The organism is Bacillus cereus group sp. MG4, assembly GCF_040460055.1.
In the GTDB taxonomy this organism is placed as follows: domain Bacteria; phylum Bacillota; class Bacilli; order Bacillales; family Bacillaceae_G; genus Bacillus_A; species Bacillus_A wiedmannii.
In genome coordinates this window covers 2933028-3048370 of sequence record NZ_JARVGZ010000001.1, presented here as the reverse complement: position 1 = coordinate 3048370, position 115343 = coordinate 2933028, and the positions used below count along the sequence as shown (strand labels likewise).

The following is a 115343-nucleotide window of genomic DNA, read 5'->3' as shown; positions in this document are numbered from 1 at the left end:
GCCAATACCATTTGTGCCAAGATGGCACAAAATACGATGAGTAATTATCGCTTATTGTATGTTCCAGACCATGTTAGTAGCGAAGCATATGCGTCTATTGTGACAGAGCCTTCCGTGAAAGAAGTTCTTGAGTTGATTCGATCTTCCAATATCGTCATTCATGGAATAGGTGATGCGTTAACAATGGCACGTCGCAGAAATACTTCAGAAGCAGATTGGTTAAAGATTCAAGCAAGCGAAGCAGTAGGCGAAGCTTTCGGTTACTACTTTAATGAACAAGGAAATGTTGTTCATAAAGTAAGAACAGTTGGTATGCAACTTGAGGATTTACAACATGTATCTCACGTTGTTGCAGTCGCTGGAGGTTCTTCAAAGGCAAAGGCAATACAGGCTGTAATTAAACAAGGGCATACTTCAATTCTAATTACAGATGAAGGTGCAGCAAAACAGTTAACAAAGGGTATTACCCTTTAATATAATCCCCCAAGGAGGAAATTCAAATGACTAAAATTGGTATTAATGGATTTGGACGTATCGGACGTAACGTATTCCGCGCAGCTCTTAACAACTCTGAGGTAGAAGTAGTAGCAATCAACGACTTAACAGATGCTAAAACATTAGCTCACCTTTTAAAATATGACACAGTTCACGGAACTTTAAATGCAGAAGTATCTGCTAACGAAAACAGCATCGTTGTTAACGGTAAAGAAATTAAAGTTATCGCTGAGCGTGACCCAGCTCAATTACCATGGAGCGACTACGGAGTAGAAGTAGTAGTAGAATCTACTGGCCGTTTCACTAAAAAATCAGACGCTGAAAAACACTTAGGTGGATCAGTTAAGAAAGTTATCATCTCAGCTCCAGCTTCTGACGAAGATATCACTGTAGTTATGGGTGTTAACCACGAACAATATGATGCAGCTAACCACAACGTAGTATCTAATGCTTCTTGTACTACAAACTGTCTAGCTCCATTCGCTAAAGTATTAAACGAAAAATTCGGCGTAAAACGCGGAATGATGACAACAATTCACTCTTACACTAACGACCAACAAATCTTAGACTTACCACACAAAGATTTACGTCGTGCTCGTGCAGCAGCTGAAAACATGATCCCAACATCTACTGGTGCAGCTAAAGCTGTAGCATTAGTATTACCAGAACTTAAAGGTAAATTAAACGGTGGCGCTGTACGTGTTCCAACTGCTAACGTTTCTCTTGTTGACTTAGTTGTTGAACTTGACAAAGAAGTAACAGTTGAAGATGTAAACGCAGCATTCAAAGCAGCAGCTGAAGGCGAATTAAAAGGTATCCTTGGATACAGCGAAGAGCCATTAGTATCTATCGACTATAACGGATGTACAGCTTCTTCTACAATCGATGCATTATCTACAATGGTAATGGAAGGTAACATGGTTAAAGTACTTTCTTGGTACGATAACGAAACTGGTTACTCTAACCGCGTAGTAGACCTAGCAGCATACATGACTTCTAAAGGTCTTTAATTCTTAATTATATAAGTAATCAATGACAAAACGAGGGAGAGGGTTTGTTCCCTCTCTCTCTTCTTTCGTTTTAAAAGCAAATGTGTTAAGCTTTTGAGTGGGTTTTGTCAATCCTAACTAGTAGTCGGAGGGAAATCCAATGAACAAAAAATCAATTCGTGACGTAGATTTAAAAGGTAAGCGTGTATTTTGCCGCGTTGATTTCAACGTACCTATGAAAGAAGGCAAAATTACAGATGAAACTCGTATCCGTGCAGCTCTTCCTACAATTCAATATTTAGTAGAGCAAGGTGCGAAAGTTATTTTAGCAAGTCACTTAGGCCGTCCAAAAGGTCAAGCAGTAGAAGAATTACGTCTTACTCCAGTAGCAGCACGTTTAGGCGAGCTTCTTGGTAAAGATGTTAAAAAAGCAGACGAAGCATTCGGACCAGTTGCACAAGAAATGGTTGCAGCAATGAACGAAGGCGACGTATTAGTTCTTGAAAACGTACGTTTCTATGCGGGCGAAGAAAAGAACGATGCAGAACTTGCGAAAGAATTTGCAGCTCTTGCTGATATCTTCGTAAACGATGCATTCGGTGCAGCTCACCGTGCTCACGCTTCTACAGCAGGTATCGCAGACTACCTACCAGCAGTATCTGGATTATTAATGGAAAAAGAGTTAGAGGTACTTGGAAAAGCACTTTCTAACCCAGAACGTCCATTCACAGCTATCATCGGTGGTGCGAAAGTAAAAGATAAAATCGGTGTAATTCGTCATCTATTAGACAAAGTAGATAACTTAATCATCGGTGGCGGACTTGCTTACACATTCGTTAAAGCTTTAGGTCATGAAATTGGTCTATCTCTATGTGAAAACGACAAGATCGAACTAGCTAAAGAATTTATGCAACTTGCAAAAGAAAAAGGCGTAAACTTCTACATGCCAGTTGATGTTGTAATCACAGAGGAATTCTCTGAAACTGCAACAACTCAAATCGTAGGTATCGACTCTATCCCTTCTAATTGGGAAGGCGTGGACATCGGTCCTAAAACACGTGAAATTTATGCAGATGTAATTAAAAATTCTAAGCTTGTTGTATGGAATGGACCAATGGGTGTATTCGAAATGACTCCATTCGCAGAAGGTACAAAAGCAGTAGGACAAGCATTAGCAGATGCAGAAGATACATACTCTGTTATCGGCGGTGGTGACTCTGCAGCAGCTGTTGAAAAATTCGGTATGGCTGATAAAATGAGCCACATTTCTACTGGCGGCGGTGCGTCATTAGAATTCATGGAAGGTAAAGAGCTTCCAGGTGTAGTTTGTCTTAACGACAAATAAGTAGCAGCCAAAGAAAAAGGACGGTGCAAAGCATGCGTAAACCAATTATCGCAGGTAACTGGAAAATGAATAAAACTCTATCTGAAGCAGTTAGCTTCGTAGAGGAAGTTAAAGGTCAAATCCCAGCAGCTTCAGCTGTTGATGCAGTAGTTTGCTCTCCAGCTCTATTTTTAGAGCGTTTAGTAGCTAAGGCTGAAGGAACTGATTTACAAGTAGGTGCACAAAACATGCACTTCGAAAAAAATGGTGCATTCACTGGCGAAATTAGCCCAGTAGCACTTAGCGACTTAAAAGTAGGCTACGTAGTACTTGGCCACTCTGAGCGTCGTGAAATGTTTGCTGAAACAGATGAGTCAGTAAACAAAAAGACTCTTGCAGCATTTGAACATGGTTTAACACCAATCGTATGTTGTGGTGAGACTTTAGAAGAGCGCGAAAGCGGAAAAACATTTGATCTAGTAGCAGGTCAAGTGACAAAAGCACTTGCAGGTTTAACAGAAGAGCAAGTTAAAGCAACTGTTATCGCTTATGAGCCAATCTGGGCTATCGGTACAGGTAAATCTTCTTCTTCTGCAGATGCAAACGAAGTATGTGCGCACATCCGTAAAGTTGTTGCAGAAGCTGTTTCTACAGAAGCTGCAGAAGCTGTTCGTATTCAATACGGCGGTAGCGTAAAACCAGAAAACATTAAAGAGTATATGGCACAATCTGACATCGACGGCGCTTTAGTTGGCGGTGCTAGCTTAGAGCCTGCTTCGTTCTTAGGTCTTCTGGGGGCGGTAAAATGAGAAAGCCAACAGCTTTAATCATTCTTGATGGTTTCGGACTACGTGAAGAAACTCATGGGAATGCTGTAGCACAAGCTAAGAAACCTAATTTTGATGGTTACTGGAACAAATTCCCTCACACAACGCTTACAGCTTGTGGTGAGGAAGTAGGTCTTCCAGAAGGTCAAATAGGTAACTCTGAGGTTGGTCACTTAAATATCGGTGCTGGCCGCATCGTATATCAAAGCTTAACACGCGTAAACGTTGCAATTCGTGAAGGTGAGTTCGATCAGAACGAAACTTTCCAAAATGCAATTAAAAGCGTAAAAGAAAAAGGTACTGCTCTTCATTTATTCGGTTTACTTTCTGATGGTGGTGTGCACAGTCACATGAACCATATGTTTGCTCTTCTTCGCTTAGCAGCAAAAGAAGGCGTGGAGAAAGTTTATATCCATGCATTCTTAGACGGCCGCGATGTTGGACCACAAACAGCAAAAGGTTATATCGATGCAACAAATGAAGTAATTAAAGAAACAGGAGTAGGACAATTCGCGACTATCTCTGGTCGTTATTACTCTATGGACCGTGACAAGCGTTGGGATCGCGTAGAAAAATGTTACAGTGCTATGGTAAATGGTGAAGGCCCTACTTATAAATCAGCAGAAGAGTGTGTAGAAGACTCTTATGCGAACGGTATCTATGATGAATTCGTATTGCCGTCTGTAATTGTTAACGAAGATAACACGCCAGTTGCAACAATCAATGATGATGATGCAGTTATCTTCTATAACTTCCGTCCAGACCGTGCAATTCAAATTGCTCGTGTATTTACAAACGAAGACTTCCGTGAGTTCGATCGTGGTGAAAAAGTACCTCACATTCCTGAATTCGTTTGTATGACACATTTCAGTGAAACTGTAGATGGTTACGTGGCATTCAAGCCAATGAACCTTGATAACACATTAGGTGAAGTTGTTGCGCAAGCGGGATTAAAGCAACTTCGCATCGCGGAAACTGAAAAGTATCCGCACGTTACATTCTTCTTTAGCGGTGGTCGTGAGGCTGAATTCCCAGGAGAAGAGCGTATTTTAATTAACTCACCGAAGGTTGCAACTTATGACTTGAAACCTGAAATGAGCATTTACGAAGTAACGGACGCTTTAGTAAATGAAATCGAAAATGATAAACATGATGTTATCATTCTTAACTTTGCAAACTGTGATATGGTTGGCCATTCTGGGATGATGGAACCAACAATTAAAGCAGTAGAAGCAACTGACGAATGTTTAGGAAAAGTTGTAGAAGCGATTCTTGCAAAAGATGGTGTAGCACTTATTACTGCTGACCATGGTAATGCTGATCAGGAGTTAACTGCTGATGGTGGACCAATGACAGCTCATACAACTAACCCGGTTCCTTTCATCGTTACAAAAAATGATGTAGAGCTTCGTGAAGGTGGTATTTTAGGAGATATCGCTCCAACAATGCTTACGCTTTTAAATGTGGAACAACCGAAAGAAATGACAGGTAAAACAATTATTAAATAATTTGCTTATATAAAAAGGAGAGAATTTATTATGTCAACAATTATTGATGTTTATGCTCGCGAAGTCCTTGACTCTCGTGGTAACCCAACTGTAGAAGTAGAAGTTTACACAGAAAGCGGCGCTTTCGGACGCGCTATCGTACCAAGTGGTGCATCTACTGGTGAGCACGAAGCAGTAGAATTACGTGACGGTGACAAATCTCGTTACCTTGGTAAAGGTGTTCTAAATGCAGTAAACAACGTTAACGAAGCAATCGCTCCAGAAATCGTTGGTTTCGACGTAACTGACCAAGCTGGTATCGACCGTGCTATGATCGAATTAGATGGCACTCCAAACAAAGGTAAACTAGGCGCTAACGCTATCCTTGGTGTATCTATGGCAGTAGCTCACGCAGCAGCTGACTTCGTAGGTCTTCCATTATACCGTTACCTTGGTGGATTCAATGCAAAACAATTACCAACTCCAATGATGAACATCATCAACGGTGGTTCTCACGCTGATAACAACGTAGACTTCCAAGAGTTCATGATCTTACCAGTTGGTGCTCCAACATTCAAAGAATCAATCCGTATGGGTGCTGAAGTATTCCATGCACTTAAAGCTGTATTACATGACAAAGGTCTTAACACTGCAGTAGGTGACGAAGGTGGATTCGCTCCAAACCTTGGTTCTAACCGTGAAGCATTAGAAGTAATCATTGAAGCTATCGAAAAAGCTGGTTACAAAGCTGGCGAGAACGTATTCTTAGGAATGGACGTTGCTTCTTCTGAGTTCTACAACAAAGAAACTGGTAAATATGACCTTGCAGGCGAAGGCCGTACTGGCTTAACTTCTGCAGAAATGGTTGATTTCTACGAAGAGCTTTGCAAAGACTTCCCAATCATCTCTATCGAAGATGGTTTAGACGAAAACGACTGGGATGGTCACAAATTATTAACTGAGCGTATCGGTGATAAAGTACAATTAGTTGGTGACGACTTATTCGTAACTAACACTCAAAAACTTGCTGAAGGTATCGAAAAAGGTATCTCTAACTCAATCTTAATTAAAGTTAACCAAATCGGTACTTTAACTGAGACTTTCGAAGCTATCGAAATGGCTAAACGTGCTGGTTACACAGCAGTTGTATCTCACCGTTCTGGTGAAACTGAAGATGCTACAATCGCTGACATCGCAGTTGCAACTAACGCTGGCCAAATCAAAACTGGTTCTATGAGCCGTACTGACCGTATTGCTAAGTACAACCAATTATTACGCATCGAAGACGAACTAGGCGAAATCGCTGTTTACGATGGTATCAAATCTTTCTACAACATCAAACGATAATTGTAGAAAATAACGACAGACCGTGAGAAATCACGGTCTGTTTTTTTATGTTAAAATTGCTCACCCGTCATAAGTGACATGAAATGTTTAAAGAAGCGGTTATAATCAAAATCAATTGCGATTTGATGACTCGGCCAATCAATAAATGGCCTAGATTCTCCTAAAGAACGAAATTCCCCTATGCTTGTTCCTTGTGCATAAGATTCTGTCATGACAACGATAGGTGACTTGTGATATGTAAACATAGAGTTATCAAGTAAAGCGAGTATTGGCATTGTGTCATGGAAGGGGCTCCCCTTTAAATGCGGTAAGGCGTCTTTATAATATCCGTAGTAATAATGATTGAATAACGGTTTGACGAGTGGGGCTTTTCCTTTTGCTTCAATGTATTCAGCCATTTCTGGTGTAATGATGGAATACTGAGTGACGTTTAATGGATAGATGTACATGTTAGGTGAGGATTGAAGGACTATATTGGCAGCAGTAGGATCGCCATAAAAGTTTGCTTCGGAAATAGGGGTAACATTACCAGGATGTAAAAAGGCACCGCCCATTACGTAGTAAGATTTAACTTGCTTCATGAGCTGTTTACATAAGATGAATAAAATTGCTAGGGAGGTAAGTCTGCCTAAACTAACAATGATTAATTCATCTTTATACTGTTCAATAAGAGGAATGACTTCGAAAAAATTCTCCATTTCGCCGTTAGTCACATGTCCCTTTGGAATAATTGGTCCGAGCCCTTGTTTCCCGTGTACTTCCGTAAAGAAAGCAGGGGGGGCGCCAGTAAGTGGGCGTTCTGATCCACCAAATATCTTGATATTTCTATCCTTTGCTTCGTTCTTAAGAAAATGAGCGTTTTGTACGGCTATTTCTTTTGGAACATTGCCGTAATCAGCAACAATCCCGACGATTTCTATTTCATCAATAAAGAATGCTAAGAGGAGAGCCATCGTATCATCAATCCCAGGATCACAAAAAATAAGAACTTTTTTTGGCATATGTTCACCACCTATCTTGTTTATCCCGTAAAAGTCCGATTGTGGGGATGAAGAAAACCACCACTAATGAAAGTTTCACTTTATATATATGTAAGCTTAAGGATAAAAAGATTATTTTATTGAAATAACAACGTTGTAAATTCAGAAAATAAAAACTTTTTATATTAGGTCAAGGTTTTTGACTTAATTTCTATGCGAAAATCCAGTCATATCAAGGTTGTAAGCGTCTAACATAAGCTGTTTTTGCTGTCAAGTTGATAAATTGCAGCTTTTTACAATTTATACTATGATAAAGATATTAAGAGAAGATCGTATAAACATGAGGGATGATGAACATGAAATTTACAAAGATTCTTGTCCAAATTGCTGCTCTTTACGTCTTTTATATGGTTGGAACTTGGGTACAAGAAGTGTTAAATATTCCGATTCCAGGAAGTTTGATTGGAATGTTTCTCTTACTTGTTTTACTTAGCCTAAAAGTCCTTCCAGTGAAATGGTTCGATTTAGGAGCAGAAACACTCGTTGCTATTATGCCGTTTTTATTAATTCCGCCAACGCTTGGCCTAATGAATTACGGTGCTTTTTTTATGAGTAAAGGAATTTCTCTTTTCATTACAATTGTAGCGAGTACATTTTTAATTATTATTGTCGCAGGACATACAGGACAATATCTTGCGAATAGAAAGGAAAGAGAGTCGCGATGAGCCAAATATTAATCGGAATCGGTTGGGTTCTTTTTACGGTGCTATTATACCAATTATCTAAAAAAATCTATAAATTATTTCCAACACCATTCACCATTCCAATGCTTGTAGCAACAGGATTAATGGCTTTCTTATTTATCATGCTTGATATACCATATCAACATTATATGGAAAGCGGTGGTGGCTGGATTGCAAAACTGCTCGGACCCGGTGTTGTAGCATTTGCAATTCCTCTTTATAAACAACGTCACGTTCTGCAAAAATATGTTGTGCCGATTGCTGGTGGCGTATTAGTAGGGACAACAGTTGCAATCGCAAGTGATTTTGCCATTGCATCACTTATGGGAACAGATAAAAGCTTAATTTTATCTTCTTTACCAAAATCGGTGACAATGCCAGTTGCGATGAGTGTTTCAGAGCAAGTTGGTGGTGTACCGTCATTAACAGCAGCTTTCGTTGTTATCGCAGGTATTACTGGAACGATTACTGGCCCACTTTTATTAAAATGGAGCCGCGTTACAAACTCAGTTGGTAAAGGTATCGGATTTGGATGTGCTTCTCATATTATGGGTGTAATGAGAGCGATGAAAAATAATGAACATGAAGGTGTTATTGGATCGGTAACAATGACATTAACAGCAATTTTGACATGTTTGCTCGGGCCGTTATTTGCAATGATGTTTATGTAATAGAAGAAAAGCGAGAGCGACTCTATAGCTCTCGCTTTTCTATAGAATTTATGCTACAGTTAAAATAACTGAATCTTTGTAGGAGGTACGCCAAGTGCATACGTTATTATCCGTTTTACTTATTATTGTATCGATTTTAATGATTGTTATGGTACTTATGCAGTCTAGTAATAGCTCAGGCCTTTCAGGTGCAATTTCAGGCGGTGCAGAGCAATTATTTGGTAAGCAAAAAGCACGTGGAATTGAAGCAGTATTAAACCGTATTACAATTGTTTTAGCTGTTCTATTCTTCGTATTAACAATTGCTGTTACGTACTTAAATTTATAGAATTGAAAGAAGAAGCGTTAGTAAGATGTACTAATGGTTCTTCTTTTTTTATTTTGCCATTTGAAAGATGTTTCTAATTAGATTATAGAAATATAAATATGGTACACTAGATATAGAAAGAATACGACTAGATTACAGAAGAGAAAGAGGAGAAGTACATGATGAAATTAGCATCTCCGAAACCATTTACATTTGAGGGTGGAGACCGCGCTGTTTTATTACTACATGGTTTCACAGGAAACTCAGCTGATGTACGTATGTTAGGGCGTTTCTTAGAGAAGAAAGGCTACACTTGTCATGCGCCAATTTTTAAAGGGCACGGTGTACCACCAGAAGAGCTTGTTCATACAGGTCCTGAAGATTGGTGGCAAGACGTAATGGAAGCATATCAGCTTTTAAAAGATAAAGGCTTTGAGAAAATTGCTGTTGCTGGATTATCACTTGGCGGCGTATTTTCTTTAAAATTAGGTTATACGGTACCGGTTTTAGGTGTAGTACCAATGTGTGCACCAATGTATATTAAGAGTGAAGAAACGATGTACCAAGGTATATTGGCATATGCCCGCGAATATAAAAAACGTGAGCAAAAATCACCAGAGCAAATTGAACAAGAAATGTTGGAATTCCAAAAGACACCGATGAATACATTAAAAGCACTACAAGAGCTAATTGCTGACGTACGTAACAATGTGGATATGATTTATGCCCCAACATTTGTTGTACAAGCGCGTCATGATGAAATGATTAATACAGATAGTGCTAACATTATTTATAATGGTGTAGAATCTACGTTAAAAGACATTAAATGGTATGAAGACTCTACGCATGTCATTACACTTGATAAGCAACGTGACGAGCTACATGAGGATGTATATAACTTCTTGGAGCAACTAGATTGGTAAGATCTAGTTGCCTCTTTTTTTCATAAGGAATTTTTTGTGAAAACTGTAAAAATCATTAGGGGAGTATTAAAGTTTCGCTTTATACATCCCGAGTCTTTCGGATACACTAAATAATATAAGGGTTTAAAGGAGGTATTTCTGCTTGGAAGAAATCATACAAGAAAATATTGATAAGTTGTTATTATTTATGAGAGAAGAAGCGTATAGACCGTTAACAATACAAGAGTTAGAAGAGGCATTTGGAATTGAAGGTTCTGAGGGCTTTAAAGATTTTGTAAAGGCACTTGTAACGATGGAAGAGAAGGGACTTGTTATTCGCACACGTAGTAACCGTTACGGTCTTCCTGAAAAGATGAGTTTAGTACGCGGTAAATTAATTGGACATGCACGTGGCTTTGCGTTCGTTGTACCAGAAGAGAAGAAAACGGGAGACGATGATCTTTTCATCCCGCCTACAGAGTTAAACGGTGCACTTCATGGTGATACAGTATTAGCGCGTGTTAGCGCACAATCAAGTGGATCACGCCAAGAAGGTTCAATTGTACGTATTTTAGAGCGCGGCACGAAAGAACTAGTTGGTACATATACAGAATCGAAAAACTTTGGATTTGTGATACCTGACAATAAGCGCTGGACGAGTGATATCTTTATCTTGAAAAGTGCATCAATGGGTGCTGTAGAAGGTCATAAAGTAGTTGTGAAAATTACGAGCTATCCAGAGAATCGTTTAAGTGCAGAAGGTGAAGTTATTCAAATTCTAGGTCATAAAAATGATCCAGGAGTAGATATTTTATCAGTTATCCATAAACATCATCTACCTTTAGCGTTCCCTGAAGAAGTGATGGAGCATGCAAACAGTGTACCAGAAACGATTTCAGAAGAAGATTTAAAAGATCGCCGTGACCTGCGTGACCAAATGATCGTAACGATTGACGGTGCAGATGCGAAAGATTTAGATGACGCTGTTACAGTAACGAAGCTCGAGAACGGTAACTACAAACTTGGCGTTCATATTGCGGATGTAAGTCATTACGTTCAAGAAGGTTCTCCAATTGATGTAGAAGCAGCGGAAAGAGCAACGAGTGTATATCTTGTTGACCGTGTAATTCCGATGATTCCGCATCGTCTATCTAACGGTATTTGTTCGTTAAACCCGAAAGTAGACCGTCTGACGTTATCTTGTGAAATGGAAATCAACAACTTAGGTGATGTTGTAAAGCATGAGATATTCCAAAGTGTGATTAAAACGACAGAGCGTATGACGTATGCTGACGTAAGAAGCATTTTAGAAGATGAGGACGAAGAGTTAATCAAACGCTATGAGCCGCTCGTACCGATGTTTAAAGAAATGGGTCAATTGGCACAGATTTTACGTGAAAAACGTATGCGCCGCGGTGCAATCGACTTTGACTTTAAAGAAGCGAAAGTATTAGTAGATGAAGAAGGTAAACCGACAGATGTTGTCATGCGTGATCGTTCTGTATCAGAGAAGTTAATTGAAGAATTTATGCTTGTTGCGAACGAAACAGTAGCAGAGCATTTCCACTGGATGAACGTACCATTCATGTACCGTGTCCATGAAGATCCGAAAGAAGATAAGCTGGAACGTTTCTTCGAGTTTGTAACAAACTTCGGATATGCAGTAAAAGGACGTGCGAATGAAATACATCCTCGTGCGCTGCAACAAATTCTTGAAATGGTTCAAGGACAGCCTGAAGAAGTAGTTATTTCAACAGTAATGCTTCGTTCAATGAAGCAAGCGCGTTACGATGCGGATAGCTTAGGACATTTCGGTTTATCAACTGAGTTCTACACACATTTCACATCACCAATTCGTCGTTACCCAGATACAATCGTTCATAGACTAATTCGTGAATACATCATTAACGGTAAAGTCGACAACGAAACACAAGCAAAATGGCGTGAAAACTTACCTGAAATTGCAGAGCATTCTTCTAATATGGAACGCCGTGCTGTTGAAGCAGAACGTGAAACAGACGAAATGAAAAAAGCAGAGTATATGGTTGATAAGATCGGCGAAGAGTATGACGGTATGATTAGCTCTGTAACAAACTTCGGTTTATTCGTAGAGCTTCCAAATACAATTGAAGGTCTTGTACACGTTAGCTACTTAACAGATGATTACTACCGTTATGACGAGAAACATTTCGCAATGATCGGAGAACGTACAGGTAACGTATTCCGCATCGGAGACGAAATTACAATTCGTGTTATTAACGTAAACAAAGACGAGCGTGCAATCGACTTTGAAATCGTTGGCATGAAAGGTACGCCTCGTCGTAAGTTCAAAGATCGTCCAGTCGTTATCGAACAGCCAAGAACAGGCAGAAAGAAACGCGGTGGACGTAGCGAACGTAGTAATGAGCGCGGCACAGGAAGAAAGTTTGATCGTGGTGGACAAGGAAAAGGAAAAGGATCCGCATCAGCATCCACATCCGCTAGTCAGCCAGGGAAAAAAGATGGTAACGGTAATGGTAAGAAGAAAAAAGGCTTCTTTGAAAATGTACCAGGATTCAAGAAGAAAAAGAAAAAGCGCAAGTAAGAAAAGAGTGGCTTCGCTTTAATGAAAAGCGGGGCCTTTTCTTTTTTATTGGTGGCTTGAGAGCGAGCCGCTTTCGCTTTTTAATGGAATCTAGCTACAGTGGCTAGAATGTTCGGCGGCTTCGCTTCTTCTCTAGAGGCAAAGAGCGCCTCAAGGTCAGAAGCTCCATCCACCTCACATTCTGAGCGAGCCACTTTCGCTTTTTAATGGAATCTAGCTACAGTGGCTAGAATGTTCGGCGGCTTCGCTTCTTCTCTAGAGGCAAAGAGCGCCTCAAGGTCAGAAGCTCCATCCACCTCACATTCTGAGCGAGCCACTTTCGCTTTTTAATGGAATCTAGCTACAGTGGCTAGAATGTTCGGCGGCTTCGCTTCTTCTCTAGAGGCAAAGAGCGCCTCAAGGTCAGAAGCTCCATCCACCTCACATTCTGAGCGAGCCACTTTCGCTTTTTTTAATGGAATCTAGCTACAGTGGCTAGAATCTATTGGCCATTTCACTCCCTCGGACGAAGCAAAAAGCGCTTCTCTGTCGGGAGTTCCAATGTCCAAAGATTCTGAGTGAGCCACTTTCGCTTTTTTATAACATTTGTTACAATAGTAAAAATAGAGGAGGGACGTTATATGCCAAAAGGTTCAGGTAAGGTTATTGCACAAAATAAAAAAGCATTTCATGATTATTTCATCGAAGAAACATACGAGGCAGGGCTTGTCCTTCAAGGAACGGAAATTAAGTCGATTCGCGCTGGACGCGTGAACTTGAAAGATGCGTTTGCACGTGTACATAATGGTGAAGTATGGGTACATAATATGCATATTAGTACATATGAGCAAGGGAATCGTTTCAACCATGATCCGCTTCGCACGAGAAAGTTACTTCTTCATAAAAAAGAGATTGAAAAGTTAACGGGTGCTTCAAAAGAAACAGGCTATGCATTAGTTCCAGTTAGAATTTATTTAAAAAATGGATTCGCGAAAATGGCACTTGGTTTAGCAAAAGGTAAAAAGCAATATGATAAGCGTAACGATTTAAAAGAAAAAGAAGCAAAACGTGAAATTGCACGCGCGTTCCGTGATCGTCAAAAGATGTAATACAGATATTTACATTTGTAAAACGACGCGCGTATGTTATAATAACTTATGTAAGATTGTTGCACATTGAAAAACAGCTCTTAGTAGCTATCACGATATTTCTTCGTATGCTCCATTTTTATCATGGGGACGTTACGGATTCGACAGGGATAGTTCGAGCTTAGGTTGCGAGTCGAGGGGATCGGCCTCGTTAAAACGTCAAAGCCTATAATTGGCAAACAAAACAATCTTTCTTTAGCTGCTTAATTGCACTAAAGGTTCCTCCCTCCATCGTCCATGTGGTAGGGTAAGGGACTCAAACTAAGTGGACTACGCCGGAGTTCGCCGTCTGAGGGCGAAGGAAGAGAACAATCAGACTAGCAACTTGGAAGCCTGTCGATAGGCCGAAGAGTTCGCGAAATGCTAATATATCGACTACACTCGTAGAAGCTTAAGTGCCGATATTTTTGGACGTGGGTTCGACTCCCACCGTCTCCACCAATACATATTTGGTGGTTTTTTATTTTGTATGATATGAACCATAACTTTGCCAGATTGGCGGGGTTATGGTTCTTTTTGTTTTGCGGTTTATAAAATGCTTAAGTTGATGGGGGAGGGCAGTACCCCTGAAACAGAAAATGAAGAAATAGTTATTGATGATAAATAGGTAGATACTATAGCTACCTTTAATGATTACATAATATGTATTTGAATCTTCATATCCTTTGTGTTTTTATCCATATCTATTGTAAGATTATATAGTGTTCTCCTAATAAGCTGTTATAATGGCCTTTTTTAGGGGTTTCATATTTATAAATTTTAAAATGGTTTTTTTAGATAATTTTTTATCTAACTAAGTTATATTGAAGTAGAGGTGAACCATCGGTGAGGCAGGTGTTAGTAATTAAGAATGAACGGTCTTTAGCGAAGAAAATCGTAAGCGGTTTAAAGCAAGAAGGCTGTTTTATTTTAAAACTTCACAATGAAAACGAAGGTTTAAATATAGTATATGAACAAGATTGGGATATTATCATATTGGATTGGGATTCATTAAGTGTATCCGGACCAGAAATTTGTAGACAAATACGACTTGTTAAAACGACACCGATTATTATTGTGACCGACAATATTTCTAGTAAGGATTGTATAGCAGGGTTACAGGCAGGAGCAGATGATTATATTAGAAAACCATTTGTGAAAGAAGAATTAGTAGCAAGAGTTCAAGCTATTTTAAGAAGAAGTGACTATAATCAGCAAAATGAGATAAACTTTTTTCAGTTTAAAGATCTCTTTGTTGATGCATCTAGCAATATTGTGAAAAAAGATGGTAAAAATCTCTCGCTTACGAAGCGTGAGTACGATTTACTTGTATTTTTAATCAAGAATAAAAATACAATATTGAGCCGTGAAATGCTTTTGAATCAGGTTTGGGGATATAACGTAGTAGTAAATCCAAATGTAGTAGACTTATATATTGGGTATGTAAGAAAAAAGTTAAAGTGCGAGAAGAAAGACAGATATATTCAAACGATACATGGCAGAGGCTATTCAATGGTTGATTGATAAAAATAAGATAATCAGATAGTTTCTGTGAAATATTAAAAGAAGATTGCTATCAGAAATGGGCATTTTTTTGCAGTAGAAATCATGGTTTATAAGGTGCTAATCTATCGGTTAGTACGTGCGGGGGATGGATCTGGTGGAGACCGTATCTAATTTATTTTTAATTTTATTAACTCACACCATTCACAAGATTTTCACAGAATTAATGATTATACTAATTAACAGGATGTTCAAATGAAAATGATTATCAATATTGATTTAGGTGAAGAAAAGTTATTATCTAATTCAATCTATGAAAGTCATCATTTTCGAACTAAATTACATAATAAGGAGTATACGTATGAAAAAAACTATGCTTTTAAAATTAGTAAGTATTCTAGCAATTTTCACTTTAATGTTAGTAGCTTGCTCAGATTCAGGTAAAGAAACTTCGAAGGCTACTAAAGATAATGGTAGTGATAAGCCAAAAACGGTTGAAATTACTGATGCGCATGGAAAAGTTACAGTTCCTGTAAATCCAAAGAATGTAGTTGCTTTAGATAATAGAACGTTTGAAACTTTAGCTGATTGGGGAATTAAATTAGCGGCTGCTCCAAAGGATATCATGCCTGCTGATTCAGCATATAAAAAGGATGAAAAAGTTCAAAATATCGGGAATCACCGTGAACCAAATCTTGAAATTATTGCAGCGGCAAACCCTGACCTTGTAATCGTTGGTCAAAGATTTGCTGATCATTACGAAGAAATCAAAAAATTAGTGCCAAATGCAGCTGTTATTGATCTTAATTTTGATGTTTCTGAGAAATCTACTACGCCTGGAAAAAATTTAGTAGATGGACTTAAAAATTCTACAACTACTTTAGGAAAAATCTTTGATAAAGATAAAGAAGCTAAACAATTAGTAGCTGATTTTGATAAATCTATTGAAAAAGCAAAATCTGCTTATAACGGAAAAGATAAAGTTATGAGTGTTATCGTTACTGGTGGGAATATTGGTTTTGCTGCTCCACATTCTGGTCGTGTTTGGGGACCAATGTATGAAATTTTTGGTTGGACTCCAGCATTAGAAGTGTCTAATTCTACTGCAGGTCATAAAGGTGATGACGTTTCTGTTGAAGCTATTGCACAAACAAATCCTGATTGGCTTTTCGTATTAGATCGTGATGCTGCAACATCTGATGCAGCTAAGTCAACACCTGCTAAGGATGTTATTTCTAAATCACCAGCTCTTCAAAACACAACTGCTGTTTCTAAAAAACAAGTTGTTTATGCACCAGAAGATACTTACACAAATGAATCAATTCAGACTTATGTAGAGTTATTTGGAAATCTTGCAAAAACTTTAGCTAAGTAGTGTAAAGGGGTACGAAACAGTGTCAAAAAATATGATTTCTAGGGTTGAGAATATTTCTCAACCCCAGTTTTATAATCACAATAAAATATGGACAAAACCTTTTATAATAGCGGTTATAGTTGTTATAATTTTAGGGATTATATCACTGTTTACCGGAGTTTATGATATACGTGGACAAGAGGACGGAATGGAGATGTTTTTCATCACTCGTGTTCCGAGAACAGTTGCATTAATGCTTACTGGAGCTGCAATGGCGATGGCAGGGCTCGTAATGCAATTAATTACACAGAATCGTTTTGTTGAACCTACTACAACGGGGACTATTGAATGGTCAGGCTTAGGCCTGCTTTTTGTCTATTTATTATTTCCTGCCCCGACTTTAGTTCAAAGAATGACTGGTGCAATCATTTTTTCTTTTATAGGAACTATGATTTTCTTTCTGTTTTTAAGAAGAGTTAAACTTCGTTCGTCTTTAATTGTCCCTATTATTGGATTGATGCTTGGAGCAGTTATTTCTGCAGTGTCTACTTTTTTGGGACTCCTTTTTCAAATGACGCAAAGTATTGAAACTTGGTTCGTAGGTTCATTTGCTAACATTCAGGTGGGAAGATACGAATATTTATGGCTAATTGTTATCGTTACTTTGCTTATTTTTATGTATGCTAATAGATTGACTTTAGCTGGACTAGGAGAAGATGTCGCAACAAGCCTTGGCGTTAATTACAATAGAATTGTTCTTTTTGGGACGGGCCTTATCTCTGTTGCAGTTGGAATTGTTGCAGCTGTTATTGGACACTTACCTTTCTTAGGATTAATTGTGCCAAATATTGTTTCCATGTTTAGAGGTGATGATCTTAGAAGTAATTTACCTTGGGTTTGTGTGATTGGAATGGGGACAATAACTGCCTGTGACATCATTTCTCGAACAATTATAAAGCCTTTTGAAGTCCCTGTTTCTTTAATACTTGCAACAGTGGGAGCGGTCGTGTTTATTACTATTCTATTGAGACAAAGAAAACCAAGGAGGCTGCGATGATCACATTAGAATATAAAAATAAAGAAAATGTCGAAATCGATTCTAGCCTTCATAATGAAAGTAGATCAGCTAGTGCTTTTCGTTCTAAGAAGGAAGCAAGACGTTATTGGATTTTACTCATAACATTGATTGCTTTAGGTCTCCTTTCTTCATATGGACTTTTAGTTTATAACAACCCAGTTCCGATAGATTCACCTTCTTTTATCCCAGTTGTTAAGAGAAGGATAGTAGCTATTGTTGCAATGATTATTGCTGCAGTTTGTCATAGCTTATCGACAGTTGCTTTCCAATCTATTACGAATAATAAGATTATTACTCCTTCACTTTTAGGTTTCGAATCACTTTATTCAGCAATTCAAACGAGTACAATATTCTTCTTTGGTGCTAGTGCATTAATAAATTTTAATGGAATTGGATCATTTTTATTTCAAGTTGTTGTGATGGTCTTCATGAGTTTGATACTTTATGGATGGTTACTTTCCGGTAAATACGGGAATTTACAACTTATGCTTTTAGTTGGAATTATTATTGGTACCGGGCTAAATTCTGTGTCAACTTTCATGAGAAAACTACTTGCGCCTTCAGAATTTGATATTTTACAAGCGAGATTATTTGGTTCTGTTAATCATGCAGACCCTGCATATTTTCCTATTGTAATTCCTATGATCATAATTGTAGCAGTATTAATTTTTGCTCATTCTAAGAAGTTGAATGTTTTGTCATTAGGAAAGGATGTTGCTACTTCTTTTGGGGTTAAATATCAACCTAGTGTAATTTATACGCTTGTGTTAGTTGCTATTTTGATGTCTATCTCAACAGCTCTAATTGGGCCACTTACTTTCTACGGCTTTTTAGTAGCAACTTTGAGTTATCAGGCGGCGTCAACTTATGATCATAGATATATTTTCCCAATGGCTTTTGCTATAGGATTTTTAATAATGACGAGTGCATACTTTTTAATGTATCATGTATTCCATGCTCAAGGTGTAGTTTCAGTTATTATTGAATTATTTGGTGGAATCATATTCTTAACTATAGTTTTAAGGAAGAGGGCTTTATGATAAAAATCGATAATGTTAAAAAGTTCTATACTGATAAGGTGAAAATAGGACCTTTGGATATTGAAATACCAAAAGCGGGCTTTACTTCTTTAATTGGACCAAATGGCGCTGGAAAGTCTACGACACTTTTGATGATTGGAAGACTTTTAGATATGGATGAAGGTCAAATTCAAGTAGCGAATATGGATGTTTCTGAGTCCAAATCAAAAGACTTAGCAAAAATTTTGACTATATTGCGACAAGAAAATCATTTTGTAACGAGGCTTACTGTTAGACAATTAGTTGGATTTGGGCGCTTTCCTTATTCAAAGGGAAGATTAACTAGAGAAGATGAGGTTATCATTTCTAAATATATCGATTTCTTAGATTTAACTAGTTTAGAGAATAGATATTTAGATGAGCTTTCTGGTGGTCAAAGACAAAGGGCATATGTAGCGATGGTATTGTGCCAAGAGACTGAATATGTGCTATTGGACGAGCCTCTGAACAACCTTGATGTTGCGCGCTCTGTTCAAATGATGGAGCATTTGAGACGTGCAGCTAATGAATTCGGAAGAACAATATTGACTGTTATGCATGACATAAATTTTGCAGCTAAATACTCTGATAAAATTTGTGCTATGAAAGATGGGCAAATTGCTGCTTTTGGAACAGTAGAAGAGGTTATGGACCCAACACTTTTGACAGATATTTTTGAAACAAAAATAGAAATTATCAAGGGTCCTTATGGGCCAATTGCTGTTTATTAGATAAAAAATGTATACTGTAGCTTGCGTAAATTATGCTAGCTAATCTAGTTGAAGTTGCTGTCTGTATTTTATAGGCAGCAGCTTTTTTTATGCGATTACTTATAAAATGAAAAGGAATGCTTCACCTTTTCAAGTATCTACCAAACGGAAAATTTATATCTGTATAACTTTTTATAAAAATTCAGCTTGGTTCTTTGTATGTAATATTGCATATAAGAGTGTATTGATAAAAGTGTAAGGGGTCACTATAATGAGGGCATAAAGATTAATCACATTTTCGTAGCAATAAAAAAGGAGGAAATAATATGGAAATCGCAATGGCAGTTTTGAAATTTGTAGGTGGCGTAATCCCGTTAATTCAAGAACTTTTAAAAGCATTTATGTAGGTTTATTAGTTAGCTATTATTTATCAATCATTATCATATCTTACTAAAAAAAGAACGGGGTGATTTTTCTGAATATTAAGAAAAACACTAAAAGAAGAAAGTTCCTTGCATGTTTATTAGTTAGTCTATGCACTATTCATTATTCATCTATTTCCTTCGCAGAAACACAAGTAGGTAATGCAACTGATGTAACCCAAAATGCTAGTGGCATTGATACTGGTATAGCAAATCTTAAATATAATAATCAAGAGGTTTTAGCTGTAAATGGTGATAAGGTAGCGAGTTTTGTTCCGAAAGAAAGTATCAATTCAAATGGTAAATTTGTAGTAGTGGAACGCGAGAAAAAATCACTTACAACTTCACCAGTCGATATTTCGATTATTGATTCTGTGGTGAATCGTACGTATCCAGGAGCGGTACAACTTGCAAATAAAGCTTTTGCAGACAATCAACCTAGTTTATTAGTGGCTAAGAGAAAGCCTTTGAATATTAGTATAGACTTACCTGGCATGAGAAAAGAAAATACAATTACTGTCCAAAATCCGACATATGGTAATGTGGCTGGAGCAGTAGATGATTTAGTATCTACTTGGAATGAAAAGTATTCTAAAACACATACGTTACCTGCAAGAATGCAGTATACAGAATCTATGGTTTATAGTAAATCACAAATCGCAAGTGCCCTTAACGTTAACGCTAAATATCTTGATAACAGTCTAAACATTGATTTTAATGCGGTTGCAAATGGAGAGAAGAAAGTGATGGTAGCGGCATATAAGCAAATATTTTATACCGTAAGTGCTGAGCTACCTAACAATCCATCCGATCTTTTTGATAATAGTGTTACTTTTGATGAGTTAACTCGTAAAGGAGTAAGTAATTCAGCTCCACCTGTTATGGTTTCAAATGTAGCTTATGGTAGAACCGTTTATGTAAAATTAGAAACCACATCTAAGAGTAAAGATGTACAAGCTGCTTTTAAAGCCTTACTTAAGAATAACAGCGTCGAAACGAGCGGACAGTACAAAGATATTTTTGAAGAAAGTACCTTTACTGCTGTAGTATTAGGTGGAGATGCGAAAGAGCATAACAAGGTTGTTACTAAAGATTTCAATGAAATCCGAAATATTATTAAAGATAATGCTGAATTAAGTCTTAAAAATCCAGCATACCCAATTTCATATACAAGCACTTTCTTAAAAGATAATGCAACTGCTGCTGTTCATAACAATACAGATTATATTGAGACGACAACTACAGAATATTCAAGTGCTAAAATGACACTTGATCATTACGGTGCTTACGTTGCTCAATTTGATGTATCTTGGGATGAATTCACATTTGATCAAAATGGGAAAGAAGTACTAACACATAAAACATGGGATGGTAGCGGCAGAGACAAAACAGCTCATTACTCTACAGTTATCCCTCTTCCACCAAATTCAAAAAATATAAAAATCGTAGCTAGAGAATGTACTGGTCTTGCATGGGAATGGTGGAGAACAATTATTAATGAATAAAATGTTCCATTAACAAATGAAATAAAAGTTTCAATTGGAGGAACAACATTATATCCAACGGCTAGTATTAGTCATTAGGTATAAAAAAGCGCCCTGTAATCAGGGCGCTTTTTTACTTAGTCACAAATTTTACTCTTTCCAAAACTGTTCTAGCAAAATAACGATCATAGTACCTACGAGTAATCCGTTACTTAAAACATATTGTAAGGAAGAAGGAACGCCGCTAAATGCAATTTCTGGAAGAAACATTATACCCAAACTGATTAATAATGAAATTCCTAATATAGTTAATCGACGTTGCTTTAATTCTTCAAGTAAAATGGATTGAAATGAAATGCCTATTACTTGGACAAATGTAGCTAAAAGTGCAGCATTAGCAATAGGACCTGGTAGCAAGGATATAAAGTTTACAATTGAGGGGATAAAAGAAATACCTGCTAATATAAGACTTGCTATAAGAAACGACTTCACCTTTTTTTGACCTGTTAGTTGAATAAATCCTGCTGATGCAGGTAATGGTACAATCCCAATTGTAGAGAACAATGATGAGATAATATGTGATATACCTCCGACCCATACACCACGGTTCAGTATTTGCTTTTCATTTTTTTTAGATAACGGAGCCACTTGTTTTACAGCCGAAATAGCAGCAATTGTATTTGCAACTAAAAGAAAGGTAAATAAAGTCGCAGTTAGAGACATTCCAATATCGAATCTAGGTGTGCCCCAAGCAAATACCTCTGGTAACTTAACTAGCGTTGTATGTGAAGGCATATGAGATGATTTTCCTAATACTGCATACAAAAGCCAACCACATGAAATTCCAAGTAACACAGCGTAACTTTTCATCCATCCTTTCCCTTTAATTGATAAGAAAGTAATAAGGGCAAAAACAAAGAGCGCAATAGTAGCAATTGTATAGTCGGGATGAGTTGCAGATCCTTGTAATCCCATCATTCCTTTTAGTAACACACCACTAAGCTGAAGTGCTAAGATTAAAAGAAAAGTTCCTGTAACTAAAGGGGTAAATAAACGTAAGATTCGCTGAACAAGCCCTGTTATACCAAGAACGAAGAGTAATATACCTGCAATAATTAACCCACCTTCTAAAAGTTGTAATACATCTTTTGCACTTTGTCCCTGATGCATAGCTACTTGTCCTAATATGACAAATATACTTACCCATGAACCTGCTGGCCCATCCGCTATGGGATAGCGATGCCCAAACCACGCTTGTAGAAACGAACTTACTCCCACGACTAAAAAAGTCCGCTGCATTAATGTTGAGATATCTTCTATTGGTAAATGGAATATGCCACCAATAATGATAGGTAATGCAATTGCATTTGCTAATAGAAACACAAACCATTGTAGAGTACTAAAGCTCGTATCGAAGTGCTTTTTATTCATATTATTCTCCTTTGCCGAAAAAGAATCTCATAGTAAAAATCTATCCTTTCTACAAAGTTAGATTAAAAAGGATAGATTTTGTAAATCAATAAAATTATTTTAAATATATATATAGTTTTTTAGTTAATTACCATGTACGGAATGGTAAAAATTTCCCGTTAAGTGTAATCACGATACGGGGGTCGCCACCTTTTGGATCTTCTTGTGTATCCACACCCAGGTTGAAGTTAATTGCACTCATTACACCTTCGCCGGCCTTTTCTAAGATTAATTCTCTAATAGTTGGTGCATATTGTAACATCATTTCATATAAGCGATATGCAATCGGGTCAGTAGGTGGCATTTCCATTACTTGGCCACGAAGTGGAACTACTGTTAATGCTTGAACTACTTCTTCATCTAATTCTAATAGTTTACCGATTTTTTCTGCTTCTGGACGTGTCATTGTAGCTTGTCCTAATAACGCTGTTACAACCCAAGTCTCAGAGTGTTCACTTACTTTTGCAATTTCTTCCCAAGTTAACCCTTTTTTAATTTTTGCCTCTAGAATTTTTTGCGTAGCTTCTTGTCTATTCATATCTAATACTTGTTTTTTCATATCTAATAACTTCCCTTCATTTAAGTAATAATTAATTTTTCATACCATTTAATGCTTTATATCCATCAACTATTAAATCTAATTTACCTGTGTGAGGATCAATAACTAAACCATGTACAGGAACATCTTTTGGAATAAGTGGATGATTTCTTACTAAATCAACATTAGCTTGAGTTGAACCGTTGACATCATCGAATCCAAATAACCATTTTTCAAGGTCAACACCAGCGTATTCAATCGCTGATAAAATTTCTGGTGAAGCTACTCCACGATCTAATATTTTTTGAAGTGTTCCTTTTGGATTCGTTTGGCTCGCGCCACATCTATGGTGTCCAATAAGGAAGATTTCATCTGCATTTAAATCGTATACTGACGCTACAACACTTTGCATAACACTATCGAAAGCAGAAGCAATTTTACCACCTGCATTTCTGATAACTTTTGCATCACCATCGTGTATATCTAAAGCTTTTGGAAGTAGCTCAATTAAACGAGCATCCATGCAAGAAACAACAACCATACGTTTTTTAGGCATCTTTGTCGCTTCACGAGGAGCGTATTCTTTATTTTCTACAAATTGTTCATTGAACGATAGAATTTCTTGTAATAACATATTTGTAACCTCCTTTAAATCTAGATGTATTTTTTTGTTGCGTCCTCTGTGTTATAAGTAAATATAACTGATAAATAATGTGATGTAAGAGGATAAACTAAGTATAGTGAATTGTATCGATAAGCAGAATAAGTTGGCGAAACACTTTCGGGCTTTCTACTTTCACGGTGAAAGGATTGGTTTATATCATTGATCAAACAGATTTTGAGATACTGAAATTATTAGGAGAAAACTCAAGAATACAATGGAAAGAACTTGGTCAAAAAATACATATGACGGGGCAGGCCGTAGGAAATCGAATTCGAAGATTAGAGGATTTAGGGATTATTGAACAATATACAATTGCAATAAACCGAATCAAATTAGGACAAGTAGTGACTGCATTTGTTACTTTGTTCGTAACAACAGCTAATCACCAAGAGTTTATGAATTTCTTTCAAGGAGAAGAAGGGATTTCTGAAGTACACCGTATAAGTGGTGAGGGGTGTTATTTATTAAAAACACATTTTGCGTCCAATGAAGACTTAGATAACTTTCTAGGACGACTATTAAAATACGGGAATTATCGTGTTAACTTATCAATAGGAAAGTTGAAATAAGGTTTCCTTTCCTTGGAGGGGATAGTAACATTATTTGCTAAACCTTATTTGTATAGAGATAATAAAATTTTTATCTTAAATAGCTGGAGCCTTACTACAATTTATGTGTAGTAAGGCTTTTTAAAGCTGTTAAAAAAATGAGAGATATTATATTCAACAATCGGGATGAATTGTTGAGGGGGATATAAGACAATTTTTTTCAAGGGAATCATAAATGATTTTTCCTCAAAAAAATCCTGCAGCTCAGTACAGGATTTGTAATCAAACGTTTTTAAAAACTAAATTGTGGTTTCATATCACCTGTATAAGGTTCATGTTCAACGAATATAGTGATGTCCTTACCCGCTTGGTCTTTACCAGTTCTTTTATACGTAAATTTCTTATTGTTCAGTTCAGTAAGTTCAAGAGCCGCACCATATTTATTATTTCCAATTGAAACATGAGCTCTTATTTTATTTTCGTGTACAACATCGAAGTAGCCATAATCACCGCGGCTTTGACCTGTTTCGCTATTGAAGAACTCATATTTATTAGACTTGTCATCGAATTTTGCTAGACTAATGAAGTTCGAATTAAACTGTGTTACGTCATTACCAGCTTCATCTAATACTTTTGTTCCGTGCCAAAGTGTTCCACCTAAAATTTTATCTCCATCAACGTTTTTAACGATATCGCCTGTAGTCGTGTTCAGTTGCTTGTCCGGATCAGTGAAAGAAAGCTCTTTTTCTTTATATGGAACATGTTCAACGAAAACTTCTACATCGTTACCGTTAGCGTCTTTCCCCATTCGTTTATAAGTAAATACATTTTTATTTAGTTTTGTCATATCAACAACAGCTTGATATTTCATTGATTCTGAAATTAATATTCTCTTTTTCCCATCATTTGTGATAAAGAAAGTTCCTTTATCGCCACGACTTGCACCTGTTTTAGCGTCAAAGAATTCATATCTTCCTGACTTTGCATCATATTTCGCAAGGCCAATGAAGTTTGCATTTTCTTTTGTTACATCATTTTTATCTTTGTCATATACTCGTGTACCTTGCCAATTTGTATTGCTAAGAATGTTAGCCATTTTTTGGCCTTTCGTTAACTTATTTTCCTTTTTTGTTTCTTTGGCAGCTTGTTCTTGTTTCGGCTTATTATGATTTTCTTCAGCTTTAGTACCAGCACATCCTGTTAGTGCTAGTGTGAATCCGAGCAATATAGATGATAGTGCTTTCGTTTTTTTGTTCATGTTTTATCGTCTCCTTATTTTATGATTTTAAATAGTTCGTGTTTCTGAATGTAATTACTACGTTTATTATGTTAATGGCCGAGTATAAACTGCCTCTAAATAAAACATTAAAAAAAGATAAACTAATTCCTAAAATTTTTTCATACTTATAAAAAGTTCTTTTACATAAGGTGAATGTAAATCTCTCATTTTGAAAGTGGCGTAATTAAATGGGCGGATTAGCATTATGCTTACAGTACGCTTTTTGATGTGATGCTATACTGTATATAGGGTTCTATGAGTGTTTGTTGTGTCGGTTTTTGTCGGTAAGTCGATATTCTATGTCGAATCGTTGATATATTGAAAAAATCGTTGATATATTGTGAGTTATGATAGATATATTTGAAAAATCGTTGATATATTGTGAGGAGGGCTAAAGATGATTGTGAAAGAACGACAAATGCCAATGTATTTACGGCAATTAGAAGCGTTATCTAGAAGATTACCTGCTCACCATCCGAAACGGGATATGGTTGCAGAAAGTTTAGCGAAGCATAAAGCAGGTTACAAAGGTGAACAAGCTATCAATTATCCACTAAGTTTTTTGCCAGAAGAAACATATAGTATTTTGCACGATATAAGGTTGTTTGATCAAAATCACCATTTTCAAATTGATACGATTATCATTTCAGCATATTTTCTTCTTTTCCTCGAAATAAAAAATATAGTGGGTACATTACTATTTGATTCAAAGTTTAATCAGCTTATTAGAATATCAGAGGGGAATTCAGAAGGCTTTCCAGATCCAATTTTACAAGTGAAAAGACAAGAGGAACAGTTTAGAAAATGGTTAAGTTTAAATGGGTTTTCTCGTTTTCCGATTGAATCACTCGTTGTTATTAGTAATCCACGAACTATTATTAAAGCTTCAGACGATAATCTCCCCAATAAAATTATCCACAGTGCAAATTTACCTCATAAAATAAAATGGTTTGAGAGTAAATATAAGAAAAAAACTATAAAAAATGTAGACGATCTTATTTGTCAAATAGTAAGGCATCATACTCCATTACAGCAAAATATCCTTGAACAATTTAAAATCAAAAAAGGAGAATTGTTAAACGGCGTACGATGTGAGGTATGCTCTATAATACCGATGTTGAAATTAAAAAAAGGGTGGTATTGTTCAAATTGTAAAGCTATCTCTAAAGTAGCACATGAGGATGCCATACATGATTATGTACTTCTTATTAGTGTAACTTGTACAAATATGCAGTTAAAGGAATTTCTCCATGTTCAATCAAGTGCAACAGTTCATAGACTCCTCCAAACAATGAATATCCCCCACACAGGTGACAACAAGGGACGAATATATGATTTAACTACGTTTCAATCATAATTTTGCTATAATAAATAAGTATTTACGTGAAGGAGAGTGTGAAATGAAGTTTAATATCGATCATTACATAGCTAGCGTTTTACAGTGGATATTGAATATAGCGTTAATTATATTGTCCATTGTTTTATCGATCTTTTTAATTAACGAGACGATTACATTTATTCAATACATATTTTCAACAAAGGAATATACATCGTATAAATTGGTTGAGAGCATCATCGTCTATTTCTTATACTTCGAGTTCATCGCATTGATTATTAAGTATTTTAAGTCGAATTATCATTTCCCGTTACGTTATTTTATTTATATCGGAATTACGGCGTTAATTCGTTTAATTATCGTATCTCATGAGGAACCGATGGAGACGTTGTTATATGCGGGATCCATTCTTGTTTTAGTCATTGCTTTATACATATCAAATATGAGAGATTTGAGAAAAGAGTAGTAGTGCAGACATACGTTTGCACTACTTTTTTATGTCTTGACCTTCAAGTTACTTGAAAGTTTACAATGTAAATAGGGCGTTTGAAATTGAAAAAAATTGAGAAATTAAGTGAAGAGGTTTCTTTTACTTGGAGGTTATAGCAATGAGTCAGGAATTAAGGTTACGTCCTTTAGAACGGGAAGATTTAAAGTTTGTACACGAACTTAATAATAATGCCCATATTATGTCGTATTGGTTCGAAGAGCCGTATGAGGCATTTGTGGAGCTGCAGGATTTATACGATAAACATATACATGATCAAAGTGAACGCCGATTTATCGTTGAGAAAGATAATGAGATGGTTGGATTGGTCGAGTTAGTGGAAATCGATTATATTCACCGTAGAACAGAATTCCAAATTATTATTGATCCAAATTATCAAGGATATGGTTATGCAGCAGAGGCGACGCGTTTAGCGATGGATTACGCTTTTTCTGTATTAAATATGCATAAAATATATTTAGTTGTCGATAAAGAGAATGAAAAAGCTGTACACGTTTATAAAAAGGTTGGATTTATGGTAGAAGGAGAACTTCTCGACGAGTTTTTCGTTGATGGCAACTACCATAATGCGATAAGAATGTGCATGTTCCAGAAGGAATATTTTAGAACGAAATAATGGAGTGAAAAGGCTATAGACAATCATTGTCTATAGCCTTTTTTTATTATGTTTAACAACAACTATTTATTGTAAAACAATAAATAGTTGTTGACTTAAAATGTTAGCAGGCTTATTATGATGGTATTGAGAATAGTAAAAAGGAATGCAGATAAATTAATTGTGAAATCAAAGGAGAATATATTATGAAAAAATATTTATTAGCAATTGTATTGATATCATTAGGAGCTACTTGTTTATTCATACACGGTGCAACTAGTAAAATGGATGGAACTGGTTTGCTTATAGAACCCTACTTTTTCCTAGTACCAATAAGTTATTTAATGTTCTTTAGTGGTATTGGTATTTCGTTATTTGGATTTATTACTTCAGGGTTGAAAAAACAGTAATAGATCAAAGTGGTTAAATTTTCAATCTTAGAGTATAAAAAGGAGAGATTATGATGAAAAAATATTTATTAGCTTCTAGTCCAATATTTTTAGGAGTGTTATGCATCATTATGTTTAATGTAATTGGTTCGGAAGTAAAACGAGATGGAACGTTAGTGGAACCATTTTACTTCATTCCGTTAGCATATTTATTTACTTTCACTGGAATTGTTGCGATTTTGTGTGTGGCTCTTTTCTCGGTGCTTCGAAAAAAGACAGCGTAATAAAACACTTGCCATGAAATAGAAACATACGATAGGGAAGAAAAATAAAAAGTGAGCTGAATCATGGTGAATCATTATTGTTATCCTGAAAGGCAAGTCGGATCGGCTATTACTTTGGCAGGAGCACAGGGGACAATTCATGCTGTGAATCAAGCGATTCAAATGCAGCAGCAAGCATATTTTGCACAAATGATGCAAGGGCAGTATATGTCGTACTCACAGCCTCCGATGCAAATTGTACATTACGATGTGCATCCAGCGGGTTTATTTTCCATTCCATATGGCGGGACATACTTCTTATGAAAGAAAGCGACTGATAAGAGTCGCTTTCTTCTTTTATATTCCGCCTAGTTTCATTCCAAGGAATGCAAAAAGGATACCAATAATATAAGTAGTACTTAAATATAGAAATAGTATGCCGAAATTTTTACGATTGAAGAGCTGAATGGACTCTAGCTTAAATGTTGAAAATGTCGTGAAGGCACCCATAAATCCAGTACCTAATAATAATTGCCAGCTTGTAGTGACTCCGTTTCCAATTATATATCCGAGTAAAAACGCGCCTGTTATATTAATGAGAAATGTAGCAATTGGAAAGGAAGTTTTATTTCTTTTTTTAAACCAATTACTAATTGCAAATCGTGTAATAGCACCGAAAAATCCACCTGTTGCCACTAATAAAGCTTCTATCATAAGTGATCACCTTCCGTAAGATGTTTCTTAATTAAGAAATCACCTAGTGTATAGCCAAGACCAGACATAATGAGACCACCAAGTATGCTGCATGATACATATAAGAAAGCCGTATCCCATTCAGAAAGGTTGATTAGTTGCACAGTTTCTACACTGAATGTTGAAAACGTCGTAAAGGCACCGATGAATCCAGTTCCAATGCCTGTGATAATTTCTGACGGTAAGATGTTTCGCCGAGCGATATAGGTAGTCAGCCAAGCTAATAGGAAGCAGCCGAGTAAGTTGATGAGCAATGTGGCTAGCGGAAATGAATGATTCCATGAAGTATGAATAGTAAGACCTAAATAATAGCGAGAAAGGGCTCCTAATATACCGGCTATGCCAACGATAATATAAATCAATTTCTTCACCTCTTTAAATAGCTTACTCAAAAAAATAGACTCCTACCAGTAGTTATACTGGTAGGAGTCATTAGCTAAGCAGCAGTTATGGCGAACTCCATCGCCTATGATTATTACATATAGTGTACTAAACATCGCGTTTGATTTCCAGTGAAGAAGTTGGGGTATTTTGTATTTTTTGCTGATGTAAGAGCAAGAATTATTACTTATAAACTAAATATAGTGATATAAGGTTTTCGATGTGATAAAATATTTCGTATGTCTGTCATTCAGTTTTATTTAACTGAAAATAAAGAAAATTAAGTTGTGTGTTTTAGAAAAGGGGCGTTTATTTGAAGAAATTATTAAAAATAGTACTTATATGTATTTTAGTAGGAGTGGGAGTTGTAGGTGGTTTTTTAGCGTATATGACGCTTACTAAAGAACAGCCTGCTGATGTTATAAGTTTGAAGGTGGAAAATAATAAAGAGCGCGTATTAGCGACAGGAAATGAATTTAAAGTTACAACATTTAATATTGGTTATGCTGGATTAGATAAGGACCAAGACTTCTTTATGGATGGTGGAAAAGGTTCTAGTTCAAGTAGTAAAGAGCAAACGGAAACGAATTTAAAGAAAATGCTTTCGTTTTTACAAAATGAGAATAGTGATTTTACATTATTACAAGAAGTTGATATAAAATCAATGCGATCTTTTGATGTAAATGGGCATGAATTTTTGAAAAAAGGATTACCTGATTATGCTTTGTCGTTCGGAAAGAACTATGATACAAAATGGGTCCCTGTACCAATTACAAGTCCAATGGGATATGCGGAGGCTGGATTAAGTACGTTTTCTAAATATACAGTTCAAACAGCGCAGAGGTTCCAGCTTCCTGGAATGGAGCCTTGGCCGAAGCGTTTGTTTGATTTAGATCGAGCGATTGTTGAGCATAAAATACCTGTTAATAATGGGAAGTTTGTGAGACTCGTAAATTTACATTTGTCTGCGTATGATGAAGGCGGGAAAATTAGAAAACAGCAAGTAGAGTTTTTAAAAGAATATATGAACAAGCATTATGAAAATGGTGATTACGTAATAATGGGCGGAGATTGGAATCAATTACTTTCTAACGTTCAATTAAGTGATCCGAAGTTTGTAAAAGAGCGTCCTGAGTGGTTAGTAGAGTTACCGAAGGACTTTACTGATGGTGGCTTTAAGTGGGCTGTAGATCCATCTGTTATGACGGTGAGAGATGATGTGAAGAAGTATGTGGAAGGTGAAAACTTTGTCACGATTATTGATGGTTTTATCGTTTCACCGAATGTGGAAATTGTAAATGTACAAGGGAAAGATTTAAAGTTTGAAAATAGCGATCATAACCCAGTAAGTGCGGTATTTAAGCTGAAGTAATCGATATGTATAAGTAGAAGGTGGGGCTTCATATATGGAGTGGTTAAAGAGAACTTGTTTTTCTAACCTTGAGAAAGAATCACAGAAAAATCATTTATTGCTGTTCATTACGATTTGTAGTTTCTTTCTTGGAATAATCGCGATTGGGTATTACGGATATATCTTTACAGAGAGAGCAATAGCGTTTTGGGTTTGTGGCATTTCTGTCGTTGTATTTGGAACGCTTTTTACTTTTATAAAAAGTATGGAATCAGTGTATAAATACATCATGACATTTATGTTGCTTATGATGTCTTTCATTATGGTACAAGCTTTTAATGAAAGTCCGGCTGTATTTCAAATGGTCTACTTTACGCTAGCAGTTTCACTTATTTATTTAAGTGAACGTCTCGTTATCATTCTCGGCGGAGTGGCGGTTGTTATCACATTTATTCTTTGTAGTTATTGGCCGGAGCAATTTTTTGCTTATACAGCGGCATCTGAGGCTACAAACTTCGCAAGCTTGTTAGCAATCGTAACGATCGCAATGTGGGGCGTAACGAAGATTGGCTCTAATTTGCTAGCTCGTTTAAGTGATGAGAAGCAAGAAGTAATGAGAAAAGCTCAGGAGCTAGAAGAGACGCAAAGGCTTATTGAAGAAACAGTTGTGAAGTTAGATAGTAATTTCAATCATTTAAGACAAAATATGAATACGTCAATGGAGTCGATGAGTGAAATTAATTTCGCTTTTGAAGAGGTGGCAGTTGGTACGCAATCACAATCAGAGATGATGTCACGTTCAGTAGAAGTATTGAATGATATGGAAGGAAATATTGAACAAATCATCTCTCAAGTAAGAAATGCATCAATTCGTGTTGATGAAAGTTTAGAGATTTCAAAGGGTAGTGTGAATACTTTAAGAAATTTTGAAGCTAACATGAGAAGTTTAAATGATGTTGTTTCACAATCGGGAATTATATTTAGAGATTTAATGATGCAATCGAAGCAAATTAATGAAATTGTAGATGTAATAACGAATATTTCAAGTCAGACGAGTTTGCTAGCTTTAAATGCAAATATTGAAGCTGCAAGAGCAGGAGAACATGGAAAAGGGTTTGCTATTGTAGCGAATGAAGTATTAAAGCTTGCTGAAGAATCGAATCGTTCAGCTGGAAGAATTCAAGGGATTTTGAAGGAGTTTAGTAATCAAGCAAGCAAGGTGGAAGTGCAGGTAGAAAAATCAGAAAGAGTACAAGAAGAATGTAATGAAATGCTAGCAAGCGTTTTAACAAATGTAACGGATTTAGGGAAGTTTATTGATGCAATTAATGATGTAATGAGAGAGATTGTTGTTCATCAAGAAAATTTCCAGGCTAAAACGACGAATATCGTAAAGGATGTTACACATGCTTCTAATGTAATTCAGCAAACTTCTGCGGCTACAGAAGAAGTGTTAGCAAGTGTGGAAGAAGAAAAACATCGAAATGATATATCGGTGAAGACGTTGCATACTGTTAGCGAGCAAGTGAAGTTACTAGAAGATATTTTAGAAAAGTAATATTGATTGAAAAGGGCGCACTATGTGTGCTCTTTTTCATTTTAACGAATACTTAATAGGAATTTAATTGCTTTTCTTTGAGTTTTCTGCCAAGCTTAAGGAGATAAAGTGAGACTTTAATTAGTGGGGCTATACGCTACTGATTATTAGTTGAACCCCGCAAATAGCGGAATTAAAATACTTCAAAGAAAGAATTATATAGGTGACGCATATGATCGAAGTTAAGACTTCTGAACTTAGTGATGGAGAATTTAATAGAGGTGTATTTGCAACTCGTGATATTAAAAAGGGTGAGTTGATTCACTCAGCACCAGTTATCTCTTATCCGAATGAACAGCATGAACACATTGAGAAAACGTTACTTGCTGACTACGCATTTGAGTATGGGGTAAATCATACAGCATTCCTTTTAGGATACGGCATGTTATTTAATCATGCATATAATCCGAATGCAACGTATGATATTGTCTTTGAGAATCACACGTTTAACTTCTTTGCTTACAAAGATATAAAAGCGGGAGAAGAGATTCTAATCAATTATAATGGTGAAGTTGATGACGATGAGCTATTATGGTTTGATAAGGAAAAAGAAGAGAACGAAAAGTAAATTATAATAAGTAATAAAAAAGATGCTTTTACATAGGTAAAAGCATCTTTTTTATTGATGAAAATAAAGTAAAGATTACAAAAAAATACCACTTTATTTTCGTATGGTATAGTAAGATACTGAAGGATAGTGTTTTGAAAAAGTTATATATTTTACAAATTGTTGTCTTTCTGATGACATGTCAAGTTTAGTAGCCCATTTGGGTTGCTTTATTATGCAATATATATTTTAATATGAGTGGCACCTCTTATAAATTAAGAGGTTTATAGGTGTCTCGAATTGATTTTGGGTACACTGTATCCACCACTTTAGGTTCGTTCATGTATGTGGGGATATTATGGGCCCGTATAACGGGATAAAAAGAATATAGAAATAGAGGAATCGTAAAATGAATATGCAAGAGGTTTATAAATATTTAAGTACGGTATTGCCTGAAGGTCATGTGAAACAAGATGAAATGTTAAAGAATCATACGCATATTAAAGTTGGTGGAAAAGCAGATGTGTTCGTTGCGCCGACAAATTATGATGAAATTCAAGAGGTTATCAAATATGCTAACGAATATAATATTCCGGTTACGTTTTTAGGAAATGGATCGAATGTCATTATTAAAGATGGTGGAATTCGCGGGATTACCGTAAGTTTAATTCACATTACAGATGTGACTGTAACAGGAACGACGATTGTGGCACAGTGTGGTGCAGCAATTATTGATGTATCACGTATTGCATTAGATCATAATTTAACGGGTCTTGAGTTTGCTTGTGGTATTCCAGGTTCAGTTGGCGGAGCTTTATATATGAATGCTGGCGCATACGGCGGTGAAGTATCGTTTGTATTAACAGAAGCTGTCGTAATGACAGGTGATGGAGAGTTACGTACTTTAACGAAAGAAGCATTTGAATTTGGATATCGTAAGAGTGTATTTGCAAACAACCATTACATTATTCTTGAAGCGAGATTTGAGCTTGAAGAAGGTGTGCGTGAAGAAATTAAAGAAAAAATGGATGATTTAACGTTTAAACGTGAGTCAAAACAGCCTCTAGAATACCCTTCATGTGGTAGTGTATTTAAGCGTCCACCAAATAATTTTGCTGGTAAATTGATTCAAGAATCAGGACTACAAGGTAAGCGAATTGGCGGAGTGGAAGTTTCTTTAAAACACGCTGGATTTATGGTGAATGTTGATAACGGAACAGCACAAGATTACATCGATTTAATTCACTTTGTACAAAAGACTGTTGAAGAGAAATTTGGCGTGAAGTTAGAGCGAGAAGTAAGGATTATTGGAGAAGATCTATAATAATCTTTGAATTAAAAGCGTATAAAAGTATGAGTTATTTTAAAATAATATTTGGGTATTGTTGACAATTTGTTTTCAATTCAATATAATGGCTAATAATTTAACAAATAATATACGTTGAAAGAGCCCAGTAGCAGTTTGTCACTGTTAACGAGAGAGCTAGGGGTTGCTGGAACCTAGCACAAACAAACTTGCGAATTACACTCTGGAGTATCTTAGGTAATGCTAAGCGGATTGGCAATCGATATTATTGCTAAGAGTGGTATGAGTAGCTATGCTATTTATACAAACTGGGTGGTAACACGGTGAATAATCGTCCCTATGTCATAGACATAGGGACTTTTTGTTTTTTAAAAATAGAGGGGATGACAAAAGATGAATATCATTGATGAATTAGGATGGCGCGGCGCTGTGAATCAACAGACGGATGAAGAAGGTTTACGTAAGTTAGTAGAAGAGAAGAAGATTTCACTATACTGCGGAGTTGATCCGACTGGTGATAGTATGCATATTGGACATTTGATTCCGTTTATGATGATGAAGAGATTCCAGTTAGCTGGCCATCATCCAGTTATTTTAATTGGCGGAGCAACAGGAACAATTGGTGATCCGAGCGGACGTCAATCAGAACGCCAACTTCAAACGTTAGAAGTAGTTCAGCATAATGTGGATGCGTTAACAGCGCAAATGAAAAAACTATTTGATTTTGGCGGAAATAGCGAAGTGAAGATGGTCAATAACTACGACTGGACACACGAAATAAACATTATTGAGTTTTTACGTGATTACGGGAAGAACTTTAGCATTAATAGCATGTTAGCGAAGGATATTGTAGCAAGTCGTTTAGATACAGGTATTTCTTTCACAGAATTTACGTACCAAATTTTGCAAGCGATGGATTTCCATCATTTATACACGAAAGAAGATGTTCAACTGCAAATTGGTGGTAGTGACCAATGGGGAAATATTACGAGTGGTTTAGATTTAATTCGTAAGTTAGAAGGGCACGAAGCGAAGGTATTCGGATTAACGATTCCGTTATTATTGAAATCAGATGGAACGAAGTTTGGTAAATCAGCAGGTGGTGCAGTTTGGCTTGATCCTGAAAAAACAACACCATTTGAATTTTACCAGTTTTGGGTGAATACAGATGACCGTGATGTAGTGAAATACTTGAAATACTTTACGTTCTTAACGAAAGAGCGCATTGATGAATTGGCGGTGAAGGTAGAAACAGAGCCTCATAGACGTGAAGCGCAAAAAGTATTAGCGGAAGAAATGACGAAATTCGTTCATGGAGCAGAGGCACTCCTGCAAGCTGAGAAGATTACAGCAGCGTTATTTAGCGGAGATATTAAATCGTTAACAGCTGATGAAATTGAGCAAGGCTTTAAAGAGATGCCAACATTCCAGTCTTCAAAAGAGACGAAAAACATCGTAGAATGGCTAGTTGATTTAGGTATTGAACCATCTAGACGACAAGCACGTGAAGATATTAATAATGGAGCTATTTCTATGAATGGTGAAAAAGTAACGGATGTGGATACAGATGTTACTGTAGAAAATTCATTTGATGGAAGATTTATTATTATTCGTAAAGGGAAGAAGAACTACAGTTTAGTTAAGTTAGGATAATGAGTAAGGCTGAAAAATATATCAGCGATTTTCCTAATATATCGATTTACCGACAAAAAACAACAATAAAAGCTGTTCCGAGCAGGACAGCTTTTATTATAAAAAGTCAGTATATTTAGATAAATTTAAAGGGTATATAATTTTTTTGACGAATAAATAAGTTAGAGAAAATTACGGATAAAAATAGCCCGAACCATGCAGGGCATGATTCGGGCTTATATTCAGATTAGTAAGCTAAGCTGAATAGACCTTTAATGTGTGATAAGTAACGAACGTTACTTGCTTCTTTCATTAATGATGCTGGTAAGCCTTTAAGTGGAGTATTACTTGCTCCAATTGTAGCAACAGCATCTTTACGTCCTAGACTAGCAAGTGTTCCAGAGTTTACAGGTGCGAACTCTTCGAATGCTTTGCCTTCTAGTGCTGCGTATAAGTTGTATCCAATTAACTCACCCATTTGCCAAGCGATTTGTGCAGTTGGTGGGTATGGACGTCCGTCTGGAGCGAAGACAACAGCGCTGTCTCCAGCAACGAATACGTCTTTGTGAGAAGTAGATTGTAGGTATGCATCAACTGTTGCACGGCCACGGTTTACTTCAAGACCTGATTCACCGATTAATGGGTTACCTTGTACGCCGCCTGTCCAAACGAATGTGTTAGCAACAAGTTTTTGACCGTCTTTTAAGTCGATTTCATTGCCAGCAACGTTTGTTACAGGAAGACCTGTTAAGAATGTAACACCGCGTGCTTCTAGGCTAGTAGTTGCACGTTCGATTAAGTGGTCTGGTAATACTGGAAGGATTTTTGGACCTGCTTCAACAAGAAGAAGTTTCACTTCTTTTGGATTTACGCCGTGGCTTTTTGCAAGTTTAGGCATAATGTCAGCAAGCTCACCAACTAGCTCAACGCCAGTTAATCCGCCACCACCGATTACGATTGTAGCATCAGCTTCGTTTTTCGTTTTCGCGTATTCACGAATACGGTCTTCAACGTGTTTGTAGATTTTGTTTGCATCAGCAGCAGATTTTAATACCATGCTGTTTTCTTCTAGTCCTGGAATACCGAAGTAAGCAGTTTTACTTCCTAAAGCAACTACAAGTGCATCGTAAGATAAAGTAGTGCCACCAGCTAGTTTAATTTCTTTGCTATCAACTGAGAATGACTCAACTGTTGCGATTTTAAGATCAATGTCTTTACCTTTGAAAAGCTTTGTAAGTGGCATTGCAATTGCTTGCTCAGCAACGTTACCAGCTGCAAGGCGGTGTAGTTCAGTGATGATTTGGTGTGTTGGGTATTGGTTAATCACTGTAACTTGTGCTTCTGATTTGCTGTAATATTTACGTACGTTTAAAGCGGCAAGAAGACCGCCATAACCAGCGCCTAAGATGACAATTTGTTTTGACATAGTATGATATCCCCCGTCTTTACTAATTGTTGTTATAAGTTAACTTATTTATTGTTACGTTCTGCACTAATTTGAAGGTATGCGTTCACAAAGCGGAACATTTTTTGTGCTTGTGGGTCTTTTAGTAATTTTAATAGACCGAACAGGCCGATAACTTCGTTGCTTTCGTCAGCACGATCTTTCGCTTCGATAGCAGTTGCAGCCATGCCTTTCACTGTATCTTTTACAGGTTCTACAAGCTCTGTGATTGCACTAACAGTGTCGCTTTTTAATACTTCATCAGTAGCAACAGTTTGAGCGAAGTCATAAGACTTAGTTAAAATATTAACAAGCTCAGTTAATTTTGGAAGCTGTTCTACTAGTGTTGTTAATGATTCTTGTACCTCAGGTTTTAACAACTGATCAAGTACATCAAGTTGTCCTTGGCTAGCAGAAATTTGTACAGTTTCTTGTTCTGGCTTTGTTTGAGTCATAGTTTCTGGCATCTCCAATTCTCCTTTACGATAGCAATACTCTTATTTTTTATAGGTAAGATAGTAAACGTTTGCGAAACTTTATACAAAGTTTCACAAAGCACAATAAAATGCCTTTAAATTTATGCCAGCAAGTAAGCTGAAATCATAAATCCAAAACCATAATGTCCTACCTATTATTTATGAACTGTCCGATACATGGCTTGTCCGCATAATGGAAAGTTCCTTTATCGGAAAGTGTATATAATATATATCCTATATTATATACTATATACACCTATGTTAACATAAAAATGATTCCTAATTATTTGATATTAAGCGTATAACGTAGTACTGACAAGGCATGAAAGCGCATAAATTATTTTGTTAAGGTTAGAAATGTACGTATATATACAGAAAAAAAGGAAAAAATGGACAAATTTATGTTCATCTTTCCTTTTTTATTGTTCACCTTCTATAATTAGCATCGATGTGTTACCGCTTTTTTCAAGATGGCATTCGCCCCACGTACAAAGAGAATCAAGAATGGATTCTAAAGACCAACCGTAGTCTGTAAGAGAATATTCTACTTTCGGTGGTACTTGATTGTATATCTTTCTTTGAATAACTCCGTCGTCTTCTAATTCACGTAATTGTTGTGTTAACATTTTTTGTGTAATACCAGGCATTAAACGTTTTAATTCACTCGTACGCTTCGTACCTTTCGTTAAGTGACAAAGGATAACAACCTTCCATTTTCCGCCGATAACCTCTAAAGTTGCTTCTACAGGAATATTGTATTTCTTCATATAAAACCCTCCTTTTTTGAGTAAAGTAAGCTAAATCATACAAATGTTACTTTTTAGTACCTATAGCACTTTAAAGTACGTACTTTTTATCATGTTGAATATGTTTCATAATAGCATACGTAAGAGGGAAATGAGTAGTACGGTACTAAAAAGTACCTATGTTACTTTTTGGTACCTATCGTACTTTAAAGTGCGTTATTCAAAAAAAGAGTGAAGCCATTCATAATAGCATATATCAGCAGTAAAGTTATTTTTGTAGAAGAAAAAAGGCCTTTTTTCATACTATTATGATTGGATTTCTCGCATTAAGGAGGAGTTCAATTGAATTCATATACAGTATCTTCTTCGGCAGTACAGACGAATCGGAGAAGTATGTTTGCTTTATTAGCACTAGCAATTAGTGCGTTTGGAATTGGTACAACCGAATTTATTAGTGTTGGTTTATTACCATCTATTTCAGAGGATTTACATGTTTCTGTCACAACAGCGGGTTTAACCGTTTCTTTATATGCGTTAGGAGTAGCGTTTGGTGCCCCAGTACTAACGTCATTAACAGCTAGTATGTCGCGAAAAACGTTATTAATGTGGATTATGATTATTTTCATTATTGGTAATGGAATTGCGGCAGTGGCAACAAGTTTTACTGTGTTACTTATCGCGAGGGTTGTATCTGCGTTTGCACACGGCGTTTTTATGTCGATAGGATCCACAATTGCGGCTGCGCTTGTACCAGAGAATAAACGTGCAAGTGCAATTGCATTTATGTTTACTGGTTTAACGGTTGCGACCATTACAGGTGTACCAATTGGAACATTTATCGGTCAGCAATTTGGCTGGAGAGCTTCATTTATGGTAATTGTGGTAATTGGAATCGTTGCCTTAATCGCCAACAGTATACTAATTCCTTCTAACTTAAAAAAAGGTACGTCTGTATCATTTCGCGATCAATTTAAGCTGATTACGAATGGAAGACTATTACTTGTTTTTATTATTACTGCATTAGGGTACGGGGGAACTTTCGTAACATTTACGTATTTATCTCCGCTATTACAAGAAGTAACAGGATTTAAAACAAATACCGTTACAATTATTTTGTTAGTGTACGGGATTGCAATTGCGATTGGGAATATGGTTGGCGGGAAATTATCAAATCATAATCCGATTCGAGCGTTATTTTATATGTTCTTTATTCAAGCGATTGTATTATTTGTTTTAACATTTACAGCGCCGTTTAAAGTCGCTGGATTCATCACAATTATTTTCATGGGAATATTCGCATTTATGAATGTTCCAGGACTACAAGTGTATGTCGTTATATTGGCTGAACGATTTGTACCTAACGCTGTTGATGTGGCATCCGCAATTAACATTGCAGCATTTAACGCAGGAATCGCTCTTGGTGCTTACTTAGGCGGAATTGTAACGAACTCGTTAGGATTAATTCATACAGCTTGGGTAGGCGGAATTATGGTAGTAGGTGCTGTTATTTTAACAGCGTGGAGCATGACATTAGAAAAAAGAGATTAAGCAAAATAAAGGAGAGAAAATAAAATGAAAAATTTACAAAGTAAAGCAGTATTGCATAATGGTGTAGAAATGCCTTGGTTCGGTTTAGGTGTATTTAAAGTGGAAGATGGACCAGAACTTGTAGAGGCTGTGAAATCGGCGATTAAAGCAGGATACCGTAGCATTGATACAGCTGCGATTTATGGAAATGAGAAAGCTGTAGGAGAAGGAATTCGTGCTGGTATTGAAGCAACTGGTATTTCAAGAGAAGATTTATTCATCACTTCAAAAGTGTGGAATGCAGATCAAGGATATGAAGAAACAATTGCTGCATACGAAGAGAGCTTAAAGAAATTAGAACTAGATTATTTAGATTTATTCCTTGTTCACTGGCCTGTAGAAGGGAAATATAAAGATACGTGGAGAGCGCTAGAAACACTTTATAAAGAAGAACGCGTGCGTGCAATTGGCGTAAGTAACTTCCAAATCCATCACTTACAAGATGTGATGAAAGATGCAGAAATTAAGCCAATGATTAACCAAGTAGAATACCACCCTCGTTTAACACAAAAAGAACTACAAGCTTTCTGTAAAGAACAAGGTATTCAAATGGAAGCATGGTCACCATTAATGCAAGGTCAATTATTAGATAACGAAACATTACAAGCAATTGCTGATAAACACGGTAAAACAACAGCGCAAGTTATTTTACGTTGGGATCTTCAAAATGGAGTAATTACAATTCCAAAATCAACGAAAGAACACCGCATTATTGCAAATGCTGATGTGTTTAACTTTGAATTAACGAAAGAAGATATGGAAAAAATCGATGCATTAAATCAAAATCACCGCGTCGGTCCAGATCCTGATAACTTCGATTTCTAAGATTAAAGTAAGAAAGAAAAAAGAGTGCTTTTATGCACTCTTTTTTTGTGCATAAAAATACTTTCTAATTAAATACTACTTAGTATTAAGTTTTTATTAAGGGGCTGTAAACATGAATATAAAGCAATCGTTCAAACTTTTAGCTGTTTTTTTAAGTGTTTTATTTGTGTTATTCCCACTTCAAAAAGCATTCGCAGAAGTTATGGACCATACAAAGTATGAAATGGATTGGAGTTATAGTAAGTCGAAAAAGAAGCCAATTCGAACAGAACTTATTAAAACGGCAGACGGCAAAATTGCTTTTTGCTTAAATGTAGATTTAAAATCTCCGAGCGGTCAAGATTTACCGGAAATGGGGAAAGTGGATATTAATGTGTACCGCGTACTATTGAATGGATATCCACAAAAGAGTCCACAAGAATTAGGTGTTTCTGATTGGAGAGATGCCCATTACGCAACGCAGCTTGCAGTATGGAATGCGTTAAAACAAATCGATATTAACGATTTAGAGTTCCGTAATAAAAATGTAGAAAAAGTAACGAAAGACATCGTTGCAAAAGCAAATGCTAGTGAAGAGTTACAAGAAATTACGATGAGTGTCATACCAGCAGAAGAACAACAAGCAGTATTGAAAAATGATTTCTTTGAAACAGGCTTATATACAGTAGAAACAAATGCAAAAAGCGGGACGTATAAAGTGCAAGCAACAGGTGCACCAGCGGGAGCGAAATTTGTAAATGAAAGAGGCGAAGCAAAAACAGAATTTAATGTAGGAGAAAAGTTCCGCATTTTAATTCCGAAACAAACACCAGCTGGTGGATTTAGCTTTAAAGTAATTGGGAAATTAACGAAGCTACAAGGTATTGCGCATAAAGGTACACCGACAATTCAAAATGCAGTCGTATTACTTGAGCGTAGTGAAGAAGAAACAAGTCCGGAGTTATCGGTAAGTTGGAAAACAACAAATGGTCATGACAATAATAAACCACATACTCCAAACGAACCGCATAAACCGAATCAAAAGAGATAAAGAAAAAGCATTGGCGTGTGCCAGTGCTTTTTTGCGTTTCTTGCATTGCCAGTACTAAAGATTTGATGAGTTACGATATAATGAGGATGATAAATTAGAAAGAGAGATAAAAGATGAACCTTCGTATTTGTGAAATAACAAAAGAAAATTGGCATGAAATTGCTAATTTAAAAGTAACAGAGGAACAGCATAAATTCATTGAAAGCACAGTTGCAAATTGTTTAGTACAAGCTGAAACAGAATACAAAGAAGATGCGGTTTCAGTAGGTTTATATGAGGGTGATATGCCTATTGGATATGCGATGTATGGATGGTTTGATGAAGAAGAAAAGGCTGTATATTTAAATCAATTTGTCATTGATAGTGCATGCCAAGGAAAAGGTTATGCAAAACCATTATTACGATTGTTAATAGAGCAGTTTAAAAAAGAATATAATCGCAAAATTATGTATTTAAGCATACATCCAGAAAACAAACTTGCCCAAAAATTATATGAATCAATGGGGTTTCATTTAACCGGTGAAATGGAAGATGAGTGGCTGCAAGGAAAAGGATTTATAATGAAACGTATACTGGACTAATAAAAAAACTGTCACAAAAGAGTAGCATCTTTTGTGACAGTTTTTTTATTTTAAAATAATATTAAATTCAATTAATCGCAACGTTAAGATTAATGGATTTTATTCACAAAATTGTAACATTATTCTGATCGGAAGTGCTATCAAACAAAGTATAAAGCGTGTACAATTCAGTTGGAAAAACTACCTATAGATGGTCATATATGAAGAAAATGTAAGTTTCTATTATTATTCACATTTTTAGATGTATAGATGACAAGACTAAAATATATCATTTACTATACCCTTTTTATGTAGAAAGAGAACTCATCACACGAGGAAAGAAGTGAGGAGGATACAGTACATAAAAATTTTATAATGTAAGAAAGCGAATACATAGGGAGAAATGCGGTAGTAATTGATACAGGTGCGCGAGGTGTTAGTCTATTCATTAAATGTTTTTATAAAGATAATAGGATTACTTATTAAATGAATATATAGGATGGTTTCTCTAAATAAAGGAACAGGGGACACAGATTATGTCGAAGAAAAAGACGAGTAGGGTATTAGTAGCTGGAGTTTGTTTAGCTACGTTATTAACGCCATATGGACTTGAATTACCTAAGGTGTATGCAGAGATGACGATTGAAGATAAGGAGAAACAGCAAGAAGAGCGAGTGTATAAATTGCTGCCGAAAGGTGATGTAGATGAGATACGTGAGTTGCATCAACGTTACATGAGTTTTTCTCCTTATGAACCAACTGGTATTTATGTAAAGCCAGATGAAGAAGTAGTTATTCAAGTAGACGGGAATCAACAGATTAAAGCTTATATTGGTACATATTCTTATGAAAAAGAAGAACCTAAACAATTCAACTTAAATTCTGGTGAGAATAAAATTTCTTCTCCAAATGGAGGGCTATTATACTTTTATAATTATCACAACATAGGAGAAGTAGTCGCTAAAGTGAAAAAAGGTGGTACACCAAATCCTTTATTTATTTTAGGTAAACATACGACAGAAGATTGGAAACGTATGTTGAAGGAATCCCCGAATCCATATGCAATCGAAATGAAAGGAGAAAATAGTTTACTAACTATGCATCCTAAGACTGTGGCGGAACATTTAAAACAAGAAGATCCAGCTGCGCTATTAAAGAAACACGATGAAATAATTAATATAGAACATAAGATATCAGGTTTATCAAAAGATGGTGCGGGTGTTGCGAATCAAGGTAAACATTCCATTCATTTTGTTGAAGACTGGTATACGGACAATTATATGTATGCGACTTATTATCGAACAGCTTATAGTAAAGGCAATTTAGAGTCAGTACTAAATCTAGAAGAGTTAACTAATGATGGATGGGGGCCTTGGCATGAAGTGGGACATCAACATCAACAGGACACTTGGTTATGGGATGGACTTGGAGAAGTAACCGTTAATATTTATTCTTTGGCAGTTCAAACTACATTCGGGCATAAAACAAGGTTAGAGCAAGAGGGGCGCTATGAAGCTGCATTTGCTTATTTAGGTAAACCGGATGCACAAGAGAAGATGAATGTATTTGAGAAATTAGTTATGTTTTGGCAGTTACATTTAGCTTATGGGGATCAGTTCTATCCGAATTTACATCAAATGTATCGTTTGTTACATGATACAGAACTGCCTAAATCTGATGAAGAGAAAAAGCAGATGTTTATTTATATGACGTCAAAAGTGGCAGGACAAAATTTAATTCCTTTCTTTGATAAATGGGGATTATTTGCAAATGATGCTACGAGAGAAAAGATTGAAAAATTAAATTTACCAAAATTAGAAAAAGAAATTTGGTTATCTACAGATAGCAATCCAATTCGTGAAAAACAAATTGAATTATACGAAGCTCCATATGGCGAGCCAAATAATGAAAAAATACAAAATGTAGTAATCGGTACTACATATGATGAGAAAAAAGCCAAGGAACTTGTACAGAATTTAGGAGAAGGTGTAAAGACAACAGGTGTGATTATGCAAGATAAGCCTGAAGTTGGAGAAAAAACTGTAAAAGTAGAAATTGTAGATAGAAAAGGAAATAAGAATTTCATTCCAGTTGTAGTGAATGTTGGATATGGGGATAGCCTACTTGTATATGGATTGAACTATACCGGGGAGGGAGACTTGAAGTCAACCGTAACTCTACATCATGGTACGAAAAAATTTAGTGCAACAGATACAAAAAATTTAATTCACGATTACTTTAAAGATGAAAAGTACTTTGAGTTCACACTGTACGATAAAGAAGGAAGAGAGAAGAAAAATGTAGTGGTAAAAGGGTTGGAGAATACAGAAGCCCTTGCCAAGGAATTAAATGGGTTAGCATTTGAATATGGAGATGTGGTGAGAGTATACCATGCAGAGTCTTCACGTTTACATTGGTATCAAAAAGGTTTATATGTGGGAGAAGGAAAAAATAAAGAAATAAAAGAATTATTCTTCAAAATTACTGAAAATGGATTTGAAAGATTAAAATCATTGCAAGAAGTAACAGCAAAGCCACAAACAGTAGTAGTTGGAACAGAAGTGGAAAAGCTAGAAGCGAAAAACTTTGTTGAAGTGAAAGACGGAGAAGTAGTTGGGTTTGTAGAGAAGCCAACTACAATGAAAATCGGAAAGCAAACAGTAAAAGTAGAAACGAAAGATCGTTTAGGAAATAAGCAAGTGACGGAAGTATCATTAGAAGTGATTTATGGAGATAGTATCGCATATGTGGGATATGACAATGACATTGCTTCAGTGGTAACGTTAAAGCATGATGAGAAGCAATTACATGTGACTGATATGAATAGCCAGATTCATAAGTATTTTAATAAAGAGCTATACATGGGAATTACGTTATATGATGAAAAAGGAAAAGAGAAAAAACATGTAACAGCAGAAGGACAAGAAACTTCAAAAAACTTTGCGAAGCAAGTCAATGGAATGCCGTTTGAGTATGGAGATGTAGTGAAAGTATTCCATGCAGAACCAGACCGTTTGAAATGGTATCAAAATAATAATCTTGCTGGTCAAGGTGAGAAAAAAGGGACGAAAGAACTATTCTTCAAAGTGACAGAAAAAGGCTTTGAGAGAATGGATATGTTGCAAGAAGTAACAGTGAAACCACAGCAAGTAGTAGTAGGAACAGACGTTGAAAAGTTAGACGCAAAAAACTTTGTCCAAGTGAAAGATGGAGAAGTAATTGGATTTGTAGAAAAACCAATTACAACAAAAATCGGTGAACAAAAAGTAAAAGTAGAAACGAAAGATCGTTTCGGAAATAAGAAAGTGACGGAAGTACCACTGGAAGTGATTTACGGAGATAGTATTATGTTCTTTGGTACATGGTATGGTGGAACAAATGTTAAATCGATTGTTACATTAAATCATGAAGAAAAGAAATTTAGTACAACAGATTCAGAAGGTCCAACGCATACGTCATTTGCAAATGAGAAGTATATGGAAATGACTGTATACGATAAAACTGGACAAGAGAAGAAAGTAGTATCTGTAAAAGCATCTGAAAATACAAAAGCATTTGCAGAACAATTCAATGGAATGACTTTTGAATATGGTGATGTAGTAAAAGTGTATCAAAAAGAGCTTGATAGATTTAAGGTATATAAAAAGAATGAATTCGTGGATACAGAGTATGGCGTTCATGAGGTATTCTTTAAAGTTACGGAGCAAGGTTTCGAAAGAATGGCGACTCAACAAGAAGTAACAGCGAAACCGCAACAAGTAGTAGTAGGAACAGATATTGAGAAGTTAGACGCAAAAAACTTTGTTGACGTGAAAGATGGAGAAGTAGTTGGATTTGTAGAAAAACCAAATACATCAAAAATCGGTGAACAACAAGTGAAAGTAGAAACGAAAGATATGTTTGGAAATAAGCAAGTGACAGAAGTTCCTCTAACAGTAACATATGGAGATAGCCTACTTGTATATGGATTAAGTTATGGTGCCGACGATATGAAATCAATTGTAACTTTGCATCATGATACGAAAAAACTGAGTGCGACACATACAAAGAACTTAATTCATGATTACTTTAAAGATGAAAAGTATTTTGAATTCACACTGTACGATAAAGAAGGAACAGTGAAGAAAAATATAGCGGTAAAAGGTTTAGAGAATACGCAAGCATTTGCTAAGGAAGTAAATGGACTTGCATTTGAGTATGGAGATGTAGTGAAAGTATATCATGCGGAATCTTCTCGTTTACATTGGTATCAAAAAGATGTATATGTGGGCGAAGGAAAAAGTAAAGAGATAAAGGAATTAGTCTTCAAAATCACTGAAAATGGATTTGAAAGATTAGACGTCGAGCAAACAGTAAAAGCAAATCCACAAAAAGTAGTAATCGGAACAAATAGCGAAACGCTAGATGCGAAAAAATTTGTTGAAGTACAGGGTGGAGAAGTAGTAGGTTTTGTAGGGAAACCAGATACGACAAAAATTGGTCAGCAAACAGTGAAAGTAGAAACGAAAGATCGATTTGGAAATAAGAAAGTAACAGAAGTATCATTAGAAGTAACGTATGGAGACAGTCTTGTATACCAAGGGCTTAGTGACGTTATCCGTTCTATTGTAACGGTAAATCATGACGATCAGAAATTACATGTGACGTATACAAATGAACAAATTCATAGCTACTTTAAGAATGAATTATATATGGGAATTACGCTATATGATCAAAACGGAATGGAGAAAAAATATGTAACAGCAGAAGGGCAAGAAACTTCAAAGAATTTTGCTGAACAAGTAAATGGAACTTCATTCCAGTATGGAGATGTAGTGAAAGTGTATCATGCCGAATCAGGTCGTTTAATTTGGTACAAAAATAGTGAGTTAGTTGGAAAAGGAGATAAGGAAAAGTTTAAAGAAATTTCCTTCAAGATTACTTCGAATGGCTTAGAACAAGTGCAATAATAAGAAAAAGCTCGTAAAACATTATGTTTTACGAGCTTTTTTTATTATTCAGCTTCAGAAACTACTGTGAAGCGTTCGTTTACGTGTTTTGGATTTTCGATTTCATCAAGTGCTGCTACTGCGAAGTCTTCATAACTTACGTAGCTATCACCTTTTGCGTTAACAAGAAGGTTGTCTTTGCCAGCTGTATAAGAACCAGTACGTTTTCCTAATGCAAATAGTGCAGAAGGGCTGATGAATGTCCAAGTAATATCGTTTGTTTGTTGCAGAATTTCTAGGTTTTTCCCTTGGTTTTGAGCTGTTGCAAGGTATTCATTTGGGAAACCTGGCGTATCAAATACACGTGTTGTTTTCTCTTCGTCTACAAATAAGCTTCCAGCGCCGCCAACTACAAGCAATTTTGTGTTAGGTGCACCTTTCATAGCTTCAATTAGTACGTTTCCTGCATCTACGTGAAGGTGTTCTTCGCCTGCTGGAGCTCCAAATGCATTTACAACTACGTCGAATGCTTGAAGGTCGTTAGATGTAAGAGAGAATACATCTTTCTCTAGAACACTTACATTTTCTTCTGTAATTTTTGCAGCGTTTCTTACGATTGCAGTTACTTCATGTCCGCGATCTAATGCTTCTTTTAAAATACGACTTCCTGCTTTACCTGTTGCTCCGATGATTCCGATTTTCATAATAAATCCCTCCAAAGTGTTTTGTTAAAGCGTATATCTGAAATTAAATGAATTTGTTGTAATTAGGTTTGTTACAACTTGATGTAATCATTATAGTTACAGGTTGGTGTTTTTGTCAATGGAATAGTTTGTAGATTTACTATTTATTTTAGTATGCACAGTTAGAGGGAGGAGAGTCATAAAGATATTGTTACTTCGTGTCTGGCTAATATTTGGAAATTGCAAATTGTCGAAAAATGTTGATTTTTAAATGTTTTTTAAATATAATTCGTTTTATGGAGAAAAGGAGGGGTTAATTGTATGAATATTTTAGAGCAATTTGTTTCATCAACGAATACAATTCTTTGGTCATATATTCTTATTGCAATGTTAATTGGTTTAGGTCTTTATTTTTCTATTAAATTGAAATTCGTACAAATTACTCATTTAGGGGAAATGGTTCGACTAATGAGTGATGGATTAACTGGAAAGACGCGTAAAAAAGGTAGTGTATCTTCTTTCCAAGCGTTCTGTATGAGTTCAGCAGCTCGTATTGGAATCGGGAACTTAGCCGGTGTAGCGTTAGCTATTTCTATGGGAGGACCTGGAGCGGTATTTTGGATGTGGGTTATTGCGATTGTCGGAGCGTCTTCAAGTTTCGTGGAAAGTACGCTTGCACAAATTTATAAAATAAAAGATGGCAGTGGCTTCCGTGGTGGTCCTGCTTATTATATGGAAAAAGGTTTAAATAAACGTTGGATGGGGATTTGGTTCTCTATTCTAATTACAATTAGTTACGGTTTAATTTTTAACTCCGTACAAGCGAATACAGTTACTTTAGCATTTAAAAACGCTTTTGGTATTGAGCGTTACGTTGTTGGGATTGTATTAGCAGTATTAGTTGCGGTTATTATTTTTGGTGGCGTGAAAAGTATCGCGCGTATGTCTGAAATGATCGTTCCGCCAATGGCACTTATTTATATTGCAGTAGCAGTTTTCGTTGTTATTAAAAATTATTATTTAATACCGGACATGTTTACAGAAATCTTTAAAGGTGCATTCGGTTTAGATTCAGCTGTAGGTGGCGGTATTGGTGCTGCGATGAAATATGGTATTCAGCGTGGATTATTTGCGAATGAAGCAGGTATGGGTAGTGCACCGAATGCGGCAGCAACAGCGGATGTAACACATCCAGCGAAACAAGGATTTATTCAAACAATTGGAGTATTAGTAGATACATTTTTAGTATGTACATCAACAGCATTTATCGTATTATGTTCTGGTGCATATAAAGCAACAAATTTAGAAGGTATTGAATTAACGCAAGTTGCGTTAAGTTCACAAATTGGTTCGTGGGCAAGTAGCTTCTTGGCGATTATTATTTTCTTATTCGCTTTCAGTTCACTTCTAGGAAACTACTATTATGGTGAAACGAATATTGAATTCGAGGGTGTTGCAAAACTCATAAATATTCAAAAATAAATGCATAAAAAAATCCGTTTTCCTGGAAGAATGATAGTACCCTAAACTATCTCCAGAAAGGACGGATTTACTAGTATGATAACCAATTTTGATCACAATCAATCCATTTTACACATTTTATTTGCCTACGTAGACAGTTTAACCATTGGAGGCGTTCCGCCTATTACAGGCCGCCCACCTATCTGTAGAAAAGCTTTACTCAAATGTTTTTTTGTGAAAACGGTATTCCAAATCAATTCATTACGTAAGTTAACTCGCTTTTTGCATCAATATCCTTCATTTCGTGTATCTTGTGGTCTTTCCTTTGTTCCTCATATATCCACTTTCTCACGTGTAGGAACTTGGTTTCGCAATGAAGGTATTCCGTTGATTCATAAACAAACTCTTGAAGAAATGAATTTAGGATTAATTCCGTGTGTTTTAATTGATAGCACTGCCTTACGGAGTAGTTTATATGATTCCCAAGCAAAATGGGGGAAATCTACTCGTTATGGTTGGTATAAGGGATATAAAGCTCATGTCTGTTCTACACCAGAAGGTGTTGTATTGTCGTATGCATTTACAACAGCGAACGTACATGATAGCAAAATGGCTCCTGTATTGCTTCAAGATATACAAAATCAAAATGTGTTATTTTCCATTGCAGATGCTGCTTATGATAGTCAGCGCATTTATGAAATTGCAAAAACATGTGATATTTTTGCGGTGAATCCAATTAACCCACGTAATGGCGAACAAAGCAAAAGTACACATCGCCGTGTATTATCTCATTTTGCACAAACCATCTTTGGCAAACAGTTGATGAAAGAGCGTGGGAAAATTGAACAACAGTTTGGTCATCTCAAAGATAAAGGGCTGGAACAGCCACGTTGGTATGGTCAAAATCGCTATTTATTACATGTTCAGCTAGTTTTTCTGATTCATAACATTGCATATTTATTTTAGTTTTGCAACACCCTCTGAATTCATTAAACAAAGTAAAACTTGGTTAACGATTTACCGTATTGCAGTAGTGGGAATGGTATTATTCGGTTCTGTTGCGACGCTTCAAGTTGTATGGAATATGGCGGATTTATTTATGGGACTAATGGTAATCACAAACTTAATTGCGATTACACTTCTTGGCCGATTTGCATATGCTGCTTTGGCGGACTATGTAAGGCAAAAGAAACAAGGGAAAGATCCAGTCTTCAGTGCAGATTCTATACCTGGTTTAACGAATACAGAGTGTTGGGATAAGCCAACGGTAACGGATAAAGAAAAAGCAGTGTAATGAAAAGGTGAGCATCGAGATAAATTCGATGCTCGCCTTTTTTGTTGTAGTAAATGATGAAAAGGGTGAGAGGGAATTATTAATATAATTTTGTTTGTTCATTATTCTCGTTATTTGTAGAGAACGCACTGTCTTAAAAGTATGACCGGTCGAATAGGATGAGTGATTGAGTATTGGATAAATGCACGTACTGGTTATATTTTTACGTAAAAAAACATATATGTAAAGAAGTTTAACGTGATCATGTTAGAAAACCTAACATAAAGTTCTTGATTACTAAAAGTTTTTAGAATATAATTTTCTTATTGTGAAGAAGAGGGGGCAATGCAATTATGGATTTTTTAGCTAAGGTAATTGGGGATGTAAATAATGTCCTTTGGTCATATGTCATTATTGCGATGTTAATTGGGTTAGGACTTTACTTTTCATTTCGTGTGAAATTTGTCCAAGTTCGTTACTTCGGTGAAATGATTCGTTTGCTTGGGGATGGGGCAAGTTCGAAAACGAGGAAAGCTCAAAAAGAGAAGAGCGGTGTATCATCGTTCCAAGCTTTTTGTATGAGTACAGCCTCTCGTGTAGGTACTGGTAACTTAGCTGGTGTAGCTATCGCAATCTCAGCAGGTGGACCAGGAGCAGTATTTTGGATGTGGTTAATCGCGGTAATTGGGGGGGCTTCTGCATTTGTAGAGAGCACATTAGCGCAAATTTATAAAGTAAAAGATGGGAATGCGTTCCGTGGTGGCCCAGCGTATTATATGGAAAAGGGTTTAAAGAAACGCTGGCTAGGAGTTGTCTTCTCTGTTCTAATAACAGTTAGTTTCGGATTGATTTTCAACGCCGTGCAGTCAAACACAGTAGCGGCGGCTTTTGATGGAGCATTTAACACAGATGGTAAGTTTGTAGGTCTGTTTATGGCTGGTTTACTTGCAATCATTATCTTCGGCGGAGTAAAACGAATTGCACGTGCGGTTGAAATGATTGTTCCAGTAATGGCAATTATATATGTAGCAGTTGCATTATTCGTTGTTGTAACAAACATTACGGCAATTCCATATGTATTTAAAGAAATTTTCTTACATGCTTTCGGAATTAAAGAAGTAGTAGGTGGGGGATTAGGAGCTGCGATTTTACTAGGGGTAAAACGTGGATTATTTTCAAATGAAGCAGGTATGGGTAGTGCGCCGAACGCAGCTGCGACTGCAAACGTAACGCATCCAGTTAAACAAGGTTTCATTCAAACTTTAGGGGTATTTACAGATACATTATTAATTTGTAGTTGTACAGCATTTATCATTCTTTTATCAGATGTACCGGGTGCAGCTGATCTAAACGGAATTCAATTAACGCAGCAGGCGTTAAGCCAACATATCGGCCCGTGGGCTTCTATATTTGTAGCAGTGGCAATCTTCTTGTTTGCATTTAGTTCATTAGTAGGTAACTACTACTATGGTGAAACGAATATTGAGTTTTTAAATGGAAGTAAAGTTTTATTAAATGTTTATCGAATTGCTGTACTTGGTATGGTTATGTTAGGATCTGTAGCAACAATTCAAATCGTTTGGGATTTAGCAGATTTATTCATGGGTATTATGGCTGTTATTAACTTAGTAGCAATCGTATTCCTTTCTAAGTACGCTTTCGCAGCGTTATCAGATTATATTAAGCAAAAGAAACAAGGAAAAGATCCAGTATTCTATGCGGAGTCTATTCCAGGTTTGAGCAATACAGAGTGCTGGGATAAGCCAGCAGTAGCTGATAAAGAAAAAGCAGTATAATGAGGTGAGCATCAAGTGAAACTTGATGCTCCTTTTTTTGTTTTATCCCGCTATTTGTGAACAGTAAAACTCTCGATTGATACGGGCTAATAATCAGTGGGGATGATACTGATTAAAGTTTCGCTATATAATGTAAAAGACGAACATTCATGAACGTTTTATAATAAAATGTAATTTTTTTAAGAAAAGTGCGGATATGAGTTGTGATTTATGTTAGAATGGAAAATACCTTTGAAACAAGAGGTTTTATGGTCTTTCCTATCCGATTGAAGGTTTTGGAGGAGAAATGGAAAGTTCGGATTATTTCTTATTTTGAATGGTCAGACGTTCAACGTTAATGAAGAGTTAAATGGAGGATTTTATTAATGAAGTTTGTTATGTTTCTTGTAGGATTGCTCGTTGTATTCGTACTCGGTTTTCTTATAAGTGCCGATCGAAAGAAGATTAAGTATAAACCAATCGCAATTATGCTTGTTATTCAGCTAGCTTTAAGTTATTTCTTATTAAATACGCAAGTTGGTTATATTTTAGTAAAAGGAATTTCAGATGGATTTGGCGCGCTTCTTGGATATGCGGAAGCTGGAATCGTTTTCGTATTTGGCGGTCTTGTTAATAAAGGAGAGGTTTCATTCTTCTTAACAGCGTTATTACCAATCGTATTCTTTGCCGTTTTAATCGGAATTCTGCAACACTTTAAAATTTTACCGATATTTATTCGTGCTATTGGTACTGCGCTAAGTAAAGTAAATGGTCTAGGAAAACTAGAATCATATAACGCAGTAGCAGCTGCCATTGTTGGGCAAGCGGAAGTATTTATTACAGTAAAAGATCAATTAAGTAAAATCCCAAAACATCGTTTATATACATTATGTGCATCTTCCATGTCGACAGTATCAATGTCAATCGTTGGTTCTTATATGAAAATGATCGAACCGAAATATGTAGTAACAGCACTTGTATTAAATTTATTTAGTGGTTTCATTATTATTCATATTATTAACCCGTACGATATTACAGAAGAAGAAGATACACTGAAATTAGAAAATAAGAAAAAACAGTCATTCTTTGAAATGCTAAGTGAATATATTATGCTTGGTTTCACAATCGCGATCACAGTAGCGGCAATGTTACTTGGTTTCGTAGCATTAATTACAGCAATAAATAGCTTGTTTGATTCAATGTTCGGTATTACATTCCAAGCTATTTTAGGATACATTTTCTCACCATTAGCATTCGTAATGGGTATCCCGCAAGCAGAGATGGTAACAGCGGGACAAATTATGGCAACAAAATTAGTGTCAAACGAATTTGTTGCGATGCTGGATCTTGGAAAAGTAGCAGGTGATTTATCAGCTCGTACAGTTGGTATTCTTTCTGTATTCCTTGTATCATTTGCGAACTTCTCATCAATCGGAATTATCGCAGGTGCAACGAAAGGTATCGATGAAAACCAATCAAATGTTGTATCATCATTCGGTCTACGCCTTGTGTACGGTGCGACATTAGTAAGTATTCTATCAGCGATTATCGTTGGTGTTATGTTATAAAAGGGTGGTCCTAGCTAATAGCTAGGACTATTTTTTATGGTGAATTTACATGAAAAAACCAATTAATTAGGAATATATTAACATATAAAAATATTTTAAAATTTATATTGCATTTCTATTAGATAACGCTTACAATTTGATTTGTAGGTGGTATCAATTTCAGACTTTCAAATATGGTAGGAGAGAAGAGGCTACCTTTTATAAATTGCAATTTATGTAAACGCTTACTGATTTTAGTTAACAGTTGAATAGTATTTAGGGGTTTTAAATTTTTTTAACAATAATGGTCAGACGTCATTCGTTATACGTTATACGACCAATAACTCTTGGGAGAAGTGGAGGATTCACACATGAAGATAGTAATGTTTCTAGTCGGTTTACTTGTAGTATTTGTACTAGGTTTCCTTATAAGTTCAGATCGTAAGAAAATTAAATATAAACCAATTGCACTTATGCTTGTCATTCAATTGGTACTTGCGTATTTCTTACTAAATACAAAGGTCGGATTTGTATTAGTAAAAGGGATAGCAGATGGATTTGGTTCTATTTTAAAATTTGCGGAAGCTGGGGTTAACTTCGTATTTGGTGGTTTAGCAAACGATGGACAAGCACCATTCTTCTTAACAGTATTATTACCGATTATTTTCTTAGCAGTATTAATCGGGATCCTGCAACATATTAAAGTTTTACCGATTATCATTCGTGCAGTCGGTTTCCTATTAAGTAAAGTTAACGGTTTAGGAAAACTAGAATCATATAATGCAGTAGCAGCTGCAATTGTTGGTCAAGGCGAAGTATTCATTACAGTGAAAGATCAACTAAGTAAATTACCGAAAAATCGTTTATACACACTTTGTGCATCTTCTATGTCAACAGTATCAATGTCAATCGTCGGTTCTTACATGAAAATGATTGATCCAAAATATGTAGTAACAGCACTTGTATTAAACTTATTCAGTGGATTCATTATCGTTCATATCATTAATCCATATGAAGTAAAAGAAGAAGACGATATTTTAGAATTACAAGAAGACAAGAAACAAACATTCTTTGAAATGTTAGGCGAATATATTATGCTTGGTTTCTCTATCGCTGTAACAGTAGCGGCGATGTTAATCGGTTTCGTAGCGTTAATTACAGCAATTAACGGTGTATTCGATTCAATTTTCGGAATCACATTCCAAAGCATTTTAGGATACATTTTCTCACCATTAGCATTCGTAATGGGTATTCCAACTTCAGAGATGCTAACAGCAGGACAAATTATGGCAACGAAATTAGTAACGAACGAATTCGTTGCAATGCTTGATCTTGGGAAAGTAGCTGGTGATTTATCAGCTCGTACAGTAGGTATATTATCTATCTTCCTTGTATCATTTGCGAACTTCTCATCAATCGGAATTATCGCAGGTGCAACGAAGAGTATCGATGGCAAACAAGCAAACGTTGTATCTTCATTCGGATTAAAGCTTGTATACGGTGCAACGTTAGTAAGTATATTATCAGCGATTATCGTTGGAGTTATGCTTTAATAAATTAAGAAAAGCAATGAGCGTAGGCTCATTGCTTTTTTTGTTTAACTTGCTTTATCCAAGTCTTTTTTAAATCGTGGTCTCTCTAAATAAGTTCCCATTCTCCACGCATATTCTATAGGGCCCATTCGGTATTTTTGTAGCCAATAGGTGCTAACGAATAATTGAATTGTATAAATTCCAATGGTCAAAAGAATACCGAAGAAATATCCGATTTTACCGAATAAGCCAAAGCCGTATGCGTAAAAAATTGTTGTTGTGATAATGGATTGAGCTAAGTAATTACTAACCGACATTTTCCCCATATTCGCCATATATGTTAGTAAGCGCGATGCTTTTTTGTAATGGAATAATAAAATAATGGTGCTTCCGTAAAAGAATGTCATGGTTACGGATGTAAGGCCATCTTGTAACATAATTAAAATTGGATGCTTTACGAACATGGCTAAGATTTTAATTGTAAAAGAGAAAATACCAGTGATAAGCCAAATCTTTTTGATAGAAGGTATGTGTTTATCAATCTCAAATAGCCAGCCCTTTTTTCCTACATACATACCGAGTAAGAAAAGTGGGGACATAAAAATTATTGCGAAAATTGATATGAAAACTAGTCCGAAGAAACCGTTAATCCCAATATAATCGAAAGGACTTTCAGTTAACCTAAAGTTGACATGATCCATATAGCTTCCAGTTTCATGAACTTTATGCTCTTTTTCAATATAAGGAGCAAAATCATTAATATTTGTATTTGGATCAGTTTGATAAGACATAAGTGTAATGAGTGCGAGTAGAATAGTTGCCCAAATCAATAATGTTTTTGGTTTTCTATTTATAAACATCATTAAGAAAATCCCGATAAGCCCGTATGCAAATAAAATATCTCCGGACCAAATAAAGGTGCCGTGAATGAAACCTAGTAGTAAAAGAATGCTAATACGCCTTATATATGTGGGGAAAAACTTTTTTCCTTTTGCGATAATACTTTTTTGTAACAAAATAATGCTAAGCCCAAATAAAAAAGAGAATAGGGAAATGAAATTTTGTGTGCCAAAAAATTGAATAAACCAATTAGCACTTTCATCGAGTTTTCCAAAAATATAAGTGGGTTTTTCATTAGCGAATAACCCGAATTGAATTAATGTTATATTAACAAGTAAAATGCCAAATAAAGCGAAACCACGAATTGCATCAACAGCTTCTACACGTTGATTCATTTTTTCTCTCCTCACATATTGTTTTATCCCGCATTAACGAGCAGTAAGACTCCTACCTCAAAATTTGGCGGGGGCAAAGAGGTTAGGTGGGAGATCAACTGCCTGTAAAGACCCGATTAGTTCAACTAATAATCCGTGGTGGATGAACGCCCCCCCACGGATCAAATTTTCACTTTATATTGAAAATAATACCATTTATTAACTAGTTCTATGTCAAATGCTAGGAAATTTAAGGTGATTTTAAGATAGAAAGCAAATAAAAAAATCACCTTAATACATTCATTAAGGTGATTGAAATACTACTCAGCTGGAGGCGTAAATGTACGTTTCTCTAATTCAGCATCTAGCATAAATAGTGCGTTTGAATCGCTTGTAATACGTTTTAATTTTTGGATGATGCTATCGAATGAAGATTCTTCTTCTACTTGCTCATCGACGAACCATTTTAAGAATGTAATTGTTGCATGCTCACGCTCATCCCAAGCGATATCAGATAAGTTGTAAATACGCTTCGTTACTTCACGCTCGTGCTCAAGTGCTACTTCAAAAGCGTTTAGTACAGATTCGTATTTGTTATTTGGATTATCAAATCCAGTAATAATAGCGCGCTCACCGCGGTCATTAATGTAGTTGTAAATCTTCATTGCGTGGAAACGTTCTTCTTCAGCTTGTACAAGGAAAAAATTAGCGAATCCATCATAGCTCTCCGCCGTACAGTAAGCAGCCATCGCCATATAAGCGTGGGCAGAGTAAAATTCAAAGTTCATTTGATCGTTTAATGCGTCGTGCAATTTTTTAGATAACATAAAATCCCCCTTAGTATTGTGACAAGAATATTATACCATAATTGATAATATTCTCATTTGGATACTTCGAACCTTTTCGAAAGCTTTGTAACGTGTGCCTCCATAATGTCTTGTAAATCTAAATCATATTTTTGTGAAAGAATAATAAGGTTAGATAGTACATCACCAAGTTCTTCTTTTAACTCTTGTTTTAGCTCTTCTTCTGTCTTCACTTTTTCGTCAGGACGATCACGGCCAATTTCGATTGCGCGAACAACGCGTGAAACTTCTCCAACTTCCTCTGTTAAGAAATTTAAGCGAATAAAGGAATTATACTGTGACCAGCTTCGTTTTTCGTAAAATTCCTCCACCCATCTTTGAAATGCGACGATATCCATTTCTTCCTCATCCCTTCAATATGTTGTACAATGTTCATTGTATCATAACAATATATAGTTTCGGGGTGTAGAAATGAGAAAGATTTGTGTGTTTGCAGGTTCCAACTTAGGGGAGAGACCAGAATTTAAAGAGCAGGCAATAGCGTTAGGAAAAATGTTTGTTGAGAACGACTATGAGCTTGTATACGGTGGTTCATGTGTTGGATTAATGGGAGAAGTGGCAAATGAAGTCCTTCGTTTAGGCGGACGTGTAACAGGTGTTATGCCGCGTGGTCTATTCCGAGGAGAAATTGTTCATACAGGATTAACAGAATTAATTGAAGTAGAAACAATGCACGAACGTAAAGCGAAAATGGCAGAGCTTGCGGATGCTTTCATTGCATTACCAGGCGGATACGGAACGTTTGAAGAGCTATTTGAAGTAGTATGTTGGTCACAAATTGGTATACATAATAAGCCGGTTGGTTTATTGAATATAAAAGACTTTTATGGACCAATCCTGCAAATGGTTGAACGTGCAGCGGAAGAAGGATTTATGAATCCATCAAATAAAGAGTTGATCGTTTCAGCTGATACGGCAGATAAACTAATTCATGCAATACAAAATTATGAGCGTCCTGTTTTAGGGACGAAGTGGAAGCAACTATCATAATACAATTTTATAGAGATTTTCGGAAACACATGTCATTTTATCTTGAAAAGGCATGTGTTTTTAATTTGGTTAAATATGTTAATTTTGAGATATGATGTTTTGGAAAAAGGAGAAATAGATGGAGGAGTTTGTGTATTTAAGAAAGGTTTTCAACAGTATATTAGCAGCATCTATTCTTGTTATGTTAATTGTTTTGAGACAGAAGAAAGAGCTGATTACTGAATTTTCACTTTGGTTTATTTCGATATTATGTATCGGTGTTGCCGCGATAACGTTGTTTATGTCTGGGTTTATCGTTGATGAGTATAGTCTAGCTGGGGATGCACAGAGTTTTAGCATGTGTATTGCGATTGGCTGTATTAGCGGTTTGAATTTTATTATTTATTATAGGCGGCAATAAAAGAAGGCATTCCGTATTACTTTGGAATGCCTTTATCACTTTGATTACTTTGTTTTTTATACAGGTACCAGCCACCCCAGCCGCCACCAATTGCTACAACAACGAGGAAAGCATAGTCTTTCACTTCGATACGTATATTGAAAATATTAGCTATAAGTAAGACAATCCCAACTGTTATTAACGCAAAAAGTGCTCTAATTAAGTAGTCTTTCAACTGAACCACTCCCGCCATTTAAGTAGTAAATGATGAATATGGAAAAGCTTTTTTGGATCTATTTTACTAAAGGGTGTTACCTATATTTTAACATAAAAGGGATTGTAATATATTGATAAAAGTAGAGGAGAGGGGTGCTAATATTGTCGTGTTTTGTCGGTAAGTCGATATCCTATGTCGAATCGTCGATATAATGAAAAAATCGTTGATATATTGTGAGTTATCGTCGATATATTTGAAAAATCGTTGATATAATTTCATGTACCATTGAATGCGACCACTTCATAGAAAAAAGCGACTCTGAGCGAGCCGCTTCCGCTTTTAATCTATTATTGATTCAAGAACGCACGTAGCATCCAAGCGTGTTTTTCTAGTTCTGTGTAGATGCCTAGTAGTAGGTCAGATGTCATTTCGTCATCAGAGTTTTGAGCGATTTCCATGCCTTTTTTTAGTTCTACTAGCATCATTTCGTAGTCTTTCATGATTGCTTCAACCATTCCTTCTGCAGTTTCTCCGTATGCTGCTTCTTGAATAGAAGATAGTTCTAAATATTCTTTCATTGTTGCTACTGGTTTGCCGCCAATTGCTAAAATACGTTCTGCAATTTCATCGATGTGAGTAGCTGATTCTGTGTAAAGCTCTTCAAATTTTTCATGTAGTGTGAAGAATTGAGGTCCTTTTACGTACCAATGGAAGTTGTGTAGTTTTGTGAATAAAACGCTCCAGTCTGCTACTTGTTTGTTTAATACTTCGATTACTTGTTTGTTCATTATGATCAATCTCCTTTTGAGTTGTTATGTTATATCAATTACTAATTTATAATTATTATAATCTAGTAATTTGTATAAATCAACCCTTTTGCTGGAATTAATTTGAACAAATTATGAACTGTTATAAATAAAAATCCCTATTACTGTGGAGTAATAGGGATTTTTATTTGATATATATAGCTTCTGCTTTTAATTATTATACTGCTTGCTTATTTTCTTCTACATCCTGTCCATCCCAGCACTCTGTATTCTGTAAGCCAGGGATAGAACTTGCAACGAAGACAGGATCTTTTCCTTGTTTCTTTTGCTTAATATAGTCTACTAATGCTGCGTAGGCGAATTTGCTAAGGAATGAGATGGCAATTAAGTTTGTGAATACCATTAGTCCCATAAAGAAATCAGCTAAACTCCAAACCGTTTGAAGGGCAGCGATCGATCCGAAGAACACCATTCCGACAACTGCAACACGATAAATCAGTAACCATGTTTTGCTTTCTTTAATGAATGCGATATTTGTTTCACCATAATAGTAGTTTCCTAGTAAGGAACTGAAAGCGAATAGGAAAATAATAATCGCTAAGAAAGTACTTGCCCACGGTCCAATTTGTGAACTTAATGCTTGTTGTGTTAATTCAATACCTTCTAAATTTGATCCTTTGTAAAGTCCAGAACATAATACGATAAACGCTGTTGATGTACATACTAAGAATGTATCTACGAAAACACCTAATGCTTGAACAAGTCCTTGTTTTACAGGGTGAGATACATCTGATGTTGCAGCTGCGTTAGGAGAGCTACCCATACCAGCTTCTGTTGCGAATAAACCTCGCTGAATTCCGAACTTGATTGCTGCTCCAATACCACCAGCGACTGCTTGGTCTAAACCAAATGCGCTGTTAAATATTTCTGTGAAAATGCTTGGTAACATAGTGAAGTTGTTAATAACAACAAAAATTGCCACACCAATATAAATAATTGCCATTGGAGGAACAATCATTTCTGTAATACGTGAAATGCTCTTGATACCACCGAAAATAATAACTGCAACTAATAAAGCTAATAGAGCTCCTACGATCGTTCGCTCTAGTCCGAAAGCATTTTCAAATGCTATTGTTACTGTGTTTGCTTGTACAGAATTAAAAATTAATCCGTACGCAACTGTAATAAGAAGTGAAAACCAAACACCCATCCAGCGTTTATTTAATCCTTTTTCCATGTAATATGCTGGCCCACCACGGAACCTGCTTCCATCTTTTACTTTATAAATTTGCGCGAGCGTACATTCTACGAAACTAGTAGCTGCTCCAAGGATAGCGATAAACCACATCCAAAATATTGCGCCGGGTCCACCCATTGAAATGGCTAATGCTACACCAGCTAAGTTTCCGATACCAATACGTGCCGCTGCACTTAAGCAAAATGCTTGGAATGGAGAGATGCTATCTTTCTTTTTTTCTTTTCGATTAAATCCTTTACTAATTAAACTGACCATCTCACCGAAATGAGTAATTTGGACAAATTTTAATTTGAAAGAGAAATAAAGACCGAAGCCGATTAGCATTGCAATAAGAATATATGACCATAAAATATTATTCGTTACCTCAAGGAATCTGCTAAAGATATCAACCATATAATACACTTCCTTTTTTTCGTAATAAGAAAATTATATGCAAAAAATATACGAGAATCAATTTTTCTAAAAAATTATGTTACTTAAATGTATTTTATGTTATGATTATGTTACATCGTAATATTTTTAGAATTATTTACATTTTAAAAAACTAAATGTAAAGCGAAAAAGAGGGGATAATTTGAAAGAAGAAACTTTATTGAAAGTAAGCCTTAAGAGTTTGAAAATGAGAAGTAATATATTTTTTATCATTACATCTGTAAGTATCTTTTTAGGAGCCACTTATTATTACAATAAAAGATTTCCAAGTCACAGGTATCCTGAATGGTTAGAATTTCTAAAGTTGATTGGATGAACAAAAAAACAGAAAAACAGAAAATTTAAATAAAGAAGTTATGGAGGAGCTAAATATGAATATTAGAGAAAGTGAACTTCCGGGTATTGGTTATAAATTTCAAATCGTTACGAAAGGTAACGAAAAAATGGTGATTGTCATTCATGATGATGGGCGTAGAGAAATGTATCATTTTGATTCAGATCATGAAGAAAGCATCTCAAGTATTTCATTACGTGACTCAGAGGCGAGACAAATTGCAGCAATATTAGGTGGAATGGTATACAAACCTAGAGCATTAGAAAATGTTGAAATGGTCTTTGAAGGTTTAGCGATTGAGTGGTTCAAAGTGGAGAATGCAGCTCCAGCAATCGGAAAAACAATTGGTGATCTTGAAATAAGAAAAAACTATAGCGTAACGATCATTGCAGTTATGAAAAAGAATATGAAAAAGCTATTTAATCCAGGGCCAGAAACGGTAATTGAAGAAGGCGATATGCTTGTAGTTTCAGGCGAGAGAGAAGAAATTAAAAAGATTATTAATGAGTTACTTTCGAATAGGGGGACTGACTAGATGGATACGTTAATTTTTGAAGTTGGTACAGCGTTAGTATTAGTTGCAATTGCGGCAGTAATTGCTGGAAAGTTTAAATTCTCAGTAATTCCGTTTCTAATTGTTCTTGGAATGTTAGTAGGGCCACACGCGCCGACAATAGGTGTTATCGATTTCAAGTTTATTGAAAGTGCAAGTGTCATTTCCTTCCTTGGACGGATTGGGGTTCTGTTTCTTCTGTTCTATCTAGGCCTAGAGTTTTCGATGAAAAAACTAATTAAATCTGGACGTTCTATTGCGATTGGCGGAACGATCTATATTTTAATTAACTTTTCACTTGGGTTATTATACGGATTTATAATGGGATTCCCTTTACTAGAAATCTTAATTATTGCGGGTATTATTACGATTTCTTCTAGCGCTATCGTTGCAAAGGTGTTAGTGGATTTAAGAAGAACTGGTAATAATGAGACCGAATTAATTTTAGGAATTATTATGTTCGAAGATATATTCCTTGCTGTATATTTATCAGTTGTCTCTGGTTTAGTTCTAGGGGATCACGCTTCCTTCCTAGGTGCTCTTACTTCAATTGGAATTGCTTTAGGATACATGCTTCTATTCTTTATTGTAGCTAGAAAGGCGACGCCGTTATTAAATAAATTGCTTAATATTAGTTCGGATGAAATTTTCATTATTGTAGTATTTGCTTCGTTATTCTTTATTGCAGGTTTCTCGGAAACAATTCACGTTGCCGAAGCAATTGGAGCACTTCTTTTAGGATTAGTTTTCTCTGAGACAGAGCATAGTGACAGAATTGAACATCTCGTTGTTCCATTTAGAGACTTTTTCGGGGCTATTTTCTTCTTCAGTTTCGGATTAAGTATTGATCCGTTCTCATTAGGCGGAGCGATATGGTTAACGTTAGGTGCTGTACTTCTTACAATCATCGGAAACTTTGTAGCAGGGATGATTGCAGGACGACAAGCTGGATTATCTCATAAAGCGTCAACAAATATTGGATTAACAATCGTTTCAAGAGGAGAATTCTCCATCATTATGGCCAATATCGGTATCGCCGGTGGTTTAATGTCAGTACTGAAACCATTCTCAGCACTATACGTGCTTATACTATCCATCTTAGGTCCACTTTTGACGAAAGAGTCAAAGAATGTATATAAATTTTTAAATAAAATCTTTAAGTGGGATACGAAGACTAACTAATTTTAAAAAAATAAAAGTACAAGATATTTATTGCTTGTACTTTTATTTTTTGCAATGAAAACAGTAAAGAGAGGTACATGATGTTAGGAGAGTTGATTCATTCCGTTTTAGTTTTTCTAGAAGGACTTGGTTATTGGGGAATTATGCTTGGATTGATGCTAGAGGTTATCCCAAGTGAAATCGTATTATCTTATGCAGGTTATTTAGTATCAACAGGAAGCATTACGTTTTGGGGCGCTGTCGCGTTCGGTACAATTGGTGGTGTAATCGCACAACTATTCATTTATTGGATCGGTCGATACGGAGGAAGACCTGTTCTTGAGCGATATGGAAAATATATTTTAATTCAGAAGAAACATATTGATTATGCTGAAGATTGGTTTAATCGTTACGGGACTGGTGTTATTTTTACAGCGCGTTTTATTCCTGTTGTGCGTCATGCTATTTCGATACCAGCGGGTATTGCAAAAATGTCACATGCTAAGTTTATTACGCTAACTACATTAGCTGTTATTCCATGGTCAATTGTATTTGTATATTTAGGTTTTAAATTAGGAACAGAGTGGGAAAGTATTAATAAAGTAGCTGGGCCATATGTGAAATACTTTGCACTTGCTGCTATTGTTTGTGCAATTGGTTACTTTGTATTAAAAAAAGTGATGAAAAAAAAGTGATTACGTAAAAAGAATCTATGCTGACATAGATTCTTTTTTTATTGTCATTTTTCGAAAGGGGAAAGAGTAGGTTTAATATTTTACATATTGTGGCATACATATAGGAAAAGGGAGTTTGGAAAGGGGATTATAGAAAAAATGGAACTCCAGTTTCAAAATGTATATCAACAGGCGGAGAATTGGTATGTGTTGGATTCGGAGCTTCCTTGGGATGTCAAAAGGCTTAGAGATGATTTGTTTTCACTAATTGAAGTATGTAAAACGCCAGTTATTTTTTGTGATACGTGTGATGCGAATCATGTACTTTTATCATTAGGAGAAGAAGAAGAGGAATTTTTATTCCCAGTAGGCGGTTTTTATCATAAAGAAAAACAATTAATTTTTGTTTGTATGTGGGAAGAGTATGAGCAGGTGCTCAAAACGCTACTGCATGAATTTCGCCATGCGATGCAGCATAAGAGGGAAGTATTGTATGTTGGAAGTGAATTGTACGAAGATAGATGGATTGAGAAAGATGCGAGGAAGTTCGCGGAAAGGAAGTTAGATGAATATAAAAATAGAAAGTTAATGTAAAGCATAGTGGAGCAATGGCGCTGTGCTTTCTTTGTTGCTTACTAAAAATAAGTGATTGACTTTCATGAAGTTTAGTTCTAAACTAATGTTATAAAACGAGCGAGGTGATAGAATGAAAACAGAAGATAGGCTCGGATTATTATTATGGTTTCGTTTATCACGTTTTTATAACAAAAGTATTCGTGAGACGAATCAGCATTTGAAAGAATGGAATGTATCTGCCGCTCAGTTTGATGTACTAGCTCAAGTTGGAGGACATGATCGTTTAACGCAACAAGAGCTTGGAAATAAGCTATTTGTTACGAAGGGAAATATCACGCAGCTTTTAAATAAAATGGAGCAGCTGGAGTGGATTCGTCGTGAACAAGAAGGTACTACAAAATATATTTCGTTAACAGAAAAGGGAAGAGCTTTATATGAAGAAATCGTCCCGCCTCAAGAAACATTCCAAGCAGAGCAGTTTCAAAATTTAAATGTAGAAGAACAACATCAATTATTACAATTACTAAAAAAATTACAGTGAGAAAAATTTTGAAATAAATCTTGAATTCGAGATAATATGAGGTGAAGGATATGTTTAGAAAAGTTGATCATAAAAATATGGGAAGAGCAAATCATGGCTGGTTAAATACACATTTTCATTTTTCCTTTGCGAATTACTATAACCCGAATAACATGAACTTTGGAGCATTGCGTGTAATTAATGATGACTTAGTAGCACCGCAAACTGGTTTTGATATGCATCCGCACCGCGATATGGAAATCATTTCGTACGTTGTAGATGGTGCTTTAACACATGAGGATAGCATGGGGAACCGCGGAACAATTGAGCGAGGACATGTTCAATATGTGAGTGCTGGCACAGGTGTATTTCATAGTGAGCATAATTTAGGAAATGAAACACTACGTTTATTACAAATTTGGATTTTACCAGATCATGCAGATCATAAACCAAACTATGGTGAGTTTACATTTGATTGGAGCAAGCGTGAAAACGAATGGTTTCACATGGTATCGCCACTAGAAGGCGGGGCACCAATTCAAATTCACCAAGATGCGAATTTATATTCTTTATCGTTAGATGCTGGAAAAGAAATTCATTTTCCGGTGAAAGAAGGCCGTCAATTGTATCTTGTACAAATTGAAGGCAGTAGTGTAATAAATGGTGAGACACTTGTTATGCGTGATGCGGCAGAAGCGGTAGAAGAAGATGTTCATATTGCAGCGAAAGAGCAATCACACTATTTAGCGATTGAATTGAAAAAATAATAGAATGTTTATGGGAAAGAGGACATCGAATGGATGTCCTCTTTTTTTGAGTGGAATTGTCAGAAAAAACTTTCTCAATATTTAGAAAAAGGTATTAGCCTGGAAAATAAGAATTGTATAAAAGTGTCAAAAATCTGTATGGGAATGGGGAATGTTATAGTGAAAAAGCAAGTCATTTCATCAGCATTAGCGTTAACTGTTATCGCCGGGGGATTTGGAACATTTGGAGCAACGACAACGAAAGCGGAAGAACAAAAAGTTCAATACCATCAAGAATTTAAAACGCCTGCATACATAGGTGAAGAATGGAAAGCACCAGAAGGACTAGATAAAAAAGAAACGGTCTTTCAATATTTAGAGAGTAAGAAAGATATGTTCAAATTAGCGGGAAATATTGATAAACATTTCAATGTCGTTGGGGAAGAAAAAGATACTGAATCTGGCACAACACACGTGAAGTTAGTTGAAAAACATAATAACATTCCTGTGTATGGTTCAGATCAAACTGTTACACTAGATAAAGAAAATAATGTAAAAGCATTCTTCGGACAAGTTATACCGAATTTAGAGGATAAAAATATTCCTGCGTTTGCAAAGATTAGTGCAGAACAAGCAGAAACAATTGCAAAGGCAGATATTGAAAAAGAAGTTGGTAAAGTAAAGAATTATGACGGTGTGAAAAAAGACTTATTTGTGTATGAAAAAGATGGAAACTACTATCTTGCATATTTAGTTAAGGCATCAATTTCAAAACCAGCTCCAGGATATTGGCATTACTTTGTTGATGCAACGAATGGAAATGTGATTGAGAAATATAATGCTGTAGATCACATTACAGGATTTGGTTACGGAGTATTAGGCGAGAGACAATCGTTTGAAATTGCTCAAGATGAAAAAACAGGAGCGTTCAACTTATTTGATGGGAAACGAGGACAAGGTGTTCATACATTTGATGCAGAAAATATGGATGAAAACTTGTTTAACTTATTCTCACAATGGCTTGGATATACAGGAGAAGAAGTGGAAAGTAAATCTAAGTTCTTCGAAGATAAGGCTGCAGTTGATGCGCATGTAAATGCAGGGAAAGTATATGATTACTATAAAAAGACATTTAATCGTAACTCCTTCGATGATAAAGGTGCGAAGCTGATTTCTACTGTTCACGTTGGAGAAAGCTGGAATAACGCAGCTTGGAACGGTGTGCAAATGATGTATGGTGATGGCGATGGTACGACGTTTATTCCATTATCTGCTGGACTAGATGTTATCGGTCATGAATTAACGCATGCTGTAACTGAACATACAGCAAACCTTGTTTATAAAAATGAGTCAGGTGCGTTAAATGAATCGTTATCTGATATTATGGGTGTCATGGTTGAGAAGAAGAGCTGGGATTTAGGTGCTGACATTTATACACCTGGAAAACCTGGTGATGCACTTCGTTCTCTGAAAGATCCAGCATCTATTCCAAACCCATTAAAACCAGGTGAAGGTTACCCAGATCATTACAATAAACGCTACACTGGAACAGCTGATAATGGCGGCGTTCATATTAACAGTAGTATTAACAATAAAGCTGCATATTTAGTATCTGATGGCGGAGAGCATTACGGCGTGAAAGTAACTGGAGTAGGCCGTGAAGCGACAGAAAAAATTTATTACCGTGCTCTTACGAAATATTTAACTGCAAACTCTGACTTTAAGATGATGCGTCAAGCTGCACTTCAGTCAGCTGAAGATTTATATGGTCAAAACTCTAAAGCTGTACAAGCTGTAACGAAAGCTTATGATGCAGTAGGCGTAAAATAATAAGAGAAAAAGACCTGACTAGGATGTCAGGTCTTTCTTTATTTAGTCGCGAATACCTAATGCGATTTTCGCCATACGTGACATGCGTTCTTTAGACCAGGGCGGATTCCAAACGACATTTACTTCTATTTCATTGACTTCAGGTACGTTCGTTGATAATACTTTTTTAACGTCTGATACAATTTGCCCAGCCATTGGACAACCGATAGAAGTCATTGTCATTGTAATGACAGCATTATTATTTTCATCTGCTGTAACGTCATAAACTAATCCAAGATTAACAATATCAACACCTAGTTCAGGATCAATAACAGCTTCTAAGTTTGCATATAACTTTTCTTCAAATGCTTGTTGTGACATGTGTAGCACCCCCTACATATTAATGATATCGATTCTCATTATAACGGATATATATATAATATGCAGGGAATGAGCTCAAAAAAATATTCCTCTTGAAAGAGGAATATTTTTTGAAAGCTATTCAGTTTTGAAATGAGATACGAGTTGATCTAATTCTTGAACTGTTTGTTTCATTTGTCTAGCAGTTACAGTCATCTCATTCATAGTAATGACCTTTTGCTCAGCAGATTGTGCTGTTGCTGCTGTTTCACTAGATACTTCAGTCGAAATAGAAGCGATGTTATTCAGTGAAGCGTTCATTTCTTCAGCGCTTGCAGCCATTTCCTCAGCGGTTGCTGAGATGTCTTGCATTTGAGTAGATACTTTATTTACTTGTTCTACAATCGTTGTGAAAGAATTGCCAGCTTCACGAATGACATGAATGCCTTCAAATGCTTCCGAACGACCTTGTGACATCATAGAACTCGCAGTTTCAGTATCTTGTTGAATTTGATGTAGTAATTGGTTAATATCTGTTGCCGCTGTTTTAGATTGTTCAGCAAGTTTTCGAACTTCGTCAGCTACGACAGCGAAGCCTTTTCCTTGTTCGCCAGCACGAGCTGCTTCGATAGATGCATTTAAAGCAAGTAAGTTTGTTTGTTCTGCGATATTAGAAATAGATTGAACAGCTGTATCAATATATTTCGTGTGGGTGATTAGACGTTCGACCACTTCTGACGTAGCATTTACCGCGTCGTGTATCGTTGTCATTTGTGAAACGGATTTTTGAATAACAGTACTTCCGTCGTTAGCTTGTTCAGATGTAACTACAGCAAGCTCAGTTACAGATGTGGCAGATTCAGCAATGCGCTGAACGCTCACTGCCATATCGTCCATTGCCGTTGAGCTTTCTTCCATGCTAGAGGCTTGAGATTGAATACTCGCATTTAAGCTAGACATCGAGCTTTGAACTCTTATTGTTGCTTCGCGTGATATATTCGTCTTTTCTAGCATATTTTCAGAAGCGTTTTGTACTTCTACAGATGTTTTTTGCACACGATTGATGATATGTTGTAGGTTTTCTAACATTTTATTAAATGATGTTGCGATCGTACCAATTTCATCATTACTATTTACTTGTAGGCGAGCTGTTAAGTCACCTTCTTGAGATGATAATTCTTTTAGCTTACTATCAATTTGTTGAATTGGTTTCACAAGTTTACCAGAGAACCACCATGCAAGAATGATAGCTACGATAATACAAATAACAAGTGATAAGAAGATAACATATTCAATTTGTAGTGAAGATTGATCAATTTTTTTGATAGATTGATCACGTAACTTAGCTTGTTCATTACTGTAATTTGTGAAGTCCCCAATTACTTTATACACAGTACCATTTTCTGCATAAGCTACTTGTAAAGCCTCTTCCCACTTTTGTTCTTTTGCAAGGGTGAAAACTTTTTCTTCAATAAATTTTCTCCAAGTGGATCCTGATTCCATTGTATCTTTCACGGATTGAGAAATATTTGGATTAGAAAGAAGTTTATCTTTTGAATCCTCCAGACGTTTACTCATCTCATTAAACTTGTCTAATTCGACTTGATCATGTTGTAATAAATAACCTCTTAAAGCAGAAAGTTGTACTTGATAAGCGTCTCCACGTTCTTTCAATTCTGTTGCAAGGGGAGAAATTTCTTTTTGTAAAGCTTCAGCTTTACGAGATTGGTCAATAGCAAAAAATAAAATAAAAGCTAAGGCGATTCCAAATAAAGCGCAAATCGTTCCCATCATGAACATAAGTTTTTTTCGAATGCTAATAAAATTCATATGATAAAAAGCCTCCTTTGTGAAATCTTAGTATTAGAATTAATAAATTTAAAAAATTGAAAGAAAGCTTTACTCCATCTGGAACAAAGCTTTCTTCTTTCCTTTAGGAATTATAGCAGACGGAATGGGAGATAGAAAGAGATATTTTAAGGTGAAAAAAGAGAGACTGTAAATCTCTCTTTTTAATAATTTGGATATCATAGAAGTATAAATGAAAATTTCGCTTTAAACGTTTGTTTTGAAATGGGAAACGAGAACTTCAAGTTCTTGTACGGTCGTTTTCATTTCAGAAGCTTTTTTAGCAACGACACTCATTTTATTTACTTGGTCACCAGCCGAAGTTGCTGTTTGTGATGTTTCGGCGGCAACTTCATTTGAAATAGAGGCGATGTTATTTAAAGCTGCATTCATTTCTTCTGAACTTGCGGCCATTTCTTCAGCAGTTGCAGACATTTCTTGCATTTGTGTAGAGACTTTGTTAATGTGGTTAACAATTTCCGAGAATGAAGATCCAGCGGTACGAATGACTGTAATTCCTTCCGAAGCCTCTGACTGACCTTGTGTCATCATTTCATTTGCTATTTTTGTGTCAGCTTGAATTTGATGAAGTAAATGGTTAATGTCAGTTGCTGCTAGCTGAGATTGTTCAGCAAGTTTTCGTACTTCATCGGCAACAACTGCGAAGCCTTTTCCGTGTTCGCCAGCACGTGCTGCTTCAATGGAAGCATTTAAAGCGAGCAAATTCGTTTGTTCCGCGATATTAGAAATGGATTGAAGTGCAGTATCAATATGATTTGTATGTGTAATGAGTCGCTCTACTACTTGTGATGTAGCGTTAACAGCTTCGTTAATTGTATGCATTTGTGTAATAGATTTCTCAATGACTTTATTCCCACTATCTGCTTTTTCTGAAGTTGTAACAGCTAGGCTAGCAACAGAGGAGGCAGATTCTGCAATACGCTGAACACTCGTTGTCATATCGTCCATTGCAGTTGAACTTTCTTCGATGCTAGAAACTTGTGAGCGAATATTATGCTCAAGAGCATTCATAGTTTCTTGCGTTTTTGCTGTATTTTCCATAGACGCAGTTGTTTCAATAAACACATTTTCAGACGCTTCTTTTACACTTGTTGATGTTTGTTGCACTTGTTTTATGATACGTTGTAAGTTAGCGAGCATTTGATTAAAGGAATTGGCGATATCACCAATTTCATCTTTACTCGTTACGTGTAATCTAGCAGTTAAATCGCCATCTTGAGAGGCTAATTCTTTTAATTTCTCATCAATTTGTCGTATCGGTTTAACGAGTTTACCAGAGAACCACCATGCTAATAAAATAGATGTTAACGTACATGTAATGAGTGAGAAGAAAATAATATATTGAATAAGAGATGAAGAAGACTCTACGTCAGCAATTAATGCGTCACGTTTATCATTTTCTTCATTTGCATATTTAGTAAAACGACTTAAAAGATCGTTTACATAATCGGTTTGAGCTAAAGCGATTTTGGATGCTTCGTCCCATTTTCCTTCGCGAGCGAGAGGGAGGACTTCATTATCTATGACGCTTCGCCATTTTGCTCCCATTAAAATCGCTTCTTTCATTCCTTCTGGGAGTTTTTTATCACTTGTTACCTTCTCTCTAGTATCAGCAAGTTTTTTTCCTTCTCGGTTGAATTTATCCAATCCTTTTTGATCATGTGACAGTAAATATTCTTGTAAACCGGCAACTTGTGCTTGGAACCAATCACCACGTTCTTTTAAAATTGTTGCTCGTTTTGATACATCATTTTTTAACGTTTCAATTTCGCTTGCTTGGTTCATAGCGAATGAAAGAATAACAATAAGAGCAATACTAAATAAAGAAGAAATGCTTAAGAGTGTGAACAGTAGTTTTTTGCGAATACTAACATATTTCATCGTTACCCCTACCTTTAAAAACTATTTATTATGATTTATAAATATTAAGAACGACATTAATAAAACATCATTATGAAGTTATTAATCTGTTCAATGAAAATTATAGCAGATAATGGAAGATGGCAGATTAATATGAGTAAATGTTCTTAAAATGTATACATTTGTATATCAAAAAGTTCATAAATAAAAATGAGAAATGCTATTGTAATTTGAAATAACATCATGTATACTTCTAATTAGTTGATAACGATTATCAGTATCAACTATAACATTACTCTTCGTTATGTTGGTCATACCCCTTTTTGACGACGTAAGTCAGAGACGAAATGTTGAAATATCTTGTGTCCTATTCTACAGAATTATGGTAATCTCCAACCTCAACTTATATGCGTGAGCATGCAAAAAGGATCCTATCCGTGAAGGGATCCTTTTTTGCATGCTGTCGCAATTAATGTATATAAACCAGGCACACGATCTTCAATTTCTTCCGGTGCAGTAGAAGGGAAGACCCACCTTTGATGAGACCCGTGTTCTTCAACTAGTTTTTCAATTTTAAAATGTTCTTCCGCAAGTGTTGTAATAATTTCTCCTAGCGTCCAGCGACGGATGGTTGTTTTAGGCAATGATTCTTTCTGCGCTTCTGTAAGAAGGATGCTATAAGCAACATCATCTTCAATCAATTCTTCATCGAAATAATTTCCATTGGCCCGAAATGATGGGTGATCTACTCCTAATAATTTCGTGTAAACAGGATGATAGTCACGAAGGATAAGCATTCCATCTCGCTTAAGTAAGGTAGCGATTTTTTGGAAGAGTGGTTTTAAATCTAGAAAGTAATGGAGTACACCAAGTTCCAGCAATACGATATCAAATGATTCGGAGAGCTGTACATTTAATACATCAGATACGACATACTGGATAGAGACACCGGCTGCTTCAGCAAGTTCATTTGCATATTTTGCATTACTTGCCGAAATATCAACAACTGTTACGTCTGCTCCTAAAAGAGCAAGAGCAACGGCTTTATTGCCTTTTGAACCGAGTAAATTAATAATATGTTTTCCTTTTGGAGATTGTATGTAGGGTAAATAGTGATCTACCTCGCGCACGGGATCTTCCATAAGCTTTTTTGCATAATCGGCTGGTGCCCCGTGGCGATTCGTCCAAGCTTCATAAGCAGCTGCATTCCAGCTTTTTTCATTACGTGTGCTTAGTTGTTTTTGATTCAATCGTATCACTCCTTTTGTGAACGTATAGTTATTCGGCAGGGGGATGGGATTTCCTTTTCTTTCTGAATAAAAGTTTGATTTTTCTGTGATTAAGTCGTAAAATACATGTTATATAAAAGCGTTGAAAAGGAAAAGTAGGATGAAACCATTCTTTCCAGAGAGCTTCGGTAGCTGAGAAGAAGCAAGAATATTCATTTGAACAATGGCCTTTGAGCTTCGTCCTGAACTTATCAAATGATAATAGTAGGCGGCGACGAGAGTTGGTACTCGTTATCAAAATCACAGTATAAGAGCATATAGCTCCGTACTTGTTAAGGCTAATTATGTGAGTAATTGGCGAAATAAGGTGGTACCGCGACTGTTTATACAGCCCCGCCCTTATCTTTTTTAAGATAAGGGTGGGGCTTTTTTATATTTAAAAGGAGGAATGTAAGATGAGTATTTTTATTGGAGGCGCTTGGCCGTATGCAAATGGCTCGTTACATCTTGGACATATTGCGAGTTTGTTACCTGGAGATATTTTAGCACGTTATTACCGGGCAAAAGGTGAGAATGTGTTGTATGTTTCGGGAAGTGATTGTAATGGAACACCGATTGCAATTAGGGCAAAACAAGAAGGGGTGACGGCGAAGGAAATTGCTGATAAGTATCATGAAGAATTCCAGCGATGTTTTCATAAACTTGGTTTTACGTATGATTGCTATACACGTACAGATAGTGAGCACCATCATGAAACTGTTCAAAATGTCTTTTTACGTTTATTAGAAGAAGGCTATATTTACAAAAAAACAGTGGAACAAGCGTATTGTGAAACGTGTACGCAGTTTTTACCTGATCGTTATGTAGAAGGCATTTGCCCACATTGCCATGAAGCAGCAAGAGGAGATCAATGCGATGCGTGTTCAGCTATTTTAGATCCACTCGATTTGTTAGAAAAGAAATGTAAGTTATGCGGTAGTAAGCCATCGATACAGGAAACAGAGCATTTCTATTTCGCATTGCATACATTTCAGGAGCAAATTAAAAGGGCTGTAGAAATCGCAAAACAAGAAGGAACATGGCGTGACAATGCGATTCAGCTAACAGAAAGGTATGTAAAGGAAGGATTACAAGATAGGGCCGTATCACGTGATTTACCAATCGGGGTACCGATACCAGTAGAAGGGTATGAAGATAAGAAAGTTTACGTATGGATTGAAGCTGTGACAGGATATTATTCAGCAAGTAAACATTGGGCTGAAGAAACAGGGAAAGATGATCAAGAGTTTTGGGATAGAGAAGCGAAAACATATTATGTGCACGGAAAGGATAATATTCCGTTTCATTCCATCATTTGGCCAGCGGTATTGCTTGGAATAGGAGAAGGCGCAATTCCTCGTCATATCGTTTCAAATGAATATTTAACAGTTGAAAAAAGAAAGTTATCTACAAGTAAAAACTGGGCAGTATGGGTGCCTGACATATTAGAACGCTACAATCCAGATTCTATTCGTTACTTTTTAACAGTAAACGCACCAGAAAATCGTGATACTGATTTTTCATGGCGTGAATTCATTTACAGTCATAATAGTGAATTGTTAGGTGCATACGGAAACTTTGTGAACCGGACATTAAAGTTTATTGAAAAGTATTATGATGGTATTGTACCGAATGGAATTATTAATGAAGAGCTGAAAGAGAAGGTAGAAGGATTATATATATATGTAGGAGAATCAATTGAGCAAACTAAATTTAAAGTGGCGCTAGAAACAATATTTGATGCAGTACGTTTTGCAAATAAATACTTTGATGAGAGGCAGCCTTGGAAACAAAGGGAAGATGATCCAGTTTCATGCGAAGAAACGATTTATAACTGTGTGTATCTTATCGCTAATTTTGCAAATCTCCTTGAACCGTTTTTACCATTTTCAAGTGAAAGAGTTAGAAACATATTATCGATTGTGAAACGAAATTGGGAGCCTCAAAATACGTTGCCGAATAGAATTGATAGTGTGCAGCCACTATTTGAACGAATTGATGTAAAACAAATTGAGCATGAAATAGAAAAGCTATATGGAGCGGTAAAGTGAGATAGAGAAAAAGACCTTTCAAATACATGAAAGGTCTTTTGTTACGCACTATGCACGCTACTATGTTTCTTTTCTTTCCTAGCCGTAAGCAGCTGAGGAGTAAAAATTCCAAGTAGTATAAAGAGTATCCCAATCCACTGCATGAAGGTTACGACTTCATGTACAAGTGTAATAGAAGCGATAATGGCCGTTGGTAATTCAGCTGCTCCTAGTATTGTACTAAGTCCTGTTCCTACTTTCGGTACACCAATTGAAAAACAAATGACAGGTACGACAACACCGAACAATCCGAGGAAGAAAGCGTATTTCCAAAGACCGGCTTGCAGGGCACCATCCGTTAAAAAGGTTGGCGGGAAGAATAGGCATACGATAAGAGTAGCGCTTGTTGTCATAAGAAAGCTTTTCGTATAAGGCGGAACTTCTGTAGCAACACGCCCACTTGCAAAAACATAGAATGAAAAAGAGACAGCGGCTAATAAACCAAAGATAATACCTTTCGTGGAAAAGTTTTGTCCGAGACCTTCAAAGACACCGCCTGCAAACAATGTTCCAGTAAATAAAATAATGATAGATATAACTTTCTCACGGCTTGGTAATGTTCGATTAGCGATTGCTTCTATAACGACACCAATCCATGTGAACTGGAAGAGTAGGACAACAGCGATAGATGCTGGTAGTTCTTCTACAGAAATAGCGTAGAAGATACCAGTCATACTCATTGTTGTGCCAACTGTTAGTAAGGAAAAGAATTGCTTTTTTGTTACTTTATGACGTGAAACGAAAAGAACGAGCAGAAGAAGCCCGATCCATCCGAAGACATATTGTCCCCCTAATAGTTGATGTGCTGAAAATCCATCAATGAATCCGAGTTTGAAAATAGTTGAAAGTACGCCGTAGCTACAAGCTCCGAATAAAACAAGTAATGAATACTTAAATTTCTCCATGAAGATCCTCCTTTTAAATAATAAAAAACGCCCGCTATCCAAATAAGGATAACGGGCGAACGAAACAGAGTAAGATACTCTACAAAATTCCGCCATTCATACGAAGTATGAATTTGGGGTATGAAATTGTAGTAGGTTTTTTACATTGCTTTTGGGAATACAATAGAACATTTTACACCTTGAGGTGTGTTTTGTATCCCATAAGGAAACTGATGTTTATCTAATATTTGTTTTACAATATATAGCCCAAGGCCACTACCTTGCACTAATCCGTGTTTGCCAGGGTTTGCGCGATAGAATGGCTCAAATAAATGGGCGAGTTTATCCTCATCAATTTGTGAACCTGTATTTAATACTTCTAATGCATAACCGTTTGGCTTTTCATAAAGCTTTATATATACATGCTGATGGTCAATTGTGTAATGAATTGCATTTGAAATAATGTTAAAAATAGCAGTTTGAATAAATTTAGGGTCAGCTAAAATTTGTACATCTTGCTTAATGTTAGATTGAACATTTAATTGCTTTACAGATACAAAGTATTCTACTTTCTTCATAACATCCTCAATAATAGTAGTTAATGAGATAACTTTTAAATCAGGTTTAAATTGAGGATTTTGTATTTTGGATAATTCCGACATTTTTTCCGTTAATATGTTAATATCTTGCATCATTTCATAGGAACGTTTTAAATATTTATCTCTATCTTTATAAGCTCCAATTCCGTGAATCATGCCATCTAGTTGTCCCATAACGGCTGCGATTGGTGTTTTTAATTCATGGGATACCATAGACATAAATTCTTTACGAGATTGTTCTAATTGTTGTTCTCTCTTGAGCTCGTTTCTTAAATCTTGATTGCTTGCATGTAAATTCTTCACGATATTCGGAACCTGTGAAGCAGCTACTTGTAAATTAAAATCGGTTTGGTCTGTATTTTTGTTAAGTAGCTTTTTATCTGAGAAATCAAGATTCATAATATCTTTTAAAGCATCGCTCATAAATTGAAAAGGTTTGGCAATTAGTTTCGTATAAATTAAAGATCCGAGTAAAGATAATGCAAGCATTGTCGCACCAATATGTGGAGCTAATTGCTGCAGTGCATCTGCTAATTTTGGATAATCTTGTGTATCATTTGTGTTATTTGCTGCATTTTGTTTATGTAAGGCATCATTAGTAGCGACTTGCTTTTCCGTTTCTGTAAGTGGAGCAGAAGTGCTGTTTTTCCCCGCACTACTTTGGATATGTTCTTTTGCTTTTACAGTTTGGCTAGGCTGTAAAAGGTGATTTATGGCTGTAGAGAGTGCTTTATAATCTATAATAGAAGATTGGAAATTGGAAATCATGCTCTCTGAAACAGCCTTACTTTGATTCGTTTTACTTTGGTCGTTTTGTTTGTCTGAATCCGCTTGTTCTGTAGAAAGCGCTCCATTTTCTTTTGCAAAACGTTCTTTATCGTAGTTTGAAGCTAGAAAATAAATAATTTGATAAAGACAAAGTGATAAAAGAATACAAAATAATAAGGTTTTGATGAAAATATTTTTGGTGATGTTGTCTGTACTACGATTCGATTTTGTAGCCAATGCCTTTCACCGTTTTAATATAAGGAATTCCTAATTTTTTTCTTAAGTTCTTAATATGTGTATCTATAACTCTTACATCACCATAATGTTCATAGCCCCATACCTTATTCAGCAAATCACTTCTTGATAATACTTTTCCCCGATTTTGCAGTAAAGTATATAAAATTTCAAATTCTTTTGTTGTTAATTCAATTTGATTACCATGAACATAAGCGGCATAGGCTGTAGAATTTAACATCAATTCATGGAATTGTAGTATAGTTGCAGCTTCTGCTTCCTTTGTTGCTGCCCTTCTTAATACAGCCTCTACACGTTTAATAAATACGGTGTAATGGAACGGTTTCGTAATATAGTCATCAATACCTAACTCAAATCCTTTAATTTCACTTTCTTCATTATGTAAGCCTGTTAACATAATGATCGGTACATCAGATTGTCCTCGCATAATTTTACAAATACTATAGCCATCTATATCTGGTAACATCACATCAAGGAGGACAAGATCGTATGAATTTTTTTGGAAAAGAAGAATACCTTCTGTTCCAGCGCCAACGACATCAACAGTAAAGTTTTGTGCCATTAGAAATTCACGAATCAGTTCTTGTATATCTGGGTTGTCTTCAATCACCAGTATATGCGTCATAGTAACACCTCCTAAATAACGCTTTTTACTGCAATATTCGAATTCATCATTTTTTGGATAACTCAAATTGTTTATACATATAATAAGCCCCCGCTATAAAGTCATCATGAAAGTAGCAAGGGGAATGGTTTAGAGAAACTGAATATTTCAGAATTACATTAGTTCTATTATAGTATGTATTGTAAAATTTATAAAATATTATAACTGTATAATTTTAATATCCATGTTTATCAATGTTTTGATGTTGTTTAACGAAACCTATTCTTATTATATATGTAAATACAGTTGTTTTGCTACTGTAAATGAATAAATAAAATAAGCCAAGATATAAAATTCTTGGCTACACATAAATCTTGTTTTTAGGTTATTTTACAGTGACGGTAGCTTGCTGCTGAATACGCTCAAATAACCAGTGTATATCATTGTTATACATACGAATACAACCAAGTGTTGTCCATTTGCCGATTGCTTGATTATTGTTAGTACCATGAATCGCATAAGTTGTTCCGTAAGTTCCTGCCATGTTTAGTCCGAGCCAACGGTCACCAAGTGGATTACGTGGATCGCCGCCTTTAATTTTTCCTGTATAGTAAGGACGGTTTTTAATTTTATTAACGATTTGAAAAGTACCTTTAGGCGTAGGTGTGGCTGCTTTTCCAGTAGCGACAGTAAAACTCTTTATAAATTGTCCATTTTGATAATAATCCATTTTATTTAACTGCGTATTCACGATAAGCTGATCGTTTGTTGTAGCTGCCTCAGCATTTGTGAATGGAATAGTTAAAAATCCTAATGATAATAGTGCGCTTAATAATAGTTTTTTCATTATATTCTCCTTTTTGCTATTGTAATAGTCTTACATACAATGAATTTGCAATCCTCGTAATACTTTATTTACATTTTCATCTAATGTTTCAAAGAAGGTAGTAATCTTTGGATTTTGTTTGTTGTTTTTATCAATAAGTAATCTTTCATTTAGTAAAAGTTCACCATGTAGTCCAAAACTTTGAACTTGAATATTTAGCTCATCTTCAGTTTCAGAAATAATTGGTAAGAAGTAGTGGAAAGCTTTCGTTGGAATGATGTAACTTTTACCAATCATGCTTTCTTGATTTGAATTAATCCATTTTTTCGTAACAATCTTAATGTTCTTTTTTGAAACGATAAAAGACAGTGTTGTAGATTTTGTTAAACTTACGTCAAATTCACTTGTTTCACATATGTGTAAATTAAAAACGGTTTCATTTTGATGAGATTCAACATTTGTATTAATAAAATCGTGCATTTTATAAGCTTCCATTTCTTATTCACCCTTTTTTCAATTTCGAAAAACTACTTATATTTATTCAATTTAATGCTTAGTCATATATTAGTTAAATTTTTCAACAAATTCCGATATAATCTTACAATACGTATATGAAGCTAATATGAAGTTAGTATGAGTTTGTGGTGGTTTTTTATTGAGAACAAAATAAGGTGATTTCTAAGTGTTAAAAACTGGATAAAAATGCATATTAATAGCTCTATTCCGTACGATATATAATTGTTAGCACATCGAAAAGCGATAATGGATAGCAGCAAATAATGAACAGAAAACTTTAGTGTGTGCCTTACAAAAATGTAATAAAAATGTAAGCTATTGTGATAGTTATTTCGACAATTTTTTTATACAATAATAGTAAGAAGTTGTACGTGATTGAAAGGAGAGATGACATGGAATGGGTTCATGAATTATTTCAGCAGTACGGGTACTATGTTGTACTTGTTGGTTTGCTGTTAGAATATATTGCACTTCCGTTTCCGGGAGAGCCAACGTTAGCATATGCGGGGTTTTTAGCACAGAAGGGCGATTTAAGTTTACCGATTTTAATTATCCTATCCTTTATTGGGACAAGTGTAGGAATGACAATTCAATACTTTTTAGGAAATAAATTAGGTATGCCCTTTATTCAAAAGTATGGGAAATACGTATTTTTAACACAAAGAAAAATCGACTTAACAAGAATGTGGTTTGATAAGTATGGATACTTCCTTATTTTTATCGGCTTCTTTATTCCTGGTGTACGTCATTTTACAGGATATTTTGCAGGAATTATTAACTTACCATTCCGTCGTTTTGCAATTACAATTTACTCAGGTGCTCTATTTTGGGTATCATTCTTCTTAATCGGTGGTTACTGGTTAGGTGGCAACTTACATGACATCTTTGGAGCGCTAGAAGGTCATATCGGTAAAATTATTTTTGGAGTGATTGTGATTGTGGCAGTTACGTTAGGCATTCGTTTCCGCAAACAGTTAAAACGAGTATTGTTACAAAACGCAAGTTAATATGAAATCCATTCTATGTCAAAATTTAGGAAGGCAGTGCAAACGCACTGCCTTTTTTATTTTAATAAGCTTTTGTTTGTTTATCAGTATAAAATTCCATAGATTATAATTGTCAATTATTAACGTCAAAATGACAATTATAATTGACAAAAATAAGGATATTATTTACAATTTTAATTAAATAAATGAAAAAGAGGGAAGACATGAAGCTTCAAAATCGAGTGAGGGAATTGCGAGCAAAGCATCGTTTATCACAAGGGGATTTGGGGAAAGCGATTGGATCATCACGGCAAACGATTAGTTTAATTGAGCGCGGGGATTATGCACCATCTATCGTATTGTCGTTAAAAATCGCACAAATTTTCAATGTACCGGTGGAGGAAATATTTACGTTAGTGGAGGGGGAAGAGGATGATGAAGAGTAAACGAAAAAAACAATTTGATTTTGTGGGGAAAATAGCATTAAGTATGATGGGGGGCTTTTTAACATCTTATATAGCTTTAAATTTACTCTCGGATGAACCGAGAAAATTATCATCTAATACATTTATAGGTGTATGTACTATTTTTGGAATCTTAATGATGTACTACACTTGGAAGAATACACGTATGTTAGCGGAGGCACGCGATGAAGAAGAGAGCGTACAAGGCAGAAAATTAGGCATTATAAGTATATATTTACGTGTAGGTGATATAGTTACGCAGGCATGGTTTGTATATGCAGTTATTACATGTAGACGTGCACTGTTGCAGGATACAAATGTTTCATTTGCAGTGTGGAATTTAGTAGCTTCTATCGTCTGTTTAACTATTGTAGTGGTTATCGGGCTCATAACAAAAAATCGTTATAACAAGCTATATCCTGAACAAGGTGTAACATATATGGAATCTATGAAAATGTGGACGAAAAATGCAGATGAAGGATTAAAGCACATTGTGCATGAGGCTGGATATAAAGCGTATGAATTTACGAATACAATATTAGCATATGTATGGTGGGCTGCCGTTATATATACAGCGGCTAGTGACATCGATTTTGTATTAATTGGCTTAATCTCATTTATTTGGATATTGCATCTCGGAAAATTCATGTATGAAATGCAGAGAAAAATGATTTATTAAGGGGAGAAAAAGGTGGATATTTTAAGAAGACCAGCTGGTTCACTGACAGTGGCGCTCATTCTGTCCATTTTATACGGAGTGATCCGAACTGGAAAATTAGAAACAATGTTGAATATATGGGCATTATTGGGGATTTTTCTGTTAGTGGTAATCATTCATGAGTTAGGACATGTCATATTCGGCATAATAGGTGGTTTGACATTTAAATTTATGACAGTAGGGCCTATTACTGTTCAAAAAGAGAAGGGGAAAGTACGTATTCGAGAAAATAAATTATGGGCGTACTTCGGAGGCGTGGCAATGTTAATACCGCCTTCTATAGTAACACCGAACCTTTCGAAAAAATGGGCATGGATGACTTTAGGTGGACCAATAACAAGTTTACTATTTGGTATTACTTTTGGTTACATATACATGGTGAGTTATTATCAATATCTGTTATATTTTTCTGTTTTCCATTTTGTAATTTTTGCGGTTACAATCGTACCGATAAAAGGAACGCTTATGAGCGATGGTATGCAATTTCTTATTTTAATTAAAGATGATGAAAAGGCGAAGCAGCATGTATATAACATTCAAGTATCGAGTGAGTTATTTAGTTATAAGAGGCCGAAAGATTGGGATAAGAGATTAGTAGAACTTACCGAAGATAAAATAAAAGAACATAAAAGTATAAGAGAGATCATGAGCGGACTTATGCTTGTCTTCCTTGCCCGGTCGGATCAAAAGGGAATGGAAAGAGCGATACCATATATAGAACAAGTTGCCCAGCTCCCTGTAACGAAAGAAAATAAATATTTCGTCAGCAGTTTTCACAGTTGGTATCTTTTATATAAAGCTCTTTATCAGATGGATAGCCTTTCCCTGCATGAAGCGAAGGAACATGGGAAGGCCATTACAAAAGTGGACTTACATGGGTATTATCGTACACAAGGAATTATTAAATATTTAGAGGGCGATATGGAAGCGTCCCACACTTATATGAGGAAAGCAGACAAAGAATTAAAGAGTGCCGAGAAGAGTGAAATAGGATATTTACAATTAGAGAGAGAATGGTTTGAGCAGCTGAAAGAGAGGGTATCTTACGATGGGTGAGGTATCCTCTTTTTTCTATGTCGTCTTATGCCGTTCCATAAAAAGTCTGGGGCGAGTAAAATAAGATAAGCAGAGCAAAGCTTGGAGGAATTCTAGATGGAAATTTTAACGATTATTTTAATAGTCTTGCTCATTTATGCTGTTTTTAAAGTAGCATATGTAGCATTAAAGATACTCGCGATCCTATTAGTTATCTTTTTAATCGTAGAGTTCGGCAGTAAATTGCTTGGGGGATAGGGTATGTTGTACGCTTTGAGTGTCGAAGGGTGTCGGTAAGTCGATATCCAGTGTCGAATCGTCGATATAATGAAAAAATCGTTGATATAAGTGGAGAAATCGCCGATATATTCGAAAAATCGTTGATATATTCCGGTAAGTACCGGTTGGGGTATGTGGAAAAGAAGTTGCCGTGAGGGTAGCTTCTTTTTATTTTAGTGATGGGGTATGAACAGGAAAGAGTAACAAAACAAAAAAGCTGGAAGAATCCTTCCAGCTTACGAGTTACTTTCAATTTGGCGACCGTTTTCTTCTTCATTGTCTTGTAAAAGGTTGAATACGTCTGCTAGGCAGAATGCAATGAACCAAGTCCATAAACCGTGGAAGAAAGCTGAGCTTAATTGAAGTGGTAATGTATAGTTAGTCATTGAGTAGGAAATACATCCGCCAACGATTCCGATCATTGTTAATAACATTGTTTTTTGTGCATTTTCTTCTGGATTGAAGAGGAAGTAAATGTATCCACCTAAAATTGAAGCGCTTACAAGGGTTTCGATTCCATTAAAAATGATATTCTCTCCAAGCTGAGTGTTTGTCCAGAAGCAGATCGTTCCGCCGATAATAGCAAACAGGACAGCTATTGTGTATCTTATATATTGATTCATATGTTCATCTCCTTATGTAATAAGATGATTTGGAAGTCAAAAAGGTAGGTATAGTACATTGAAGTGAGTTTTAGTTGTACGTATCTTTTTATAAAAAGATCATTGAAGAGTGATCGGTTGTTTAAACCGTTACGTGTATGGTGTCTGAAATATACCCGACTGCTCGTTTCTTTTTGTTTGTAAAATTAGAGAAACTTCCAAGTCTATATACTCTTTTTTTGTGAGTCTGTTTTCATTATAACACATTTAGGGTCACAATAATAGAATTATCTGATTTTGTAATAAGTGTAAAAAATAAAAAGCGCAAGGAAATACCACTAACAATGCAGTTTAGTGGAAGAAGGATTTTAATTTATTATGATGAAATATGTAATCAAGGTGAGATCTAAGAAGGAGGCTTAAATACTATAAAAAATGTTTTGTAGCATGAATGTAAGGGAGGAGAGCTAACTTGGAGATCACAACAGAAAGATTAATAATTAGACCTTTTAAGAGTACGGATTTACAGGATGTATTTGCTATTTATAATAATGATGATACATGTAAGTTCCTATTACATAATAAGTGGACTCATGAAGATATGCAGAAAAAATTTAATAAGAAGCTATCAAATAATGTACTTACTAAAGAATCAATATTAAGTTTGGCAGTTATATACAAGACTAAAGTAATTGGTGATTTATCCGTATGGTACACAAATATGAAAGACACTGTTGAGATTGGTTATAGTTTTTCAAATGAAGTAGCTGGGAGAGGTTTGGCAACAGAAGCAGTAAATAGTTTGGTATTTAAATTATTTAATGAATTTAATGTACATCGTATACAAGCTAATCTTGATGCACGTAATACAGCTTCAAAAAAATTGTGTGAACGAATAGGCATGAGAAAGGAAGCACATTTCATACAAGATTTTTGGAATAAAAATGAATGGACAGATAGTATCGTATATGGAATGCTATCCTCCGATTTGTAGTAATAAACTTCGTGATTTTATTATGCTAAAGGGTGCGTTAGTTGAATAACAAAGGGCATAACATATTATATATGACTAATATGTTATGCCCTTTCATGTATTAACCTTTTTTATATGCGTTTGAAACGGCCGACAATTTCAACTGTTTCAGTAATGTTCATAAATGCTTTGTTATCCACTTGACGGATAATACGTTTCATTTCGCCTAACTCATAGCGAGTCACGACAGTGTAAATCATTTTTTTCTTATGGTTTGTATAGCCGCCGACAGCATCTACCATTGTCACCCCGCGTATGCCGTGATGCAATAGTGCGCTTTTTATTTCCTCGCCTTTTTCTGTAACTGTCATTATCGTTAATTTAATATGTTTCGTATGCACAGCATCGATAACTTTGCTGACTACAAACCGGCTAATTAACGTATAAAGCGTAATATCCCATCCGAAAATAAATCCTGCTGCAACAAGTAAGATTAAGTTGAATCCAAAGATGATTGCTCCAATCGAAATATCTCGATGTTTTGCTACAATCAATCCAACAACATCAAAGCCGCCTGTTGAAGAAGCAAATCGGAATATGATTCCGGAAGCTGCTCCGCAGATTACACCACCGAATACAGAAGACAGTAAAATATCGTCTGAAACTTGGTGTACAGGGATAATGTTCATCGCTAACGATGATATAGCTACAAAGTACGCTGTTAAAAAGGTTGTCTTCTTGCCTAAGTAAAAGTGACTTAAAATAAGAAGAGGAATGTTTAGTAAAAAGATAAGTGCACCGATATTGTAGTGCATTAAATAACCGATAATCATCCCTACACCAGCGAATCCACCGCTAATCATGTTATGCGGGATAAAGAACATATTCATAGAAATTGCATACAAAATAGAGGCTACGAAAATAACAACCAACTGTATGATAAATTCTAAGTGGAATGTTTTAGCTGCTGGGAAGGATAAAAAGGCGGTGTCGGGAACGTAATCGGCGTCTCCTAGTTGACCCATAGTATGTTTCATCTCCATATTCATTTTTGATTACAAGAAGAGAATAAAGGTTTTTTCAAAAACTGGCAATAGTTTTATTATAATGCGAAAATTTTATAAATTTCTAACAAATTAAACCTATACAAGGATACGTGTGAATATACTAAAGAAAGCGAATACATTGGTTTTCTAACATAGTTTTCTTGAGAAAATATGCAAAATACTTTTTTGACGATAAAAGGAAATAGAGAATGTTTGTTGAATGTGCTAAAATGACCTTATTAAGGATGTGAAGCGATGGAATTTTTATTGCAGGATGCAATTCTATATATATCGTTTGTAACGACAGCGCTTTGTTTATTAGAAGTTTTCTTCCTTGCTAATGTTTCTCGCTTTGTGCGTCAGCAAGCATCAAGTGGTAGACAAAGAGCCTTTAAACTAGTTAATACGTGTGAAGAGGGTACTGGTAATGTAACGCTTTTCTCTATTTTTTATAAATATGGAATGATTCGTTCTGTGCGCAGACAAGAATCCAGTGAAGAGAATGACGAGGTCGGTCCGTATACACCAATGTTTCGCTAAATAATTACGAAACATTGGAGGAATGAACATGTTAAAATCATACCGAGCTGTGCTCGTTAGTTTATCATTATTACTTGTTTTTGTTTTATCTGGTTGCAGTAATGCAGCCCCAATTGATGCACATAGTATGGGAATTTGGGATCATTATTTCGTATATCCAATCTCGTTTATGATTCAATTTGTTGCTCATCACATACCAGGAGCTAGCTTCGGGATTGCTATCATTATTATGACGCTCGTTATTCGCTCAGCAATGATTCCATTAGCTGTTTCGCAATATCGTAGTCAAGCGAAAATGAAGAAAATGCAACCTGAACTGCAGAAGCTGAAACAAAAATACGGTGATGTGGGTAAAGATCTTGAAAAACAAAAGCAGTATCAAAAAGAAATGTCAGAACTAATGAAATCAGGCGGTTGGAGTCCACTAGCTGGTTGCTGGCCAATCTTTATACAAATGCCGATTTTCTCTGCTTTATATTATGCGATTAGCCGAACAGAAGAGATTCGCACATCTTCATTTTTATGGGTGAACTTAGGACATGCAGATCCGTATCATATATTACCGATTCTCGCAGCGTTAACGACATTTATTCAGATGAAAGTTTTCCAATCTAATATTACATCTGGAGAACAAGTACAGATGCTGAAAGTGCAGCAAATTATGATGCCGGCAATGATTCTATTTATGGGATTTGCGGCGCCATCAGGACTTGTGTTGTACTGGATAACAGGTAATTTATTTACAATGACACAAACAATTGTATTAAGAAGAATAATGGAACGTGAAGAATTACAATTACAAAAAGCTTAGAAAAACGCCGCTCGGGATGAGCGGCGTTTTTTTGTTAAGTCGTTAAGGAAATGTTAAGAAACCAACATTACTATAGGAATTGTATACGAAAGTGTACATGCTTTAGAAATATGAAGGAGGAAATTTCCTATGAAGAAGAAAACAGTTGGGTATTTAGCGATTGCAGGTGCTTTATCATTCGGAATCATTGGAGGAGTCGGTATTCCGGCATTCGCGGCAACGAATACTCAAGCAGCTGAGCAGTCTACAAAAACGGCGAAGAAAGATTTAGATGACGCTACAAAACAAAAAGTAAAAACGATTATGGACGATACAAAGAAACAGTTGGGGGAGCTAGGTGTAAAGCTTCCAGAGAAAGAAAAACGTAAAGATATGTTCGCTAACTTAGACGAAGCAACAAAAGAAAAAGCGAAATCAATCTTAGAACAAGAGAAATCCGGTAAATTAACACGTGAACAAGCGCAAGGAGAATTAACAAAACTAGGCGTGAAGTTCCCGGAAAAGGGTAAACATGGAGATATGTTCGCTAACTTAGACGAAGCAACAAAAGAAAAAGCGAAATCAATCTTAGAACAAGAGAAATCCGGTAAATTAACACGTGAACAAGCAAAAGAAGAATTAACAAAGCTAGGTGTGAAGTTCCCGGAAAAGGGTAAACATGGAGATATGTTCGCTAACTTAGACGAAGCAACAAAAGAAAAAGCGAAATCAATCTTAGAACAAGAGAAATCTGGTAAATTAACACGTGAACAAGCAAAAGAAGAATTAACAAAGCTAGGTGTGAAATTCCCAGAGAAAGGTAAGCGTAAAGACATGCTTGCTGACTTAGATGAAGCAACAAAAGAAAAAGCAAAGTCTATTTTTGGACAAGAAAAATCCGGGAAATTAACTCATGAGCAAGCAAAAGAAGAATTAATAAAGTTAGGTGTGAAATTTCCAGAGAAAGAGAAGCATGAAGACATCTTTGCGGGATTAGATGAGACAACGAAAGAAAAAGTGAAATCAATTTTAGAGAATGAAAAGAAACAATTAGAGGCGTTGAATGTGAATCTTCCGCATCATAAGTTTTTTATGAATAAAGATGAGAAATAATTGAGTTAAGTCGTATCTTCCGTGTGGGCAACCGGAAGGTATGTATGTGAGGAGGCTTTCTTTTGGAAAGTCTCCTCTTACTTATTGTCGTTTTTTGTTGGTAAATCGATATATTTGAATAATCACTGATATAATTTTTACCGCTACGCTGTTCCAAAGATACTGGGGAATTAGAGAAATATTATAGCTTCTGTTATAATATAAGAAGAGAAATATTTCGTATGTTATATAAAAAAATATATTGATTTTTTCTAACAATTCAATATAATGAACAATAACTACAAAATTCGACATCAAGAAGTGATGATGAGGACATGATCAATTTTTTACGATTCTCAGAGAGGGGAGCCTTTGGCTGTGAGCTTCCTAATACGGAAAAATGGATTACCACCTCTGAACTGCAGCAGTGAACGGATACCTAGTAATTGCTTGCCGGCAAAAACCGTTATTTAGACTTGAGAAATTGGTGAAGTGTGTTACTTTACGAATTGAAACAAGGGTGGAACCACGAATACAACACTCGTCCCTTTTTTAGGGAGGAGTGTTTTTTTATTTCATTTTTGCATCACACTAGAATTGGAAGGAGGATACGCAGCATGCATCATGATGAGAAGAACAAAATTGGTTTAACAGTAGCACTTTCTATCGTAGTAGGAACGATTATTGGATCTGGTGTGTTTATGAAACCAGGGAGCGTATTAGATTACTCAGGGAGTTCTAATATGGCTATTCTTGCTTGGGTAATTGGTGGACTATTGACGCTAGCAAGTGGTTTAACAGTAGCTGAAATTGGAGCGCAAATCCCGAAAAATGGTGGGTTGTATACGTATTTAGAGGAGATTTACGGAAGTTTTTGGGGATATTTATCAGGCTGGATGCAAACAATTGTTTATGGACCAGCTATTATTGGAACATTAGGCTTGTATTTTAGTTCGTTAATGATTAATTTTTTCTATTTAGATAAAGTATGGAATTTACCAATTGCTATTGGAACAGTTGTGTTCCTTGGCGTTGTAAATAGTATGGGAACAAAATATGGAGGTATCGTCCAAACGGTTACGACAATTGGGAAGATGATTCCGATCGTATTAATTGTTGTGTTAGGTTTTTGGAAAGGGAATAGCGATATCTTTAATGTAGTAGTGCCGATATCAGAAAATCAAAGTATTGGTATGGCAATTTTAGCAACGTTATTTGCTTATGACGGCTGGATTCTACTCGCTTCAATTGGCGGAGAAATGAAGAATCCAACAAAGTTATTACCGAAAGCAATGACAGTTGGGATTTTAATTGTAACGGCTGCTTACGTACTAATTAACTTGGCATTATTAAATGTGTTACCAGCAGCGAAAATCGTAGACCTCGGAGAGAATGCAACAGCGACAGCTGCGGGCATGTTACTTGGAGAATATGGCGGGAAAATTATTAGTATTGGTATTATCGTTTCTATTTTCGGTTGTTTAAATGGAAAGATTTTAACGTTCCCACGTATTCCGATGTCGATGGCAGAGCGTGGACACCTTCCGTTTTCTAAGTTTATCGCAAAGGAAAGTCCAAGATTTAAAACACCAGCAAATGCGATTACTGTTGAAATCATTTTAGGAATTATTTTAATGATTATTAGTGATCCGAATAAGCTATCTGAGATTTCCGTATTCATTATTTATATTTTCTATGTAATGACGTTTATTGGTGTCTTCATTTTAAGAAAACGTAATAAGAATAAAGAGCGTGCATACAGTGTACCGTTATTCCCAATCGTACCAATCATCGCGATTTTAGGATCATTGTTTGTACTTGGAAGTGCGATTATTAATGATCCGGTAAGTTGTTTCTTATCAATTGGAATTGTATTTACTGGACTGCCGGTATATTGGTATTTAAATAAGAAGAACAAAACTAGTGTTTAATAATTAGAAGGCAGGCGTATGATACGCCTGTTTTTTTATTGTAAGAAAATTGTACTTGTGTTCAATTTCTATTTTGGTTACTATAGTGGTAGTAACCAAAATAGAAAGCGTGGGGAAAGACTTGAATTTTCGTGTGTATATTTTAGCTATCGCGGCTTTCGTAGTCGGAACGGTTGAGCTAATTATAGGAGGAACGCTCGATCTAGTTGCCAATGATTTAGGAGTATCTATTAGTGCAGCTGGTCAGCTTATAACAATATTTTCAGTAGTATTTGCTTTATCAGGTCCGGTTTTATTAGCGGTAACTCGAAAATTTGAAAGAAAAAGATTATACATTGGGGCATTATCAATTTTCTTAATCGGAAATATTATTTCAGCATTTAGTGTGAATTACGGGATGTTAATGTTTTCAAGGGTTGTTTGTGCAGCGAGTGGTTCACTTATTATTGCACTGTCAGTAACACTTGCTTCTAGTGTTGTAGAACCGCATTTTCGTGCGCGTGCAATTGGAATCATTTTCATGGGGATTAGTGGATCACTTGTACTTGGGGTACCACTTGGTCTTGTACTTGGAAATGCATATGGATGGCGTGCACCATTTGTATTAATTTCGTTATTAACAGTTATAGCAATTGCTTGTATTTCATTATTCTTAACGAAAGTACCACCGACATCAGTGTTATCAATAAGAGAACAAATTGCTACGTTAAAAGATAAGAAAATTGTAAGTGCACAGTTAACATCATTTTTATTTTTAACGGGTCATTTAACACTATATGCATATTTAACACCTTTCTTAAAAGATGTGATGCATGTTGAAGCGGATTGGATTAGTGTGTTTTACTTCATTTTCGGAATTGCAGCGGTACTTGGAGGCGGCCTTGGGGGCTTGCTTGCTGATAAATGGGGATCGAAGAAAAGTATTATTTCAATTATTATCGTATTTGCGTGTGCGATCTTCATATTGCCAATGATGACATTCTCATTCCCGCTGTTCATTATTATGATGGGACTTTGGAGTATGCTGAGCTGGGCTATTTCACCAGCGCAACAAAATTATTTAATTGAAATTGCACCAGAATCGGCTGGTATTCAGCAAAGTTTAAATAACTCTGCGCTTCACTTAGGAATTGCGCTCGGTTCAACAGTAGGCGGAGTTGTTATTGAAAAATCATCTGTTATATATAATGCTTGGGTAGGTGGCGGCTTTATTATATTAGCGCTGCTTTGTGCAATTTTCTCAATTACGAGAGGACGTTCTACTCAGTCCGTGAAAGAAGAATCTATCGTTTGATAGGTTCTTTTTTTAAAATTGTAAAATTTTGCAGGTTTTAGTGGATATGTGGAGAAAGTTGTATGTAGCGAGGTGATGGGAAAATGATGTTCAATTTCTCTATATTCGGTATGATACTTGCACTATTACCGATAGTTGTAGTTGTTTTTGTATTAAGATGGATTCGTTTCATCTATCAAAATTCAGAGAAACAAGTGGAGCAAAATGAGAAAATAATTAATTTGTTAATGGAGATAAAAGAAAAAGATAAGTAATATATATTCGTTTAAAATTTGTTTCTCGTAAGTTATGAAGGCACTTATAAAGTGCTTTTTTATTTTTTTGAAATTTAAAATATGTAATATTCATTTGTCAATAGCAGCATGAGAGCAAATAATTTTAAAGTTGCTTATTACTTTTAAACTTTCTCAACAATTCGACAAGATACTACAAAAAAACCACCTATTCTCTTTTTTTTACTATAAGTACAATGAAACAGTAAGATTGCTTCATACAGAAATTTACATATGGTGGTGGAGAGAATGAAACGAAAGATGGTAGGAAAATGGTTTAGTTTTTTAAGCGCTCTTATTATTTTATTAGGAATTGCAATGCCACAAGTAAAGGCAGAAGTAATGAACAGAGAAACATATAAAATGGATTGGAGCTATAGTAATTCGAAACATCGTGAAATAAAGACCGAAATAATTAAAACGGCTTCGGGTAGTATTGCGTATTGTTTAACGCCTGATTTACGTTCACCCAATGGGGATGATTTGCCTGAAATGGGGAAAACATCTGATTCTGTATACCGTGTTTTATTGAACGGATATCCTCAAAAAAGCCCATCTGAATTAGGTGTAGCGACAACGGAAGAAGCGCATTATGCTACACAATTAGCGGTATGGATTGCAGCAAATGAATTAACGGAAGAAGATTTAGTTGCGAAAAATGAACGAGTACATAATCTTATGAAGCGTTTAGTAGAGGCTTCAAAAAAAGAAAGTGGATCACAAGATGTATTCTTTAAAGTTAATCCTGTAGATCCACAAACTGCTACACAAAAAGATGAATATTTAGAAACAGGGTTTTATGCAGTGCAAACAAATGCGGTTTCTGGCTCTTATACAATACTTCCTGAAGGTGCTCCTAAAGGGCTTCGAATTGTAAATGAAAATGGGGAAGAGAAAAGTATATTATCAATTAACGAAAAATTTAAAATTTTAATCCCGAAAAATACGAGTAGTGGTAATTTTAAAATGAAAGTAAAGTCTAATTTAACAAATTTACAAGCAATAGCTTTTAAAGGCTCGGAAAAAGTTCAAAATGCAACGGTATTGTTACAAAGAAATAGTGAGAAAATCAGTACAGATTTAGTTGTAAATTGGGAATCAGTAGGCTCTTTAAAGATTATGAAATTAGGAGAAAAAAAGGAATTATTAAAAGGAGCGGTGTTTGAAGTTTCTAATGAAAACTTTAAACAAAATGTCACGACTAATGATAAGGGGATTGCGGAGCTAGGGAATCTTCCAATCGGTATATATAGCGTCAAAGAAATTCAAGCGCCAGCTGGATATGTGTTAGACGGAAGTATTAAAAAAATTGAAGTAAAAACTGGTGAAACTGCTGTATTAGAGTTGAAAAATGAAAATATAAAAGGTGAACTAGAAATAACGAAAGTAAATATAGCGGATGGGAATACAAAATTACCAAATGCAGAGTTTACAATCTACAACGAACAAGGGAAAGAAGTAGTAAAAGGGAAAACGGATGAAAAAGGTATAGCGAAATTCAAACTACCGTACGGAAAGTACACGTATAAAGAAACAATAGCACCGAATGGATATGTAATAAATGAAGAGACATTTGCATTTGAAATAAAAGAGAATGGACAAATTATTAAACATATCGTTCAAGATAAGAAAGTAGAAGGTGAACTAGAAATAACAAAAGTAGATATAGCGGATGGGAATACGAAACTGCCAAATGCAGAGTTTACAATTTATAATGAACAGGGAAAAGAAGTAGTAAAAGGAAAAACAAATGAGCAAGGTATAGCGAAATTCAAACTACCGTACGGAAAGTACACGTATAAAGAAACAATAGCGCCGAATGGATATGTAATAAATGAAGAGACGTTCTCATTTGAAATAAAAGAGGATGGCGAAATTATTAAACATATCGTTCAAGATAAGAAAGTAGAAGGTGAGTTAGAAATAACGAAAGTAGATGTAGCGGATGGGAATACGAAGTTACCAAATGCAGCATTTACAATCTACAACGAACAAGGGAAAGAAGTAGTAAAAGGGAAAACGGATGAAAAAGGTGTAGCGAAATTTAAACTACCATACGGAAAGTACACATATAAAGAAACAATAGCACCGAATGGATATGTAATAAATGAAGAGACATTTGCATTTGAAATAAAAGAGAATGGAGAAATTATTAAACATATCGTTCAAGATAAGAAAGTAGAAGGTGAACTAGAAATAACAAAAGTAGATGTAGCGGATGGGAATACGAAACTGTCAAATGCAGAGTTTACAATTTATAATGAACAGGGAAAAGAAGTAGTAAAAGGAAAAACAAATGAGCAAGGTATAGCGAAATTTAAACTACCATACGGAAAGTACACGTATAAAGAAACAATAGCACCGAATGGATATGTAATAAATGAAGAGACATTTGCATTTGAAATAAAAGAGAATGGAGAGATTATTAAACATATTGTGAAAAATAAGAAAGAAGAAAAGGCATCACTTCCTTCTAAGCCAAATAAGCCAACACCGAGTGGAGAAGTGAAACCTTCCGCTGATGTGAAGCCGATGCAACAACATAATGCTCATAATGAAGTGCGTTTACCAGCTACTGGCGGCGTCGGCAATGAATTTACGGCTTTATTCGTTTTAGGAATTGGTTTTATTATTGCTGGTGCTTATGTGTTAAGGATGAAAAATAGAAAAGAAATGTAGAAAAAAACGCCTTGTAATAGAGGCGTTTTTTTAGTATCTTAACTTCCTCAACAAACTCTTAATTTCCTCATCTTGCATGAAGAGATCCAGATGCTTTTCTGTAATTTTTGCAAGTGCAACGTCGTGATAGAAAAATTCTGTAAAGAACTTTACGAAAGGTTGTGACATTGTTTTCATCGCTTGCCATGACTCTTGCTCTACACCAGCAAATAAAATTTCGCGGTCGTCAACGATGAGCAGTAAGTAGCGCTCTAGCGCGTTAGGTTCTTCAGTTGGGATTAGAAAATGCATGTTTTCTAAGTCTGTTTCTACTTTTCCAACTATAAGGGATTCGAGTTTGACACCTTGTTTTGCTTTTTCTTCTAGTGAAGGAAGGTATTCTGAAAGAGTGTCATTCCAAGCTGAAATGCGAATTGATTCTTTTGCACTTTCGATGAGTTCTTTACTTTGAACTCGAATAGAAGATTGCATTTTTAAGCTCCACACACGGTCATCTGTAAATGATTTTTTCGATATATTTGTTTCTAACTCTTTAATATTTGATTGGAATTCTGTCGTTAATTTTTCAATTGCGAGCTTGAGTGGTAAAGCTGTATACAGCTTTTTCTTTTCTGAAACAGAATCCATTACCATCCCTTTATCGATCAGGCGTGCTAGCACTTCATATATTTTTGCTTTTGGAACACCAGAGTGCTTCACAATCGTTGTAGCATCTAATGGTTCGTTGCTTGATACGACAACTTCGTAAGCTTGGCTTTCATATTGTGAGAAACCGAATTTTTGTAACATAGTTCCCTCCGAACGAATGAGATTATATAGTTTAAGGATAATGAACTATTTGTTTTTGCACAAGTGGTAGTAGGTTGTCTACTGAAATTGAGATGAGAATTAATTTCAATTTTTTAATTTTATCCATTATACTTAATATAGTGATTAATACGATTACAATACAACGAGAAGGGGATGCTTGGGGGAAGATGTTAAGAAGTTTACGTTTAAAAATTGCGGTAGTATTTTCGGTACTTATTTCTATGATGTTCGTAATATTAGGTACAGCTATGTATCAATTACAGAAAGAGAAGGAAGTGCGCTCCTTAGACCAGTATTCTCAAAATACGATGGATCTTGTGACAGAGCAACTTACGACATTTGTTCAAAGAACGGATGAAGATATGGGGTATTATGCGAACAGTGAGATGATTCGTAATATGCTTCAAGACGGAGTTACTCCAGAAGAGGAGGCATTTTTGACGAAAGAGTTTTCGGAGTACAAAAAGAATCATCCAGGCATTTTAGACTTATATATTGGTACGAAAGATAAAAAAACATTAAGTGCCAATCTTGCTGAAGGTGGACAAGTGCCAGAAGGATATGATCCAACGACAAGATCATGGTATAAAGACTCAGAAGCTGATGTGAAAAAGGTTCACTGGGGACAACCTATGTATGAAATTGCAACAGGTAAGTTAAGCGTGGGAGTTTCTAAAGCAATTACAGCTCAAGATGGATCTGTATTAGGTGTTGTTGCGATGGATGTATCACTTGGAACAATTCAGAAGTTACTTCATAATATTCAATACAATAATGGCGGAGAAATGTTTATTATAAATGATAAAAATATGGCTCTTGTTTACCCAGAGAAAATAGGGAAAGATGTTTCGAAAGAGCCACTTGTGAAGAGTTTAAATAAAGAGGTAACAAAATATGCTGTCACTACATTAAAAAGTGAAGATGTAGTTGTTTATAGCCAGTCATTTGATTTGATGAAATGGAAAATAGGAATTTTTTATCCGAAAGAAACGATTGATGGGCTATTAAATAGTACGAGAAATACAGTCCTTATAATGGCATGTATTAGCTTATTAGTTGGAATCGCAGCTTCATACTTGTTCTCAAGAAGATTAGCAAGACCATTGCAACTATTAACGAATCACGTTCAAAAAGTGGCAGAAGGTGACTTAACGTTGCAAATGAAAGTGACAAGTAAGGACGAAGTTGGAGAGCTGACGAATCATTTTAATCATATGGTTGAGCAAATGAATGAAATGGTAAGTAAAATTAAAAATAGTGTATCAACGGTGCAACAATCAACGAATAATCTACATTATTTAACGAATGAAACTGTAGCAGCTAGTAGAGAAGTGTCAGGTGCAATGGATGATGTGAGCGGAGGAGCGTCCACTCTTGCTAATAGTGTAGATGAAGTTTCAGAGCAGCTCGAGAATATGGCGCAGTCAGTGGAACAAATGAATCACTCTGTTGGTGAAATAAAGGGAGTGGCTGGCAAAGCTGAAGAGGCGTCTAAGCAAGGATTAAATACGATGCGTAATTTAGTTCGTACAAGGGGCCAATCATCTTCGATTGTTGTTCATACAGAGGAAGCATCCGGAAAGTTAGAGCAAAGAGTTGGATCGATTCAAAATGTTGTAGAGCTTATAAAAGGTATTTCGGATCAAACGAATTTACTTGCTTTAAATGCTTCGATTGAGGCGGCGCGTGCAGGGGAACAAGGTAAAGGCTTTGCTGTTGTTGCCGAAGAAGTTCGAAAGTTAGCGGAACAATCGAAAGAGGCGACAGGAGAAATCGCAACGATGATTGGCGATGTACAAGTAGAGGTAAAACGAGTTGTAGAGGTTGTAAGTAAATTAAAAGATATTGCAGATATACAAAATAAAGTTACGACAGAGGCAGAAGCGGAATTCCGCACAATTATGTCAGTTGTAAATACAATTAGTACTTCAGTCGAACAAATTGTAGAAGAGGTACATAACATCGGTTACGAGCAAGGAGAAATTACAACGGTAATGCATACAATTGCTAGTACAAGTCAAGAAAGCGCAGCTGTTTCGGAAGAAGTAAATGCTGCAACTGAATCTCAAGTGAGTCATCTAGAAAAGGTAGCTCATACTATGGAAAGTTTGACGGAGCATATGAGAGACTTAGAGAGATTGGTTGAGCAGTTTAAAATAGAGGAATAACAAATTAGGGTGTGTCTAAAAACTATTTCTATGATAGGATTACCTCAAATCATTTAGAGAGGGGTATTTTCTATGACGCCACGCCGCTACGAACTTACAAATGAACAATGGGAACAAATCAAAGACTTTTTCCCACCGTATTTTACTGGTCGTCCGCCTAAAAGGAGTAATCGTGAAATGTTCAATGCTATTTTATGGATAGCTAGGAGCGGCGCTCCCTGGCGTGATTTGCCGGACCATTACGGATTATGGAAAACCGTGTATGCTCGCTTCTGCAAATGGCGTGATGAAGGTGTCTTACTGACTATTTTTCAAGAATTAAATGCTGAACCGGATCTTGAAAACCTCAGCATAGATTCAACCAGTATCAAAGCGCATCAACATAGTGCTGGTGCAAAAAAAAGGCTGTAAATCATGAGTGTCATCAGCATATTGGCATGAGTCGCGGTGGAAAAACTACCAAAATCCATGCAATTGTTGATGGTTTAGGCAACCCCATTTTATTTCATTTGACTGGCGGAAATATTTTTGATAGCACTCCTGTTTGCGAGCTTTTGGATGAAATACCGATTAAGGGCAGCAATATTCTTGGTGACAAGGCCTATGGTTCTCATACGATTCGTAACTATATTACCGATCATGAAGCAACCTATACCATTCCACCCAGGTCAAATGCGAAAGCTCCTTGGAATGTGGATTGGTATTTATATAAAGAACGCCATTTAGTGGAGTGTTTTTTCAATAAAATCAAGCATTTCCGTAGAATCGCAACACGTTATGATAAGCTGGCATCTTCTTTTTTAGCCTTTGTGTATATCGCTGCCATTTTTCGATTAACACAATGAACAACAGTTTTTAGACACACCCTAGTAAAATGATGAGTATTTCGGTAAAATAGACAATGGATATATAAGAAGCAATTATAGGAGGAAGACTACTATGGCAATTGTTGACGTATCGATTATTCCAGTAGGAACTGGTAATCCAAGTGTTAGTGAATATGTAGCAGAAGTACAAAAGGTGCTAGAGAAAAATGCGGATCGCGTGAAGTATCAATTAACACCGATGAATACAATTATTGAAGGAGATCTTCCTGTCATTCTAGAAGTAATTCAACAAATGCATGAAGTTCCATATACGAAAGGTGCACAGCGCGTTGCAACAACAATTCGTATCGATGATCGTCGTGATAAAGTAAGCACGATGGAAAAGAAATTAAACTCTGTTCGATCAAAATTATAAGGAAAAGCAGCGATTTTCGCTGCTTTTTTCATATAGGAGGTAAATAAAATGAGTGAAAAGTTTAACGAACAATTTGACGGGTTACTAGAAAAATACACGGAACTATTACTTGGAGAGAGCAATGAAGAGAGAAAAGAACAGGTACAGAAGTGGGCGCTTTATTCTTATATTGCAAAGACGATGCCAGCTTTAGTGAAGCACTGGAATGAGACGTATCCCGATGCAAAAGAAGAGATGGTACAGTTAATTACAGATATTAAAAAGCTGAATGAAGAGAAGCGAAATGAGCAGTGAGAAGGCTTGAGGTAATGCTACATAAAGTTTTCTGTATTAATATCCTCATATAATTTACATGGAATATAAAGGGTTTTATAAGCATGTCGAATATTTTCGACATGCTTATTTTGTGCCTAGTAAACTCGTTTTTTCTAAATGTCGAAAAATATTTCCTGCATATTTATAAGCGAGAATATAGGGTTTTAAATGTTTTTATAGTATTTTATAAATTATCTAAATAATTATTTGTATCCAATAATTTTAAACAGTGATATAATTTTGAAGAGGGGTAAAAAACAGATAAATCACAGTCATAGGGGTGAATTACATGGAACAATTAATGCGAAATTCGTTTCTTTTCTTGTCAAAAAATAAAGCGCTAACAAAACTGGCTAAAAAGTACGGTTTACGCTTTGGTGCAGGTCGCTTTGTCGCAGGGGAGACAATTGAATTAGCGACAGCAGCTATTAAACAATTGAACAAGCAAGGACTTTGTGTAACAATCGATTATTTAGGGGAATTCGTTGATAATGAAGCGGAAGCAAATGAAATGGCTAACCAATCGATTGAAGCAATCCGTGCAATTGGAAGAGAAGGTCTTGATTCGCAGCTTTCTTTAAAGATGACTTCTATGGGATTAGATATCTCTGATGAAATCGTAATGAACAATATGCGCCGTATTTTAGAAGCTGCAAAAGAAAATGGTGTGTTTGTTACCATTGATATGGAAGATTATACACGCTGCGGAAAGACAATTGATATCTTTAAACAGTTAAAATCTGAGTACGATAATATTGGTACAGTTATTCAAGCTTACTTATATCGTACAGAAAAAGATATGGAAGAATTAAATGCTTATAGTCCTAATTTACGTCTTGTAAAAGGAGCTTATAAAGAACCTGAAGAGGTAGCGTTCCCGGAGAAGAAAGATGTAGATGATAACTATAAAAAAATTATTAAAATGCACTTATTAAATGGAAATTATACTGCGATTGCTTCACATGACGAAGCGATTATTGAATATACGAAAAAACTTGCCGAAGAACACAATATTCCAAGAGACCAATTTGAATTCCAGATGTTATATGGTATTCGTAATGAGCGTCAACTTGAGCTAGTAAAAGAAGGTTACAAAATGCGTGTTTATGTGCCTTATGGAAACGACTGGTATGGCTACTTCATGCGTCGTTTAGCAGAGCGTCCAGCAAACGTTGCGTTCGTGTTAAAAGGCATGGTTAAAAAATAACCAAGGAGAAAATACTCCTTGGTTATTTTAATTGCTGAAATGCGTAATGTGCCATTTTCTTCGTATCAGGATATAGTTGTGTGCGAGTAGAAGATAATACAACATTAATGACGCGTTTACCGTCTTTTTCATCCACTGTTACGACCGTATATTTTCCGAGTGCTGATAGACCGCTTTTACTTCCAATTGCATATGGATCGTCATATAGTTCTTCTCGTCCATAGTTTGCGATGTTTGGAGAGCGTTCTGAAGTATGTAGAGTTGTACGTGTTGAATTCATATATTCTAAAACAACTGGGTACTTTAATGCTTCTTTCGTAATCATAGCAATGTCATATGGCGATACTTTATTTCCAAGTGCATCAGCACCACTTGCGTTTTTGAAAGTCGCATGCTTTGTACCAAGTTCCTTCGCTCTTGCATTCATCATTTTTACAAATTCATTTTTTGATCCTGCGATATGTTCTGCGATGGATTCAGCTATTGGGTCTGCACTAATGATAAGCATAAGCTTTAATGCCTCATCCCGCTTTAACTTTTCCCCGGCACGAAGTTTAATTTTCTTACTTTGACTTTCTGTTTTAATTGCGTTCTCTGTAACTGTAATTTCTTCATTTTCTTTTACATTCTCTAGTAAGAGTAAGGTAGTCATCATTTTCCCTATACTAGCCGGATAAGAGCGTTCGTCTTCCCGTTTCCCATACAAAATTTCACCTGTGTCTGCATCGATTGTAATGCCATATTGCCCAGTAATGTTAGGTTGATCCGCTCTTACAGCTTGTTGCCTTTGTGCATAAGAGAAGAAAATCATCCCTGTAAATAGTGTAGCAATCATTACAATCATAACTATTGTTCGTTTCATCATCGTTCCCTCTTTTGTTTTCCATATGTACAAATAAATTGGGCAGAAAAAGCAGCCATTACCCATTATGCCACGTTTTCTGCCCAAAAATATACCGTTATTTTTCGCCCATATTATGCTTCTTATATTGTTGGTTATTACCTTGACGGCCCTTTTCCACACCGTGATTATGAGGACCTGCATTTCCAGTTACGCTTGCTGCGCTAATTCCAGCCTTTGAAGGGTTCTTCTTAAGTTTTGCCATATATATTCCTCCAGTTTCGTCAGATTATAAAAAGGAAAAGTGCATTTTAATGAAGAAAATACACATGTATAGCATAGCCAAATGAAAGAAATATATTTATTTCAGAAAATTTTATCAATAAATATATTGCGAAAATTCAAACTGTATCATATATTTATTAGTAGAGGCTCACTCATTGATTGCGACTTATGTCGAAAAATTGAATGAGCATTCATTCAAGAATAGGGGGAGAAATGGATGTTCCAAATTAAAAAGGCTGCTGTTCTAGGTTCAGGCGTAATGGGTTCAGGGATTGCGGCACACTTAGCTAATATTGGTATTCCGACATTATTGCTTGATATTGTACCACCTGCGCTAACAAAAGAAGAGGAAGCGAAGGGACTTACATTAGAACATAAAAGTGTGAGAAATCGTTTTAGTAATACGGCTGTGCAAAAACTATTAAAGCAAAAACCGGCTCCTCTGACAGTGAAAGGAAATCTAGCACTGATTGAAGCAGGTAACTTAGAAGATGATCTTGAGCGTCTAGCTGATGTAGATTGGATTATTGAAGTAGTAGTTGAAAACTTAGATATTAAAAAGAAACTATTTGAAAAAGTAGATGCTGTTCGTAAACCGGGTTCTATTGTAAGCTCGAATACGTCAGGCATTTCAGTAGAAAAAATGGCAGAAGGTCGTTCAGACGACTTCCAGAAGCACTTCTTAGGCACACACTTTTTTAACCCACCACGATATTTAAAACTTCTAGAGGTAATACCGACGAAAGAAACAGATCCACAAGTATTAAGCTTCATGAAACTATTTGGCGAAGATGTTCTTGGAAAAGGCGTTGTTATCGCAAAAGACACACCAAACTTTATTGGAAACCGCATCGGTACGTATGGTTTATTAGTAACTCTTCAAGAGATGATAAAACGCGGCTATAGCATTGGGGAAGTTGATTCTGTAACAGGCCCACTTATTGGTCGTCCGAAGAGTGCAACGTTCCGTACATTAGATGTTGTCGGTTTAGATACATTCGTACACGTTGCAAATAACGTATATGAAAACGTACAAGAAGAAGAGCGTGATGTATTTAAAGTACCAGCTTTCATGCATGACATGCTTGATAAAAAATGGCTTGGAAGTAAAACAGGTCAAGGCTTCTTCTTAAAACAAGGAAAAGAAATTTTAGAACTAAATCCTGAAACGATGGAATACGAAGCTCGCAAAAAATTAAAAGCTGCATCTATCGAGCTAAGTAAACAAGAAAAAGGTTTATCGAATAAATTGAAAGCGCTTGTATACGCGAAAGACCGCGCAGGAGAGTTGTTATGGAACATCATTACACCGACTCTTTTATACTCTGCAAAACTTCATAAAGAAATTGCTGACGATATCGTTGCAATTGACCAAGCGATGAAGTGGGGCTTCGGCTGGGAGCAAGGACCGTTTGAAGTTTGGGATGCAATTGGCGTTGAAAAGTCCGTTCAAAAGATGGAAGAAAACGGTGCAGTTGTTCCGACTTGGGTGAAAGAAATGTTAGAGAAAGGTTTCACTACTTTCTACAAACATGATAACGGAGATAGCTACTATTACGATAATGGCGAATATAAGCTAATCGAACGTAATAAAAAGGCAATTTCTCTTAAGCAATTAAAAGCGAAAAATGGCGTATTAAAGAAAAATAGCGGAGCGAGCTTAATTGATTTAGGTGACGGCATCCTTTGCTTAGAATTCCATTCGAAGAGCAATGCAATCGGTATGGATATTACGCAAATGATTAACTACGCTGTTGATGAAGTAGAAAAGAATTATAAAGGTCTTGTTATCGGTAACCAATCGAAGAACTTCTGCGTTGGTGCGAACCTAGCAATGATCTTAATGGAAGCGCAAGATGACAACTACTTTGAAATTGAGTTGGTTGTGAAGAACTTCCAAGATGCAATGACGAAAATTAAATACTCTTCTAAGCCAGTTGTAGCAGCACCATATGGTATGACGCTTGGTGGAGGTACAGAAGTTTGCTTACCAGCAGCGAGCATTCAAGCTTCTAGTGAAACGTATATGGGCTTAGTAGAAGTTGGTGTTGGCTTAATCCCTGGCGGAGGCGGTAATAAAGAGCTATACATTAAACACTTAAATAAAATGCCAAACGGTGTAGAGTTTGATCTGCAAAAAGTTGCGAATAAAGTATTCGAATCTGTAGCGATGGCGAAAGTTTCTACATCAGCACAAGAAGCTGTATCGAACAACTTCTTAGGCGATAAAGACGGTATTAGTGTGAATGGTGATCACTTACTATATGATGCGAAACAAAAAGCACTTTCTTTATATGAAGCTGGCTATAAAGCGCCGATTCGTAAAAAGATACCAGTTGTTGGTGAAACAGGATATGCAACTCTTGTACTTGGTGCAGAAGCAATGCACTTATCAGGTTACATTTCTGAACATGATCTTCACATTGCGAAGAAACTTGCATATGTCATCGCGGGCGGAAAAGTGCCGTACGGAACAGAAGTTGATGAGCAGTATTTATTAGATGTAGAACGTGAAGCATTTATTAGCTTAGTAAGTGAGATGAAATCACAAGCAAGAATGCAGCACATGCTTGTAAAAGGAAAGCCATTACGTAACTAATAACGAGGGGAGATATCGTTCATGAGAGAAGCTGTCATTGTTGCGGGAGCAAGAACACCAATTGGAAAGGCAAAGAGGGGTTCATTAAAAACAGTTCGTCCTGACGATCTAGGGGCGTTAGTAGTAAAGGAAACATTAAAGCGTGCGAATTATGAAGGACCAATCGATGATTTAATTTTCGGTTGTGCAATGCCAGAAGCAGAGCAAGGGTTAAATATGGCTCGTAATATCGGCGGACTAGCAGGACTTTCTTACGATGTTCCAGCTATTACAATTAACCGTTACTGTTCTTCAGGGTTACAAAGTATTGCTTACGGAGCGGAGCGTATTATGCTTGGTCACTCGGAAGCTGTATTATCAGGCGGAGCGGAATCAATGAGTTTAGTTCCGATGATGGGACACGTTGTTCGTCCAAATAGTCGCCTTGTTGAAGCAGCTCCAGAATATTATATGGGTATGGGACATACAGCAGAGCAAGTTGCTGTGAAATATGGGATTTCTCGTGAAGAACAAGATGCATTTGCAGTAAGAAGTCATCAACGTGCTGCGAAAGCATTAGCTGCAGGGAACTTTGCTGATGAAACAGTATCTGTAGATGTAACGTTACGTACTGTTGGATCAAACAATAAACTGCAAGAAGAAACAATCATTTTCGCGCAAGACGAAGGTGTAAGAGCAGAAACGTCGCTAGATATTTTAGGTAAATTACGTCCAGCATTTAACGTTCGCGGTTCTGTAACAGCTGGTAACTCTTCACAAATGAGTGACGGTGCAGCATCTGTACTATTAATGGATCGTGAAAAAGCAGTGAGTGATGGCATGAAACCACTTGCGAAATTCCGTTCATTTGCAGTAGCTGGCGTACCACCAGAAGTAATGGGAATCGGTCCAATCGCTGCAATTCCAAAGGCTTTAAAATTAGCTGGTTTAGAGCTATCTGATATCGGCCTATTCGAACTAAATGAAGCATTTGCTTCTCAATCGATCCAAGTTATTCGTGAACTTGGTTTAGATGAAGAAAAAGTAAACGTAAACGGCGGTGCAATCGCACTTGGACACCCACTTGGCTGTACAGGAGCGAAACTAACACTATCTCTTATTCACGAAATGAAACGCCGCAATGAGCAATTCGGTATCGTAACAATGTGTATCGGCGGCGGAATGGGAGCAGCGGGAGTGTTTGAATTACTATAAAAAAGTGTAAGCGGCTCGTTCAGAATGTGAGGGGGATGGGGCTTCAGACGAAGAGGCGATTTTTGCCTCGCAGGAAGCAGCGAAGCCACCGACTGTTCTAGCCGCTGGAACTAGATTATATAAAAAGAATGGAAGCAACAAAGGTTTATAAAAAATAAAATTGAGAGCTAGCTTCTTTCACAAAAGAGAGAAGCGGCTTATGAAAATATGAAGGAGGAAATTTTCATGGAAAAAACAGTAGGAAATGCGGTTAAAGGCGGTAGCTTTTTAGTTGATGAGATTACGATTGATCAAGTGTTTACGCCAGAGGATTTTTCATCTGAGCATAAAATGATTGCAAAAACGACAGAGGACTTTATCGTAAATGAAGTTCTTCCAGAGCTTGAATATTTAGAGCAACACGAGTTTGATCGTTCTGTTCGTCTTTTAAAAGAAGCTGGGGAACTTGGTTTATTAGGCGCTGACGTACCAGAAGAGTACGGCGGAATTGGCCTTGATAAAGTAAGTTCAGCGTTAATCGCAGAGAAATTCTCGCGCGCTGGTGGTTTTGCAATTACTCACGGTGCTCACGTAGGTATCGGATCTTTACCAATCGTGTTATTCGGTAACGAAGAGCAAAAGAAAAAGTATTTACCATTACTTGCAACTGGTGAAAAATTAGCGGCATACGCATTAACAGAGCCAGGTTCAGGGTCTGATGCATTAGGTGCGAAAACAACTGCACGTTTAAATGCAGAAGGTACACATTACGTATTAAATGGTGAAAAACAATGGATTACAAACTCTGCATTCGCTGACGTATTTATCGTATACGCAAAAATTGATGGAGAGCACTTCTCAGCATTTATCGTAGAGAAAGAATATGCTGGCGTATCTACAAGCCCAGAAGAAAAGAAAATGGGTATTAAATGTTCTTCAACTCGTACGTTAATTTTAGAAGATGCATTAGTACCGAAAGAAAACTTACTTGGTGAAATCGGTAAAGGTCATATTATCGCGTTCAACATTTTAAATATCGGCCGTTATAAATTAGGTGTTGGTACAGTTGGATCTGCGAAACGTGCAGTAGAAATTTCAGCACAATATGCAAACCAACGTCAACAGTTCAAACAACCAATCGCTCGCTTCCCATTAATTCAAGAGAAACTTGCGAATATGGCAGCGAAAACATATGCAGCTGAAAGCTCTGTATACCGTACAGTAGGTTTATTCGAAAGCCGCATGAGCACATTATCTGAAGAGGAAGTAAAGGACGGTAAAGCAGTAGCAGCTTCTATCGCTGAATATGCAATCGAGTGTTCTTTAAATAAAGTATTCGGTTCTGAAGTACTAGATTATACAGTTGATGAAGGTGTTCAAATTCACGGTGGTTACGGATTTATGGCAGAGTATGAGATTGAAAGAATGTACCGCGATTCTCGTATTAACCGTATTTTCGAAGGAACGAACGAAATTAACCGCCTAATCGTACCAGGTACGTTCTTACGTAAAGCGATGAAAGGTGAATTACCACTTCTTCAAAAAGCACAAAAATTACAAGAAGAGTTAATGATGATGATGCCAGAAGAAGTAGGCGATGAGCCATTAGCACTTCAAAAATATTTAGTAACTAACGCGAAGAAAATCGGCTTAATGGTAGCTGGATTAGCTGCTCAAAAATACGGTAAAGCATTAGATAAAGAGCAAGAAATTCTTGTGAATATCGCTGACATCGTAAGCAACCTATACGCAATGGAGTCAGCTGTTCTTCGTACAGAAAAAGCAATTAAAACAACTGGTCTTGAAAAGAATAAACAAAAAGTGTTATACACTGAAGTATTCTGCCAAGAAGCATTCAACGAAATCGAAGCAGATGCGAAAGAAACACTTATTGCAGTTGAAAACGGCGACATGCTGCGCATGATGTTATCATCATTACGTAAATTAACTCGCCACACACCACTTAACGTAATTCCGAAGAAACGTGAAATCGCTGCGAAAATTTTAGAAGATGAGCGTTACACAGTTTAATAGCTGTAAAGAAAAGTAGTCGTATAAACGGCTACTTTTCTTTTTTTTTGTAAAAATGAAATTTTTAGTGACACAAAACTAATACCATTAGTATAATAAAACTAATGGTATTAGTTTTTGTGAAAAGGGAGATGGAAATATGAGAATGATACATGAAAAAACGGTATATCAATTGTCATTTTTGCCAAGAGTGTTTCCAGTGAATTGTTACTTTGTGGAGGAAGAAGATGGTTTAACTTTAATTGATGCAGCTTTGCCATATAGCGCAAAAGGTATTTTACAGGCGGCTGAGAAAATAGGAAAACCAATTACTAAGATTGTATTAACACATGCGCATGATGATCACATCGGTGCATTAGACGCATTAAAGGAAGTACTTCCTCATGTTCCAGTCTATATTTCTAAGCGGGACGCAAAGCTGTTAGAAGGAGATACGACGTTACAAAAGGATGAACCGAATATACCGATAAAAGGCGGTGTACCTAAAAAGGTAAAAACGGTACCTGATGTTTTATTGGAAGATGGCGACCGAGTTGGATCGCTTCTTGCGATTATGACACCGGGACATACGCCAGGCTCCATGTCGTTCCTTGATGTACGAAATAAAGCTCTTATTGTCGGGGATGCCTTCCAAACAAGAGGAGGTATGGCTGTTTCGGGACAAATGAAATTTTGGTTTCCGTTTCCTGCAATGGCAACGTGGAGCAAAGAAATATCGTTACAAAGTGCAGAGAAGCTAAGCAAATATGAGCCTTCCTTACTTGCGGCAGGACATGGGAAAATGATAAAAGATCCAGGTGCTATCATAGAGCTTGCTATTAAGGAAGCTAAGCGGAATATGGAAAGTAGGAAAGAGGGTTAATTGATGTCACCGAGAATCGGACTTACATTACCGAAAATTGTAGAAACAGCGGCAGAAATTGCAGATACAAATGGAATACAAGAAGTAACGTTAGCTTCATTAGCGCAAACATTAGGGGTACGTTCACCCTCGCTATACAATCATGTAAAAGGTTTACAAGATGTACGGAAAAATCTTGGCATTTACGGAATCAAACAGCTGCATAACAGACTGGAAGAAGCGGCCGAGGGTAAACGGATGGATGAAGCAGTTCATGCTTTAGGAGAAGCGTATGTAGCATTTGTCCGCAAACATCCTGGACTATATGAAGCAACTTTTTTACGAGATGAAGAAGTAAGAAAAGCTGGTGACGGGATTGTAAAGCTTTGTCTGCAGGTTTTACAGCAATACGGCTTAGAAGGAGAGAATGCACTTCATGCGACACGTGGATTCAGAAGTATTTGTCATGGATTTGCGTCGATTGAACAGCAGGGCGGATTTGGTTTGCCATTAGATTTAGATACAAGTTTACATGTATTATTGGAAACGTTTATTAAAGGGTTACATGTAATGCTAAAGTGAATAGGAAGCGAGACAACTCGAAACCTTAGAATCGCTTCTAAGGTTTTTTAGTGCATATGATTTCAAAAGGACGGTAGGTGGGAGGATTAAAGTTTAACTTTATTTGTGTTAAAAATAGTTTACATGATGTTAAAAATAAATTACAATGAAAATATAGAAAATAATGTAAAATAAGGAGAGGTTATGAAACAGAGTGGGAATTTACAAAATAATCTCGTTGTACTTAGAGCAGAAAAACGCTGGTCACAAACAGATTTAGCGAACAAAGCTGGGGTAAGTAGACAAACGATTGCCTCAATTGAAGCGAATCGTTACAATCCATCTTTAATTTTAGCTTTTGAAATTGCGCATATTTTAGGTAAGGAGTTTCATGAAGTTTTTCAATATAAGATAGAGGGGGAAACGGAATGAGTATTGTAATAGGGATCATAATCTCAGTAGCAGGACTAATAGGTGTTTTATATTCAACACGTTTTCAGAAGAATGAAGGGGAAGATGAAAGAGGCGAGCATATTACAGGGAATGCAGCTAAAATTTCATTATTTGTATTTTTATTTCTATATTTAGTTATCTTTTTAATCGGGAATCAATATTCATTGACAGGCGAACAGTATAAATTAGCAAATGCATTTTTATTAGCTGGAGTACTTTGTTCGTATGCTTTAACTATTGTAGTTTTGAAAAGAAGATATTAACGGGAAAAGAGTCTCTAATGGTTTAGAGGCTCTTTTTTTGTTAAATGATATTATTTTGCAGGTTTGAAAAATGTGTATATGGCTAAGGAAAGGCAAATGAAAATAAATGCAATAGGATCTTGATAGGGACTAGGCTCAGAGCCCTTCTGGATTTCTGTAAGGAAGTCATGTGTTTTCATGTTTATTTCTCCTTTAATTAATAAGTTTTATATGATGCGAGGGTTATGGTGGATAGATAAGAAATTTTTGAAATTTCATCTAATAATTATTCTATAGTAATCTAATTCCAAAAACTATATAATACAAAGCTTTCATGATATGTAAAATTGCATATTATTCTTTTGAAAAAAATGTTATATTATCTATATATTTGTATTAATGGGTTTTTATAAGGCAATGAAAACAAATGGAGGAATAGTATGAGAAAAACAGTATTAGATGCGTATAATGCAGAAAGAGAAGTAGATAACATAACATATAAAAATCTAGTTGTAACGATTGCAAGCATTCTAGGGTTCTCACTCTTAGGCGGATTATTCCTTGCTTTAGCCCTTGGAATTTTTGGAGAAGAGGTATTACTTGCTAATTTAGAGGGATATTATTTACTTCTATTTGATGCAGCTGTTGTTACTATTGTTTTATTTGCTTATAAACCAATGCTTCATTTTATTAAGAACATATGGGATGTATCTGTTTTAAAAAATGGAAAAACCTACTTGTATTTATTAATAGGTTTTATCATCATTGCATTAACTCAGTATGTAATGTTAGAGTTGTTTAGCTTTGAAAGTGCAGAGCAGCAACGAGATCAATTAGGGAGCTTAGGACTTCAAAATAGTCTACAAAGTATTATATATGTGTTAAGTGTTGCTATAATTACACCAATTAAAGAAGAAATTTTATATAGAGGTATTTTGTATCGATTTTTTGAAAAGAAATATAGTTTTCTAGTTGGTATCATTATTTCTTCCTTCATCTTTGGGATTCTTCATGGTGGTTTTCCGGTTACGGCAATGATTATGGGGATTGTATTTGCTATGTTATATAAGAAAACACAATCTATTGTACCTAGCATCATTTTACATATTGTATGGAACCTACTTGTGAGTATAAGTATGATTGTTTCTTTATAAAATATTTAGCATAAAAGATGAATGGCCTAGCTATTCATCTTTTATTTTGTTTATATGTGGGAAAAGTTGATGAATACAATCCAAAAAGAACCAAATACTAATGATGAATGAACAAAGAAAGGCGGGTATGTTATATGCAAAATTTAACAGAGCTTGAAGTAGAAAACTTACGCCATTTAATTGGTGGACATGCAACAATTATTAACAAGTTGGAGCAGTATGCACAGACGTGTACAGATCCACAACTGAAACAAATGTTACAAAAGGATGCGCAAGATGCACGAAATACGAAACAGCAATTAATGACTTTCCTAGGATAGGAGGAAGCGGAAAATGAATGAAAAAGATATGGTAAATGATTATTTAGCAGGGTTAAATGCAAGTTTAACAAGTTATGCAAATTATATTGCTCAGTCTGATAATGAACAGTTACACCAAACATTAATTCAAATTCGTAATCAAGATGAGATGCGTCAACGTAATATGTATGAATACGCAAAGCAAAAGAGTTATTACAAGCCAGCAGCACCTGCAAACCCAATGATTGTACAGCAATTAAAAGGCCAATTAAGTGCGGAATAATGGGATGAAAAAACGAGCGAATGAAGTCGCTCGTTTTTTTTTGTTTTGGGCATGTCAATAAATATATAATAAATATTTTTCCAGTTGTAACAAATATGACGAAGATGTAATATAACAATTCACAAAAAGGACAAAGGTTTGCTCAATATTTCACAAAGTATCCATGGTTTCTATCGTGGGAATCTCTATAATTAGGAGTGTAAAGAACAAAAGAAATAGATTATATGATCAATTAGGAGAGATTGCCATGAAACGAAATACAAGAAAAATTGCAATTATCGGTACTGGATTAGTTGGTTCAAGTTGTGCATATTCCATTGTCAATCAAGGCATTTGTGAAGAACTATTATTAATTGATATAAATCATGAACGTGCAGTTGGGGAAGCGATGGATTTATCACACTGCATTAACTTTACAAATACACGAACAAAAGTATATGCAGGAAGCTATGAAGACTGCAAAGATATGGACATCGTTATTATTACAGCAGGACCAGCACCAAAACCTGGACAAAGTCGCTTAGACACTTTAGGAGCGAGTGCAAAGATTATGGAAAGTGTTGTTGGTGGCGTAATGGAAAGTGGATTTGATGGTATTTTCTTAATCGCATCGAACCCAGTTGATATTATTACATATGAAGTGTGGAAATTATCTGGATTACCTAGAAATCGCGTAATCGGTACAGGTACATCATTAGATTCTTCTCGCTTAAGAACAATTTTATCTGAAATGTTACATGTAGATCCTCGTAGCATTCATGGGTATTCATTAGGAGAACATGGCGATTCTCAAATGGTTGCTTGGTCACATGTATCTGTTGGAGGAAAACCAATTCTACAAATTTTAGAAGAGAAAAAAGACCAATTTGGTGAAATAGATTTAGATGAAATTGTTGAGAAGACTGCAAAAGCTGGATGGGAAATTTATAAACGAAAAGGTACTACTTATTACGGAATCGGAAACTCTTTAGCGTATATTGCGAGTTCAATCTTTAACGATGATCACCGTGTAATTGCTGTATCAGCTATTTTAGATGGTGAGTACGGTGAATATGATATTTGTACAGGAGTACCAGCTATTATTACTAGAGACGGTATAAGAGAAATTGTAGAGCTAAATTTAACAGAGGATGAAGAATCTCGATTCGCAAAATCAAACGATATTTTACGTGATTATATGAAAACAATTGGTTACTAACTTATAGGAGAAGGTGAAACAAATGAAGGAATATATAATGTCTCGTGTATTTAAAGCATCAGCTGGAATTGCACAAGGTATTTTCGTATCCCTCGGAATTGGTTTACTAATCGAAAATATAGGAAGAATTGTTGATATTCCGTTGCTTATTACAATCGGAGTTGTTGCAAAATCACTTATGGCACCAGCCATTGGTGCCGGAATTGCCTTTATGCTCGGTGCAAATGGTCTTGTAATCTTCTCGGCTATGGTAGCTGGAGCGATTGGTGCTGGATCCATTTTAATTACTGCAGCAGGTCTAATTATTAAAACAGGTGAGCCAATCGGTGCATTATTAACAGCGACTTTAGCTGTATATATTGGTAAACGTTTAAGTGGAAAAACTGCGTTAGATATGATGCTCGTTCCATTTGCAGCAATATTAGGTTCTGGTTTAGTTGGTATTTGGTTATCTCATAATATTACTCCTGTGTTAAATACAGTTGGAGCGTTTATTAAAGATAGCTCAGCTGGTAGCCCGTTCATCGCTTCTATTGTTATTGCAGTCGTTTGGGGACTATTACTTATCTCTCCAGCTTCATCAGCTGCGTTAGCGATCGCACTTAGCTTAGACGGTGTTGCAGGTGGTGCTGCTCTTGCAGGCTGCGTTGCTCAGTTTATCGGATTCTCTGTAATCTCAGCGAAAGAAAATAATTTAGGCGGCATATTAGCTCAAGCGCTTTGTACTCCGAAAGTACAGTTGCCAAATATCACTAAAAATCCAATGATTCTCGTCCCAACTGTCGTCGCCAGTGCTATAGTTGGTCCAGTATCTGCATTAATTTTCCAACTAGAAGCAGGAAAAGAAATTGCAGGTCTTGGATTAAGTTCTCTTATCGCACCAATTAATTTAATTTCTAGCGAAGGATGGGAAGTTGTCCCAGCGATGGTAATCACTTATATCATCATTCCAGTAGCTGTTTCTTATATACTTTACATTGCTCTTAAAAAAGCAGGTCGTATTCACTCTGGTGATATGACTGTACCGCAATCTTAAATTGAAAATCTCCTTTTATATAGAGAAAAGCAGACTGGGAGCCACAGTCTGCTTTTTACATTTTGTGATTTTGTTTTACTGGAACACGTACAGTTTCTTTTGCTAATAAAAGCTGAACGCCGAAGTAAAGTATGCTTGCAAGCGTCATTCCAGAAATGGCGTCTACAAAAGCATGTTGCTTCGTAAATAGCGTTGATAAAATAATAAGCGTACCGAAGAAGGTAAGAATGTAATATTCAAAAGCATGTTGTTCTCTACGTTTAAAGGCAGCTAGCATAATGACAAATGTAGTAAGAACGTGAATGCTAGGGAAACAGTTTACCGGTTGATCGATACTATAAATATAGCGGACTAGTTCGGAAAATACGTCTGATCCAACGACTGTTGGACGTGGTACAGTTGTCTGCCAAAAATAATAAATAGAAAAACAAGCAAGTTTTCCAAAAATTATACTACTTAAAGTGACATAATATTGTTTTCGATCCGCAAAGCAATAATAAATAAGTGCGCCGTATAAGTAAGGAAACCAAAGTAAATAAGGAACAATAAATGCTTTCACAAATGGAATCCAATCATCTACTACAGTTGTGACATCTACTGCGTGTACAGTAGATTTATTTAATACATCGTAAAGGGGACTTACGAGTACGAGTAGAAGTATATAACTTAACGGAAGAAAAGATGAAAGTTTAAATTTCTTCATGATAATCTCCTATGTTTAGTAATGTAAGTAAATTCAATTGATTATAATATAGAAACGTCATTTGAGCTATCGATTTTACTTACATTTTCTTGAATTCACCTTACGTTTTTGTCACTTGACTTAAAAGAAGGGGAGGGTGCTATATGAAGCGTTTATCGTATTTCTTATTTTTTATATTGATATGCCTAGTGAGTGTTGGGTGTGCAAAGGATAAAGAAGGAGAGAAATTAGAATATAACGGAAGAGCACTCGTAATTGGAGTTATTGGAGAAAAGCCGAAAGATACGTTTAGGAATATAAAGTTTGAGGAAATGAAGTTAGAGGAAATGGAAAAGAAATCTAAGGAAGTGGATGGTTTTTTAATAATGAAAGATCACTTTCAAGAAGCCTCAACAGAGCAATATAAAAATG

Annotated in this window: 111 protein-coding genes, 1 other RNA gene, 3 pseudogenes, 1 riboswitch and 3 other annotated features (2 of these 119 cut by a window edge); of the genes and pseudogenes, 83 read left to right on the top strand and 32 right to left on the bottom strand. The window is 36.0% G+C overall.

The window, feature by feature from the left end; all coding sequences use genetic code 11:
• From cggR to eno, 6 genes are all read left to right on the top strand, one after another.
• Positions 1–474: the 3' portion of a gapA transcriptional regulator CggR gene (cggR, locus tag QCI41_RS16180; RefSeq protein ID WP_001258183.1), read on the top strand. 555 nt of this gene lie to the left of the window's left edge; only the last 474 of its 1029 coding nucleotides appear in the window; the start codon falls outside the window, past its left edge; the stop codon is at positions 472–474.
• A 26-nt stretch (positions 475–500) separates the two neighbouring features.
• Positions 501–1505: a type I glyceraldehyde-3-phosphate dehydrogenase gene (gap, locus tag QCI41_RS16175; protein ID WP_000161234.1), complete on the top strand. Its 1005-nt coding sequence runs from the start codon at positions 501–503 to the stop codon at positions 1503–1505.
• Positions 1506–1644: 139 nt separating this feature from the next.
• Positions 1645–2829: a phosphoglycerate kinase gene (locus QCI41_RS16170; RefSeq protein ID WP_073517082.1), complete on the top strand. Its 1185-nt coding sequence runs from the start codon at positions 1645–1647 to the stop codon at positions 2827–2829.
• A 32-nt stretch (positions 2830–2861) separates the two neighbouring features.
• On the top strand, positions 2862–3617 hold the full coding sequence (gene tpiA, locus QCI41_RS16165) for a triose-phosphate isomerase (RefSeq protein ID WP_001231045.1): 756 nt from the start codon (positions 2862–2864) through the stop codon (positions 3615–3617).
• Positions 3614–5143: a 2,3-bisphosphoglycerate-independent phosphoglycerate mutase gene (gene gpmI / locus QCI41_RS16160; RefSeq protein WP_353837108.1), complete on the top strand. Its 1530-nt coding sequence runs from the start codon at positions 3614–3616 to the stop codon at positions 5141–5143. The genes tpiA and gpmI overlap by 4 nt, the downstream gene beginning before the upstream one ends.
• A 30-nt stretch (positions 5144–5173) precedes the next feature.
• On the top strand, positions 5174–6469 hold the full coding sequence (gene eno / locus QCI41_RS16155; protein ID WP_000103948.1) for a phosphopyruvate hydratase: 1296 nt from the start codon (positions 5174–5176) through the stop codon (positions 6467–6469).
• A gap of 50 nt (positions 6470–6519) precedes the next feature.
• On the opposite strand, the gene QCI41_RS16150 is transcribed toward eno, so the two are convergent.
• The gene (locus QCI41_RS16150) at positions 6520–7470 is read right to left on the bottom strand and encodes a nucleoside hydrolase (protein ID WP_353837109.1); all 951 of its coding nucleotides are present in this window, start codon (positions 7468–7470) and stop codon (positions 6520–6522) included.
• A 335-nt stretch (positions 7471–7805) separates the two neighbouring features.
• Between QCI41_RS16150 and QCI41_RS16145 the strand changes: the two genes are divergently transcribed.
• From QCI41_RS16145 to alo, 13 genes and pseudogenes are all read left to right on the top strand, one after another.
• Positions 7806–8174: a CidA/LrgA family holin-like protein gene (locus QCI41_RS16145; RefSeq protein WP_000673225.1), complete on the top strand. Its 369-nt coding sequence runs from the start codon at positions 7806–7808 to the stop codon at positions 8172–8174.
• On the top strand, positions 8171–8863 hold the full coding sequence (locus QCI41_RS16140) for an LrgB family protein (protein WP_000078299.1): 693 nt from the start codon (positions 8171–8173) through the stop codon (positions 8861–8863). The genes QCI41_RS16145 and QCI41_RS16140 overlap by 4 nt, the downstream gene beginning before the upstream one ends.
• 94 nt (positions 8864–8957) lie before the next feature.
• Positions 8958–9191, top strand: coding sequence for a preprotein translocase subunit SecG (gene secG / locus QCI41_RS16135; protein ID WP_000557263.1), 234 nt, complete (start codon positions 8958–8960; stop codon positions 9189–9191).
• Between the two features lie 161 nt (positions 9192–9352).
• Positions 9353–10093: a carboxylesterase gene (gene estA / locus QCI41_RS16130; protein ID WP_000761971.1), complete on the top strand. Its 741-nt coding sequence runs from the start codon at positions 9353–9355 to the stop codon at positions 10091–10093.
• A 142-nt stretch (positions 10094–10235) separates the two neighbouring features.
• Complete coding sequence (rnr, locus tag QCI41_RS16125) at positions 10236–12656, top strand: ribonuclease R (protein WP_353837110.1); 2421 nt, start codon at positions 10236–10238, stop codon at positions 12654–12656.
• 620 nt (positions 12657–13276) lie between these two features.
• Positions 13277–13744, top strand: coding sequence for an SsrA-binding protein (smpB, locus tag QCI41_RS16120; protein ID WP_001123908.1), 468 nt, complete (start codon positions 13277–13279; stop codon positions 13742–13744).
• A 125-nt stretch (positions 13745–13869) separates the two neighbouring features.
• Positions 13870–14224: a transfer-messenger RNA gene (ssrA, locus tag QCI41_RS16115) on the top strand.
• Positions 14225–14608: 384 nt separating this feature from the next.
• Positions 14609–15286, top strand: coding sequence for a response regulator transcription factor (locus QCI41_RS16110; RefSeq protein ID WP_353837111.1), 678 nt, complete (start codon positions 14609–14611; stop codon positions 15284–15286).
• Between the two features lie 340 nt (positions 15287–15626).
• The gene (locus QCI41_RS16105) at positions 15627–16640 is read left to right on the top strand and encodes a siderophore ABC transporter substrate-binding protein (RefSeq protein ID WP_215562349.1); all 1014 of its coding nucleotides are present in this window, start codon (positions 15627–15629) and stop codon (positions 16638–16640) included.
• Between the two features lie 19 nt (positions 16641–16659).
• On the top strand, positions 16660–17676 hold the full coding sequence (locus QCI41_RS16100) for an ABC transporter permease (RefSeq protein WP_046960060.1): 1017 nt from the start codon (positions 16660–16662) through the stop codon (positions 17674–17676).
• Positions 17673–18737: an iron chelate uptake ABC transporter family permease subunit gene (locus tag QCI41_RS16095; protein ID WP_000631234.1), complete on the top strand. Its 1065-nt coding sequence runs from the start codon at positions 17673–17675 to the stop codon at positions 18735–18737. Before QCI41_RS16100 ends, QCI41_RS16095 begins: the two co-directional genes overlap by 4 nt.
• Positions 18734–19486: an iron ABC transporter ATP-binding protein gene (locus QCI41_RS16090; protein ID WP_353837112.1), complete on the top strand. Its 753-nt coding sequence runs from the start codon at positions 18734–18736 to the stop codon at positions 19484–19486. The genes QCI41_RS16095 and QCI41_RS16090 overlap by 4 nt, the downstream gene beginning before the upstream one ends.
• Before the next feature lie 445 nt (positions 19487–19931).
• Positions 19932–21470: pseudogene (gene alo / locus QCI41_RS16085) on the top strand (anthrolysin O/cereolysin O family cholesterol-dependent cytolysin Alo).
• Positions 21471–21521: 51 nt separating this feature from the next.
• Here the strand turns inward: alo and QCI41_RS16080 are convergent.
• The 3 genes from QCI41_RS16080 to QCI41_RS16070 form a co-directional block, all read right to left on the bottom strand.
• Positions 21522–22802, bottom strand: coding sequence for a purine/pyrimidine permease (locus tag QCI41_RS16080; RefSeq protein WP_353837113.1), 1281 nt, complete (start codon positions 22800–22802; stop codon positions 21522–21524).
• A 127-nt stretch (positions 22803–22929) separates the two neighbouring features.
• Entirely contained in the window at positions 22930–23379 is a 450-nt protein-coding gene (gene cynS / locus QCI41_RS16075) for a cyanase (RefSeq protein ID WP_033662787.1), read from the bottom strand.
• Positions 23380–23431: 52 nt separating this feature from the next.
• Positions 23432–24013 (bottom strand): beta-class carbonic anhydrase, encoded by a 582-nt coding sequence (locus QCI41_RS16070; RefSeq protein WP_060488075.1) that lies wholly within the window; start codon positions 24011–24013, stop codon positions 23432–23434.
• 167 nt (positions 24014–24180) lie between these two features.
• Here QCI41_RS16070 and QCI41_RS16065 point away from each other — a divergent pair, with 167 nt between their 5' ends.
• The gene (locus tag QCI41_RS16065; protein WP_002008929.1) at positions 24181–24612 is read left to right on the top strand and encodes an Lrp/AsnC family transcriptional regulator; all 432 of its coding nucleotides are present in this window, start codon (positions 24181–24183) and stop codon (positions 24610–24612) included.
• Between the two features lie 271 nt (positions 24613–24883).
• Here QCI41_RS16065 and QCI41_RS16060 read toward each other — a convergent pair whose 3' ends face one another.
• Positions 24884–25849, bottom strand: coding sequence for a DUF4822 domain-containing protein (locus tag QCI41_RS16060; RefSeq protein WP_353837114.1), 966 nt, complete (start codon positions 25847–25849; stop codon positions 24884–24886).
• Between the two features lie 418 nt (positions 25850–26267).
• Here QCI41_RS16060 and QCI41_RS16055 point away from each other — a divergent pair, with 418 nt between their 5' ends.
• From QCI41_RS16055 to QCI41_RS16030, 6 genes are all read left to right on the top strand, one after another.
• Entirely contained in the window at positions 26268–27227 is a 960-nt protein-coding gene (locus QCI41_RS16055; RefSeq protein ID WP_353837115.1) for a nuclease-related domain-containing protein, read from the top strand.
• Positions 27228–27270: 43 nt separating this feature from the next.
• Positions 27271–27672, top strand: coding sequence for a phosphate-starvation-inducible protein PsiE (psiE, locus tag QCI41_RS16050; protein WP_000671178.1), 402 nt, complete (start codon positions 27271–27273; stop codon positions 27670–27672).
• A 142-nt stretch (positions 27673–27814) separates the two neighbouring features.
• A complete protein-coding gene (gene speG / locus QCI41_RS16045) occupies positions 27815–28330 on the top strand; it encodes a spermidine N1-acetyltransferase (protein ID WP_088092265.1) in 516 nt (171 codons plus the stop codon).
• 182 nt (positions 28331–28512) lie between these two features.
• Positions 28513–28719 carry a DUF3955 domain-containing protein gene (locus QCI41_RS16040; protein WP_353838825.1) on the top strand — a complete coding sequence of 69 codons (207 nt, stop codon included), beginning with the start codon at positions 28513–28515 and terminating at the stop codon, positions 28717–28719.
• Between the two features lie 50 nt (positions 28720–28769).
• The gene (locus QCI41_RS16035) at positions 28770–28982 is read left to right on the top strand and encodes a DUF3955 domain-containing protein (protein WP_097857045.1); all 213 of its coding nucleotides are present in this window, start codon (positions 28770–28772) and stop codon (positions 28980–28982) included.
• A gap of 63 nt (positions 28983–29045) precedes the next feature.
• A complete protein-coding gene (locus QCI41_RS16030; RefSeq protein WP_046955610.1) occupies positions 29046–29285 on the top strand; it encodes a DUF3947 family protein in 240 nt (79 codons plus the stop codon).
• A gap of 33 nt (positions 29286–29318) precedes the next feature.
• Here the strand turns inward: QCI41_RS16030 and crcB (QCI41_RS16025) are convergent, their stop codons facing one another.
• A complete protein-coding gene (crcB, locus tag QCI41_RS16025; RefSeq protein ID WP_000568598.1) occupies positions 29319–29675 on the bottom strand; it encodes a fluoride efflux transporter CrcB in 357 nt (118 codons plus the stop codon).
• Entirely contained in the window at positions 29672–30076 is a 405-nt protein-coding gene (gene crcB, locus QCI41_RS16020; RefSeq protein WP_353838826.1) for a fluoride efflux transporter CrcB, read from the bottom strand. Before crcB (QCI41_RS16020) ends, crcB (QCI41_RS16025) begins: the two co-directional genes overlap by 4 nt.
• A 54-nt stretch (positions 30077–30130) precedes the next feature.
• Positions 30131–30190, bottom strand: a riboswitch (Fluoride riboswitch).
• A gap of 218 nt (positions 30191–30408) precedes the next feature.
• Between crcB (QCI41_RS16020) and QCI41_RS16015 the strand changes: the two genes are divergently transcribed.
• From QCI41_RS16015 to tyrS, 5 genes are all read left to right on the top strand, one after another.
• Positions 30409–31467 (top strand): endonuclease/exonuclease/phosphatase family protein, encoded by a 1059-nt coding sequence (locus QCI41_RS16015; protein WP_353837116.1) that lies wholly within the window; start codon positions 30409–30411, stop codon positions 31465–31467.
• 34 nt (positions 31468–31501) lie between these two features.
• A complete protein-coding gene (locus QCI41_RS16010) occupies positions 31502–33004 on the top strand; it encodes a DUF4077 domain-containing protein (protein ID WP_353837117.1) in 1503 nt (500 codons plus the stop codon).
• 211 nt (positions 33005–33215) lie between these two features.
• The gene (locus QCI41_RS16005; protein ID WP_000573650.1) at positions 33216–33611 is read left to right on the top strand and encodes an SET domain-containing protein; all 396 of its coding nucleotides are present in this window, start codon (positions 33216–33218) and stop codon (positions 33609–33611) included.
• 388 nt (positions 33612–33999) lie between these two features.
• Positions 34000–34914, top strand: a complete 915-nt coding sequence (gene murB / locus QCI41_RS16000; protein WP_001057099.1) for a UDP-N-acetylmuramate dehydrogenase — start codon at positions 34000–34002, stop codon at positions 34912–34914.
• A 108-nt stretch (positions 34915–35022) separates the two neighbouring features.
• Positions 35023–35238, top strand: a binding site (T-box leader).
• A 51-nt stretch (positions 35239–35289) separates the two neighbouring features.
• Complete coding sequence (tyrS, locus tag QCI41_RS15995) at positions 35290–36549, top strand: tyrosine--tRNA ligase (RefSeq protein ID WP_353837118.1); 1260 nt, start codon at positions 35290–35292, stop codon at positions 36547–36549.
• Positions 36550–36775: 226 nt separating this feature from the next.
• On the opposite strand, the gene QCI41_RS15990 is transcribed toward tyrS, so the two are convergent.
• From QCI41_RS15990 to QCI41_RS15980, 3 genes are all read right to left on the bottom strand, one after another.
• A complete protein-coding gene (locus QCI41_RS15990) occupies positions 36776–37954 on the bottom strand; it encodes an NAD(P)/FAD-dependent oxidoreductase (protein ID WP_000043194.1) in 1179 nt (392 codons plus the stop codon).
• A gap of 44 nt (positions 37955–37998) precedes the next feature.
• On the bottom strand, positions 37999–38439 hold the full coding sequence (locus tag QCI41_RS15985) for a DUF1641 domain-containing protein (protein ID WP_001115312.1): 441 nt from the start codon (positions 38437–38439) through the stop codon (positions 37999–38001).
• Between the two features lie 428 nt (positions 38440–38867).
• Positions 38868–39215 carry a winged helix-turn-helix transcriptional regulator gene (locus QCI41_RS15980; RefSeq protein ID WP_353837119.1) on the bottom strand — a complete coding sequence of 116 codons (348 nt, stop codon included), beginning with the start codon at positions 39213–39215 and terminating at the stop codon, positions 38868–38870.
• Between the two features lie 372 nt (positions 39216–39587).
• Here QCI41_RS15980 and QCI41_RS15975 point away from each other — a divergent pair, with 372 nt between their 5' ends.
• The 5 genes from QCI41_RS15975 to QCI41_RS15955 all read left to right on the top strand — a co-directional run bounded on the left by QCI41_RS15975 (position 39588) and on the right by QCI41_RS15955 (position 48145).
• Complete coding sequence (locus tag QCI41_RS15975; protein WP_353838827.1) at positions 39588–40742, top strand: MFS transporter; 1155 nt, start codon at positions 39588–39590, stop codon at positions 40740–40742.
• A gap of 24 nt (positions 40743–40766) precedes the next feature.
• Positions 40767–41606 carry an aldo/keto reductase gene (locus QCI41_RS15970; RefSeq protein ID WP_353837120.1) on the top strand — a complete coding sequence of 280 codons (840 nt, stop codon included), beginning with the start codon at positions 40767–40769 and terminating at the stop codon, positions 41604–41606.
• 112 nt (positions 41607–41718) lie between these two features.
• Complete coding sequence (locus QCI41_RS15965) at positions 41719–42636, top strand: thioester domain-containing protein (protein WP_353837121.1); 918 nt, start codon at positions 41719–41721, stop codon at positions 42634–42636.
• A gap of 113 nt (positions 42637–42749) precedes the next feature.
• The gene (locus tag QCI41_RS15960) at positions 42750–43217 is read left to right on the top strand and encodes a GNAT family N-acetyltransferase (RefSeq protein ID WP_353837122.1); all 468 of its coding nucleotides are present in this window, start codon (positions 42750–42752) and stop codon (positions 43215–43217) included.
• Between the two features lie 515 nt (positions 43218–43732).
• Positions 43733–48145 (top strand): putative mucin/carbohydrate-binding domain-containing protein, encoded by a 4413-nt coding sequence (locus QCI41_RS15955; RefSeq protein ID WP_353837123.1) that lies wholly within the window; start codon positions 43733–43735, stop codon positions 48143–48145.
• Between the two features lie 44 nt (positions 48146–48189).
• On the opposite strand, the gene QCI41_RS15950 is transcribed toward QCI41_RS15955, so the two are convergent.
• The gene (locus QCI41_RS15950) at positions 48190–48828 is read right to left on the bottom strand and encodes an NAD(P)-dependent oxidoreductase (protein WP_353837124.1); all 639 of its coding nucleotides are present in this window, start codon (positions 48826–48828) and stop codon (positions 48190–48192) included.
• Positions 48829–49128: 300 nt separating this feature from the next.
• Between QCI41_RS15950 and QCI41_RS15945 the strand changes: the two are divergent.
• The 6 genes and pseudogenes from QCI41_RS15945 to QCI41_RS15920 all read left to right on the top strand — a co-directional run.
• Positions 49129–50253: pseudogene (locus tag QCI41_RS15945) on the top strand (alanine/glycine:cation symporter family protein); the annotation flags it as partial.
• Positions 50254–50364: 111 nt separating this feature from the next.
• On the top strand, positions 50365–51234 hold the full coding sequence (locus tag QCI41_RS15940) for a transposase (RefSeq protein ID WP_353836336.1): 870 nt from the start codon (positions 50365–50367) through the stop codon (positions 51232–51234).
• Between the two features lie 7 nt (positions 51235–51241).
• Positions 51242–51562, top strand: a pseudogene (locus QCI41_RS15935) (alanine:cation symporter family protein); the annotation flags it as partial.
• Positions 51563–51894: 332 nt separating this feature from the next.
• Positions 51895–53337, top strand: a complete 1443-nt coding sequence (locus tag QCI41_RS15930; RefSeq protein ID WP_353837125.1) for an alanine/glycine:cation symporter family protein — start codon at positions 51895–51897, stop codon at positions 53335–53337.
• 365 nt (positions 53338–53702) lie between these two features.
• On the top strand, positions 53703–54884 hold the full coding sequence (locus QCI41_RS15925; protein ID WP_000673848.1) for a NupC/NupG family nucleoside CNT transporter: 1182 nt from the start codon (positions 53703–53705) through the stop codon (positions 54882–54884).
• A 350-nt stretch (positions 54885–55234) separates the two neighbouring features.
• Positions 55235–56416: a NupC/NupG family nucleoside CNT transporter gene (locus QCI41_RS15920; RefSeq protein WP_088098318.1), complete on the top strand. Its 1182-nt coding sequence runs from the start codon at positions 55235–55237 to the stop codon at positions 56414–56416.
• 44 nt (positions 56417–56460) lie between these two features.
• Here QCI41_RS15920 and QCI41_RS15915 read toward each other — a convergent pair whose 3' ends face one another.
• The 3 genes from QCI41_RS15915 to QCI41_RS15905 all read right to left on the bottom strand — a co-directional run bounded on the left by QCI41_RS15915 (position 56461) and on the right by QCI41_RS15905 (position 58813).
• The gene (locus QCI41_RS15915; protein ID WP_238185699.1) at positions 56461–57630 is read right to left on the bottom strand and encodes a DUF418 domain-containing protein; all 1170 of its coding nucleotides are present in this window, start codon (positions 57628–57630) and stop codon (positions 56461–56463) included.
• A gap of 299 nt (positions 57631–57929) precedes the next feature.
• A complete protein-coding gene (locus QCI41_RS15910; protein WP_353837126.1) occupies positions 57930–58436 on the bottom strand; it encodes a ferritin in 507 nt (168 codons plus the stop codon).
• Between the two features lie 53 nt (positions 58437–58489).
• The gene (locus tag QCI41_RS15905) at positions 58490–58813 is read right to left on the bottom strand and encodes a MazG nucleotide pyrophosphohydrolase domain-containing protein (protein WP_000355764.1); all 324 of its coding nucleotides are present in this window, start codon (positions 58811–58813) and stop codon (positions 58490–58492) included.
• Between the two features lie 73 nt (positions 58814–58886).
• On the opposite strand from QCI41_RS15905, the gene QCI41_RS15900 reads away from it, so the two are divergent.
• Both QCI41_RS15900 and QCI41_RS15895 read left to right on the top strand, forming a co-directional pair.
• The gene (locus QCI41_RS15900; RefSeq protein ID WP_483299048.1) at positions 58887–59465 is read left to right on the top strand and encodes an LOG family protein; all 579 of its coding nucleotides are present in this window, start codon (positions 58887–58889) and stop codon (positions 59463–59465) included.
• A 118-nt stretch (positions 59466–59583) separates the two neighbouring features.
• Complete coding sequence (locus tag QCI41_RS15895) at positions 59584–59865, top strand: hypothetical protein (protein WP_353837127.1); 282 nt, start codon at positions 59584–59586, stop codon at positions 59863–59865.
• A gap of 16 nt (positions 59866–59881) precedes the next feature.
• Here the strand turns inward: QCI41_RS15895 and QCI41_RS15890 are convergent, their stop codons facing one another.
• From QCI41_RS15890 to QCI41_RS15880, 3 genes are all read right to left on the bottom strand, one after another.
• A complete protein-coding gene (locus tag QCI41_RS15890) occupies positions 59882–60079 on the bottom strand; it encodes a hypothetical protein (RefSeq protein WP_098374165.1) in 198 nt (65 codons plus the stop codon).
• A gap of 329 nt (positions 60080–60408) precedes the next feature.
• Entirely contained in the window at positions 60409–60849 is a 441-nt protein-coding gene (locus QCI41_RS15885) for a Dps family protein (protein ID WP_001041897.1), read from the bottom strand.
• A gap of 196 nt (positions 60850–61045) precedes the next feature.
• Positions 61046–62479 (bottom strand): alanine/glycine:cation symporter family protein, encoded by a 1434-nt coding sequence (locus QCI41_RS15880; RefSeq protein WP_353837128.1) that lies wholly within the window; start codon positions 62477–62479, stop codon positions 61046–61048.
• A 410-nt stretch (positions 62480–62889) separates the two neighbouring features.
• Here QCI41_RS15880 and QCI41_RS15875 point away from each other — a divergent pair, with 410 nt between their 5' ends.
• The 7 genes from QCI41_RS15875 (at position 62890) to nprB (ending at position 68912) form a co-directional block, all read left to right on the top strand.
• Positions 62890–63387 (top strand): cation:proton antiporter regulatory subunit, encoded by a 498-nt coding sequence (locus QCI41_RS15875; RefSeq protein ID WP_001026067.1) that lies wholly within the window; start codon positions 62890–62892, stop codon positions 63385–63387.
• Positions 63388–64587 carry a cation:proton antiporter gene (locus tag QCI41_RS15870; RefSeq protein ID WP_000380218.1) on the top strand — a complete coding sequence of 400 codons (1200 nt, stop codon included), beginning with the start codon at positions 63388–63390 and terminating at the stop codon, positions 64585–64587.
• Between the two features lie 80 nt (positions 64588–64667).
• On the top strand, positions 64668–65261 hold the full coding sequence (gene uptA / locus QCI41_RS15865; protein WP_000900216.1) for an undecaprenyl phosphate transporter UptA: 594 nt from the start codon (positions 64668–64670) through the stop codon (positions 65259–65261).
• Positions 65262–65399: 138 nt separating this feature from the next.
• Complete coding sequence (locus QCI41_RS15860) at positions 65400–65834, top strand: DUF3920 family protein (protein ID WP_353837129.1); 435 nt, start codon at positions 65400–65402, stop codon at positions 65832–65834.
• 112 nt (positions 65835–65946) lie between these two features.
• Positions 65947–66357, top strand: coding sequence for a MarR family winged helix-turn-helix transcriptional regulator (locus QCI41_RS15855; RefSeq protein ID WP_000845457.1), 411 nt, complete (start codon positions 65947–65949; stop codon positions 66355–66357).
• Positions 66358–66407: 50 nt separating this feature from the next.
• A complete protein-coding gene (locus QCI41_RS15850) occupies positions 66408–67103 on the top strand; it encodes a pirin family protein (RefSeq protein WP_353837130.1) in 696 nt (231 codons plus the stop codon).
• A gap of 159 nt (positions 67104–67262) precedes the next feature.
• Positions 67263–68912, top strand: a complete 1650-nt coding sequence (nprB, locus tag QCI41_RS15845) for a neutral protease NprB (RefSeq protein ID WP_199713529.1) — start codon at positions 67263–67265, stop codon at positions 68910–68912.
• A gap of 42 nt (positions 68913–68954) precedes the next feature.
• Here nprB and QCI41_RS15840 read toward each other — a convergent pair whose 3' ends face one another.
• From QCI41_RS15840 to QCI41_RS15825, 4 genes are all read right to left on the bottom strand, one after another.
• Positions 68955–69272, bottom strand: coding sequence for a metal-sulfur cluster assembly factor (locus QCI41_RS15840; protein WP_000082523.1), 318 nt, complete (start codon positions 69270–69272; stop codon positions 68955–68957).
• A gap of 117 nt (positions 69273–69389) precedes the next feature.
• Positions 69390–71081, bottom strand: coding sequence for a methyl-accepting chemotaxis protein (locus tag QCI41_RS15835; RefSeq protein ID WP_353837131.1), 1692 nt, complete (start codon positions 71079–71081; stop codon positions 69390–69392).
• 225 nt (positions 71082–71306) lie between these two features.
• A complete protein-coding gene (locus tag QCI41_RS15830) occupies positions 71307–73001 on the bottom strand; it encodes a methyl-accepting chemotaxis protein (protein ID WP_353837132.1) in 1695 nt (564 codons plus the stop codon).
• 410 nt (positions 73002–73411) lie between these two features.
• Complete coding sequence (locus tag QCI41_RS15825; RefSeq protein WP_353837133.1) at positions 73412–74230, bottom strand: class I SAM-dependent methyltransferase; 819 nt, start codon at positions 74228–74230, stop codon at positions 73412–73414.
• Between the two features lie 112 nt (positions 74231–74342).
• Positions 74343–74613 (top strand) — a binding site (T-box leader).
• Between the two features lie 51 nt (positions 74614–74664).
• On the opposite strand from QCI41_RS15825, the gene metG reads away from it, so the two are divergent.
• Positions 74665–76299, top strand: a complete 1635-nt coding sequence (gene metG, locus QCI41_RS15820; RefSeq protein WP_353837134.1) for a methionine--tRNA ligase — start codon at positions 74665–74667, stop codon at positions 76297–76299.
• A 41-nt stretch (positions 76300–76340) separates the two neighbouring features.
• Here the strand turns inward: metG and QCI41_RS15815 are convergent, their stop codons facing one another.
• The 5 genes from QCI41_RS15815 to QCI41_RS15795 all read right to left on the bottom strand — a co-directional run bounded on the left by QCI41_RS15815 (position 76341) and on the right by QCI41_RS15795 (position 80769).
• A complete protein-coding gene (locus QCI41_RS15815; protein ID WP_097857026.1) occupies positions 76341–77243 on the bottom strand; it encodes an EamA family transporter in 903 nt (300 codons plus the stop codon).
• 140 nt (positions 77244–77383) lie between these two features.
• Positions 77384–78826, bottom strand: a complete 1443-nt coding sequence (locus tag QCI41_RS15810) for a sensor histidine kinase (protein WP_353837135.1) — start codon at positions 78824–78826, stop codon at positions 77384–77386.
• A complete protein-coding gene (locus QCI41_RS15805; protein ID WP_000148835.1) occupies positions 78804–79469 on the bottom strand; it encodes a response regulator transcription factor in 666 nt (221 codons plus the stop codon). The genes QCI41_RS15810 and QCI41_RS15805 overlap by 23 nt, the downstream gene beginning before the upstream one ends.
• 364 nt (positions 79470–79833) lie before the next feature.
• Positions 79834–80295: a L,D-transpeptidase gene (locus QCI41_RS15800; protein WP_000735054.1), complete on the bottom strand. Its 462-nt coding sequence runs from the start codon at positions 80293–80295 to the stop codon at positions 79834–79836.
• A gap of 30 nt (positions 80296–80325) precedes the next feature.
• A complete protein-coding gene (locus QCI41_RS15795) occupies positions 80326–80769 on the bottom strand; it encodes a DUF3978 family protein (protein WP_000388758.1) in 444 nt (147 codons plus the stop codon).
• Between the two features lie 413 nt (positions 80770–81182).
• On the opposite strand from QCI41_RS15795, the gene QCI41_RS15790 reads away from it, so the two are divergent.
• From QCI41_RS15790 to QCI41_RS15770, 5 genes are all read left to right on the top strand, one after another.
• Positions 81183–81797 (top strand): DedA family protein, encoded by a 615-nt coding sequence (locus tag QCI41_RS15790; RefSeq protein ID WP_353837136.1) that lies wholly within the window; start codon positions 81183–81185, stop codon positions 81795–81797.
• Between the two features lie 203 nt (positions 81798–82000).
• A complete protein-coding gene (locus tag QCI41_RS15785) occupies positions 82001–82222 on the top strand; it encodes a helix-turn-helix transcriptional regulator (RefSeq protein WP_000776168.1) in 222 nt (73 codons plus the stop codon).
• On the top strand, positions 82212–82919 hold the full coding sequence (locus QCI41_RS15780) for a DUF3169 family protein (protein ID WP_046960143.1): 708 nt from the start codon (positions 82212–82214) through the stop codon (positions 82917–82919). Before QCI41_RS15785 ends, QCI41_RS15780 begins: the two co-directional genes overlap by 11 nt.
• 12 nt (positions 82920–82931) lie before the next feature.
• Complete coding sequence (locus tag QCI41_RS15775) at positions 82932–84014, top strand: site-2 protease family protein (RefSeq protein WP_353837137.1); 1083 nt, start codon at positions 82932–82934, stop codon at positions 84012–84014.
• 96 nt (positions 84015–84110) lie between these two features.
• Entirely contained in the window at positions 84111–84251 is a 141-nt protein-coding gene (locus QCI41_RS15770) for a DUF3985 family protein (protein ID WP_000404783.1), read from the top strand.
• Positions 84252–84508: 257 nt separating this feature from the next.
• Here QCI41_RS15770 and QCI41_RS15765 read toward each other — a convergent pair whose 3' ends face one another.
• The gene (locus QCI41_RS15765; RefSeq protein ID WP_001077775.1) at positions 84509–84895 is read right to left on the bottom strand and encodes a DUF3938 domain-containing protein; all 387 of its coding nucleotides are present in this window, start codon (positions 84893–84895) and stop codon (positions 84509–84511) included.
• 451 nt (positions 84896–85346) lie between these two features.
• On the opposite strand from QCI41_RS15765, the gene QCI41_RS15760 reads away from it, so the two are divergent.
• Entirely contained in the window at positions 85347–85868 is a 522-nt protein-coding gene (locus QCI41_RS15760) for a GNAT family N-acetyltransferase (RefSeq protein WP_088123682.1), read from the top strand.
• A gap of 110 nt (positions 85869–85978) precedes the next feature.
• On the opposite strand, the gene QCI41_RS15755 is transcribed toward QCI41_RS15760, so the two are convergent.
• Positions 85979–86872 (bottom strand): YitT family protein, encoded by an 894-nt coding sequence (locus QCI41_RS15755; RefSeq protein WP_000530033.1) that lies wholly within the window; start codon positions 86870–86872, stop codon positions 85979–85981.
• Between the two features lie 276 nt (positions 86873–87148).
• Between QCI41_RS15755 and QCI41_RS15750 the strand changes: the two genes are divergently transcribed.
• From QCI41_RS15750 to QCI41_RS15720, 7 genes are all read left to right on the top strand, one after another.
• A complete protein-coding gene (locus tag QCI41_RS15750) occupies positions 87149–87433 on the top strand; it encodes a hypothetical protein (RefSeq protein ID WP_000394932.1) in 285 nt (94 codons plus the stop codon).
• Between the two features lie 28 nt (positions 87434–87461).
• A complete protein-coding gene (gene yidC, locus QCI41_RS15745) occupies positions 87462–88244 on the top strand; it encodes a membrane protein insertase YidC (protein ID WP_353837138.1) in 783 nt (260 codons plus the stop codon).
• 129 nt (positions 88245–88373) lie between these two features.
• Complete coding sequence (locus QCI41_RS15740) at positions 88374–89336, top strand: hypothetical protein (protein WP_353837139.1); 963 nt, start codon at positions 88374–88376, stop codon at positions 89334–89336.
• Between the two features lie 294 nt (positions 89337–89630).
• Positions 89631–89867, top strand: a binding site (T-box leader).
• A 65-nt stretch (positions 89868–89932) separates the two neighbouring features.
• A complete protein-coding gene (locus QCI41_RS15735; protein ID WP_000546329.1) occupies positions 89933–91246 on the top strand; it encodes an APC family permease in 1314 nt (437 codons plus the stop codon).
• Between the two features lie 109 nt (positions 91247–91355).
• A complete protein-coding gene (locus QCI41_RS15730; protein ID WP_353838829.1) occupies positions 91356–92540 on the top strand; it encodes an MFS transporter in 1185 nt (394 codons plus the stop codon).
• 83 nt (positions 92541–92623) lie between these two features.
• Complete coding sequence (locus QCI41_RS15725; protein WP_000971477.1) at positions 92624–92794, top strand: hypothetical protein; 171 nt, start codon at positions 92624–92626, stop codon at positions 92792–92794.
• 267 nt (positions 92795–93061) lie between these two features.
• Positions 93062–95491, top strand: a complete 2430-nt coding sequence (locus tag QCI41_RS15720; RefSeq protein ID WP_353837140.1) for a SpaA isopeptide-forming pilin-related protein — start codon at positions 93062–93064, stop codon at positions 95489–95491.
• 30 nt (positions 95492–95521) lie between these two features.
• Here the strand turns inward: QCI41_RS15720 and QCI41_RS15715 are convergent, their stop codons facing one another.
• Positions 95522–96280: a TrmB family transcriptional regulator gene (locus tag QCI41_RS15715; RefSeq protein WP_087986003.1), complete on the bottom strand. Its 759-nt coding sequence runs from the start codon at positions 96278–96280 to the stop codon at positions 95522–95524.
• 188 nt (positions 96281–96468) lie between these two features.
• On the opposite strand from QCI41_RS15715, the gene QCI41_RS15710 reads away from it, so the two are divergent.
• The 5 genes from QCI41_RS15710 (at position 96469) to QCI41_RS15690 (ending at position 101233) form a co-directional block, all read left to right on the top strand.
• The gene (locus QCI41_RS15710) at positions 96469–98469 is read left to right on the top strand and encodes a methyl-accepting chemotaxis protein (RefSeq protein ID WP_353838830.1); all 2001 of its coding nucleotides are present in this window, start codon (positions 96469–96471) and stop codon (positions 98467–98469) included.
• Positions 98470–98541: 72 nt separating this feature from the next.
• Positions 98542–99314 (top strand): IS5 family transposase gene (locus QCI41_RS15705; RefSeq protein ID WP_483299041.1). Its coding sequence is split into 2 segments (ribosomal slippage): positions 98542–98872 and positions 98872–99314, totalling 774 coding nucleotides; the frame shifts between segments, so codons are not numbered across the junction.
• 94 nt (positions 99315–99408) lie between these two features.
• Entirely contained in the window at positions 99409–99711 is a 303-nt protein-coding gene (locus tag QCI41_RS15700; RefSeq protein ID WP_001018860.1) for an MTH1187 family thiamine-binding protein, read from the top strand.
• A gap of 48 nt (positions 99712–99759) precedes the next feature.
• A complete protein-coding gene (locus QCI41_RS15695; protein ID WP_001290592.1) occupies positions 99760–100005 on the top strand; it encodes a YusU family protein in 246 nt (81 codons plus the stop codon).
• 310 nt (positions 100006–100315) lie between these two features.
• Positions 100316–101233, top strand: a complete 918-nt coding sequence (locus QCI41_RS15690; RefSeq protein WP_046955846.1) for a proline dehydrogenase family protein — start codon at positions 100316–100318, stop codon at positions 101231–101233.
• 22 nt (positions 101234–101255) lie between these two features.
• Here the strand turns inward: QCI41_RS15690 and QCI41_RS15685 are convergent, their stop codons facing one another.
• The gene (locus QCI41_RS15685) at positions 101256–102095 is read right to left on the bottom strand and encodes a D-alanyl-D-alanine carboxypeptidase family protein (RefSeq protein ID WP_000831460.1); all 840 of its coding nucleotides are present in this window, start codon (positions 102093–102095) and stop codon (positions 101256–101258) included.
• 97 nt (positions 102096–102192) lie between these two features.
• Positions 102193–102339 carry a YuzL family protein gene (locus QCI41_RS15680; protein WP_001096344.1) on the bottom strand — a complete coding sequence of 49 codons (147 nt, stop codon included), beginning with the start codon at positions 102337–102339 and terminating at the stop codon, positions 102193–102195.
• Positions 102340–102576: 237 nt separating this feature from the next.
• Here QCI41_RS15680 and QCI41_RS15675 point away from each other — a divergent pair, with 237 nt between their 5' ends.
• The 12 genes from QCI41_RS15675 to QCI41_RS15620 all read left to right on the top strand — a co-directional run bounded on the left by QCI41_RS15675 (position 102577) and on the right by QCI41_RS15620 (position 114229).
• Positions 102577–104958 (top strand): 3-hydroxyacyl-CoA dehydrogenase/enoyl-CoA hydratase family protein, encoded by a 2382-nt coding sequence (locus tag QCI41_RS15675; protein ID WP_046960008.1) that lies wholly within the window; start codon positions 102577–102579, stop codon positions 104956–104958.
• 21 nt (positions 104959–104979) lie between these two features.
• Complete coding sequence (locus QCI41_RS15670) at positions 104980–106152, top strand: acetyl-CoA C-acetyltransferase (RefSeq protein WP_001206339.1); 1173 nt, start codon at positions 104980–104982, stop codon at positions 106150–106152.
• Between the two features lie 225 nt (positions 106153–106377).
• Positions 106378–108162, top strand: a complete 1785-nt coding sequence (locus QCI41_RS15665) for an acyl-CoA dehydrogenase family protein (RefSeq protein WP_000416287.1) — start codon at positions 106378–106380, stop codon at positions 108160–108162.
• A 139-nt stretch (positions 108163–108301) separates the two neighbouring features.
• Positions 108302–109024, top strand: coding sequence for an MBL fold metallo-hydrolase (locus QCI41_RS15660; RefSeq protein WP_353837141.1), 723 nt, complete (start codon positions 108302–108304; stop codon positions 109022–109024).
• 3 nt (positions 109025–109027) lie between these two features.
• Entirely contained in the window at positions 109028–109585 is a 558-nt protein-coding gene (locus QCI41_RS15655) for a TetR/AcrR family transcriptional regulator (RefSeq protein ID WP_353837142.1), read from the top strand.
• 183 nt (positions 109586–109768) lie between these two features.
• The gene (locus tag QCI41_RS15650; RefSeq protein ID WP_000813830.1) at positions 109769–109996 is read left to right on the top strand and encodes a helix-turn-helix transcriptional regulator; all 228 of its coding nucleotides are present in this window, start codon (positions 109769–109771) and stop codon (positions 109994–109996) included.
• Positions 109993–110280, top strand: coding sequence for a DUF2178 domain-containing protein (locus QCI41_RS15645; protein ID WP_353837143.1), 288 nt, complete (start codon positions 109993–109995; stop codon positions 110278–110280). Before QCI41_RS15650 ends, QCI41_RS15645 begins: the two co-directional genes overlap by 4 nt.
• A gap of 419 nt (positions 110281–110699) precedes the next feature.
• Positions 110700–111413 carry a CPBP family intramembrane glutamic endopeptidase gene (locus QCI41_RS15640; protein WP_353837144.1) on the top strand — a complete coding sequence of 238 codons (714 nt, stop codon included), beginning with the start codon at positions 110700–110702 and terminating at the stop codon, positions 111411–111413.
• Between the two features lie 134 nt (positions 111414–111547).
• Complete coding sequence (locus tag QCI41_RS15635; protein ID WP_001180555.1) at positions 111548–111733, top strand: hypothetical protein; 186 nt, start codon at positions 111548–111550, stop codon at positions 111731–111733.
• A gap of 13 nt (positions 111734–111746) precedes the next feature.
• A complete protein-coding gene (locus QCI41_RS15630; protein ID WP_001002985.1) occupies positions 111747–111995 on the top strand; it encodes a spore coat protein in 249 nt (82 codons plus the stop codon).
• 247 nt (positions 111996–112242) lie between these two features.
• Complete coding sequence (locus tag QCI41_RS15625) at positions 112243–113193, top strand: L-lactate dehydrogenase (RefSeq protein ID WP_033662524.1); 951 nt, start codon at positions 112243–112245, stop codon at positions 113191–113193.
• A 22-nt stretch (positions 113194–113215) separates the two neighbouring features.
• A complete protein-coding gene (locus tag QCI41_RS15620) occupies positions 113216–114229 on the top strand; it encodes a PTS sugar transporter subunit IIC (protein ID WP_353837145.1) in 1014 nt (337 codons plus the stop codon).
• Between the two features lie 55 nt (positions 114230–114284).
• Here QCI41_RS15620 and QCI41_RS15615 read toward each other — a convergent pair whose 3' ends face one another.
• Complete coding sequence (locus tag QCI41_RS15615) at positions 114285–114932, bottom strand: phosphatase PAP2 family protein (protein ID WP_088080798.1); 648 nt, start codon at positions 114930–114932, stop codon at positions 114285–114287.
• Between the two features lie 143 nt (positions 114933–115075).
• Between QCI41_RS15615 and QCI41_RS15610 the strand changes: the two genes are divergently transcribed.
• A protein-coding gene (locus QCI41_RS15610; RefSeq protein WP_353837146.1) for a hypothetical protein crosses the window boundary here: on the top strand, positions 115076–115343 show its 5' portion. It continues 260 nt past the right edge of the window; only the first 268 of its 528 coding nucleotides appear in the window; the start codon lies at positions 115076–115078; the stop codon falls past the right edge of the window.

Excerpts from the sequence above, each read along its gene's own strand:
- QCI41_RS16030 (WP_046955610.1), top strand. The coding sequence starts at position 29,046 with ATGGTGAATCATTATTGTTATCCTGAAAGGCAAGTCGGATCGGCTATT.
- QCI41_RS16010 (WP_353837117.1), top strand. The coding sequence starts at position 31,502 with ATGGAGTGGTTAAAGAGAACTTGTTTTTCTAACCTTGAGAAAGAATCA.
- QCI41_RS15625 (WP_033662524.1), top strand. The coding sequence starts at position 112,243 with ATGAAACGAAATACAAGAAAAATTGCAATTATCGGTACTGGATTAGTT.
- QCI41_RS15800 (WP_000735054.1), bottom strand. The coding sequence starts at position 80,295 with ATGAAAAAACTATTATTAAGCGCACTATTATCATTAGGATTTTTAACT.
- QCI41_RS15755 (WP_000530033.1), bottom strand. The coding sequence starts at position 86,872 with ATGGGTCAACTAGGAGACGCCGATTACGTTCCCGACACCGCCTTTTTA.
- QCI41_RS16070 (WP_060488075.1), bottom strand. The coding sequence starts at position 24,013 with ATGTTATTACAAGAAATTCTATCGTTCAATGAACAATTTGTAGAAAAT.
- QCI41_RS16140 (WP_000078299.1), top strand. The coding sequence starts at position 8,171 with ATGAGCCAAATATTAATCGGAATCGGTTGGGTTCTTTTTACGGTGCTA.
- QCI41_RS15815 (WP_097857026.1), bottom strand. The coding sequence starts at position 77,243 with ATGGAGAAATTTAAGTATTCATTACTTGTTTTATTCGGAGCTTGTAGC.
- QCI41_RS15735 (WP_000546329.1), top strand. The coding sequence starts at position 89,933 with ATGCATCATGATGAGAAGAACAAAATTGGTTTAACAGTAGCACTTTCT.
- QCI41_RS15645 (WP_353837143.1), top strand. The coding sequence starts at position 109,993 with ATGAGTATTGTAATAGGGATCATAATCTCAGTAGCAGGACTAATAGGT.
- QCI41_RS15875 (WP_001026067.1), top strand. The coding sequence starts at position 62,890 with ATGAATATTAGAGAAAGTGAACTTCCGGGTATTGGTTATAAATTTCAA.
- QCI41_RS15675 (WP_046960008.1), top strand. The coding sequence starts at position 102,577 with ATGTTCCAAATTAAAAAGGCTGCTGTTCTAGGTTCAGGCGTAATGGGT.
- QCI41_RS15920 (WP_088098318.1), top strand. The coding sequence starts at position 55,235 with ATGAAGATAGTAATGTTTCTAGTCGGTTTACTTGTAGTATTTGTACTA.
- QCI41_RS15860 (WP_353837129.1), top strand. The coding sequence starts at position 65,400 with ATGGAACTCCAGTTTCAAAATGTATATCAACAGGCGGAGAATTGGTAT.
- QCI41_RS16150 (WP_353837109.1), bottom strand. The coding sequence starts at position 7,470 with ATGCCAAAAAAAGTTCTTATTTTTTGTGATCCTGGGATTGATGATACG.
- crcB (WP_000568598.1), bottom strand. The coding sequence starts at position 29,675 with ATGATAGAAGCTTTATTAGTGGCAACAGGTGGATTTTTCGGTGCTATT.
- QCI41_RS15785 (WP_000776168.1), top strand. The coding sequence starts at position 82,001 with ATGAAGCTTCAAAATCGAGTGAGGGAATTGCGAGCAAAGCATCGTTTA.
- QCI41_RS15650 (WP_000813830.1), top strand. The coding sequence starts at position 109,769 with ATGAAACAGAGTGGGAATTTACAAAATAATCTCGTTGTACTTAGAGCA.
- speG (WP_088092265.1), top strand. The coding sequence starts at position 27,815 with ATGAGTCAGGAATTAAGGTTACGTCCTTTAGAACGGGAAGATTTAAAG.
- tpiA (WP_001231045.1), top strand. The coding sequence starts at position 2,862 with ATGCGTAAACCAATTATCGCAGGTAACTGGAAAATGAATAAAACTCTA.
- QCI41_RS15660 (WP_353837141.1), top strand. The coding sequence starts at position 108,302 with ATGAGAATGATACATGAAAAAACGGTATATCAATTGTCATTTTTGCCA.
- QCI41_RS15710 (WP_353838830.1), top strand. The coding sequence starts at position 96,469 with ATGTTAAGAAGTTTACGTTTAAAAATTGCGGTAGTATTTTCGGTACTT.
- QCI41_RS15695 (WP_001290592.1), top strand. The coding sequence starts at position 99,760 with ATGAGTGAAAAGTTTAACGAACAATTTGACGGGTTACTAGAAAAATAC.
- QCI41_RS16105 (WP_215562349.1), top strand. The coding sequence starts at position 15,627 with ATGAAAAAAACTATGCTTTTAAAATTAGTAAGTATTCTAGCAATTTTC.
- QCI41_RS15805 (WP_000148835.1), bottom strand. The coding sequence starts at position 79,469 with ATGACGCATATACTGGTGATTGAAGACAACCCAGATATACAAGAACTG.
- QCI41_RS15655 (WP_353837142.1), top strand. The coding sequence starts at position 109,028 with ATGTCACCGAGAATCGGACTTACATTACCGAAAATTGTAGAAACAGCG.
- QCI41_RS15980 (WP_353837119.1), bottom strand. The coding sequence starts at position 39,215 with ATGAAGAAATACAATATTCCTGTAGAAGCAACTTTAGAGGTTATCGGC.
- QCI41_RS16055 (WP_353837115.1), top strand. The coding sequence starts at position 26,268 with ATGATTGTGAAAGAACGACAAATGCCAATGTATTTACGGCAATTAGAA.
- QCI41_RS15830 (WP_353837132.1), bottom strand. The coding sequence starts at position 73,001 with ATGAAATATGTTAGTATTCGCAAAAAACTACTGTTCACACTCTTAAGC.
- QCI41_RS15680 (WP_001096344.1), bottom strand. The coding sequence starts at position 102,339 with ATGGCAAAACTTAAGAAGAACCCTTCAAAGGCTGGAATTAGCGCAGCA.
- gap (WP_000161234.1), top strand. The coding sequence starts at position 501 with ATGACTAAAATTGGTATTAATGGATTTGGACGTATCGGACGTAACGTA.
- eno (WP_000103948.1), top strand. The coding sequence starts at position 5,174 with ATGTCAACAATTATTGATGTTTATGCTCGCGAAGTCCTTGACTCTCGT.
- cynS (WP_033662787.1), bottom strand. The coding sequence starts at position 23,379 with ATGAATAGACAAGAAGCTACGCAAAAAATTCTAGAGGCAAAAATTAAA.
- uptA (WP_000900216.1), top strand. The coding sequence starts at position 64,668 with ATGTTAGGAGAGTTGATTCATTCCGTTTTAGTTTTTCTAGAAGGACTT.
- QCI41_RS15835 (WP_353837131.1), bottom strand. The coding sequence starts at position 71,081 with ATGAATTTTATTAGCATTCGAAAAAAACTTATGTTCATGATGGGAACG.
- QCI41_RS15620 (WP_353837145.1), top strand. The coding sequence starts at position 113,216 with ATGAAGGAATATATAATGTCTCGTGTATTTAAAGCATCAGCTGGAATT.
- QCI41_RS15790 (WP_353837136.1), top strand. The coding sequence starts at position 81,183 with ATGGAATGGGTTCATGAATTATTTCAGCAGTACGGGTACTATGTTGTA.
- psiE (WP_000671178.1), top strand. The coding sequence starts at position 27,271 with ATGAAGTTTAATATCGATCATTACATAGCTAGCGTTTTACAGTGGATA.
- QCI41_RS15720 (WP_353837140.1), top strand. The coding sequence starts at position 93,062 with ATGAAACGAAAGATGGTAGGAAAATGGTTTAGTTTTTTAAGCGCTCTT.
- QCI41_RS15855 (WP_000845457.1), top strand. The coding sequence starts at position 65,947 with ATGAAAACAGAAGATAGGCTCGGATTATTATTATGGTTTCGTTTATCA.
- QCI41_RS15840 (WP_000082523.1), bottom strand. The coding sequence starts at position 69,272 with ATGTCACAACAAGCATTTGAAGAAAAGTTATATGCAAACTTAGAAGCT.
- QCI41_RS15715 (WP_087986003.1), bottom strand. The coding sequence starts at position 96,280 with ATGTTACAAAAATTCGGTTTCTCACAATATGAAAGCCAAGCTTACGAA.
- QCI41_RS15985 (WP_001115312.1), bottom strand. The coding sequence starts at position 38,439 with ATGCCAGAAACTATGACTCAAACAAAGCCAGAACAAGAAACTGTACAA.
- QCI41_RS15615 (WP_088080798.1), bottom strand. The coding sequence starts at position 114,932 with ATGAAGAAATTTAAACTTTCATCTTTTCTTCCGTTAAGTTATATACTT.
- QCI41_RS15635 (WP_001180555.1), top strand. The coding sequence starts at position 111,548 with ATGCAAAATTTAACAGAGCTTGAAGTAGAAAACTTACGCCATTTAATT.
- QCI41_RS15795 (WP_000388758.1), bottom strand. The coding sequence starts at position 80,769 with ATGGAAGCTTATAAAATGCACGATTTTATTAATACAAATGTTGAATCT.
- QCI41_RS16005 (WP_000573650.1), top strand. The coding sequence starts at position 33,216 with ATGATCGAAGTTAAGACTTCTGAACTTAGTGATGGAGAATTTAATAGA.
- QCI41_RS15850 (WP_353837130.1), top strand. The coding sequence starts at position 66,408 with ATGTTTAGAAAAGTTGATCATAAAAATATGGGAAGAGCAAATCATGGC.
- QCI41_RS15700 (WP_001018860.1), top strand. The coding sequence starts at position 99,409 with ATGGCAATTGTTGACGTATCGATTATTCCAGTAGGAACTGGTAATCCA.
- QCI41_RS15640 (WP_353837144.1), top strand. The coding sequence starts at position 110,700 with ATGAGAAAAACAGTATTAGATGCGTATAATGCAGAAAGAGAAGTAGAT.
- QCI41_RS15895 (WP_353837127.1), top strand. The coding sequence starts at position 59,584 with ATGGAGGAGTTTGTGTATTTAAGAAAGGTTTTCAACAGTATATTAGCA.
- QCI41_RS15765 (WP_001077775.1), bottom strand. The coding sequence starts at position 84,895 with ATGAATCAATATATAAGATACACAATAGCTGTCCTGTTTGCTATTATC.
- tyrS (WP_353837118.1), top strand. The coding sequence starts at position 35,290 with ATGAATATCATTGATGAATTAGGATGGCGCGGCGCTGTGAATCAACAG.
- QCI41_RS15930 (WP_353837125.1), top strand. The coding sequence starts at position 51,895 with ATGGATTTTTTAGCTAAGGTAATTGGGGATGTAAATAATGTCCTTTGG.
- QCI41_RS15965 (WP_353837121.1), top strand. The coding sequence starts at position 41,719 with ATGAATATAAAGCAATCGTTCAAACTTTTAGCTGTTTTTTTAAGTGTT.
- QCI41_RS15960 (WP_353837122.1), top strand. The coding sequence starts at position 42,750 with ATGAACCTTCGTATTTGTGAAATAACAAAAGAAAATTGGCATGAAATT.
- QCI41_RS15915 (WP_238185699.1), bottom strand. The coding sequence starts at position 57,630 with ATGAATCAACGTGTAGAAGCTGTTGATGCAATTCGTGGTTTCGCTTTA.
- QCI41_RS16170 (WP_073517082.1), top strand. The coding sequence starts at position 1,645 with ATGAACAAAAAATCAATTCGTGACGTAGATTTAAAAGGTAAGCGTGTA.
- estA (WP_000761971.1), top strand. The coding sequence starts at position 9,353 with ATGAAATTAGCATCTCCGAAACCATTTACATTTGAGGGTGGAGACCGC.
- QCI41_RS15885 (WP_001041897.1), bottom strand. The coding sequence starts at position 60,849 with ATGAACAAACAAGTAATCGAAGTATTAAACAAACAAGTAGCAGACTGG.
- QCI41_RS16035 (WP_097857045.1), top strand. The coding sequence starts at position 28,770 with ATGATGAAAAAATATTTATTAGCTTCTAGTCCAATATTTTTAGGAGTG.
- QCI41_RS15750 (WP_000394932.1), top strand. The coding sequence starts at position 87,149 with ATGGAATTTTTATTGCAGGATGCAATTCTATATATATCGTTTGTAACG.
- QCI41_RS15740 (WP_353837139.1), top strand. The coding sequence starts at position 88,374 with ATGAAGAAGAAAACAGTTGGGTATTTAGCGATTGCAGGTGCTTTATCA.
- QCI41_RS15630 (WP_001002985.1), top strand. The coding sequence starts at position 111,747 with ATGAATGAAAAAGATATGGTAAATGATTATTTAGCAGGGTTAAATGCA.
- QCI41_RS15975 (WP_353838827.1), top strand. The coding sequence starts at position 39,588 with ATGTTTGCTTTATTAGCACTAGCAATTAGTGCGTTTGGAATTGGTACA.
- QCI41_RS15725 (WP_000971477.1), top strand. The coding sequence starts at position 92,624 with ATGATGTTCAATTTCTCTATATTCGGTATGATACTTGCACTATTACCG.
- QCI41_RS16145 (WP_000673225.1), top strand. The coding sequence starts at position 7,806 with ATGAAATTTACAAAGATTCTTGTCCAAATTGCTGCTCTTTACGTCTTT.
- QCI41_RS15670 (WP_001206339.1), top strand. The coding sequence starts at position 104,980 with ATGAGAGAAGCTGTCATTGTTGCGGGAGCAAGAACACCAATTGGAAAG.
- QCI41_RS15940 (WP_353836336.1), top strand. The coding sequence starts at position 50,365 with ATGATAACCAATTTTGATCACAATCAATCCATTTTACACATTTTATTT.
- QCI41_RS15905 (WP_000355764.1), bottom strand. The coding sequence starts at position 58,813 with ATGGATATCGTCGCATTTCAAAGATGGGTGGAGGAATTTTACGAAAAA.
- QCI41_RS16095 (WP_000631234.1), top strand. The coding sequence starts at position 17,673 with ATGATCACATTAGAATATAAAAATAAAGAAAATGTCGAAATCGATTCT.
- QCI41_RS15900 (WP_483299048.1), top strand. The coding sequence starts at position 58,887 with ATGAGAAAGATTTGTGTGTTTGCAGGTTCCAACTTAGGGGAGAGACCA.
- QCI41_RS15690 (WP_046955846.1), top strand. The coding sequence starts at position 100,316 with ATGGAACAATTAATGCGAAATTCGTTTCTTTTCTTGTCAAAAAATAAA.
- QCI41_RS15990 (WP_000043194.1), bottom strand. The coding sequence starts at position 37,954 with ATGTCAAAACAAATTGTCATCTTAGGCGCTGGTTATGGCGGTCTTCTT.
- QCI41_RS15770 (WP_000404783.1), top strand. The coding sequence starts at position 84,111 with ATGGAAATTTTAACGATTATTTTAATAGTCTTGCTCATTTATGCTGTT.
- gpmI (WP_353837108.1), top strand. The coding sequence starts at position 3,614 with ATGAGAAAGCCAACAGCTTTAATCATTCTTGATGGTTTCGGACTACGT.
- QCI41_RS16080 (WP_353837113.1), bottom strand. The coding sequence starts at position 22,802 with ATGAATAAAAAGCACTTCGATACGAGCTTTAGTACTCTACAATGGTTT.
- yidC (WP_353837138.1), top strand. The coding sequence starts at position 87,462 with ATGTTAAAATCATACCGAGCTGTGCTCGTTAGTTTATCATTATTACTT.
- QCI41_RS15780 (WP_046960143.1), top strand. The coding sequence starts at position 82,212 with ATGAAGAGTAAACGAAAAAAACAATTTGATTTTGTGGGGAAAATAGCA.
- metG (WP_353837134.1), top strand. The coding sequence starts at position 74,665 with ATGAGTATTTTTATTGGAGGCGCTTGGCCGTATGCAAATGGCTCGTTA.
- QCI41_RS15685 (WP_000831460.1), bottom strand. The coding sequence starts at position 102,095 with ATGAAACGAACAATAGTTATGATTGTAATGATTGCTACACTATTTACA.
- QCI41_RS15870 (WP_000380218.1), top strand. The coding sequence starts at position 63,388 with ATGGATACGTTAATTTTTGAAGTTGGTACAGCGTTAGTATTAGTTGCA.
- QCI41_RS15970 (WP_353837120.1), top strand. The coding sequence starts at position 40,767 with ATGAAAAATTTACAAAGTAAAGCAGTATTGCATAATGGTGTAGAAATG.
- QCI41_RS15880 (WP_353837128.1), bottom strand. The coding sequence starts at position 62,479 with ATGGTTGATATCTTTAGCAGATTCCTTGAGGTAACGAATAATATTTTA.
- QCI41_RS15950 (WP_353837124.1), bottom strand. The coding sequence starts at position 48,828 with ATGAAAATCGGAATCATCGGAGCAACAGGTAAAGCAGGAAGTCGTATT.
- QCI41_RS15955 (WP_353837123.1), top strand. The coding sequence starts at position 43,733 with ATGTCGAAGAAAAAGACGAGTAGGGTATTAGTAGCTGGAGTTTGTTTA.
- QCI41_RS16060 (WP_353837114.1), bottom strand. The coding sequence starts at position 25,849 with ATGAACAAAAAAACGAAAGCACTATCATCTATATTGCTCGGATTCACA.
- QCI41_RS15925 (WP_000673848.1), top strand. The coding sequence starts at position 53,703 with ATGAAGTTTGTTATGTTTCTTGTAGGATTGCTCGTTGTATTCGTACTC.
- QCI41_RS15665 (WP_000416287.1), top strand. The coding sequence starts at position 106,378 with ATGGAAAAAACAGTAGGAAATGCGGTTAAAGGCGGTAGCTTTTTAGTT.
- smpB (WP_001123908.1), top strand. The coding sequence starts at position 13,277 with ATGCCAAAAGGTTCAGGTAAGGTTATTGCACAAAATAAAAAAGCATTT.
- QCI41_RS15910 (WP_353837126.1), bottom strand. The coding sequence starts at position 58,436 with ATGTTATCTAAAAAATTGCACGACGCATTAAACGATCAAATGAACTTT.
- murB (WP_001057099.1), top strand. The coding sequence starts at position 34,000 with ATGAATATGCAAGAGGTTTATAAATATTTAAGTACGGTATTGCCTGAA.
- QCI41_RS16090 (WP_353837112.1), top strand. The coding sequence starts at position 18,734 with ATGATAAAAATCGATAATGTTAAAAAGTTCTATACTGATAAGGTGAAA.